Source organism: Raineyella fluvialis, from assembly GCF_009646095.1.
Classification (GTDB): Bacteria; Actinomycetota; Actinomycetes; order Propionibacteriales; family Propionibacteriaceae; genus Raineyella; species Raineyella fluvialis.
Window position 1 is genome coordinate 3,476,752 of record NZ_CP045725.1, and the last position, 112,264, is coordinate 3,589,015.

108 protein-coding genes, 1 tRNA gene, 14 pseudogenes and 1 riboswitch are annotated in these 112,264 nt (G+C 70.0%); of the genes and pseudogenes, 36 read left to right on the forward strand and 87 right to left on the reverse strand.

Annotated elements, in window-relative coordinates:
- The first annotated feature begins 25 nt into the window (after positions 1-25).
- Complete coding sequence (locus tag Rai3103_RS15980) at positions 26-688, forward strand: hypothetical protein (RefSeq protein WP_153573399.1); 663 nt, start codon at positions 26-28, stop codon at positions 686-688.
- 23 nt (positions 689-711) lie between these two features.
- Here the strand turns inward: Rai3103_RS15980 and Rai3103_RS15985 are convergent, their stop codons facing one another.
- The 5 genes and pseudogenes from Rai3103_RS15985 to Rai3103_RS16005 form a co-directional block, all read right to left on the reverse strand.
- Positions 712-1,539 carry a TrmH family RNA methyltransferase gene (locus tag Rai3103_RS15985; protein ID WP_153573400.1) on the reverse strand — a complete coding sequence of 276 codons (828 nt, stop codon included), beginning with the start codon at positions 1,537-1,539 and terminating at the stop codon, positions 712-714.
- Positions 1,540-1,555: 16 nt separating this feature from the next.
- Positions 1,556-1,933 carry a 50S ribosomal protein L20 gene (gene rplT / locus Rai3103_RS15990; RefSeq protein WP_153573401.1) on the reverse strand — a complete coding sequence of 126 codons (378 nt, stop codon included), beginning with the start codon at positions 1,931-1,933 and terminating at the stop codon, positions 1,556-1,558.
- A gap of 42 nt (positions 1,934-1,975) precedes the next feature.
- The gene (gene rpmI, locus Rai3103_RS15995; protein ID WP_153573402.1) at positions 1,976-2,170 is read right to left on the reverse strand and encodes a 50S ribosomal protein L35; all 195 of its coding nucleotides are present in this window, start codon (positions 2,168-2,170) and stop codon (positions 1,976-1,978) included.
- Between the two features lie 31 nt (positions 2,171-2,201).
- A pseudogene (gene infC, locus Rai3103_RS16000) lies at positions 2,202-2,977 on the reverse strand (translation initiation factor IF-3).
- 229 nt (positions 2,978-3,206) lie between these two features.
- Positions 3,207-3,806 carry an SseB family protein gene (locus Rai3103_RS16005; RefSeq protein ID WP_194793179.1) on the reverse strand — a complete coding sequence of 200 codons (600 nt, stop codon included), beginning with the start codon at positions 3,804-3,806 and terminating at the stop codon, positions 3,207-3,209.
- 69 nt (positions 3,807-3,875) lie between these two features.
- Here Rai3103_RS16005 and Rai3103_RS16010 point away from each other — a divergent pair, with 69 nt between their 5' ends.
- Entirely contained in the window at positions 3,876-4,481 is a 606-nt protein-coding gene (locus Rai3103_RS16010) for a hypothetical protein (protein ID WP_153573404.1), read from the forward strand.
- Positions 4,482-4,726: 245 nt separating this feature from the next.
- On the opposite strand, the gene Rai3103_RS16015 is transcribed toward Rai3103_RS16010, so the two are convergent.
- Positions 4,727-5,158, reverse strand: coding sequence for an Hsp20/alpha crystallin family protein (locus tag Rai3103_RS16015; protein WP_153573405.1), 432 nt, complete (start codon positions 5,156-5,158; stop codon positions 4,727-4,729).
- 164 nt (positions 5,159-5,322) lie between these two features.
- Between Rai3103_RS16015 and Rai3103_RS16020 the strand changes: the two genes are divergently transcribed.
- On the forward strand, positions 5,323-5,865 hold the full coding sequence (locus Rai3103_RS16020) for a hypothetical protein (RefSeq protein ID WP_153573406.1): 543 nt from the start codon (positions 5,323-5,325) through the stop codon (positions 5,863-5,865).
- Positions 5,865-6,692, forward strand: coding sequence for a Cof-type HAD-IIB family hydrolase (locus Rai3103_RS16025; RefSeq protein ID WP_153573407.1), 828 nt, complete (start codon positions 5,865-5,867; stop codon positions 6,690-6,692). Before Rai3103_RS16020 ends, Rai3103_RS16025 begins: the two co-directional genes overlap by 1 nt.
- 56 nt (positions 6,693-6,748) lie before the next feature.
- On the opposite strand, the gene Rai3103_RS16030 is transcribed toward Rai3103_RS16025, so the two are convergent.
- The 8 genes and pseudogenes from Rai3103_RS16030 to Rai3103_RS16060 form a co-directional block, all read right to left on the reverse strand.
- On the reverse strand, positions 6,749-7,198 hold the full coding sequence (locus tag Rai3103_RS16030; RefSeq protein WP_153573408.1) for a PH domain-containing protein: 450 nt from the start codon (positions 7,196-7,198) through the stop codon (positions 6,749-6,751).
- Position 7,199: 1 nt separating this feature from the next.
- Entirely contained in the window at positions 7,200-8,060 is an 861-nt protein-coding gene (hisG, locus tag Rai3103_RS16035; protein WP_228488997.1) for an ATP phosphoribosyltransferase, read from the reverse strand.
- An 87-nt stretch (positions 8,061-8,147) separates the two neighbouring features.
- Positions 8,148-8,453, reverse strand: a complete 306-nt coding sequence (locus Rai3103_RS18060) for a phosphoribosyl-ATP diphosphatase (RefSeq protein ID WP_277873029.1) — start codon at positions 8,451-8,453, stop codon at positions 8,148-8,150.
- Between the two features lie 18 nt (positions 8,454-8,471).
- Positions 8,472-9,707 (reverse strand): annotated as a pseudogene (mshC, locus tag Rai3103_RS16040) (cysteine--1-D-myo-inosityl 2-amino-2-deoxy-alpha-D-glucopyranoside ligase); the annotation flags it as partial.
- Positions 9,708-9,717: 10 nt separating this feature from the next.
- Complete coding sequence (locus tag Rai3103_RS18065) at positions 9,718-10,212, reverse strand: SCO1664 family protein (RefSeq protein WP_228489363.1); 495 nt, start codon at positions 10,210-10,212, stop codon at positions 9,718-9,720.
- Between the two features lie 362 nt (positions 10,213-10,574).
- Positions 10,575-11,147 (reverse strand): DUF3090 family protein, encoded by a 573-nt coding sequence (locus tag Rai3103_RS16050; RefSeq protein WP_153573410.1) that lies wholly within the window; start codon positions 11,145-11,147, stop codon positions 10,575-10,577.
- A 9-nt stretch (positions 11,148-11,156) separates the two neighbouring features.
- Complete coding sequence (locus tag Rai3103_RS16055; protein ID WP_153573411.1) at positions 11,157-11,855, reverse strand: MSMEG_4193 family putative phosphomutase; 699 nt, start codon at positions 11,853-11,855, stop codon at positions 11,157-11,159.
- Positions 11,856-11,870: 15 nt separating this feature from the next.
- Complete coding sequence (locus Rai3103_RS16060) at positions 11,871-12,284, reverse strand: flavin reductase family protein (protein ID WP_194793180.1); 414 nt, start codon at positions 12,282-12,284, stop codon at positions 11,871-11,873.
- 237 nt (positions 12,285-12,521) lie between these two features.
- Between Rai3103_RS16060 and Rai3103_RS16065 the strand changes: the two genes are divergently transcribed.
- On the forward strand, positions 12,522-13,520 hold the full coding sequence (locus Rai3103_RS16065) for an aldo/keto reductase (protein ID WP_153573413.1): 999 nt from the start codon (positions 12,522-12,524) through the stop codon (positions 13,518-13,520).
- Positions 13,521-13,562: 42 nt separating this feature from the next.
- On the opposite strand, the gene Rai3103_RS16070 is transcribed toward Rai3103_RS16065, so the two are convergent.
- The gene (locus tag Rai3103_RS16070) at positions 13,563-13,796 is read right to left on the reverse strand and encodes a DUF5703 family protein (protein WP_153573414.1); all 234 of its coding nucleotides are present in this window, start codon (positions 13,794-13,796) and stop codon (positions 13,563-13,565) included.
- A gap of 97 nt (positions 13,797-13,893) precedes the next feature.
- On the opposite strand from Rai3103_RS16070, the gene Rai3103_RS16075 reads away from it, so the two are divergent.
- Positions 13,894-13,979 (forward strand) — tRNA-Leu (locus Rai3103_RS16075).
- Positions 13,980-14,154: 175 nt separating this feature from the next.
- Here Rai3103_RS16075 and Rai3103_RS16080 read toward each other — a convergent pair.
- Both Rai3103_RS16080 and Rai3103_RS16085 read right to left on the reverse strand, forming a co-directional pair.
- The gene (locus tag Rai3103_RS16080; protein ID WP_153573415.1) at positions 14,155-14,760 is read right to left on the reverse strand and encodes a hypothetical protein; all 606 of its coding nucleotides are present in this window, start codon (positions 14,758-14,760) and stop codon (positions 14,155-14,157) included.
- Positions 14,761-14,846: 86 nt separating this feature from the next.
- The gene (locus tag Rai3103_RS16085) at positions 14,847-16,130 is read right to left on the reverse strand and encodes an ammonium transporter (protein WP_228488998.1); all 1,284 of its coding nucleotides are present in this window, start codon (positions 16,128-16,130) and stop codon (positions 14,847-14,849) included.
- Positions 16,131-16,286: 156 nt separating this feature from the next.
- On the opposite strand from Rai3103_RS16085, the gene Rai3103_RS18070 reads away from it, so the two are divergent.
- On the forward strand, positions 16,287-17,297 hold the full coding sequence (locus Rai3103_RS18070; RefSeq protein ID WP_228488999.1) for a hypothetical protein: 1,011 nt from the start codon (positions 16,287-16,289) through the stop codon (positions 17,295-17,297).
- A 189-nt stretch (positions 17,298-17,486) separates the two neighbouring features.
- The gene (locus Rai3103_RS16095) at positions 17,487-19,058 is read left to right on the forward strand and encodes a glycosyltransferase family 39 protein (RefSeq protein WP_153573417.1); all 1,572 of its coding nucleotides are present in this window, start codon (positions 17,487-17,489) and stop codon (positions 19,056-19,058) included.
- 12 nt (positions 19,059-19,070) lie between these two features.
- On the opposite strand, the gene Rai3103_RS18075 is transcribed toward Rai3103_RS16095, so the two are convergent.
- Both Rai3103_RS18075 and Rai3103_RS18080 read right to left on the reverse strand, forming a co-directional pair.
- Positions 19,071-20,033, reverse strand: coding sequence for an ATP-dependent DNA ligase (locus Rai3103_RS18075; RefSeq protein ID WP_228489000.1), 963 nt, complete (start codon positions 20,031-20,033; stop codon positions 19,071-19,073).
- Positions 20,034-20,236: 203 nt separating this feature from the next.
- Positions 20,237-20,680, reverse strand: a pseudogene (locus Rai3103_RS18080) (hypothetical protein); the annotation flags it as partial.
- Between Rai3103_RS18080 and Rai3103_RS16105 the strand changes: the two are divergent.
- Complete coding sequence (locus Rai3103_RS16105; RefSeq protein ID WP_153573418.1) at positions 20,679-21,737, forward strand: LLM class flavin-dependent oxidoreductase; 1,059 nt, start codon at positions 20,679-20,681, stop codon at positions 21,735-21,737. The pseudogene Rai3103_RS18080 and the gene Rai3103_RS16105 sit on opposite strands and share 2 nt — an antisense overlap.
- A 13-nt stretch (positions 21,738-21,750) precedes the next feature.
- Here Rai3103_RS16105 and Rai3103_RS16110 read toward each other — a convergent pair whose 3' ends face one another.
- Together Rai3103_RS16110 and Rai3103_RS16115 are read right to left on the reverse strand one after the other, a co-directional pair.
- A complete protein-coding gene (locus Rai3103_RS16110; protein ID WP_153573419.1) occupies positions 21,751-22,863 on the reverse strand; it encodes a tocopherol cyclase family protein in 1,113 nt (370 codons plus the stop codon).
- Positions 22,856-23,206: a metallopeptidase family protein gene (locus Rai3103_RS16115; RefSeq protein ID WP_153573420.1), complete on the reverse strand. Its 351-nt coding sequence runs from the start codon at positions 23,204-23,206 to the stop codon at positions 22,856-22,858. Before Rai3103_RS16115 ends, Rai3103_RS16110 begins: the two co-directional genes overlap by 8 nt.
- Positions 23,207-23,515: 309 nt before the next feature.
- Between Rai3103_RS16115 and mqo the strand changes: the two genes are divergently transcribed.
- Complete coding sequence (gene mqo / locus Rai3103_RS16120; RefSeq protein ID WP_228489001.1) at positions 23,516-25,066, forward strand: malate dehydrogenase (quinone); 1,551 nt, start codon at positions 23,516-23,518, stop codon at positions 25,064-25,066.
- 173 nt (positions 25,067-25,239) lie between these two features.
- On the opposite strand, the gene Rai3103_RS16125 is transcribed toward mqo, so the two are convergent.
- From Rai3103_RS16125 to Rai3103_RS16135, 3 genes are read right to left on the reverse strand one after another with little or no spacing between them, the layout of a single operon-like run.
- Complete coding sequence (locus Rai3103_RS16125; RefSeq protein ID WP_228489002.1) at positions 25,240-25,503, reverse strand: hypothetical protein; 264 nt, start codon at positions 25,501-25,503, stop codon at positions 25,240-25,242.
- Between the two features lie 46 nt (positions 25,504-25,549).
- Positions 25,550-25,810, reverse strand: a complete 261-nt coding sequence (locus tag Rai3103_RS16130) for a hypothetical protein (protein ID WP_153573421.1) — start codon at positions 25,808-25,810, stop codon at positions 25,550-25,552.
- Between the two features lie 9 nt (positions 25,811-25,819).
- Positions 25,820-26,719 (reverse strand): aminotransferase class IV, encoded by a 900-nt coding sequence (locus Rai3103_RS16135; RefSeq protein WP_153573422.1) that lies wholly within the window; start codon positions 26,717-26,719, stop codon positions 25,820-25,822.
- 278 nt (positions 26,720-26,997) lie between these two features.
- On the opposite strand from Rai3103_RS16135, the gene Rai3103_RS16140 reads away from it, so the two are divergent.
- Complete coding sequence (locus Rai3103_RS16140) at positions 26,998-28,050, forward strand: metallophosphoesterase (RefSeq protein WP_153573423.1); 1,053 nt, start codon at positions 26,998-27,000, stop codon at positions 28,048-28,050.
- Between the two features lie 150 nt (positions 28,051-28,200).
- Here the strand turns inward: Rai3103_RS16140 and Rai3103_RS16145 are convergent, their stop codons facing one another.
- Entirely contained in the window at positions 28,201-29,349 is a 1,149-nt protein-coding gene (locus Rai3103_RS16145; RefSeq protein WP_153573424.1) for a cystathionine gamma-synthase, read from the reverse strand.
- Positions 29,350-29,555: 206 nt separating this feature from the next.
- On the opposite strand from Rai3103_RS16145, the pseudogene Rai3103_RS16150 reads away from it, so the two are divergent.
- Positions 29,556-29,846, forward strand: a pseudogene (locus Rai3103_RS16150) (GNAT family N-acetyltransferase); the annotation flags it as partial.
- 186 nt (positions 29,847-30,032) lie between these two features.
- Here Rai3103_RS16150 and Rai3103_RS16155 read toward each other — a convergent pair.
- The 28 genes and pseudogenes from Rai3103_RS16155 to Rai3103_RS16285 all read right to left on the reverse strand — a co-directional run bounded on the left by Rai3103_RS16155 (position 30,033) and on the right by Rai3103_RS16285 (position 53,429).
- Positions 30,033-30,698, reverse strand: a complete 666-nt coding sequence (locus Rai3103_RS16155) for a hypothetical protein (RefSeq protein WP_153573426.1) — start codon at positions 30,696-30,698, stop codon at positions 30,033-30,035.
- 66 nt (positions 30,699-30,764) lie between these two features.
- Complete coding sequence (locus tag Rai3103_RS16160) at positions 30,765-31,946, reverse strand: DNA-processing protein DprA (RefSeq protein WP_153573427.1); 1,182 nt, start codon at positions 31,944-31,946, stop codon at positions 30,765-30,767.
- Positions 31,943-33,463: a YifB family Mg chelatase-like AAA ATPase gene (locus tag Rai3103_RS16165; RefSeq protein WP_239022466.1), complete on the reverse strand. Its 1,521-nt coding sequence runs from the start codon at positions 33,461-33,463 to the stop codon at positions 31,943-31,945. Before Rai3103_RS16165 ends, Rai3103_RS16160 begins: the two co-directional genes overlap by 4 nt.
- A 134-nt stretch (positions 33,464-33,597) precedes the next feature.
- Positions 33,598-34,002 carry a YraN family protein gene (locus tag Rai3103_RS16170; RefSeq protein WP_153573429.1) on the reverse strand — a complete coding sequence of 135 codons (405 nt, stop codon included), beginning with the start codon at positions 34,000-34,002 and terminating at the stop codon, positions 33,598-33,600.
- Between the two features lie 135 nt (positions 34,003-34,137).
- Entirely contained in the window at positions 34,138-34,446 is a 309-nt protein-coding gene (locus Rai3103_RS16175; protein WP_153573430.1) for a DUF2469 domain-containing protein, read from the reverse strand.
- On the reverse strand, positions 34,443-35,090 hold the full coding sequence (locus Rai3103_RS16180) for a ribonuclease HII (RefSeq protein WP_153573431.1): 648 nt from the start codon (positions 35,088-35,090) through the stop codon (positions 34,443-34,445). Before Rai3103_RS16180 ends, Rai3103_RS16175 begins: the two co-directional genes overlap by 4 nt.
- A complete protein-coding gene (lepB, locus tag Rai3103_RS16185) occupies positions 35,090-35,857 on the reverse strand; it encodes a signal peptidase I (protein WP_338420032.1) in 768 nt (255 codons plus the stop codon). The genes Rai3103_RS16180 and lepB overlap by 1 nt, the downstream gene beginning before the upstream one ends.
- A gap of 81 nt (positions 35,858-35,938) precedes the next feature.
- Complete coding sequence (gene rplS, locus Rai3103_RS16190; protein WP_153573432.1) at positions 35,939-36,289, reverse strand: 50S ribosomal protein L19; 351 nt, start codon at positions 36,287-36,289, stop codon at positions 35,939-35,941.
- A gap of 192 nt (positions 36,290-36,481) precedes the next feature.
- Positions 36,482-37,366 carry a carbon-nitrogen hydrolase family protein gene (locus Rai3103_RS16195; RefSeq protein WP_153573433.1) on the reverse strand — a complete coding sequence of 295 codons (885 nt, stop codon included), beginning with the start codon at positions 37,364-37,366 and terminating at the stop codon, positions 36,482-36,484.
- A gap of 88 nt (positions 37,367-37,454) precedes the next feature.
- A complete protein-coding gene (locus Rai3103_RS16200; RefSeq protein WP_153573434.1) occupies positions 37,455-38,225 on the reverse strand; it encodes a succinate dehydrogenase/fumarate reductase iron-sulfur subunit in 771 nt (256 codons plus the stop codon).
- Positions 38,222-40,225 carry a fumarate reductase/succinate dehydrogenase flavoprotein subunit gene (locus tag Rai3103_RS16205; RefSeq protein ID WP_153573435.1) on the reverse strand — a complete coding sequence of 668 codons (2,004 nt, stop codon included), beginning with the start codon at positions 40,223-40,225 and terminating at the stop codon, positions 38,222-38,224. The genes Rai3103_RS16200 and Rai3103_RS16205 overlap by 4 nt, the downstream gene beginning before the upstream one ends.
- A gap of 10 nt (positions 40,226-40,235) precedes the next feature.
- Positions 40,236-40,979: a succinate dehydrogenase cytochrome b subunit gene (locus Rai3103_RS16210; RefSeq protein ID WP_194793181.1), complete on the reverse strand. Its 744-nt coding sequence runs from the start codon at positions 40,977-40,979 to the stop codon at positions 40,236-40,238.
- Between the two features lie 115 nt (positions 40,980-41,094).
- Positions 41,095-41,847: a tRNA (guanosine(37)-N1)-methyltransferase TrmD gene (gene trmD, locus Rai3103_RS16215; RefSeq protein ID WP_228489004.1), complete on the reverse strand. Its 753-nt coding sequence runs from the start codon at positions 41,845-41,847 to the stop codon at positions 41,095-41,097.
- Positions 41,840-42,418, reverse strand: coding sequence for a ribosome maturation factor RimM (gene rimM / locus Rai3103_RS16220; RefSeq protein ID WP_153573436.1), 579 nt, complete (start codon positions 42,416-42,418; stop codon positions 41,840-41,842). The genes trmD and rimM overlap by 8 nt, the downstream gene beginning before the upstream one ends.
- Positions 42,419-42,503: 85 nt before the next feature.
- Complete coding sequence (locus Rai3103_RS16225) at positions 42,504-42,761, reverse strand: RNA-binding protein (RefSeq protein WP_153573437.1); 258 nt, start codon at positions 42,759-42,761, stop codon at positions 42,504-42,506.
- Positions 42,762-42,763: 2 nt separating this feature from the next.
- Positions 42,764-43,216, reverse strand: a complete 453-nt coding sequence (gene rpsP, locus Rai3103_RS16230; protein ID WP_153573438.1) for a 30S ribosomal protein S16 — start codon at positions 43,214-43,216, stop codon at positions 42,764-42,766.
- Positions 43,217-43,447: 231 nt separating this feature from the next.
- Positions 43,448-44,679 (reverse strand): annotated as a pseudogene (locus tag Rai3103_RS16235) (amidohydrolase family protein).
- A gap of 63 nt (positions 44,680-44,742) precedes the next feature.
- Positions 44,743-46,326 carry a signal recognition particle protein gene (ffh, locus tag Rai3103_RS16240; RefSeq protein ID WP_153573439.1) on the reverse strand — a complete coding sequence of 528 codons (1,584 nt, stop codon included), beginning with the start codon at positions 46,324-46,326 and terminating at the stop codon, positions 44,743-44,745.
- 209 nt (positions 46,327-46,535) lie between these two features.
- A complete protein-coding gene (gene ftsY, locus Rai3103_RS16245) occupies positions 46,536-47,786 on the reverse strand; it encodes a signal recognition particle-docking protein FtsY (RefSeq protein ID WP_153573828.1) in 1,251 nt (416 codons plus the stop codon).
- Positions 47,787-47,856: 70 nt separating this feature from the next.
- On the reverse strand, positions 47,857-48,165 hold the full coding sequence (locus tag Rai3103_RS16250; RefSeq protein ID WP_153573440.1) for a hypothetical protein: 309 nt from the start codon (positions 48,163-48,165) through the stop codon (positions 47,857-47,859).
- 162 nt (positions 48,166-48,327) lie between these two features.
- Complete coding sequence (locus tag Rai3103_RS16255) at positions 48,328-48,918, reverse strand: GtrA family protein (protein ID WP_228489005.1); 591 nt, start codon at positions 48,916-48,918, stop codon at positions 48,328-48,330.
- A gap of 62 nt (positions 48,919-48,980) precedes the next feature.
- Positions 48,981-49,832: a bifunctional DNA-formamidopyrimidine glycosylase/DNA-(apurinic or apyrimidinic site) lyase gene (mutM, locus tag Rai3103_RS16260; protein ID WP_153573441.1), complete on the reverse strand. Its 852-nt coding sequence runs from the start codon at positions 49,830-49,832 to the stop codon at positions 48,981-48,983.
- Entirely contained in the window at positions 49,825-50,241 is a 417-nt protein-coding gene (locus Rai3103_RS16265) for a ribonuclease III family protein (RefSeq protein ID WP_422396050.1), read from the reverse strand. The genes mutM and Rai3103_RS16265 overlap by 8 nt, the downstream gene beginning before the upstream one ends.
- Positions 50,230-50,666 (reverse strand): annotated as a pseudogene (locus Rai3103_RS18835) (ribonuclease III family protein); the annotation flags it as partial. The pseudogene Rai3103_RS18835 and the gene Rai3103_RS16265, both read right to left, overlap by 12 nt.
- Positions 50,615-50,806 carry a 50S ribosomal protein L32 gene (gene rpmF, locus Rai3103_RS16270; RefSeq protein ID WP_153573442.1) on the reverse strand — a complete coding sequence of 64 codons (192 nt, stop codon included), beginning with the start codon at positions 50,804-50,806 and terminating at the stop codon, positions 50,615-50,617. The pseudogene Rai3103_RS18835 and the gene rpmF, both read right to left, overlap by 52 nt.
- A gap of 146 nt (positions 50,807-50,952) precedes the next feature.
- Positions 50,953-51,545 (reverse strand): annotated as a pseudogene (locus tag Rai3103_RS16275) (YceD family protein).
- A gap of 10 nt (positions 51,546-51,555) precedes the next feature.
- On the reverse strand, positions 51,556-52,455 hold the full coding sequence (gene surE, locus Rai3103_RS16280) for a 5'/3'-nucleotidase SurE (RefSeq protein ID WP_153573443.1): 900 nt from the start codon (positions 52,453-52,455) through the stop codon (positions 51,556-51,558).
- Positions 52,452-53,429, reverse strand: coding sequence for a 1-phosphofructokinase family hexose kinase (locus Rai3103_RS16285; RefSeq protein ID WP_153573444.1), 978 nt, complete (start codon positions 53,427-53,429; stop codon positions 52,452-52,454). Before Rai3103_RS16285 ends, surE begins: the two co-directional genes overlap by 4 nt.
- A gap of 142 nt (positions 53,430-53,571) precedes the next feature.
- On the opposite strand from Rai3103_RS16285, the gene Rai3103_RS16290 reads away from it, so the two are divergent.
- Positions 53,572-55,746 carry an ATP-dependent DNA helicase RecG gene (locus Rai3103_RS16290; protein ID WP_153573445.1) on the forward strand — a complete coding sequence of 725 codons (2,175 nt, stop codon included), beginning with the start codon at positions 53,572-53,574 and terminating at the stop codon, positions 55,744-55,746.
- Between the two features lie 42 nt (positions 55,747-55,788).
- Here Rai3103_RS16290 and Rai3103_RS16295 read toward each other — a convergent pair whose 3' ends face one another.
- Positions 55,789-56,220: a pyridoxamine 5'-phosphate oxidase family protein gene (locus Rai3103_RS16295; protein WP_153573446.1), complete on the reverse strand. Its 432-nt coding sequence runs from the start codon at positions 56,218-56,220 to the stop codon at positions 55,789-55,791.
- 116 nt (positions 56,221-56,336) lie between these two features.
- Here Rai3103_RS16295 and rsmD point away from each other — a divergent pair, with 116 nt between their 5' ends.
- The 9 genes and pseudogenes from rsmD (at position 56,337) to Rai3103_RS16340 (ending at position 65,228) form a co-directional block, all read left to right on the forward strand.
- Complete coding sequence (gene rsmD / locus Rai3103_RS16300) at positions 56,337-56,897, forward strand: 16S rRNA (guanine(966)-N(2))-methyltransferase RsmD (protein ID WP_153573447.1); 561 nt, start codon at positions 56,337-56,339, stop codon at positions 56,895-56,897.
- On the forward strand, positions 56,894-57,400 hold the full coding sequence (gene coaD, locus Rai3103_RS16305) for a pantetheine-phosphate adenylyltransferase (RefSeq protein WP_153573448.1): 507 nt from the start codon (positions 56,894-56,896) through the stop codon (positions 57,398-57,400). The genes rsmD and coaD overlap by 4 nt, the downstream gene beginning before the upstream one ends.
- On the forward strand, positions 57,397-58,584 hold the full coding sequence (gene argE / locus Rai3103_RS16310; RefSeq protein WP_153573449.1) for an acetylornithine deacetylase: 1,188 nt from the start codon (positions 57,397-57,399) through the stop codon (positions 58,582-58,584). The genes coaD and argE overlap by 4 nt, the downstream gene beginning before the upstream one ends.
- 109 nt (positions 58,585-58,693) lie before the next feature.
- A complete protein-coding gene (gene rpmB / locus Rai3103_RS16315) occupies positions 58,694-58,879 on the forward strand; it encodes a 50S ribosomal protein L28 (protein ID WP_153573450.1) in 186 nt (61 codons plus the stop codon).
- Positions 58,880-59,052: 173 nt separating this feature from the next.
- On the forward strand, positions 59,053-59,316 hold the full coding sequence (gene rpsO / locus Rai3103_RS16320; protein ID WP_153573451.1) for a 30S ribosomal protein S15: 264 nt from the start codon (positions 59,053-59,055) through the stop codon (positions 59,314-59,316).
- A 375-nt stretch (positions 59,317-59,691) separates the two neighbouring features.
- Positions 59,692-61,908, forward strand: a pseudogene (locus Rai3103_RS16325) (polyribonucleotide nucleotidyltransferase); the annotation flags it as partial.
- A 232-nt stretch (positions 61,909-62,140) separates the two neighbouring features.
- Positions 62,141-63,487 carry a M16 family metallopeptidase gene (locus tag Rai3103_RS16330; RefSeq protein WP_153573453.1) on the forward strand — a complete coding sequence of 449 codons (1,347 nt, stop codon included), beginning with the start codon at positions 62,141-62,143 and terminating at the stop codon, positions 63,485-63,487.
- A 98-nt stretch (positions 63,488-63,585) separates the two neighbouring features.
- Positions 63,586-64,323: a 4-hydroxy-tetrahydrodipicolinate reductase gene (gene dapB, locus Rai3103_RS16335; RefSeq protein WP_153573454.1), complete on the forward strand. Its 738-nt coding sequence runs from the start codon at positions 63,586-63,588 to the stop codon at positions 64,321-64,323.
- A gap of 5 nt (positions 64,324-64,328) precedes the next feature.
- A complete protein-coding gene (locus Rai3103_RS16340; protein ID WP_153573455.1) occupies positions 64,329-65,228 on the forward strand; it encodes an aminoglycoside phosphotransferase family protein in 900 nt (299 codons plus the stop codon).
- Between the two features lie 33 nt (positions 65,229-65,261).
- Here Rai3103_RS16340 and Rai3103_RS16345 read toward each other — a convergent pair whose 3' ends face one another.
- On the reverse strand, positions 65,262-65,810 hold the full coding sequence (locus Rai3103_RS16345; protein WP_153573456.1) for a GNAT family N-acetyltransferase: 549 nt from the start codon (positions 65,808-65,810) through the stop codon (positions 65,262-65,264).
- Positions 65,811-65,859: 49 nt separating this feature from the next.
- Between Rai3103_RS16345 and Rai3103_RS16350 the strand changes: the two genes are divergently transcribed.
- Positions 65,860-67,533 carry a ribonuclease J gene (locus Rai3103_RS16350; RefSeq protein WP_228489006.1) on the forward strand — a complete coding sequence of 558 codons (1,674 nt, stop codon included), beginning with the start codon at positions 65,860-65,862 and terminating at the stop codon, positions 67,531-67,533.
- 74 nt (positions 67,534-67,607) lie between these two features.
- Here Rai3103_RS16350 and Rai3103_RS16355 read toward each other — a convergent pair whose 3' ends face one another.
- The 7 genes and pseudogenes from Rai3103_RS16355 to rimP form a co-directional block, all read right to left on the reverse strand.
- Positions 67,608-68,537 (reverse strand): bifunctional riboflavin kinase/FAD synthetase, encoded by a 930-nt coding sequence (locus Rai3103_RS16355; RefSeq protein WP_277872985.1) that lies wholly within the window; start codon positions 68,535-68,537, stop codon positions 67,608-67,610.
- 106 nt (positions 68,538-68,643) lie between these two features.
- The gene (gene truB / locus Rai3103_RS16360) at positions 68,644-69,579 is read right to left on the reverse strand and encodes a tRNA pseudouridine(55) synthase TruB (protein WP_153573459.1); all 936 of its coding nucleotides are present in this window, start codon (positions 69,577-69,579) and stop codon (positions 68,644-68,646) included.
- Between the two features lie 171 nt (positions 69,580-69,750).
- Positions 69,751-70,173: pseudogene (rbfA, locus tag Rai3103_RS16365) on the reverse strand (30S ribosome-binding factor RbfA); the annotation flags it as partial.
- A 160-nt stretch (positions 70,174-70,333) separates the two neighbouring features.
- A pseudogene (gene infB, locus Rai3103_RS16370) lies at positions 70,334-73,328 on the reverse strand (translation initiation factor IF-2).
- 136 nt (positions 73,329-73,464) lie between these two features.
- The gene (locus Rai3103_RS19150; RefSeq protein ID WP_153573461.1) at positions 73,465-73,773 is read right to left on the reverse strand and encodes a YlxR family protein; all 309 of its coding nucleotides are present in this window, start codon (positions 73,771-73,773) and stop codon (positions 73,465-73,467) included.
- A 275-nt stretch (positions 73,774-74,048) separates the two neighbouring features.
- On the reverse strand, positions 74,049-75,026 hold the full coding sequence (gene nusA / locus Rai3103_RS16380) for a transcription termination factor NusA (protein WP_153573462.1): 978 nt from the start codon (positions 75,024-75,026) through the stop codon (positions 74,049-74,051).
- 2 nt (positions 75,027-75,028) lie between these two features.
- Positions 75,029-75,535 carry a ribosome maturation factor RimP gene (gene rimP, locus Rai3103_RS16385; RefSeq protein ID WP_153573463.1) on the reverse strand — a complete coding sequence of 169 codons (507 nt, stop codon included), beginning with the start codon at positions 75,533-75,535 and terminating at the stop codon, positions 75,029-75,031.
- 162 nt (positions 75,536-75,697) lie between these two features.
- Here rimP and Rai3103_RS16390 point away from each other — a divergent pair, with 162 nt between their 5' ends.
- The gene (locus Rai3103_RS16390; RefSeq protein WP_153573464.1) at positions 75,698-76,585 is read left to right on the forward strand and encodes a DUF4439 domain-containing protein; all 888 of its coding nucleotides are present in this window, start codon (positions 75,698-75,700) and stop codon (positions 76,583-76,585) included.
- Positions 76,586-76,633: 48 nt separating this feature from the next.
- Here the strand turns inward: Rai3103_RS16390 and Rai3103_RS16395 are convergent, their stop codons facing one another.
- The 7 genes and pseudogenes from Rai3103_RS16395 to dxr form a co-directional block, all read right to left on the reverse strand.
- Positions 76,634-77,425 carry a sulfite exporter TauE/SafE family protein gene (locus Rai3103_RS16395; RefSeq protein WP_422396014.1) on the reverse strand — a complete coding sequence of 264 codons (792 nt, stop codon included), beginning with the start codon at positions 77,423-77,425 and terminating at the stop codon, positions 76,634-76,636.
- 6 nt (positions 77,426-77,431) lie between these two features.
- Positions 77,432-79,176: pseudogene (locus Rai3103_RS16400) on the reverse strand (proline--tRNA ligase).
- Positions 79,177-79,266: 90 nt separating this feature from the next.
- Positions 79,267-80,559 (reverse strand): DUF2254 domain-containing protein, encoded by a 1,293-nt coding sequence (locus Rai3103_RS16405; protein WP_153573465.1) that lies wholly within the window; start codon positions 80,557-80,559, stop codon positions 79,267-79,269.
- 48 nt (positions 80,560-80,607) lie between these two features.
- A complete protein-coding gene (locus Rai3103_RS16410) occupies positions 80,608-81,474 on the reverse strand; it encodes a GNAT family N-acetyltransferase (protein WP_153573466.1) in 867 nt (288 codons plus the stop codon).
- Between the two features lie 19 nt (positions 81,475-81,493).
- On the reverse strand, positions 81,494-82,657 hold the full coding sequence (gene ispG / locus Rai3103_RS16415) for a flavodoxin-dependent (E)-4-hydroxy-3-methylbut-2-enyl-diphosphate synthase (protein WP_153573467.1): 1,164 nt from the start codon (positions 82,655-82,657) through the stop codon (positions 81,494-81,496).
- A gap of 99 nt (positions 82,658-82,756) precedes the next feature.
- The gene (locus Rai3103_RS16420) at positions 82,757-84,055 is read right to left on the reverse strand and encodes a M50 family metallopeptidase (protein ID WP_153573468.1); all 1,299 of its coding nucleotides are present in this window, start codon (positions 84,053-84,055) and stop codon (positions 82,757-82,759) included.
- Positions 84,056-84,106: 51 nt separating this feature from the next.
- On the reverse strand, positions 84,107-85,348 hold the full coding sequence (dxr, locus tag Rai3103_RS16425; RefSeq protein ID WP_153573469.1) for a 1-deoxy-D-xylulose-5-phosphate reductoisomerase: 1,242 nt from the start codon (positions 85,346-85,348) through the stop codon (positions 84,107-84,109).
- Positions 85,349-85,589: 241 nt separating this feature from the next.
- Between dxr and Rai3103_RS16430 the strand changes: the two genes are divergently transcribed.
- From Rai3103_RS16430 to ribH, 5 genes and pseudogenes are all read left to right on the forward strand, one after another.
- The gene (locus Rai3103_RS16430) at positions 85,590-87,062 is read left to right on the forward strand and encodes an MFS transporter (RefSeq protein ID WP_153573470.1); all 1,473 of its coding nucleotides are present in this window, start codon (positions 85,590-85,592) and stop codon (positions 87,060-87,062) included.
- Positions 87,063-87,257: 195 nt separating this feature from the next.
- Positions 87,258-87,387, forward strand: a riboswitch (FMN riboswitch).
- 139 nt (positions 87,388-87,526) lie between these two features.
- Entirely contained in the window at positions 87,527-88,558 is a 1,032-nt protein-coding gene (ribD, locus tag Rai3103_RS16435) for a bifunctional diaminohydroxyphosphoribosylaminopyrimidine deaminase/5-amino-6-(5-phosphoribosylamino)uracil reductase RibD (RefSeq protein ID WP_153573471.1), read from the forward strand.
- A 1-nt stretch (position 88,559) separates the two neighbouring features.
- Positions 88,560-89,188: pseudogene (locus Rai3103_RS16440) on the forward strand (riboflavin synthase).
- Complete coding sequence (gene ribB / locus Rai3103_RS16445; RefSeq protein ID WP_228489007.1) at positions 89,181-90,440, forward strand: 3,4-dihydroxy-2-butanone-4-phosphate synthase; 1,260 nt, start codon at positions 89,181-89,183, stop codon at positions 90,438-90,440. The pseudogene Rai3103_RS16440 and the gene ribB overlap by 8 nt, the downstream one beginning before the upstream one ends.
- Position 90,441: 1 nt before the next feature.
- Complete coding sequence (gene ribH / locus Rai3103_RS16450) at positions 90,442-90,915, forward strand: 6,7-dimethyl-8-ribityllumazine synthase (protein ID WP_153573473.1); 474 nt, start codon at positions 90,442-90,444, stop codon at positions 90,913-90,915.
- Positions 90,916-90,926: 11 nt separating this feature from the next.
- On the opposite strand, the gene rlmN is transcribed toward ribH, so the two are convergent.
- The 6 genes and pseudogenes from rlmN to rpsB all read right to left on the reverse strand — a co-directional run bounded on the left by rlmN (position 90,927) and on the right by rpsB (position 96,322).
- Positions 90,927-92,099, reverse strand: a complete 1,173-nt coding sequence (rlmN, locus tag Rai3103_RS16455) for a dual-specificity RNA methyltransferase RlmN (protein ID WP_422396015.1) — start codon at positions 92,097-92,099, stop codon at positions 90,927-90,929.
- Between the two features lie 2 nt (positions 92,100-92,101).
- Positions 92,102-93,003, reverse strand: a pseudogene (locus Rai3103_RS16460) (phosphatidate cytidylyltransferase).
- 2 nt (positions 93,004-93,005) lie between these two features.
- The gene (frr, locus tag Rai3103_RS16465; protein WP_194793366.1) at positions 93,006-93,560 is read right to left on the reverse strand and encodes a ribosome recycling factor; all 555 of its coding nucleotides are present in this window, start codon (positions 93,558-93,560) and stop codon (positions 93,006-93,008) included.
- Between the two features lie 151 nt (positions 93,561-93,711).
- Positions 93,712-94,422 carry a UMP kinase gene (gene pyrH, locus Rai3103_RS16470; RefSeq protein WP_153573476.1) on the reverse strand — a complete coding sequence of 237 codons (711 nt, stop codon included), beginning with the start codon at positions 94,420-94,422 and terminating at the stop codon, positions 93,712-93,714.
- Positions 94,423-94,546: 124 nt separating this feature from the next.
- Positions 94,547-95,362 (reverse strand): translation elongation factor Ts, encoded by an 816-nt coding sequence (gene tsf / locus Rai3103_RS16475; RefSeq protein ID WP_153573477.1) that lies wholly within the window; start codon positions 95,360-95,362, stop codon positions 94,547-94,549.
- 36 nt (positions 95,363-95,398) lie between these two features.
- Positions 95,399-96,322: a 30S ribosomal protein S2 gene (rpsB, locus tag Rai3103_RS16480; protein WP_153573478.1), complete on the reverse strand. Its 924-nt coding sequence runs from the start codon at positions 96,320-96,322 to the stop codon at positions 95,399-95,401.
- A gap of 427 nt (positions 96,323-96,749) precedes the next feature.
- Between rpsB and Rai3103_RS16485 the strand changes: the two genes are divergently transcribed.
- On the forward strand, positions 96,750-97,757 hold the full coding sequence (locus Rai3103_RS16485) for a M23 family metallopeptidase (protein ID WP_153573479.1): 1,008 nt from the start codon (positions 96,750-96,752) through the stop codon (positions 97,755-97,757).
- Positions 97,758-97,768: 11 nt separating this feature from the next.
- On the opposite strand, the gene Rai3103_RS16490 is transcribed toward Rai3103_RS16485, so the two are convergent.
- Positions 97,769-98,698 (reverse strand): tyrosine recombinase XerC, encoded by a 930-nt coding sequence (locus tag Rai3103_RS16490; protein WP_153573480.1) that lies wholly within the window; start codon positions 98,696-98,698, stop codon positions 97,769-97,771.
- A gap of 109 nt (positions 98,699-98,807) precedes the next feature.
- Here Rai3103_RS16490 and def point away from each other — a divergent pair, with 109 nt between their 5' ends.
- On the forward strand, positions 98,808-99,395 hold the full coding sequence (gene def / locus Rai3103_RS16495; RefSeq protein WP_153573481.1) for a peptide deformylase: 588 nt from the start codon (positions 98,808-98,810) through the stop codon (positions 99,393-99,395).
- Between the two features lie 3 nt (positions 99,396-99,398).
- Here the strand turns inward: def and Rai3103_RS16500 are convergent, their stop codons facing one another.
- The 3 genes and pseudogenes from Rai3103_RS16500 to Rai3103_RS16510 all read right to left on the reverse strand — a co-directional run bounded on the left by Rai3103_RS16500 (position 99,399) and on the right by Rai3103_RS16510 (position 101,380).
- Positions 99,399-100,265 (reverse strand): TrmH family RNA methyltransferase, encoded by an 867-nt coding sequence (locus tag Rai3103_RS16500; RefSeq protein ID WP_153573482.1) that lies wholly within the window; start codon positions 100,263-100,265, stop codon positions 99,399-99,401.
- A gap of 91 nt (positions 100,266-100,356) precedes the next feature.
- On the reverse strand, positions 100,357-100,599 hold the full coding sequence (locus Rai3103_RS16505) for a hypothetical protein (protein WP_153573483.1): 243 nt from the start codon (positions 100,597-100,599) through the stop codon (positions 100,357-100,359).
- A pseudogene (locus Rai3103_RS16510) lies at positions 100,599-101,380 on the reverse strand (ABC transporter ATP-binding protein). The gene Rai3103_RS16505 and the pseudogene Rai3103_RS16510 overlap by 1 nt, the downstream one beginning before the upstream one ends.
- A 184-nt stretch (positions 101,381-101,564) precedes the next feature.
- Between Rai3103_RS16510 and Rai3103_RS16515 the strand changes: the two are divergent.
- On the forward strand, positions 101,565-102,191 hold the full coding sequence (locus tag Rai3103_RS16515) for a hypothetical protein (RefSeq protein ID WP_153573484.1): 627 nt from the start codon (positions 101,565-101,567) through the stop codon (positions 102,189-102,191).
- A 30-nt stretch (positions 102,192-102,221) separates the two neighbouring features.
- On the opposite strand, the gene fabI is transcribed toward Rai3103_RS16515, so the two are convergent.
- The gene (fabI, locus tag Rai3103_RS16520) at positions 102,222-102,992 is read right to left on the reverse strand and encodes an enoyl-ACP reductase FabI (RefSeq protein ID WP_153573485.1); all 771 of its coding nucleotides are present in this window, start codon (positions 102,990-102,992) and stop codon (positions 102,222-102,224) included.
- A 33-nt stretch (positions 102,993-103,025) separates the two neighbouring features.
- Positions 103,026-103,757, reverse strand: coding sequence for a 3-oxoacyl-[acyl-carrier-protein] reductase (gene fabG / locus Rai3103_RS16525; RefSeq protein ID WP_228489008.1), 732 nt, complete (start codon positions 103,755-103,757; stop codon positions 103,026-103,028).
- A gap of 122 nt (positions 103,758-103,879) precedes the next feature.
- Here fabG and Rai3103_RS16530 point away from each other — a divergent pair, with 122 nt between their 5' ends.
- Positions 103,880-104,344, forward strand: a complete 465-nt coding sequence (locus tag Rai3103_RS16530; RefSeq protein WP_194793182.1) for a DUF3099 domain-containing protein — start codon at positions 103,880-103,882, stop codon at positions 104,342-104,344.
- Here Rai3103_RS16530 and moaA read toward each other — a convergent pair.
- On the reverse strand, positions 104,289-105,314 hold the full coding sequence (moaA, locus tag Rai3103_RS16535) for a GTP 3',8-cyclase MoaA (protein WP_228489009.1): 1,026 nt from the start codon (positions 105,312-105,314) through the stop codon (positions 104,289-104,291). The two genes, Rai3103_RS16530 and moaA, sit on opposite strands and share 56 nt — an antisense overlap.
- Before the next feature lie 107 nt (positions 105,315-105,421).
- Between moaA and Rai3103_RS17090 the strand changes: the two genes are divergently transcribed.
- The 3 genes from Rai3103_RS17090 (at position 105,422) to Rai3103_RS16550 (ending at position 107,478) form a co-directional block, all read left to right on the forward strand.
- Positions 105,422-105,727, forward strand: coding sequence for a DUF6457 domain-containing protein (locus Rai3103_RS17090; RefSeq protein WP_194793183.1), 306 nt, complete (start codon positions 105,422-105,424; stop codon positions 105,725-105,727).
- Between the two features lie 85 nt (positions 105,728-105,812).
- Positions 105,813-106,508, forward strand: a complete 696-nt coding sequence (locus tag Rai3103_RS16545) for an SURF1 family protein (protein ID WP_194793184.1) — start codon at positions 105,813-105,815, stop codon at positions 106,506-106,508.
- Positions 106,509-106,644: 136 nt separating this feature from the next.
- A complete protein-coding gene (locus tag Rai3103_RS16550; protein WP_153573488.1) occupies positions 106,645-107,478 on the forward strand; it encodes a putative RNA methyltransferase in 834 nt (277 codons plus the stop codon).
- Positions 107,479-107,511: 33 nt separating this feature from the next.
- Here Rai3103_RS16550 and Rai3103_RS18845 read toward each other — a convergent pair whose 3' ends face one another.
- From Rai3103_RS18845 to abc-f, 5 genes are all read right to left on the reverse strand, one after another.
- Complete coding sequence (locus Rai3103_RS18845) at positions 107,512-108,216, reverse strand: ABC transporter ATP-binding protein (protein WP_338420038.1); 705 nt, start codon at positions 108,214-108,216, stop codon at positions 107,512-107,514.
- Positions 108,210-108,419 (reverse strand): hypothetical protein, encoded by a 210-nt coding sequence (locus Rai3103_RS18850; protein WP_338420039.1) that lies wholly within the window; start codon positions 108,417-108,419, stop codon positions 108,210-108,212. Before Rai3103_RS18850 ends, Rai3103_RS18845 begins: the two co-directional genes overlap by 7 nt.
- A gap of 86 nt (positions 108,420-108,505) precedes the next feature.
- Entirely contained in the window at positions 108,506-109,369 is an 864-nt protein-coding gene (locus Rai3103_RS18855; RefSeq protein ID WP_338420040.1) for an ABC transporter ATP-binding protein, read from the reverse strand.
- A 23-nt stretch (positions 109,370-109,392) separates the two neighbouring features.
- Complete coding sequence (locus tag Rai3103_RS17095) at positions 109,393-110,046, reverse strand: helix-turn-helix domain-containing protein (RefSeq protein ID WP_194793185.1); 654 nt, start codon at positions 110,044-110,046, stop codon at positions 109,393-109,395.
- An 81-nt stretch (positions 110,047-110,127) separates the two neighbouring features.
- Positions 110,128-111,729 carry a ribosomal protection-like ABC-F family protein gene (gene abc-f / locus Rai3103_RS16565; protein WP_153573489.1) on the reverse strand — a complete coding sequence of 534 codons (1,602 nt, stop codon included), beginning with the start codon at positions 111,727-111,729 and terminating at the stop codon, positions 110,128-110,130.
- Positions 111,730-112,264: the final 535 nt, after the last annotated feature.

Below are 112,264 nucleotides of genomic sequence, written 5' to 3' on the forward strand. Positions count from 1 at the left end.
AAGTGAGGTCGCGACAGGAGGTGCCATGGGCGAGGACGACCAGCGGACCTGGGGATTCGGCGAGCCGGGCCGCACCACCGGACCGACTCCGGGCGACGACGCGGCGCGCCGGGTCACCCGCGACGAACAGCAGACCCACGTCTTCGGTGGCTCGGACCAGTCCACGCAGGCGTTCCGCCCTGGGCGGGGCCCGGCGCCCGACCCCACGCGCACGTACGCGACCGCGGACGACCAGGACACCGGGCGCCTGCCCGCCTACCACGAGGGCAGCTCGGACGAGTCGTACCGCGAGGTCCGGGACAGCTACTACGACGCCGACTACGTCGCCCGGCAACGCGCCGGCACGTCCCTCCCCCCGCCGCAGCCCGAGGCACCGATGCCGCCAGCGACCCGGCACGACCAGCGAGCCCTTCGCCGTCGAGGTCGACTCATGCTGGCGCTCGGGATCGTGATCGGCCTGGTGGCGATGGCCCTGGCCGCGGCGGTACGCGAGGCGACCCGTACCCCCGCTCCTGTGCCCACCGTCACCGCCACGGCGACGGTCACGGCGACTGTGACCCGGACACCGCTGATCACTGTGCCGACCCGGCTGCCGAGCGTCCTGCCCAGCGTCTCGGGCCCACTGCTCCCGACGGGGTTCCCGAGCTTCCAGCTGCCGAAGATCCCGGGCCTGAATTCCCACGGCTGAGACGGCCCGGTGACGGCCTATTTTCAGTCCTGGATGCGCTGCGCCGATGCCGTGGTCCACAGGCAGACGGCAGCCGCGGTGGCGAGGTTGAGGCTCTCGGCCTGGCCCCAGATCGGGACCCCGACGACGGCATCCGCCAGCGCCGCGTCCTCCTCGGGCAGCCCCCACGCCTCGTTGCCCATCACCCAGGCGGTCGGCCGGGTCAGCAGCCCCCGGGTGACATAGTCCTGCAGATCGTCCCCACCACCGTCGGCGGCCAGGATCTGCAGGCCGGCCGCACGCAGGCGGTCCGCGACATCCGCCAGGGCCAGGCCGGTCACCAGCGGCAGGTGGAAGACAGAGCCGACGCTGGCGCGGACGACCTTCGGATTCGTCCATTCGACGGATCCCTTGGTACAGACCACCGCGTCCGCCCCGAAGGCGTCGGCGACGCGCACCACGGCGCCGAGGTTGCCGGGATCGCGGATCTGGGCGCAGACGAGAACGAGGCGAGGCGCTGCGGACAGTACGTCGTCGAGCGAGGCGGCCGGGGTGGCGACCTGGGCGAGGATGCCCTGCGGGGTGACGGTGTCACTCAGCCCGGCGATGAGGTGGGACCCGACGGCGTACACCGGGACACCGGCCGCCTCGGCCTGTGCGACAAGGACGTGGTGCCGATCGGCGAGGTCACGGTCCACCCAGACCGCGATCACGTCGCCATGGGTCAGGGCCTCTCGGACGGCCTGGCGCCCTTCGGCCAGGAACTGGCCCTCCTCCTCGCGATGCTTGCGGGAGGTGAGACGACGAACCGACCGGACGCGGGCCCCGGAGGGCTCCTGCGATCCGGCCGGTCCATGCTGTGCCGAAGTCATGAGACGGCTCGCGACATCAGGCGGCGACGGTCTCCGCGGCCGGCTGGTTGTCCTTGGCGACCTGCACCAGCGTGGCGAAGGCGGCGGAGTCGCTGACGGCCAGCTCGGCGAGCATCTTGCGGTCCACCTCGACGCCGGCGTTCTTCAGGCCGGAGATGAAGCGGTTGTAGGTCATGCCCTCGGCGCGAGCCGCCGCGTTGATGCGCTGGATCCAGAGCTTGCGGAAGTCGCCCTTCTTGGCGCGACGGTCGCGGTAGCTGTAGACGCCGGAGTGGAGCAGCTGCTCCTTGGCCTTGCGGTACGAGCGCGAGCGCTGGCCGCGGTAGCCGGATGCGCGGTCCAGGACCTCGCGGCGCTTCTTGTGCGCATTCACAGAACGCTTGACGCGTGCCATGGTGGTATCTCCTTCAGTTCACAAAATCAGGGTGGGGGATGCTCACTTGCCGAGCAGCTTCTTGGCCTTCGCGGCGTCGCCGGTCGGCAGCACGGCGTCGCCCGTCAGGTGACGGGTGCGCTTGCTGGACTTGTGCTCGTTGAGGTGCATCTTCCCGGCCCGGCGGTGCATGACCTTGCCGGAACCCGTCAGCTTGAACCGCTTCTTGGCACCGGAGTGCGTCTTCATCTTCGGCATGTTGTGCTCCGTTTCTATCGCCCTGCGGCGATCACAGGTCGATATCGGGGTCCATGTTGTCGGCCGGACCCTTCTTCTTCGCTTTCTTCTCCTCGGCCTCGGCGCGGGCGCGGGCGGCGGCCTGCTCCTCACGCTCGAGTTCGACGTCGGCCGCGCGCTCGGCCGCCTTGCGTTCCTTGTCCTTCTCGTGCTCGAAGCGCGCCTGCGTCTTCTTGCGCGTCGGGGCGAGGATCATCAGCATGTTCCGCCCTTCCTGCTTGGGAGGGAACTCGATGGTGCCGAACTCGTCGACATCCTCGGCGAGCCGGCGCAGCAGGTTGAACCCCAGCTCAGGACGGCTCTGCTCACGACCTCGGAACATGATGGTGATCTTGACCTTGTCGCCACCCTTGAGGAAGCGGACCACGTGACCCTTCTTGGTCTCGTAGTCGTGATCGTCGATCTTCGGCCGAAGCTTCATCTCCTTGACGAGAGCATTCGACTGGTTACGACGGTTCTCACGCTCCTTCTGAGCGTTCTCGTACTTGAACTTGCCGTAGTCCATGAGCTTGACCACGGGGGCTTGGCCTGGGGGGCCACCTCGACGAGATCCAGCTCCGATTCGCGGGCCAATCGCATGGCATCTTCGATGCGTACGATGCCCACCTGCTCTCCGTTGGGGCCGACGAGTCGGACCTCCGGGACCCGGATGCGCTCATTGATGCGCGGTTCAGTGCTGATGCTTCCTCCAAATTTGCGGTACTCGCAGGGTTGCGACCCGGGGATACGACAAAGGCCCCGCCGTCGCGGGGCCCTGAGTGAACGCATGACACCGCGAAGCCGACGCCCGGAACGATTGGCAAAGGCTTCGCGTCCATGCGACCTACCCGACGACGGTTGCCAGGCGATGCCCGGCGGGTGCCGTACGGGTGGGAGATCAGGTCCCCACTTGTGGATCCGACGCAGGGTCGAATCGGTCAGCGATCAGTCTAGCGAAGATCCCCCTCAGTCCCTAATCGGCATCCACCTGCCTCGCCGACGCGGGGATGCGGCCGTTTCAGTGCCGGTGGGCGCCGTGGGGGTGGTCATGGTCATGATGATGCTCGTGCCCATGGTGCTCGTGCCCGGGGTGCTCGTGCTCCTCGTCCTCGCGGGTCGCCAGCCACCCGAAGCCGTCGTCGAGGCGCACCAGCCGCCGGCCCTGGCCGAGGTTCGTCAGCAGCGGTTCCTCGAGTGCCATCGGGACCGGGCCCTGGAGGTCGATCAACAGGGTCTGCGCCCCGGACATGACGGCCGCCTCCGCCACCCGGTCCAGCGTGGCGGGGATCGGCCGCGCCCGGGGGTTCCAGGCAGCCAGGGAGTCCACCCCGGTGAACGCGAGCATCGCCTTCGCCCCGTCGGCCTGCTGCAGCAGCACCGCCGACATCTCGGCGTGCCGATCCGGGTCGGGCCCCTCGGGGCTCAGGTTCTCCCCGCTCGAGACGATCGGGATGAGCAGACGCGAGAGGCACAACTCCACGACCGCGTCGAGATAGGCGACCTGGTCACCGTCCTGGGCGGCGGTCATCACGTCACGCAGCCCCTCGGGCGCGGAGCCGTCGTCGTCGGCGAACTCGTGGCTGGTGTCCCCGAGCAGGTGGTCGTGGTGGTCCGTCATGGTGACCAAGAGTAGAGGATCCCTCCCGTCCGACCCGCCTTCGGGGATCCCGGTGACTAGCCTTGACGGATGACAGAGGACCGCAGACCGCGCCGCCCCGGATTCCTTCCTCCGGCCGCGCTGGAGGCGTTGGGTGAGCGGACGGACCCCATCGCTGCCCTCCACGCCGCCCATGAGTCCGCCGCCATCCTGCTCCACGCCGGCCGCGCCACCGACGATCCCGCGGTGACTGACCGACTGGTGGCCCTCGTCGACGACATCGGGCTCGACACCCTCGCCGACCTGTGGGCGCAGCGCCCCGCGCGTACGCTTCCGGGGGCGCTGTGGCGCCTGTACGTTCTCCACTCCTGGGTGCTCACCGATCCCTACGGGGCTGCACGCGAGTACGCCGCCGGGATCCGCTTCACCGAGCCGGATCACGCAGTGGCGGGCGCCGGCGACCCGACCGGCCCCGACGAGGTGCGGCGGGTCACCGACGAGATCCTCCGCGGCGTCTTCGACGGGGATTTCGCCATCGCCCTCGAGCGCGCGGCCGCCTTCTGCCATGTGGTGTCCTCCGGCCGTGCCGAGGTGTCCGAGGGCACCCAAGCCGCCCTGCAGGCGGCCAGGATGCAGACCATGGCCGAGGACCTCACTGCCTGCGCGCAACTGTGGCGCACCGACGCGTTGCACTGACGTCTGGTCGGCGCCCGGGGAGACGGTTCCGAAACCGGTTTGGGTCAGGCCCCATCGGGGATCTATCCTCGAAAACGCGTCGGGCCGCGGTAGCCCCGGGCCTCAACACTCGCCGCTACGAGCGGCCACTCGCCGAGAGGCGCTCCCGGTCCGACGCACTGATCGCCGCGGCGGTGCCCCCTCAGGCACACGTCACTCAGGCACACCTCCTGCATGCTCGTGGTGTCGGACCGGTCCAGCGGGCCTCAACCTCGGGTGACCGGCACCTTCCGGCCTCCCGGCGGTAGTTCACCACCGATCGGCACCCGGATCTCGAGGACCCCGTCGGCATAACTGGCGGTCACGTCCGTCTCCGTGGCACCGGCGGGCAGCGCGATGGTCCGGTTGAACGATCCGTAGCGGAACTCCGAACGGTAGGAGTCCTTCTCCTTGTGCTCGGTCCGCTCCTCCCGTTGGGCTCGGATGGTGAGCTTGCCGTTCTCCACCGAGATCGTGACGTCCTTGTCGGGATCAAGGCCCGGCGCCTCGGCTCGGACCACCAGGGTCGTGCCGTCGACGTACTCCTCGACCCGCAGCAGCGACTCCTCGTCCGATTCGAAGAACCTCTCGGCCAAATCTTGCAGATCGACCCAGGGTGGGACTCCCCACGGGGCCCTGGGTCGGCGTACGAGTGCCATGGTCGGCTCCTTCCTCCGTTGTCCCTTCAGCGTCGGTCCGGCAGCTGCGGGGGTCAAGAGGTTCGGGACGGGCTCCCGGAGGCCCCTGCCCGCTCGGCCCTGCCCCACCGGCGCCACGCCGCGTGCCCTCCGGGGCGACACCACCGCCCGGGTAGGCTGAGGTCATGAATCCCTCGAACGTCCTGCTCGTCGCGACCCTCGCACTGGCACTGATCGGTCTGGTGTTCGCGCTCGTCAGCTGGCGTGCCGGCTACGGCGCCGGGCGCGTCCTGGAGGGCTTCGGGTTGGTCGCGCTGAGCGCCGGTCTCTTCCTGTCCGGCTTGATGCAACTGGCCTACGACCTCGTCTCGGCGCTGATTTCGTGGGGCCTCGCGTTGGTGTGGACACCCCTGGTGGCGTCAGGCATCAGCGCGCTGGGTCTGGCCATCGTGCTCTGGCTCATCGCCGGTGCGTTGAACCGGCGGGGCATCGGCGTCAGGACGAAGGAGGACAAGCGAGCCCGGCGAGAGGAGCGCAGGGCACGCAGGTCGGGCCAGGGGCAGGTGACGCCGCGCACCGGTGCCGGACAGGTCACGAAGCCGAATGATCCGGCCGCTACCCGGACGACCGCCGCCAAGCAGCCAGCGGCGAAGGGGTCCGGCACCGCCGGGAGCGGTGACGAGTTCGACGAGATCGACGACATCCTGCGCAAGCACGGGATCAACTGATGGGGGACATGTCCCTGCAGGTTCCGCGACTGGTGGCGTTCGATGTTGACGGCACGCTCCTCTCGTCCGACCACGACATCCTCGACAGCACCCGCGAGTCGATCGACCGCATCCGGGCCGCCGGCACCACCGTGATGATCGCGTCCGGGCGCCCGGTGGCGGGGTTGCGGTTCCAGGTCGCCCGCCTCGGTCTGCCGATCGATGGCCTCGTCCTGGCCGGCTGCAACGGAGCCGTGATCGAGGATGGCGCGACGGGCCGAGAGATCGCCTCCTGGCCCATCCCTGCCGATGTGTCGGCACGGATGTACCGGGGGTTGCGCGCACTGCCGGTCTCGACCATCGTGCCGGTGGGCGCTGAGGTCTTCATCGAGGATCCGGACGGCTATATGGTGCACGTCGAGGCCCGGGCCAACGGCACCACCGAGATCGTCGTCGACGACCTCCACGCAGTTGCCCCCACTCCGCCGAAGATCCTCGTCGCCGCACCGTACGACGTCCTCGTCGACCACCGGGACGCGATCGACGCGCTGGGCGGCAGCGACATCGAGACCTGCTTCTCGTCGACCTACTACTACGAGGTGAACGCCGCCGGCGTGAGCAAGGGAGCAGCGCTCGCCGCGTTCTGCGCCGCCGAAGGCATCCCGCTGGAGCGGACCGTCGCCTTCGGGGACAACGAGAACGACATCACCATGCTGCGGGCTGCTGGCCTTGGGGTGGCGATGGGAAATGCGATCGACGCGCTCAAGCAGGTGGCGGACGTCGTGACCACCAGCAACGACGACCACGGCATCGCACGGGTGCTCGACGGGATGCTGGTCAGCGTCTGAGCGGGCGCAGGCTTCTGCCACCGGGGATCCGGCTCTCCCCTCAAGGGGATCGCCCTCTACGGGCGGTGGCTGAGCCAGATCTCCTGGAGCCGCGCGGCGTCGAGCCTGGCCCGATCGCCGTCCGGGCTCTGGATGGCCATCACCATGCGGCGCTGCGGGTCACCGTCGCGGTCCCGGCGGAACGTGAAGATGTAGGCCCACGGATCCCCTTCCAGGAAGCGGATGTCCGAGATCTCGTGCCAGGCGTAGCGATGGCGGATCAGCCCGGTGCTGATCGCCACGCCCTCCTCCGTCGCCACGACGGTCGACAGTCCGATCCCCATCGTGAAGGCCGAGATGGCGACGAGGATGAGGATGACCATGGCGAGTTCCGGTCCGGTCGCTTCCGCGCGGATCTCCGGGGGGAGGGCGAACCAGGTCACGACCGGACTGCCGAGCGTCAGCAGCGACACGACAATGGCCGTCGTCAGCATGGTCCGCGACCGGACCCGGAGCAGGACCGCCATGTCAGAGGCGGCAGGCAGCCAGATCCGTGACGAGAATCGCCCGCGCGCCGAGGTCCCACAGGTCGTCCATCACCAGGTGGGCATCATCGGCCGGCACCATCGCCCGCACGGCGAACCATCCCTTGCGGGCCAACTCGGACACCGTCGGGGACTCGAAACCCGGCGTGAGGGCCAGGGCGGCCTCCAACTTGTCCTCGGACACGTCGTAGTCCATCAGGACGTACGCGCGCGCGACCAGCACGCCCTCGATGCGCTGGACGAAGTGCTCCAGCCCCTCCGGAACGTCGCCGTTGCGCTGGACGAGGATCGCCTCGGAGTGCAGGATCGGCTCGCCGAAGACCGACAGCCCGGCCCGCTTCAGGGTCGAGCCGGTCTCCACGACGTCGGCGATGACGTCGGCCACGCCCAGGCGGACGGAGTTCTCCACGGCGCCGTCGAGGCTGATCAGCCGTGCGCTCATCGATCGCTCATCCAGCCAGGCCTTGACCAGACCGACATAGGAGGTGGCGATGCGCTTGCCGTCGAGTTGGTCCACGGTCATCGCGGCCTCGTTCGGGGCGGCGAAGCGGAAGCGGGTCCCGCCGAACCCCAGCGCCTTGATCTCCGTCGCCGCGGCGCCCGAGTCGAGGAGCATGTCGCGGCCGGTGAAGCCGATGTCGAGGGTGCCCTCACCGACATAGATGGCGATGTCGCGGGGGCGCAGGTAGTAGAACTCGACCCGGTTGGCCTCATCGACCACCATGAGTTCCTTGGAGTCGGAGCGCTGCCGGTAGCCGGCCTCGCGCAGCATCTGCATGGATGCTTCCGACAGGGATCCCTTGTTCGGGACGGCGACCTTGAGGAACGGACGTTCTGAGTTCACGGCCCCACCCTAATGGGGCCCCGCTGCCCGGCCCAACCCGGGAGCGGGGACGGAACACCGGGCCGCCGGCGCCCGCTCGGGCCGGCCTCAGAGCTTGCGGTAGACGTCGTCGAGGGAGAGTCCGGTCGCGATCATCATCACCTGGGCGTGGTACAGGAGCTGGGAGATCTCCAGGGCGGTCGCCTCCTTGCCCTCGTACTCGGCGGCCATCCAGACCTCGCCCGCCTCCTCGATGATCTTCTTGCCGATCTGGTGCACACCGGCGTCGAGTTCGGCGACCGTCCCCGAGCCCTCGGGACGCTTGGCGGCCTTGTCCTGGAGTTCGGCGAAAAGGCTCTCGAAGGTCTTCACGCGGTTGAGACTATCCGACGTGGCCGAGGAGGTCGTCGTCATGTCGACCGCGACACCGAGTAGGGCGTCGGCGGCCAACGCCACCTGGGCCGGGGCGTCGGTGTCCGACCCCTCCCCCGCCAGCACGGCGGAGGCCCAGGCATCGATCGCCTCGAGGGCCGCCGGCGCGTCGAGGTCGTCGCGCAGCGCGGCCCGGACGGCCGCGATCGTCGGGGCGGCGTCGGGCCCGGCTACGGCGCTGAAGGCACGGCGCCACACATCGAGGCGGCCGATGGCCTCGAGCAGGCCACCATCGGTCCAGGACCAGTCGTCGCGGTAGTGGTGCGCGAGGATCGCCAGCCGGATCGCCATCGGATCCACCCCGGCCGCCGTCAGCCGGGAGACCAGCACCAGGTTGCCCCGCGACTTCGACATCTTCTCGCCGTCCAGACCCACCATCCCCGCATGGACGTACGCCGAGGCGTACCGCCGACCGCTGGTGGCCCGGCCCTCGGCGGCGCTCATCTCGTGGTGCGGGAAAGCCAGGTCGGAGCCGCCGCCCTGGACGTCGAACGTCGTGCCCAGGTAGTGCTGGGCGATCACCGAGCACTCGATGTGCCAGCCGGGCCGGCCCGGGCCGAGTGCGGAGTTCCAGGAGGGCTCCCCGTCGCGGGCCATCCGCCAGACCAGGCAGTCGAACGGGTCGTCCTTGCCGGGCTGGCCCGGGTCGCCGCCCCGGTCGGCGAAGGTCGCCAGGGCTTCCCCCTCCGCCACGTGGGAGACGTCGCCGTAGTGCGGCACCCGGCGGGAACGGAAGTACCAGTCGGGGGCCTCGACACCGTCGGTGGCCGGGTCGAGCCGATAGACCAGGTCACGACCCTCGAGCTTCTCCACCGCCTCCACGACCAGCGGGATCGCCTCGACGGCACCCACGTACTCGCGCGGAGGCAGGACGCGCAGCGCCTCCATGTCCGAGCGGAACAGGTCGGTCTGGTCCACGGCGAGGGTCGTCCAGTCGACTCCGGTCGCGGCCGCACGCTCCAGCAGCGGGTCGTCGATGTCGGTGACGTTCTGGACGTAGTGCACGTCGAGGCCGCGGTCACGCCACGTACGGTTGAGCAGGTCGAACGCCACGTACGTGGCGGCGTGACCCATGTGGGTCGCGTCGTAGGGCGTGATACCGCAGACGTACATGCGGGCCTCGCCCGATTCCGGGCCCACCGCGAGCAGCCCACCGCTGGCCGTGTCATGGACCCGTACGGGTGCACTCCCGTCACCGGGGACCGACTTCAGGGCGGGGGAGCTCCAGGCACGCATGGACGCGACTTTACAGCGGCGGCCAAGGGATCGACGGCCAGCCGTCCTGCGGGACGGGAAGCGTGGCGCTTGCCATCATCGCCTCGGCGCGGGCGACCACGGCGCGGATCTCGGCCGCCGTGAGGAACTCCTCCAGCACCTGGGGGGCGACGGCCCGGGTGCGCTCGAGCAGCGCCTCCTCGTCGGCTCGTAGCGGCTCCCCCGCCCAGCCCCACAACACCGTGCGCAGCTTCGGCTCCCGGTGGAAGCACAGCCCGTGGTCGCAACCGAGAACCGCCCCGGCGCTGGGCAGCAGGTGGATGCCCTTGCGGTCGGAGTTGTTCGTCACGGCGTCGAAGAGCGCCAGCCGGCGCAGTCGCGGGTCGTCGCGGTGGACAAGGGTGACGTCACGACCCCGGATGTCGACCGCCGCCAGGACCCCGAGCCAACCCTCGGGTATCCGGTCCGCCGGAGCGAGGGCGACGAAGTCCTCGAGGTCCTCGTCGACCTCGACCCAGGTCTGCAGCGCCCCGGGGCCCGGGAGGTCTCGACCAGCCGGGTCGACGGGACCACGTCATAGCCGGCCGCGGCCGACAGGGCGTACGCGGCCGCCTCACGCGCGGCCAACGTGCCGTCCGGAAAGTCCCAGAGCGGGCGCTCCCCCGCGACCGGCTTCCAGACGCACCGCAGCGGAGAGGCCCCCGGGCGATCCACCTCGGCCAGGTAGGTCGCGTTGGACGCCGTCCGGATCCGCCCCAGCACCCGCAGCGACACCTCGGGGCCCTCGAACGGCGCAGTGGTCAGGGCAGGGTGCATCACGGCCTCCCGGGGCCGCTTCGGCGTCGGTCGGCCGGGCCGTGCGCCGCGGAACCGATCAACCGTGGCCGATCACGCCAGCGGGTTGACATAACCGTTGGAGCGCGGGCACACGTGCCCGTCCGGATCCATCGGCTGCCGACAGAACGGGCAGACCGGGCGGCCCGCCGCGACGACGGCCTGGGCACGGGCGACGAACTGCCGGGCATCCGCCGGGGTGAGTCCGATGATGCAGACGACACCTTCCTCGAGCGCGTCGGTGTCGATCTCCCCGACCGCCGTGATGGCCTCCTCCACGTCGTCGGAGAACAGTTCGAGGACCACCTTGTCGTGCCGGCTGTCCCAGGCCAGGCTCATCGGGCCGATCCGGAAGTCTTCGCTGATCGGCGCATCCAAGGGGCGCGTGTCGGCCGCCCCCGCGACGGGTGGCGGGATCTCGATGCCGCTGAGGGAACGGGCGGACACCTCGTCCAGCAGATGCGCGATCTGGTTGGCGAGGACCTCCACCTGCTGCTTCTCGCAGACCAGCGAGGAGAGCCGGTCCGCCTCCCTGACCTGGAGGAAGAACATCCGGTCCCCGGGCTCGCCGACGGTCCCCGCGACGAAGCGATCGGGGTGGTCGTAGCGAAGGGTGAATGCGGCCACGACGCCAGCCTACGTCGCCGATCCCGCGCCGCCACCCACCACGGCATCCAGGCTGCGGCCGGTGTCCTCGGGGAGGAGGTCACGGACGATCCCCGCCGTGCTGTTGAGGGCCAGGACGTACGGTCGGGCCGTGGTGTAGCGCACCACGCTGATGGAGGCGGGGTGGACCACCAGGCGCTGGAAGTGGTCCAGGTGCAGGCCGAGGGCGTCCGCGAGCACGGCCTTGATGATGTCCCCGTGACTGACCGCCAGCCAGACCGCCTCCGCGCCCGCCTCGTCCGCCAGGGTGTCCTGCCTGGCCCGGACGGCGCTGACGGCTCGCTGGGCCATGGCGACCATGGACTCACCCCCCGGGAACCGTGCCGCCGAGGGATGGGCCTGGACGGTCCGCCAGAGTTCCTCCTTGGCGAGTTCCTCGAGGGCCCGGCCGCTCCACTCGCCGTAGTCCACCTCAGACAGGGCATCGTCCACGACGAGCTCAGGCCGCCCCTCCCCCAAGACTTCGTGCAACGCTCGGGCCGTCTCCAGGCAGCGCTCCATCGGTGAGGACACGGCCGCCGCCAACGTCAGCCCGCTGAGGCGCTGGCCGGCCGCCCGGGCCTGCTCCCAGCCTGTCGCGTCCAGCCTGATGCCGGGCGTACGGCCCGCCAGGATGCCGGAGGCATTGGCGGTCGTCCGACCGTGGCGGACCAGCAGGAGGATGGTCATGGGGCCAGCGTACGGTCAGACGTAGCGCCCGTAGCGGTGTTCGAGGGCGTCGACCCCGTCGGCCAGGTCCAACTCCTCGACCGTGGCCCGCACCAACAGGGCCCAGCCCGCGTGGTCCGGCGTCGCGTCGACGAGGCGGACCCCGACCCACCCGGCGGCGTCGATCAATCGTGGACCGTGTGTACCGTCCGTCCACTCCCCCGTGCGGAACGGACCCCCGGGCGAGGGCGCGATCCGGGCGAAGGCGTCCGCGACCCGGCCCTGCCCCGGACCCAGGACGTTCACCGTCGCGGTGCCCGTCGAGCGGAAGAGGTCCCACCAGTCGCAGTCCTCGTCCACCAGCGCGATGAGCTCGGCCGGTTCTCCCTCCCCGACGAGGAGGGAGGAGATCGTCCAACCGTCCCGTGCACCCCCTCGGCGCTCGTCCACACGGTGACCGGCGCGGGGAGGTGGCCCCGCAGCCGGCGTACCGGGTCGCGCAGCTCCCGCGGCGGCTGGAAGGGATGCTCGTCGTGGATACTCATGGGGCCAGTGTTCCCCAGGCACCCCACCGCTCACCGCACCCGCTCACCGCACCCGCTCACCGCAACAGATTCGCGCCGGGCAGCCGGTCCCAGCCGCAGGGTGATGCCGGCGGGTGACCGAGGGCCGCCTAGAGTCACGCGCATGGAACAGCGACGCGTCGGCTCGTCAGGGCTGCAGGTCTCCCGGCTCGGCCTCGGCACGCTCACCTGGGGCCGCGACACCTCCCCCCAGTCCGCCTACGAACTGATGACGACGTTCGTCGATGCCGGCGGCACCCTGATCGACACGGCCGCGGCCTACGGCGCGGGGGACGCGGAGGAGATCCTCGGTGCCCTGATGGCGCGGGAGTTCGACCGTGAGGACCTCGTCATCGCCACCAAGGCCGGCTTCGGCGTACGTGACGGGGAGCGGACGGTCGACACCTCCGCGCGGGCCATGCTCGCCGACCTGGACGGGTCCCTGGAGCGGCTGGGCACCGACTGGATCGACATCTGGCAGGTGCACGCGTGGGGCCAGGCGCCGATCGAGGAGACGCTGGCGGCGTTGGACCATGCCGTGACCTCGGGACGCGTGCGCTACGTCGGCCTGTCCAACTTCGTCGGCTGGCAGACCGCCCAAGCTGCCTCCTGGCAGCGCGCGATCACGACGCGCACCCCGATCACCTCGACCCAGGTCGAGTACTCCCTGATGACCCGGCGCGCCGAGGTGGAGATCCTCCCCGCCGTCCGCGCGATGGGACTCGGCTTCTTCGCCTGGTCGCCGCTGGGTCGCGGGGTACTGACCGGCAAGTACCGCCGCGGCATTCCGCGGGACTCCCGGGCGGCCGCCGAGCACTTCGCCTGGTTCGTCGACCCCTACCTGCAGCCACGCTCCCGCGGGATCGTGGATGCCGTCGCACGGGCGGCCGAGGGCCTCGGGATGGCACCGCTCGAGGTCGCCCTGCTGTGGGTGCGGGACGCCCCCGACGTCACCGCGGCCCTGCTGGGAGCTCGCACCGCCGACCAGTTGGAGCAGTGCCTGGCCGTCGAGGAGATGACGCTCCCCGCGGAGATCGCGGCGGCCCTGGACGACGTCTCGGGCGGCCCGATGGCGGCCCGTGAAGGCGCGGGACGCCCCGTGCCACCCGTGCACCACGACTGACCCGTGAGCACCACGCTGCCTACCCGCCGGAGGCGGCCTAGCTCAGGCGAGGTACCCGTCGAGATCCAGCGTGGGCCGTACGCGGATGATCCGGCGACGGACCCACACGTCACGGCTGCCGTCCCGGTACCGCCGCAGCCGGTGCAGCTCCCACCCGCCCCGCTCGGCCTCCTCGGTGAGGAGCTGGCGCAGGGCGTTGCGGGACACGTCGCGACTCACGGAGAACTGACGTACGTCGTAGTCGCTCTCGGGTCGCTGGCGGGGCTTGGTCGGCACGCCACCATTGTGCCGAGCGGGTCAATTGGCGTCGGCCGTAAGGGGTGTGTATAGTCCTACATCGCTGCCCGGCACGCCGGAGACAGCCGAAACACCTGTCCGGGTGGCGGAATTGGTAGACGCGCTAGCTTGAGGTGCTAGTGCCCGTTTTAGGGCATAGGGGTTCAAGTCCCCTCTCGGACACAGTGAGGCGAAGGCTCGTCCCCAGTGGGGCGGGCCTTTCGTCGTTCCGACGAACGTGGCGACGACCCCACTCGCTCGCTCACCCTCCTCCGCGTAGCCCGGGGTTGTTGCCACCGAGGTCATCGACCACGACGGATCACCACATCAGCCGGGCTCAGCTGCCTCGGCGGGACTGCTATGGCGTGGCGGCGAAGAGGAGATCCAACCGGGCGCGGCCAGCGAACTTCATCCCCTTCTCCACCGCCCGGTCACGAATGGGCTCAAGGCGGTCGAAGCCTTCCTCGAGCGACGCCACGTCGTCCCAGACCGACCCGACGAGGACCTCGCCAGTGGTGCGATCGACCAGCATCCGCACCGCTCGGAAGCCCGGCGATGACCGGTACATCGGCTCTGCCACCCAGGCGAAGAAGGAGATGATCTCGTGGATGAGGGCAGGATCGTAGAAGTGCCGATTGACATTCACGGGCAGCCCGGAGGTCAGCGGGCGATCCGATGCTGCATCCACCGGGACATCCCATTCCCGCACGCCGTGCACGGTACTGCCCGCACCCTCCGTCGCCCGCCGCCGAAGGTCCCTGGCGCCGCTACGACTCGCGATGAGGTCGTCGACGCGGTCCCAATCGGTGAAGGTCCACCGGGTCGAGGTCGCCGGGTCGCCGAACACGGAGATTCCGCGGAACCCCTGCATGGCTGAGGCCCCAGGAAGAACCGTTGTGCTGATCTGGTCGATCAGCGTCTGCGGGTCACTGAAGCCCTCCGTCGTCGTCTGCCTGCTGAACATGACTGCCCCACTCCCGAACGCCTGACGCTTCAATCATAGAGTGATCTACCTCACACTGCCAGCAGCGCAGGACCCCTTACCGGTCGTCAGACGCCGCGGCGCGCGGGCTGGACGCTGGTCAGGTCATAGCCGACCTCGGAGTGCTCGGCCAGGTCGATGCCCGAGGTCTCTGCCTCGGGGCTCACCCGCATGCCGATCGTCCGGGTCAGGACCGTGGCCAGCAGCCAGGTCATCCCGAAGGAGAAGGCGCCCACCACCAGGACGGCGACGGCCTGACGCCACAGCTGGTCCACGCCACCGCCGTAGAAGAGACCTGCGACGCGGGTCGCTGTGCGGGGGTCGGCGAAGAGGCCGATCCCGAGGGTGCCGATGATTCCGCCGACCAGGTGGACTCCCACGAGGTCCAGCGAGTCGTCAACGCCCCAGACGAACTTCAGGCTGACGGCCCAGGAGCAGGCGGCGCCGGCGAGTAGCCCGATGACCATGGCGCCCAGCGGGCTCACCGCTCCACCCGAGGGGGTGATCGCGACCAGGCCGGCGACCGCTCCTGAGGCGGCACCCAGCGACGTCGCGTGACCGTCACGCCGCTTCTCGACGAAGAGCCAGGCCAGCATCGCCGCGCACGGGGCGAGCAGGGTGTTGACCCAGATGAGGGCCGCCCAGGTGCCGGAGACCAGCGCGGATCCGGAGTTGAAACCGAACCAGCCGAACCACAGCAGACCGGCGCCGAGCATCACCAGCGTCATGTTGTGCGGACGCATCGGCGCCGAGCCGAAGCCGATCCGTCGGCCGAGGACGATCGCCAGGGCCAGGCCGCCGGCGCCGCAGGCGACCTCGATCGTGGTACCACCCGCGAGGTCGATGGCGTGGAGGCTGTTGACGATCCAGCCGCCCCTCGGGGCGCTCAGCCCGTTGCTGGCGAAGACCCAGTGCGCCAGCGGGGCGTACACGAGCAGGAGCCACAGCACCGACAGGGCCATCCAGCCGCGGAAGGTGGCGCGTTCGGCGATCGCCCCGGACAGGAGTGCGACGGCGATGATCGCGAAGCAGCCCTGGAAGCCGGCGAAGGCCAGCGCCGGAACCGTCCCCACCGTGGGGTCCCCGTAGACCAGTGAGTCGAGGAACGCGAACTGGAACGGGTTGCCGATGATGCCCCCGATCGAGTTGCCGAACGCCTCGCTGTAACCCACGATGGCCCAGGCGACCCCGGCCGTGGCTATGCTGACGAAGCTCATCATGATCATGTTGAGCACGCCCTTGGACCGCACCATGCCTCCGTAGAAGAAGGCCAGTCCAGGCGTCATGAGCAGCACCAGGGCGGCGCTGGTCAGGAGCCACGCAGTGTCACCCGTGTTGATCTCAAGAACCACGAGTGACAACGTTGCACGGCCCTTGTTTCGGCACCATTCCCAGGCCATTACGGTTCCATGAGCATGGTGTTACGGAGATGTTTCGCCGCCCCACCGCCCGTCACACAGCGGGTCGGCGAGGACAAAGGGTTGGGGCCAGGGACGCACACTGGCGGCATGAGTCCTCTCCCGGACCCGCGGATGCCCGGGCGTCGGGCCTTCCTCCTCGGCACCGGCGTCCTGCTCGCCGGCTGCGCGACGGGGCCGCGCGGTCCCGCCGCCCCACCCCCGGACCCGACCACCATCGGGGCTGCGACCCCCGGACCGACCGCCCAGCGGACGGGCGCCGCCGAGTCTCCGAGCGCCGCGATGCCCCCGCGGGCAACCTGGTCGGCGGACTCCAACGACGTCCGGCCCGCCGTCAAGCAGGCCGCCACCCGGCTCATCGAGGCGCTGGGGAACTGGGACCACGGTGATTCCGGCCCTGACGCCGCGGGTGCTCGGGTGAGGGCGCTCGGCCAGGATCCGTCGCTGGTGGAGGGCGTCGGCGCCCTCGTCACGGATGCGGACGCCTCGGTGCTGCAGGTGATCGACGCACAGTACGGCGGCATCCTCTCCGACTCGGCGAGCGTACTGGTCGTCACGCGTACCTGGGCCCGGAGCCCGGCCGGGACCATCTCCGGCGGAGGCGCCACGTACGACGTACGGCTCTCCAGCGCCTCCCCCACCTGGCGCGTGACCGAGATCCACCCCTCCCAGCCGGGCACCCCGGTCACCCCCGGCACTCTCGCGCACGAGGTGCTCAGCTCGGATCGCCTCGACCTGCCACCGGCATCCTCCGCTGACATCGCCTCGGGGCAAGTCCACGACTCCGTCCTGGAAGCGATGCTTCACCTGGCCCAGACCTATCGTCTCGGCATCAGCGTCGTCCGTTCCGGACACCCGACGTACGTGTTCGGCACCACCAGGCCCAGCGACCACCCCCGGGGCCGCGCCTTCGACACCTGGATGATCGACGGGCATCCCGTCGTCGCCTCGGCCACGCCGCAGGCACTGGTCACCGCCTTCATGCGTGACGCCGCCCGGGCGGGCTCCTACAACATCGGCGGACCGTACGCGGTGTCGGGCTCCGCGTACTTCACCGACGACACCCACCACGACCACGTGCACGCCGGGTTCACCAGCTGACCGGGACGATCCGCGATCCCTGGCACTGGCCGTGTCCCGGGCCGCGCAGTGGGGGCGGAGTTGCGCGGTGCACGATGTGCCGAGTGGCGGGGCTCTCGATTACCCTCGACTCATGCGCTATGTCCATCACCGGGATCCGGTCGTCACGCCGCACGGGACGGTCCTCGGCGACGACGCGTCGGGACGCGCATGATCGAGCCTGCCGAGGCACTCACCGCCACCGCGCCGAGCTCGACTCGGCTGACGCCCTCACGGGACCACCGTGGCGGCACCGGAACCGACCTGCCGGCACGGAGATCGGGGCGTCGCGCGCCGCGTCTGCCGCTGTCGCGCTGGATCCATGCGACGGTCGGTCTGCAGTTCCTCGTGCTGATGGTCTTCAGCGGAGGGTACGGCTACCAGCGGGACGAGCTGTACTTCCGCATGTTGCCGCCGGCCTGGGGCTACGTCGACCAACCGCCGTTCACACCCTTCCTGGTCCGCACGCTGGCCCACCTCAGCGACCACCTCTGGCCGATCCGCCTGGTCGCCGCCCTGGCGATGTGCCTGGCGACGTACACCCACGTCCTCATCACGCGGGAGTTCGGGGGGTCGGTCCGGGCCCAGGTCGTGTCGGCGATGGCGTACGCCTTCGCGCTCGTGCCGCTCTCCATGGGCCACAATCTGCTCACCGCGACGGTCGACCTGCCGCTGTGGGGACTGACGGCGCTGTTCATCTGCCGGGCCGTGCTCCGGGACGACCCCCGGTGGTGGATCGCCGCGGGCGCGGTCATCGGGCTCACGACGTTCAACCGATGGCTGATCATCGCCTTCGTCCTGGTGCTGCTGGCGGGCTTGGTGCTCGCGGGCCCTCGCCACCACCTCGTCGACCGCCGGACCTGGTTCGGCGCCGCCGTCGCCCTCGTGCTGGCACTGCCCAACCTGTGGTGGCAATCCGCCCACGGCTGGCCGCAACTCACCTTCGGTATGGCGCTGGCCGGGTCGAACAACGCCGATGTCCGGCACGGCATGTGGACCCTGCTGCCGATCATCATGGGACCGTTCCTGCTCCCGTTCTGGCTGGCCGGGATCGTCGCGCTGTTCCAGCGGCCGGCGTGGCAGCGAGCCCGCTTCCTCGTCCCCGCACTGATCATCTTCCTGTTGCTGATGATCCCGGTCGCCGGACAGGCGTACTACCCGATGGGCATCGTCTCGGTGCTGCTGGCGATCGGCTGCATCCCCGTCACCGAATGGGCGACGACCATCCCCCGGCGTCGCGCCATCGCCGGTCTGCTCGTCGCGAACAGCCTCACCAGCATCGTCTTCGACCTCCCGGTGCTGCCGATCGAGAAGAGCCCGACCCGCTACGTCAACCCGCTGGCACTGGACTCCAGCTTCTGGCCGACGTACGTGGGACAGGTCGCCGCTGCCTATCGGCGCTACAGCCCGCAGACCCCCGGGACGACGGTCGTCCTCGCCGGGGACTACGGCGAGGCGGGCGCTGTCGACCGCTTCGGACCGGCGATGGGGCTTCCCCCCGTCTACAGCGGCCACAACACCCTCGGATGGCTCCAGCCGCCACCCGACGCGGCGACCGCCGTCGTCGCGGTCGGCATCCCCGCCACCACGCTGGCCGGCCACTTCGCCACCTGCGTGACGGTGGGACGCCTCGACAACGGCTACGCCATCAAGATGTTCCAGCAGGGCCAGCCGATCGTCGTCTGCGACGGCCGTCGGGATCCGTGGTCGAAGATCTGGCCGGACGTGACCCACTGGGGCTGAGGCACCGGATGGTCACCGCGGCGCGAGCGCCCGGACGTCCGCCAAGGTGTCCGCCTCGGCCGCCGTCTTGTCGCTCCGATAGCGCACCACCCGGGCGAACCGCAGGGTGACGCCGCCGGGGTAGCGCACGGACCGCTGGACCCCGTCGAAGGCCACCTCCACCACCTGCTCGGGTCGCAGCTGCACGACGTGCCCCTGCCGGCCGGTCTCGAGTTCGAGGAAGCGGGCGGTCTGCCAGGCCAGCATCTCGTCGGACATGCCTTTGAAGGTCTTCCCCAGCATCACGAACGCGTCCCCGTCCCTGGCCCCGAGATGAATGTTGGACAGCAGTCCCGTACGACGGCCACTGCCCCACTCCACGGCCAGGACGACGAGGTCGAGGGTGTGACGAGGCTTCACCTTCACCCAAGCGGCGCCGCGTCGCCCGGCGGCGTACGAGGCGGAGAGGTCCTTGACGACGATGCCCTCGTAGCCGCGTCCGAGCACCGTGGCGAACCACTCCTGCACGGTGGTCGGATCGGCGCCGATCAGCCGGGGGACGATCGCCTCGCCCGGCACGACTTCGCCCAGGGCCTCGATCCTCGCCGCGGCCGCGGCATCGATCAGGTCGCGCCCGTCGAGGTGCAGGATGTCGAAGAAGAACGCACTGAGGGGCGCGTCGCCGGCGAGCCCCTCCGCTGGGTGCGTCATCGTCCGAGCACCGGTCTCCTGGAAGGCCCGCGGCCGTCCGTCCGCGCCGAGCAGGAGTGCCTCGCCGTCGAGCACGACCGAGCGGAGCGGCAGGCCACGGACGAGCGAGACGATCTCAGGCACCCGGTCGGTGATCTCGTCCAGTGAGCGGGTGAAGACAGCGACCTCGTCTCCGGCCCGGTGCACCTGGATCCGGATGCCGTCCAGCTTGGCATCGACCGCCACCGCAGCCCCGCCGAATCCCCGCAGGGCGCTGGGCACATCGGAGGCGGGCGAGGCGAGCATCGGGCGTACGGGGCGCAGTGGCTGCAGCCGGAAGGCCGCGAGGGCGTCCTGGCCCCGCCGAGTGCGGCCGCGGCCACCGGCCCGGAGAACGCGCTGAACATGGCGGCCCGCCGGACCACCGCGAGAGGCACCTCCGCGGCCTCGGCGATCGCGTCCAGCAACAGGGCGTCGAGCGCGCCCTGCCGCAGCTCACCGACCAGGAGCCGGCGGAGGAACATCTGCTCGGGCGCCGTCGCCCGAGCGAAGAGTGCCGCGATCCCCCGTTCGCGGGCAGCTGCGGATCCCGGCCCCGAGATCGCGGCGAGGGCCGCCAGGGCGGCGTCCACGTCGAGCGGGGTGAGGGACGGCACAGAGGCCGGATCGGGCAGGGTGAGCAGGGAGCGCCACCCGACACCTGTCCGGCGCTGCCGGATCCGGCCGGACAGGAACGAGGCCACGATGTCCGCCTCGGTGGCGTCGCCCGTCTCGCCGAGGACCTCCGCCACCAGACGGCGCTTCTCGATCCGCGAGCGGGTCGCCGTGACCGCCGCCGAGGTCTGCACGAGCCGGGTGAGCAGCATGCCCCGATCATCCCTCCCGGCACTGACGGCGTCGACCCCAGCACAAATACTTGACACTTGAACTATCTCGGGATTCGATGGTGGCATGACCGACGACAGCGCGACGCACACTCCGTTCGAACTGGGCCTCTTCACGTTCGGCGAGCTGACTCGCGACCGGGACACCAGGCGGCTCCTGCCGGCAGCCCAGCGGCTGGGAGAGTTCGTAGACCTCGCGATCCTGGCCGACCGGGCGGGATTGGATGTCTTCGGCGTCGGTGAGCACCACCGACCGGACTTCGCCATCGCCTCGCCGCCGGTGGTGCTCGCCGCGATCGCCCAGGCGACCGAACGGATCCGTCTCACCAGCACCGTCACGGTGCTCTCGACGGCCGATCCGGTGAAGGTCTTCGAGGACTTCGCGACCGTGGACCTGTTGTCCGGCGGCCGGGCCGAGATCACCGCGGGCCGCGGCGCCTACGTCGAGTCCTTCCCGCTCTTCGGTCAGCGTCTCGAGGACTACGACGACCTCTTCGAGGAGAAGCTCGACCTGCTCCTGCGACTCGGGGAGGCACCGGAGGTGACCTGGCAGGGCCGCTTCCGACCGGCGCTGGAGGGGGTCGGCGTCTATCCTCGCCCCGTCCAGGACGCCCTGCCGGTCTGGATAGCGGTGGGGGGCACCCCGGCCAGCGTGATCCGCGCCGGCCGCCTGGGTCTGCCGATGTACCTGGCGATCCTTGGACAGCCCGACCGCTTCCAGCCGCTCGCCGGTCTGTACCGCCGGACGGCGGCCTCGTACGGTCACGACCCGGCCGCGTTGACCCTCGGAGTCACCAGCCATGTGCACGTCGCCCGGACGTCACAACAGGCGCGCGACGAGTTCTACCCGTACTACAGCCGCTACATCGGCGACAACATGCCGGGCGCCCACGGCGTCCCGCTCGCCCGCGAGGCCTTCGAGGCCTGGGCGGGCCCGCGGGGGGCTCTCTTCGCCGGCAGCCCGCAGGAGGTGATCGAGAAGATCCTGTGGGAGCACGAGATCCTCGGCCACCGACGCTTCCTGGCCCAGATCGGACTGGGCGGCCTGCCGTACGCCACGACGGCCGCAGCGGTGGAACTCCTGGCCACCGAGGTGCTGCCGGTCGTACGTCGCGAGATCGGCTGACCCGAGAGCAGGCTCACGCCACCGCCGGTGCGGAGTCGGTGGCGTCGGGGGAAGCGCCCCGGCGTACGACTTCCTCCCGGGCCCGATCGAGTCCGCCGAGTTCGAGGCCAGCCAGGGTGCTCTCCCCCGTCCAGTACGGGCGTCCGCGACGCTCGACCCGCAGGGTCAGCCGGGCGGCGAGGTGTTCCAGGGCGCCGGCGACGTTGCGTTCCTCGCTGGGCAGCGGCACCGGGAGGACATGGGCCCGGCCGGGCTCGGCCTGACCCTCCACGATGACCCGCCACTGCCGGGCGTGGCCGTCGAGGTGCCAGCGTCCCGGTCCGATGTCGGCCCGCACCGGGCTGGTGCCTGGATTGCCGAGCCGTAGGACCCGGCCGTCCGGCAGACGCACGACGAGGGCGGTGACGGAGGTGGACAGGGGCCCGGCGACGACCTGCCCCCCGGCGAACGCCACGCAGACGCCGGGATCGGCGAACCCGTGGGCCTGGCCGCACCACCACGCCTCGGGGAAGCCCTCCTTGCCCCAGTTCTTCTCGCCGTACGCTGCCGCGCCCTCGAGGTGCCAGACCTCGCCTCCGAGCGTCGCCTCTCCGGTGGCCCGCCCGCCCAGCAGCCACGGGTGCCAGTACTGGTTGAGGCCGGGAACCAGCTGGAAGCCGCTCGACCCTCCGAGGGCCCGGCGCGGTGGCCACGGATCCCGCACCTCGAGGCGTACGGACAGCTGGGCGTCCGGGCCCAGGTCGACTCTGACCATACGGTCATCGCCGGTGAACGAGGGGGCGGCGACCGCCCCGGGCCGAGGCGAGGCCGCCCCCAGGCCGTACGGATCCGCCCACGCACCGGGCAGTGCTGCCGTCCGCAGGAAGCCGTTACTGCCGGCGAGTCCGACCGTCGCCCACGGGCCATGGGGCCCGCGGTTCACCCCGATCAGGGCGACCACGACGCGCGAGGCGGAGGCATCGCTGAACCGCCAGTAGTAGCCCTCCATCGCCACGCCGTGCGCCCGCCGGGGGTCCCCCCAGGGAAGGTCCGCCCCGGAGGCACGGTAGGCGGACAGGATCCGGGCCCAGCCGTGACCCTGGGGCGCCGGGCCGGATCGTCGCCCGGAGTGCTCACGCTCAGGCATAACCGAGCTCGTGCAGGCGGGCATCGTCGATGCCGAAGAAGTGGGCGATCTCGTGGACGACGGTGATCCTGACCTGCTCCTGCAGCTCCTCGACCGTCGCGCACATGCGCACCAGCGGACGGCGGAAGATCAGGATCCGGTCCGGCAGCACACCGGAGTAGTAGTGCCCCCTCCGATCGAGGGGGACGCCCTGGTAGAGGCCGAGCAGGGAGGGCATGTCGGCCGGCGGATCGTCCTCGATCACCAGGATGCAGTTCTCGACGAGATCCAGCAGCGCCTCGGGCACCGAGGCGATGGCCGCGTCGACGTACGCCTCGAACTCCTCCTCGGAGATGTCGACCATGGTTGTCTCCTCACCGGCCCGTCCCCCTCCGTGGCACCGTCGGAACGACCGCCGTGCCACCTCGGAAGGCCCTGATCCCCACAGTACGGGACCGGCCAATGTCAATGTGGTCACATCTGGCCACGGGGATGACACGCGATTGGAACGCCCTCGCGGGACGTCGTAGCGTGGTTCCTGCACATCCTTTCGCGCCCGGGACCCCTTGTGGAGGGAGCGAAGGACCGCACGGTGTCGTGCACCTGACTGCCCATGACGGCGGGTGGCCGGTGGACACCGCCCAGTTTCGTTCGGCATTCGTGAGGAGCAGTCGTGGCGTTCGGCAAGCACAAACCAGGCAGATGGCCCGTGGAGGCCGAGGAAGTCGACGTCGCGCTGATCGGCGGCGGCGTGCTCAGTGCGACCTTCGGTCTGATGCTGCACATGCTGCAGCCCGACTGGACCATCATGGGGTTCGAGCGGCTGCCCAAGGTCGCCAAAGAGTCCTCCAACCCGTGGAACAACGCGGGTACTGGTCACGCCGGTCTGTGCGAGCTGAACTACACCAAGGAAAAGCCGGACGGCTCGATGGACAACTCCAAGCCTATCGACATCAACGAGCAGTTCCAGGTCAGCCGTGAGCTGTGGTCCCACTTCGTCGAGGCGGGCGTCCTCGGTCACCCCGAGACCTTCATCAACTCCTGCCCGCACATGTCGATGGTGCACGGCGAGGAGGACATCGACTTCCTGCGTCGCCGTTGGGAGGGTCTGAAGGAGAACCCGCTGTTCGCGGCGATGGAGTTCTCCGATGACCAGGAGAAGATCCGGGAGTGGGCTCCCAACCTCGTCCAGGGGCGCGATCCCCAGGAGCGGATCGCGGTCACGTACGATCCCACCGGCACCGACGTGAACTTCGGCTCCATCACCCGCCAGATCTTCAACTACCTCGAGTTCCACGGCGTCTTCGTCGAGACCTCGAAGGAGGTCACCGACCTCAAGCAGAACTCTGATGGCTCCTGGACGCTGCGCGTCGCCGATCACCATCGCCGTAAGGAGGGCCGGGCCGAGGACAAGTTCGTCCGGGCCAAGTTCGTCTTCAACGGCGCCGGCGGCTGGGCCCTGAAGATGATGCAGAAGGCCGGCGTGCCCGAGGTCAACGGCTACGCGCTGTTCCCGGTCTCCGGAGCCTTCCTGTCGACGACCGACCCGCAGATCGTCGCCACCCACACGGTGAAGGTCTACGGCAAGGCCAAGGTCGGCGCGCCGCCGATGTCCAACCCGCACATGGACGCGCGGATCATCAACACCAACCGGTCGGTCCTCTTCGGGCCGTACGCCGGGCTGGATCCCCGCTTCCTCAAGTTCGGCTCCTGGTTCGACATGCCGAAGATGATCCGCACCGGCAACATCATGGCGGTGCTGAACGTGGCCAAGGACAACCTGGCCCTGATCAAGCTGCTCGTGGGGATGATCTTCATGACCCCGGGTCAGAAGCTCAGGGAGCTGCGTGAGTTCTCACCCAGCGCCGACATGACCGACTGGCGGATGATCAAGGCCGGCCAGCGTGCCCAGATCATCAAGACCAACGCGGACGGCCGCGGCGGCAAACTGGAGTTCGGCACCGAGGTCATCACCAACGCCGACGGCACCCTGGCCACCGTCCTCGGGGCGTCGCCGGGTGCGTCGACGGCCGTGCCGATCATGCTCGAGCTGCTCGAGCGCTGCTTCCCCGACAAGATCGAGGAATGGACCCCCAAGATCAGGGAGGTCATCCCCACGTACGGCAAGAAGCTGTCGGACGACCCGCAGCTGGCGTACGAGACGATGAAGAAGACCGCCGAGGTGCTGCACATCACCGCCCCGGCCCCGGTCACCCAGTCCTGACCCTGACCCAGCCGGCAGCATGACGAAGGGCACCTCCCGTCCTGGGAGGTGCCCTTCGGCGTTGCGCGGCGGTGCAGCGGCGGTGTCGCGTGGGACCTCCCCTTCGACAGGTCGCGTCGACCGTCAGCCCTTCATCGCGGTCTCACCCAGCGCCCCACAGGCGACGGGCCTCCTCAATGGGCGGGACCCTGCCGATCATCGCCCCAGCTGTCGGGGATCTCATGCACCCGAGGCGGATAGAGAATGGAACGAGCGACGTTGTGGTAGCCGTACTGCTCCAGCAGGGCGGCTGCCTGGCGGTCCGTGAGGTCGTAGGCTCGCGCGAGCATGCGCACCTGTTCGGTGTAGAAGGCGTGCAGCTTGTCGACGCCCTTGACGAACTCGATCTCGTTCAACGCCATCTCGCCGCCCCTCTCGTACGACCCGGTGGTGAGCATCACCCTATGTCCGGACGGTGCCACCCCGGGAGCCACACGACCGGGTCTACGGGCCGATCATGGTCGAGAGCCGCTGGCGCGCGATGGCGCTGAAGGGGGCCGTCTCCCCCTCGTCGTCGATCAGTCGCAGCAGCACACGCAGCCGCTGGCGCACCTCCGGGCGGACCGCGTGGTCCGCGAGGTGCTCGACCATCCGGTCGTCGGTGTCGAGCATGGCCGCGGCTTGGCACAGGTCACGGAAACTCCACTCCATGGGGTCTGTCGACAACAACCGATCCCCGGGGTGCAACCAACGGACGTCGCCCATGCGGGAAGCCTACCCGTCTCGGTCCAGGAGGAAACGGTTCAGCGCAGCGGTCATGTGCGGATCGACAGGCAGTGCTCGGCCGTCCAATTGCCGCACCGGAGCAGCGAGCCGGGTGCTCGAGGTGAACCAGGCGGCCTCGGCCTCGTCCAGCTCCTCGATCCGGATCGACCGCGTAGCGGTGGGGACCCCGTGTTGCTCGAACCAGCGGAAGGCAGACGCCTGGGTGGTGCCCGGAAGGACTCCGTCCTCGGCGGGAGGAGTCACGATGGTGCCGCCCAGCCTGACCAGGAACGAGGACGTGGGCCCCTCGAGGACGTAGCCGTCGGACGAGACGAACAGCGTGTCGTCCTGACCACGGCGATGAGCCTCCCGGATCACGGAGCGGTTGATCGCGTACGAGAGGGACTTCGCACCCGCCAGGAGCCAGGGAGCGGAGGCCATCACGTCTCGGGGGACGCCGCGGCTGAGCACCACCACGCTGATCCCCTGCTCACGAGCCACCGAGTAATCGGGGCCCAGCATGGCGACGGCCCAGCCGGTCGCTCCTTCGATCCCGGGCGGATACTCCTGGCCGCGGGTGAGGATGAACTTGCAGGAGAGTTCGCGGCCGGGGTACTGCGCGTCGAGCCGCTCGAGCGCGGTGCGGACGGCCACCCGGTAGACCTCGTGGTCCGGGGCCGGGAGGTCCATCAGCCGGGCGGAACGGGAGAACCGGTCGAGGTGGGCCTGCAGCGCCTGGACCCGACCGTCGAGGGACCCGGCGACCTCGAAGATGCCGTCCCCCCGGGTCACCCCCAGATCGTTGACCCGTACCTGACCGACCATGGCGTCGACGATCCGAAGGGCGTCAGCAGGTCGGGGGCGTGGCCGCTCCGGGCCCTCGATCATCACCAGCACGCTGTCGTCCATCTGCCCTCCTCGGACGTGGTGGAGGCCCTCGCGGAGCGAGGCGCCCGGACCGTCCCCATTGTCCTCCGACGGCACCAGGACGTCACGGGTAGCGAGGATCCCCGCGTCGGCTACGCCGACCGGCACCGAGCGTTCACCCCGAGTTCAGACGATCCCGGTGGTGGGGGCGGACGCGGTGGAGTGGGATCGGAGGGCCGGCCGACCGACCATCAGGGCATTGCCCGGGACAGTGCCAGGTCGCGTCCGGTGCCACCCCCTCTGACCCGAAAGGTGTTCCCATGCGCGTACGCCGTCTCGGCATCGCCCTGACAGCCGCAGCCCTCCTTGCCGCCGCTCCCAGCGGCATCGCTCCCCACGCCATCGCCGCTCCCTCCGCCACGAACCAGGGCCAGCACCGCGGCCAGGGCCAGGACTACTCGATGGCCGTGATCGGTGACGTACCGTACGGCTCCGCCCAGATCGCTGCGTTCCCGACCTGGATCGACCAGATCAACGCCGACCCCGACGTCCGGTTCGTGACGCACGTGGGCGATATCAAGAACGGCTCGTCACGATGCGACGACGCGTACTTCCAGCAGATCCAGACCGACTTCGACCGGTTCCAGGACCCGCTGGTGTACACCATCGGTGACAACGAGTGGACCGACTGCCACCGAGGCAACAACGGCGCCTACAACCCGCTGGAGCGGCTCAGCGCGCTGCGCTCGGTGTTCTTCTCCGAGCCAGGCCGCACCAACGGTCAGGCCGTACCGATCGACTCGCAGAGTGCGGCGGGCTTCCCGGAGAACGTGAACTTCGAACGGGCGGGCCTCGACGTGGCCGCCGTCGACATCGTCGGTAGCAACAATGACCTCCAGCCCTGGACCGGCATCGGCCTCACCGCGCCGACCGCTGCCCAGCTCGATGAGGAGCGCGCCCGTACGGCGAACGCCATCGTGACCATCGACCGCGCGTTCGACGATGCCCAGCGCCACCAGCACACGGCGGTGGCGATCATGCTGCAGGCCGACATGTTCGACCCCACCTACACCCCTACCTGGAACGACATCTCAGCGTTCCAGCCGCTGGTGCGGCACCTGGTCGAGCGCTCCGCCGCCTTCGACGGCGAGGTCTACCTGTTCAACGGCGATTCCCATGTCTTCCGGGTGGACCAGCCGCTGGCGGCGGGGTCCACCTGGCTCGCGACGTACGGGATCACCAACGCGTCCGCCGGCAACCTCACCCGTGTCACCGTCGACGGCTCGTCGAACAACAAGGACTGGCTGAAGCTGACGGTCCACCCGCAGGCAGACAGCCACGTGGTGACCTGGGAGCGCATCGCCTACCAGTGAGTGACGCCAGCGACGGAGTGATGCCGACCGGGACCCGGGCCGGCATCGCGGCGCCGCGAATGCGATTCGCACCGGCCCCGTGCGACCACCGCGCGGGGCCGGTGCGGCTATGGGACCGGGCGGTCCCGGCCCACGGTCACTCGGCCGAGGTCACCCCAGGGCCCGGTCCAGGTCGGCGATCAGGTCGTCGATGTCCTCGATTCCGACCGAGAGTCGCAGCAGGTCGTCATCCACCGCGGAAGCGGTGCCCTCGACGGAGGCGTGCGTCATGGCGGCAGGGTGTTCGACCAGGGACTCCACGCCGCCCAAGGACTCGGCGAGCAGGAAGACCTTGGTGGCGGACGCCACCCGGATCGATTCCTCGCGGCCACCCGCCACATGGAAGGACACCATGCCGCCGTACGCCCGCATCTGGCGGGTCGCGACGTCGTGGCCCGGGTCGGATTCCAGCCCGGGATAGTGCACCCGCGAGACCCGTGGGTGCTGGTCGAGGAACGCCGCTACTGCCCCGGCGTTGGCGCAGTGACGATCCATCCGCACCGACAGTGTCTTCATTCCGCGGATGAGCAGCCAGGCGTCGAACGGCGAGGACACGTAACCGGCCGCGTTCTGGAGGAATGTCAGTCGCTCCGCGAGGTCGTCGTCGTTGACGACGATGGCGCCACCGACGAGGTCCGAATGACCGCCGAGGTACTTCGTCGTCGAGTGGACGACGACATCGGCGCCCAGGGCGAGCGGGTTCTGGAGGTAGGGCGAGGCGAAAGTGTTGTCCACGACCACCCGGGCGCCATGGGCATGGGCCTGCTGCGCCACCGCCGCGATGTCGCAGACGTGCAGCAGCGGGTTGGACGGCGTCTCGACCCACACCAACTGCCCTCCCGTCACCGGTCGGGCGAGGACCTCCTCCAGTCGCTGCGAGCCACACGGATCGGTGATGACCGTCTCGATCCCCCAGGACTCGAGCACCTGGGTGAGCAATCTGGTGGTGCCTCCGTAGGCGTCCTGGCCGAGGATGACGCGACCCCCGGGGCGCAGCGCCGTCCGCAGTGCCAGGTCCGCGGCGGACATCCCCGAGCCGGTGATGAAGGCGCACGTCCCCTGTTCCAGCGCCGCCAGCTGTGTCGCCGCAGCGGTGCGGGTGGGGTTACCGGCACGGGAGTACTCGTAGTCGCCCCGCATTCGCCCGACCCCGTCCTGCACGAACGTGGAGGTGAGGTAGAGGGGAGGGACGACCGCGCCCGTGACCGGATCGGGAGTCTGACCGGCACGGATGGCCCGAGTGCTGAAGCCGTATTCCATGGCGACACCGTACCTAACCCTCGGAAGCCCGCCCCGGCGATGGGACGGCGATCGACAGTCCTCGACCTGGGAACAGGGGTGCGACGCCAGGGTGGGGACCAGCGATGGGACACCCGCGAGTTGGTGCGAGGTGGACGCGCTGACTACTCTTCGAGTGGAACGCTGCCGCCAGAGCCGCCTCGCAAAACGTATCCGACCCATTCGAGCGACGGAGCAGTGATTTGATGTCGACTTTTGTTCACCAGGTCGAGGGCAATCGATTCGAAGCCCTCATCAACGACCAGATCGTCGGGACACTCCAGTACACGGTGTCCGGCAAGAAGATGGTCATCGAGCACACCGAGACCGTCCGGGACTTCCGGGGTCAGGGCATAGCTCGCAGGCTCACCCGTCTCGCCTTCGACGACGCCCGCACCCGCGGCATGGTCGTCGATCCGAAGTGCACCTTCGCCAAGCGGTTCGTCGATCTGCATCCCGAGTACACCGACGTCCTGTGACGGCACTGACCTGACCCACGGCGAGGCTCCCGACCGCGCCGCCTCCCTCCCTTCCCCTCATCAACCGAACCGAGGCCTCTGAATCCTCTCCCGGGCCCTCCTGTTTGCGAACTCGCGCTCGGCACCGGCTCATCCGGCTGTACCGCTCCCCACCTTCACGGTTCCACTGTCACGGCGGAGAGCCGGTCAGGGGCGCAGCGAGCGCTCGCGACCGGGGGAACGCCGCGCAGCAAAAGCCTGTCCATAGCCTGGCGGCACGTCCAGGCCGGCGCTGCGCAGTTCCGCCCGGGCCAACGCGAGGATGACCTCCTGATGCCCCTGTCGCACCTCCGCGACAGGGGCATCGCTGATCGCCTGGACGACTCCGAGTGGCCGGCGAGCCATTGCCCGCCAGGCGAAGAGTTCCAGGTCGACGCCGGCGTCGAGCATCCTGCGCGCCACGCCGGCCTCCCTGGCGAATCGCACCCGTGGCGGCACCCACACCAGCAGGGCGAGCCCCACCGGGAGCAGGAAGAGCACCCACCCGACCAGCGAGGCTCCGCGATCGATGGCACCCGCCTGGGCCAGCAGGGAAGCGACCAGTCCCTGGAGCCGCTGGCCGGCACTGGTGAAGGGCTGGGCCAGCCCCGAGCCCAGCAGCGGGATCCCCGCGATCCGTCCGCCGGTATCGGTGACATCGTTCGACACACCGGTCAGCGCGCCGGCCATGTCCCGCAGTGGGGACGCGACTTGGCGGATCGCCGCCACGACCCCCCGCGACAGCAGCCACCAGGTGATCGCCCAGATCACCACCCCGACGTCGCCGACCAGCTGACCCACCAAGCGCCACGACGGTCGCGCGTACCACATCATGGGCCCAGTGTGCCCCGCGCGCGGCACAGGGTCCCGAGACCGCCCGAGGTGTCGCGGGCGGCAGGATCACCGTGACACGGACCGGCGCCGGTCGAGATGACGATGCGTCAGCTGCCACCGGCCGGCGTCGCCCTCCCGGACGAGGCCCTTGGCCGTGAGTGACTCGAGCTCGACCAGACATCGTGGGACCGGCAGCGCTGCCCGGATAGCCAGCTCGTCCACTCCGATCGTGCCCCGCGCGGGCATCGCCTCCAGCACGATCGTCTCGGTCTCCCCCAGCAGGTCCACCAGCGTTGCCGGCTCCTGGTGCCCGATCAGGGCGTCCTGCCCGACCGGTGAGAGGAGGGCCAGAACGTCGTCCAGATCGGCGACCAGCTCTGCCTCGTGGTCGCGGATCAGCCGGTTGGGCGTGGCGGACAGTGCCGACGTCACGGGGCCGGGCACCGCCATCACGTGCCGGCCGCAGGCCACAGCCCAGGTCACCGTGTTGCGGGCGCCGGACCGGTAGGCGGCCTCGACGATCACAGTGGCGCGGGAGAGGCTGGCGATGAGGCGGTTGCGGCTCAGGAACCGCAGTCTCGTCGGGTGTTCACCGGGCGGCAGCTCCGAGACCAGCACCCCGCGCTCAGTGATCGCCTCGAACAGATTCGCGTGGGCCGAGGGGTAGACCTGGTCGACCCCGCAGGCGAGGACAGCTGCGGTGACGCCGTCCGGCAGTCCATGGCGGGCGGCCAGGGCTCCCCGATGCGCCGCCGCGTCGATCCCGTACGCGGCGCCGGAGACGACAGGGACCCGGGCCATCACCAGATCATGGGCGAGCTGCATGCTCATGTGGTCGCCGTACGAGGTCGAGGCCCGGGCTCCCACCATGGCTACCGCGGACCGGGCTATCGCCGCCAGGTCCCCGGCGCCACGGACCCACAGACCGACCGGAACCCCGCAGCGTTCCTGCACCGGTTCGCATCCGCCGAGAACCTCGAGCTGTTCGGGCCATTCCTCGTCGCCGGGGATCAGGAATCTCGCCCCCGATCGCTCCGAGCGCAGGATCGCCCCCTCCGGGTCGAAGACCACGGCCCTCGGCGACCAGCGGCTGGACGATCGCGGCGACCTCAGGCTGGCCCAGGTCTGCTCGACCCCGTGGGTGGCCACGTCGCGCCAGGTCGCCGGGTCGGCCGGTTCCACGACATGCGCCAGGGCCAGCCGGGCGATCCGTTCCTCGCTCCAGGACGGCGGTTGCGACGCGGTCACGATCGCGCCCCTGGCAGGAGGTGGGTCTCGCCGCGGCGCAGCGCGAGGGCCGTCTGCAGGTCTTCGGAGTCCGGTGTGTCATGGCCGGCCAGGTCCGCCACGGTCCAGGCGATGCGCAGTGTCCGTTCGACACCACGGTTGCTCAAGTCCCCATGCAGCAGCGCATTGTCGAGGATGTCCGTCGCCTCGGGCAACGGCAGGTGGTGACGAAGGTAGCTCCCCGAAACCTCACCGTTGGTGGTCCACGGAGTCCCTGCCAGTCGGCGGCGTTGCCGGTCCCGGGCCTGGAGCACACGAGCCGCGATGGCGGCCGAGGGCTCGGGTGGGGGCAGCTTGGAGCCCAGCGCCAGATAGGCCGAGGCCGGTGGCGTCATCATGACCGTGATGTCGACGCGGTCCCGCAGGGGGCCCGAGATACGGGCCCGGTAGCGACGCACGGTGACCGGTGAGCAGCGGCACTCGAGGCCGGACACTCCAGCATTGCCGCAGGGGCAGGGGTTGGTCGCCATCACGAGCTGGAAGCGGGCGGGGTAGCGCGCCTCCCCGTGTGACCGGGACAGGGTTACCTCGCCCGCCTCGAGGGGCGTACGAAGGGCATCCAGGACCAGGGGCGAGAACTCTGCCGCCTCGTCGAGGAAGAGGATCCCGCCGTGAGCGCGGGAGACCGCGCCAGGGCGAGCCATCCTCGACCCGCCCCCGACCATCGCGGCGACCGAGCAGGCGTGATGAGGAGCGGAGAAGGGTGGGCGGCGCCGGAGTCCCGGCACCGGCTCCCCGATCAGGGAAGTGACGGCGGCCACCTCGAGTGACTCGGCCCGGGACAACTCGGGGAGGATGGTCGGGAGACGGGAGGCGATCAGGGTCTTGCCCACCCCCGGCGGTCCGCTCAGCATCAGGTGGTGGCGCCCGGCTGCGGCGACCTCGGTGGCGAGGCGCGCCTGCCCCTGCCCGACGACATCGGCGAAGTCCGCCCTGTCGTCGCCCAACTCCTCGTCATCCTGCTCCACGTCGTTCCCCTCGCCCCGTAGATCCGTCGGTCGAGCCTCGCCGCGGAGGAAGGACACCAGATCCCCCAGCGTGGCGACGGTGTGCACGTCGACCCCGTCCACGAGCGCGGCCTCCGCGTGCTGGCCGGCGGGGACCACCACCTTCCGATGGCCTTGGGCGTGGGCGGCGAGGACCGCCGGTAGAAGGCCCCTGACCCGCCGCACCCGGCCGTCCAGCCCGAGCTCTCCCAGTAGGACCACCTGCCGGACCGCGTCGTCGGGGACCACCCCGCCGGCGGCCAGGACCGAGGCCGCGATGGCCAGGTCGTGATGCGAGCCGGCTTTGGGAAGGCTGGCGGGAGTCAGGTTGATCGTCAGGGAGGTGAGCGGCCAGGCCAGACCAGTGGCCGCCACTGCCGCGCGACAACGGTCCCTCGCCTCGTAGACGGCGGAATCCGGCAGCCCGACGAGGGTCGTGCGCGGGAGACCGGACGCGATCATCGCCTCGACCTCGATCTCCTGGCCGTCCATCCCGAGCAGCGCGATCGATCGGGCCGTGGCGGTGCGCGGGGCAGAGTGACCTCTGCTCGGCGGGAGGGCAAGGTCGGTGGCGGGCGGTCGCGCCGGCTCCACGACGTGCAGCGCTCGCGCCCCGGTCGTCGGGCTCATGCGACGCCCTCCAGGTGCGTGATGCAGGCCGGCTCGTCACCGGTGATCACGATGCCGATGGCATCGAATCTCACCTGCGCGTAGCCACGTGGCTGCTCCATGAGGAAGGCCGTGGTGACGGCCCGCATCCGGGTGATCTTCTGGGGCGTGATGGCCTCCAGAGGGTCGCCGAAGTCATAGCCCACCCGGGTCTTCACCTCGCACGCGACGAGGACCGGCCCGGCTCCGTCCGCCCCCACGCCGACGGCGAAGACGTCGACCTCCCCTGCCCGGCAGCGCCAATTCCTGGCGACGACGATCAGCCCGGCGGCCTCGAGGGTCGCGACGGCCAGATCCTCCCCGGCGACCGCCAAGGCCTGGCGATCACGCGTACGTTGCTCCTGGATGCTCCACTGCTGCATGCTTCCCACCTCCACGGGGAGGTTGGGACGCACGTCGGGACGATGGCACCGTCGCAGCGGACCTGTGGACGAACGAGCCCGGGCGCGAGGTCCTGTGGACAGCGGTGTGCCCGTCGAGCCCCGATCAGCCGGGGATCAGGGGCGCGGGACGCTGAGGTCGGAGTGATCGATCTCCTCGATCGAGACGTCGCGGAAGGTCAGCACCTTCGCACTCTTCACGAATCGGGCGGGCCGGTACATGTCCCAGACCCAGGCATCCGCCATCGAGACCTCGTAGTAGACGTCGCCGCCCTCGGTCCGGACCTTCAGGTCCACCGCATTGCACAAGTAGAACCGTCGCTCGGTCTCCACGGCATAGGTGAAGATCTCCACGACTGCCTTGTACTCCTTGTACAACTGCAGTTCGAGGTCGCTCTCGTACTGTTCCAGGTCCTCGGTGCTCATCTCGCTGCCAGCCTAGCCGCGCGGATCACGTTGTCATAGCGCATCCGGTGCTGTGGGCAGGGCCCGAGCGCCTCGAGTGCCTCCTGGTGGGCTCGGGTCGAGTACCCCTTGTGCTGCGCGAACCCGTAGCCCGGATGCTCGTCCTCCATCGCCACCATGATCCGGTCCCTGGTCACCTTGGCGAGGACGGAAGCGGCGGCGACGCAGGCGGCGACCCGGTCCCCCTTCCACAGCGCAAGTCCAGGAACGCCCAGACCGTCCACGGCGAAGCCGTCCGTGAGGCAGTAGTGGGCCGCCACGTCGAGGCGCAGCAAGGCACGGCGCAGCGCCTCCAGGTTCGAGGGCTGGATCCCACGTCGGTCGCACTCGGCGGCCGGGATCTCCACAACCGCCCACGACACGGCCTGCGCCCGGATCAGGTCGTAGGCGACGTCACGCTGGAGGGGCGTCATCAGCTTGGAGTCGCGCAGGCCGGGGATCTCCGCCCCGGGTCGCTCGTCCAGGACAACGGCGGCCGCCACCAGCGGGCCGGCACAGGCGCCTCGGCCCGCCTCGTCCGCCCCGGCGACCGGGCCGAGACCCCGAGCCGTCAGTGCTCGCTCGTAGGCGTACAGGTCCGGGGTGTCCGGGGCGGGGGGAGCCATCAGCAGCTGACGCCGGCGGGCTCGATGGACGCCCGCTGGGGAGCGGCGGCGGCTGCTGCGGGGGCCTGGGCGAGGCTCTCGGCCTTGGCGAGCACGGTGGTGCGGTTGAAGGGCGCGAAAATGGCCCAGCCCACCCCTGCCACGTCGGTGAGGGGCACGAAAGCGTCGGCACCCTGCGGCTCCCCCGGCACGACATCAGCGAGATGGCATCGCGAGTCGGCGCTGGCGTTGCGGTGGTCGCCCATGACGAAGATGCGTCCCTCGGGCACCACGACACGGAAGCGGATGTCGGAGGGGGCGACCTGTTCGCCCGATTCGGAGCGGAAGAGGTAGGCCTTCTCATTGAGGGAGAAGCCGTTGACGGTGATGTTGCCACCCGAGTCGCAGCAGGCGACCGTGTCGCCGGGCATGCCGATCACCCTTTTGATCAGGTAATTCTGCGAGGTGTCGGGGAGAACGCCGACAAATTCCAGCGCCTGGCCGATCGGGCTGCGCCGGACCATGGGATTGGGGCCGAGCCACCCACCGGAATCCCGGAAGACGACGATGTCGCCCCGCTTGACCGGTGAGATCTTCTGGGCGATCACCCGATCACCGACGTTGAGGGTGTGTTCCATCGAACCCGACGGGATGATGAACATCTGACCGACGAAGTGCTGGAGCACCGAGGAGACCACCACGGCTCCCACCAGGATGATGAGCGCTTCCTTGATGGCGCGCCAGATGCGTTCACCCGCAGTAGGGGCGAATTCCCGGGAATTGTCCACGGTGGCAGAGTTCCTTTCCCGGGCGCAGACGAGAGGTCATCGCGATCGTACGCCCGGGATCGGCAACACCGAAGTCGCGCGTCAGTTGAAGCGCTTCTCCTTGATCTTGGCGGCCTTGCCGCGACGATCACGCAGGTAGTACAGCTTCGCACGACGAACGTCGCCGCGGCGGTCGACCTCGATCTTGTCGATGATCGGGCTGTGCACGGGGAACGTACGCTCCACGCCCACACCGAAGCTCACCTTGCGTACGGTGAAGGTCTCCTGGAGGCCGCCACCCGCACGGGCGATGACGACGCCGGCGAAGACCTGGACGCGGGAGCGGCTGCCCTCGACGACCTTCACGTGGACCTTGACGGAGTCACCGGGACGGAAGTCCGGCACGTCGTCGCGGAGGGATGCGGCATCGACCGCAGCAATCAGCTTGCTCATAATGATGTCCTCGCCGGTGCCACAGGCCACCTCGCAGTCAGGATGGATACTCCCCCACGCCACGAGCGAACCCCCTGTGGCAGGAGTCGTGAACGTACGGGCAACAGCTGTGCATTCTGCCACAGCCGGTGTCTCCGCTCAAATCCCGAGGGGAGGGCAGCAGCGGCGATTGCCGGGCGGCCGAGAGGTCGGTCAGGCCAGTCGACGCACGGCGGGCAGGTCCGTGACCCGGTTGGCCAGCACGGGTAGTGCGGTGCGGGCCGTGAATGCCGCGTCCGGATCGATGTCGAGGACGAGCAGATCAGCCTCGGGGCCCAGCTCCGCCACGACCGAGCCGGACGGGTCCACCACCATCGAATGTCCCACTCCGGTCGGTGCCTCGGCAGGACTGCCCGCCGTCAGGCCCGTCGGCACCGCCTGGCCGCACGCCAGCACCCAACTGGTCGTGTCCAGGGCCCTGGCCCGGCAGGCGAGCCGCCACTGTTCCAACTTGCCCGGTCCGTCCTGCCACGAGGCCGGGACCACATGGACGGTCGCCCCCGCCGCGGCGAGCGCGGTGTAGAGCGCCGGGAACCGGACGTCGTAGCAGATGGACAGCCCGACGAGGGCTCCGCCGCCATCGCGCGCCGGCACACTGACCAGGCACGGATCCCCGCCCGGGGCCACCGTACGGGACTCCCGGAAGCCGAAGGCGTCGAACAGGTGCAGCTTGTCGTAGCCGTCGTGGATGCCGCGCCCGGTGACCAGCAGGGTGTTACGGATCCGTGGCCGCCCCTGCCCCGGGTCGGCGGACCGTGCCGCTCCCGCCTCGCCGTGCTCGGGCTCCCCCGGTGTGAACATCCCGACCATCACGACGATGTCGGCACGCTCGGCGATCTCAGCGACCTCCCGGGCCCACGGACCGTCCAGCGGCTCGGCCACCCCCCGAAGGGACTGCCCGAAGGCCTTCATCGTCGCCTCAGGGAAGACGACGAGGTCGGCCCCCGCCGCGGCGGCCCGGCCGGTCCAGTCCCGGACGAGGGCGAGGTTGGCCTGGGGGTCGGGGCCCGAGGTCACCTGGGCGAGAGCGATCCGCATGGGCCCACGGTAGACCGGCCCGGCGGGTGGACCAACAGACCCCCGCTCCGCAATGCGGGGCGGGGGCCTGTGGGTGGCTGGTGGTACGTCAGCCGAGGTGCTTGCCGTCCACCGTCGTCAGCGCGCCCCACAGGTCGCGGTTGAGACGGGAGATGAACTGCAGCGGGATGCCCTTCGGGCACGCAGCGCTGCACTCACCGATGTTGGTGCAGTTGCCGAAGCCCTCCGCGTCGTGCTGGGCGACCATGCCGAGCGCACGCGAACGCCGCTCGGGCTGGCCCTGCGGGAGGGAACCCAGGTGGGTGATCTTCGCCGCGGTGAAGAGCATCGCCGAGCCGTTCGGGCAGGCGGCGACGCACGCGCCGCAGCCGATGCAGGTGGCCGCGTCGAACGCACGGTCGGCATCAGCCTTGGGCACCGGGGTGGAGTGGGCCTCGGGCGCGGTCCCCGTGGGGGCCGAGATGAAGCCGCCGGCCTGGATGATGCGGTCGAACGCGGTCCGGTCGACCACCAGGTCCTTGATCACCGGGAAGGCGGTGGCCCGCCACGGCTCCACGTCGATGACGTCGCCGTCCTTGAACTCCCGCATGTGGAGCTGACAGGTGGTGGTCTGGTAGGTGGTCTGGCCACGTCCGTGCGGAATGCCGTTGATCACGACGCCGCACATGCCGCAGATGCCCTCACGGCAGTCGGAGTCGAACGCCACCGGCTCGTCGCCGCTCTCGGTGAGCTGCTCGTTGAGAACGTCGAGCATCTCCAGGAAGGACATGTGCTCGTCGATGTCCTGCAGCTTGTAATCGACCATCTTGCCCTTGGTTTGGGCATCCCTCTGGCGCCATACGCGCAACGTGACGTTCACTTGTAGCTCCGTGTCTTCAGCTCGATGTTGTTGTAGACCAGCGGCTCACGGTGCAGGATCGGCTTGCCATCGCGGCCCGCGGCCTCCCACGCGGAGACGTAGAGGAACTGGTCATCGTGACGGAGGGCCTCGCCGTCTTCGGTGCGGGACTCCGCACGGAAGTGGCCACCACACGACTCGCGACGCTGCAGCGCGTCGATGCACATCAACTCGCCGAGTTCGATGAAGTCGGCCACGCGCAGGGCACGCTCGAGCGCCTGGTTCAGCCCGGCACCCTCGCCGGTGACCTTCACGTTCTGCCAGAAGTCGGCCTTGAGGTCCCGGATCAGGCCGATGGCGGTGATCAGGCCCTGCTCGGTGCGCTCCATGCCGCAGTACTCCCACATGATGCGGCCGAGCTCCTTGTGGATGCTGTCGACCGTGCGGGAGCCCTGGATGGAGAGCAGCTTCTCGGTGCGCTCCTTGACAGCGGCGATGGCCTCCTGGGCGGCCGGGTGCGAGTCGTCGATCTTCTCGAACGGGGCGGCTGCCAGGTAGTTCGGGATAGTCGTCGGCATCACGAAGTAGCCGTCGGCCAGACCCTGCATCAGCGCCGAAGCACCGAGGCGGTTGGCACCCTGGTCGGAGAAGTTCGCCTCACCGGAGCAGAACAGGCCCGGGATCGAGGTCTCCAGGTCGTAGTCCACCCACAGGCCACCCATGGTGTAGTGCACCGCGGGGTAGATACGCATCGGCGTCTCGTACGGGTTCTCGCCGGTGATCTGCGCGTACATGTCGAACAGGTTGCCGTACTTGGCCTCGACGGCCTTGCGACCCATCCGCTGGATGGCCTCGCTGAAGTCGAGGTAGACGCCACGGCGACGGATGACCTTCTCGCCGGTCTGGTGGTCGACCTCCTCGATCGCCGGACCCACGCCACGACCCTCGTCACAGCGGTACTTCGCCTGACGCGAGGCGATGTCACGCGGGACCAGGTTGCCGAAGGCCGGGTAGATGCGCTCCAGGTAGTAGTCGCGATCCTCTTCGGGGATCTGGCGCGGATCCTTCTCGCAGTCCTCGGCCCTCTTCGGCACCCAGATGCGCCCGTCGTTACGCAGCGACTCCGACATCAGCGTCAGCTTCGACTGGTAGTCACCGTGCTGCGGGATGCAGGTCGGGTGGATCTGGGTGTAGCAGGGGTTGCCGAAGTAGGCGCCGCGCTTGTGCGCCCGCCAAGCGGCGGTCACGTTGGAGCCCATGGCGTTCGTCGACAGGAAGAAGACGTTGCCGTAGCCACCGGTCGCCAGGATGACGACGTCGGCGTAGTAGGTCTCGATGGCGCCGGTCACCATGTTGCGCACGACGATGCCGCGGGCGCGGCCGTCGGCGACGATCACGTCCTGCATCTCGTGCCGGGCGTACATCTTGACGGTGCCGGCGGCGACCTGCCGCTCCAGCGCCTGGTAGGCGCCGATCAGCAGCTGCTGGCCGGTCTGGCCACGGGCGTAGAACGTACGCGACACCTGCACGCCACCGAACGAGCGGTTGTCGAGCAGACCGCCGTACTCACGGGCGAACGGCACGCCCTGCGCGACGCACTGGTCGATGATGTTGGCCGACACCTGGGCGAGGCGGTAACAGTTCGTCTCGCGGGCGCGGTAGTCGCCGCCCTTCACCGTGTCGTAGAAGAGGCGGTAGGTGGAGTCACCGTCGTTGCGGTAGTTCTTGGCGGCGTTGATGCCGCCCTGCGCCGCGATGGAGTGCGCACGCCGCGGGCTGTCCTGGTAGCAGAAGTTCAGGACGTTGTAGCCCATCTCGCCCAGCGAGGCGGCGCCGGCGCCACCCGCCAGACCCGTGCCGACCATGATGATGGTCATCTTGCGCCGGTTGGACGCGTTCACCAGCTTGGCGTTGAACTGCCGCTGCTGCCACATCTTGTCGATGGGCACGTCGAGCGGCGCCTTGGTGTCATGGATGTCGTTGCCCTCGAGCCAGAGGGACTCAGGAGTGGTGGTAGTCATCTCGTCCTCCTCAGATACCCATGGTCGGAACCGGCGGCTGCGTGATCAGGATCCACGTGACCGGAGCCAGGAAGCCAACCCACAGCAGACCGCCGACGATCCAGGACAGGGCGTCCAGGTTACGGCGGGCGGCCGGGCCGATGTGGAGACCCAGGGTGGTGAAGGCGCTCCAGACGCCATGGCGCAGGTGCAGCAGGACCGCGGTCAGGGCGATCACGTAGGCCAGCCAGACCCACCACTGCTCGAAGGCGAACACGACACGGGCGTACGGGGAGGCCTGCATGACCGCGTCGGTGCGAAGACCGGATGCGGTGAACTGCAGCAGGTGCGCCACGACGAAGAGGAAGATGATGACGCCGCCCCAGCGCATGGTGCGCGAGGCGTAGGTGCGCTGAAGGCCGCTCCGGTTCTTGCCGGTCTGGTAGCGCTTGCCGCTCCCGACCGCCGTCATCGACTTCTTGGACACCACGATCGCCGAGACGATGTGCATCACGACACCAGCCAGCATCACGACTCGGACGATCCACAGGAAGCCACGGTTGGCAAGGATCGGCTCGAACATGATGCGCAGGTGGTGCGCATAGGTGTCATAGGTTTCCTGGCCCGCGAAGAGCTTCAGGTTGCCATACATGTGAAAGAGCAGGAAGGCCACCATGAGGAGGCCCGTGATTGCCATCACTGCCTTCCACACCACAGTGGAGCGTGCTGCTCGCTGCTTGGTTGTGAGAGTTGCTGTCGCCACGGCCAATACCATAGAGCACCCCTCAGTCCCGGATGCCAGCCAGGGTCAAACTGTGACGCACCGGCTCGGCGATGTTCTCGGCCTGCCAGTAGGTGACCGGGGCCCTACCGTGCCCTGCGCGGGGATCTCAGCTGTGGCGGGGATCACGCTCGGAAGGCGGCAGCAGGTCGGGTCGCCGCCGCCGCGTACGCTCCAGCGACTGCTCCCGGCGCCATCTGTCGACCCGGCCATGGTCGCCGGACAACAGCACCGGCGGCACCTCCAGGCCCCGCCATCGGGCCGGCTTGGTGTACACCGGGTACTCGAGCAGGCCGTCCTGGCCATCGGCGTACGACTCCTCGACGAGGCTGTCGGGATTGCCGATCACACCGGGGATGAGCCGCACGATGGCTTCGACCATCGCCAGCACCGCCACCTCACCGCCGTTGAGGACGTAGTCCCCCAGGCTCACCTCGCGCACGGGCATGATCGACCGGGCGTACTCCATCACCCGTGCGTCAATGCCTTCGTAGCGCCCACAGGCGAAGAGCAGCCGTGGCTCCCGCGACCACTCCTGCGCCAGTGCCTGGGTGAAGGGAACACCCGAGGGGGTCGGAACGACGAGAAGGGGCGGGTCCTGCGGTCCGACCAGGGCGTCGAACGCCTCGCCCCACGGCTCGGGTCGCATCACCATGCCGGCGCCCCCGCCGTACGGCGTGTCGTCGACGGTGCGGTGACGGTCATGGGTCCAGTCGCGCAGATCGTGCACACCCAGAGCCAACAGCCCGGACGCGACGGCCTTTCCGACCAGTGACAATCGCAGCGGGGCGAAGTAGTCGGGGAAGATCGAGACGACGTCGATCCGCTGGGTCGGAACGGCCTGCACGGGGGGCTCATGCACGGCCGGCCTCCTCCCCCGGGGTCACGTCGACATCCTCGGCACCCTCGGAGTCGTCGACGTCCTCCAGCAAGCCCGGCACGTCGGCCAGCGTGACGGTCCCCGCGGCGAGGTCCACCGTGGGGACCAGCGCCGAGACGAAGGGAACCAGGCGCGTCCCGCCCGGAGTGGTGATCTCCAGGACGTCCTGGGCCGGCAGGTGGACCACGAAGGCGACCGTGCCGGCCTCCGCACCGTCCGCCGTCAGTACCCGTAGGCCGATCAACTGGCGGTCATAGTAGGAGTCATCCTCCTCCGGCAACGCCGTGGCATCGACCTGGGCGGTGAGTATCCAGCCACGAGCGGTCTCGGCCGCCGTACGGTCCGCCAACTCCTCGAATTTCACCAGCAGCCGCCCTTGGTGCCAGTGGTGTCCGGTCACCGTCAGCGAGCGACCGGAGCCCTCGACGACGAGTCGCTCGCCCGGTGCGAAGCGGCGCTCCGGCTCATCCGTACGCAACTCGAGGGTCACCTCGCCGCGGATGCCGTGGGGTTTGCCGATCCGGCCGACCACGACGGTGGTGGTCTCGCTCATGGATTCCTCTCCAACCTGGGCAGGATCGTGCCCCGCAGCCGGAGACTGCGGGGCACGATGACGTCCTGCGGGTACGGGACCGTCGTCAGCGGCGGCCGTTGCCGCGCGGGCGATCGATGTCGGCGAAGTCGACACGGACGGACTCACGTCCGGCAAGGGCGCCGATCACGGTGCGCAGCGCCGTGGCCGTACGCCCCCGGCGTCCGATCACCTTGCCGATGTCCTCGGGGTGGACGTGCACCTCGAGCAGACGACCGCGCCGGAGGTTCTTGTCCTTGACGTGGACATCCTCCGGATGCGGCACGATGCCCCGGACCAGGTGTTCGAGGGCCTCGGCGAGCACGATCAGGCCTCAGCCTTGTCGGCGGCCTCGTCCTCGGAGGACTCGGGAGCGACCTCGGCGGACGCCTTGGCCTCTGCCTTCTTCGCGGAGAAGGCCTCGACCATCGGCTCGCCCTTGGCGTCAGCCAGCTGGGCGTTGAAGATCGCGGTCTTGTCGGCGCGCTCCGGCTGCGGGTCAACACCGGAGGGGATCGAGGTGTCGCCGGTGAACTGCTGCCAGTCACCGGTGCGCTTCAGCAGCGCCACGACGGCCTCGGTCGGCTGGGCACCCACGCCGAGCCAGTACTGGGCCCGCTCGGAGTTGATCTCGATGATCGAGGGGTCGTTCTTCGGGTGGTACTGCCCGATCTCCTCGATGGCGCGGCCGTCACGCTTGGAACGCGAGTCCATGATGACGACGCGGTAGTGCGGGGTGCGGATCTTGCCGAGCCGCTTCAGTCGAATCTTGACAGCCACGTGTGCTGATACTCCTGTACGAATGTCCCGGAACGCCCCGGGGATGTCGGATGGGACGAGGATCGGCGTGGGGACACCGGCTCCGCGACCCGGGTGGATCGGTGTGCCACGGCATGAGAGGGACCCGAGCACACAGATGCAACGGTCATTCTTGCATGGATCACTCCCGCCGGGGAAATCGACCTCGAGACGTACGCCCGGCCCGCGCGGTCCGACGGGTGCAGCCCCGTTTCAGGCGTCCCGTTCCCCCGAGTACACCCGCCCGCGCAGGATGACGACCCTCGGGTGACGCAACGCCCTCGCGGCGCGACGTGGATCACCCTCGTAGAGAACGACGTCCGCGGACGCACCGAGCTCGACACCCGGCACGCCGAGCCATTCCCGGCCCCGCCAGGAGGCCGCTCCCAGTGCCCACTCGAGGCCGCCGACCTTCGCGAGGAGTTCGATCTCCTCACCGATCAGGCCGTGCGGCAGGCTGCCACCAGCGTCCGTTCCCGCGTAGATCGGGACGCCCGCCTCCTTCGCCTTGCCGAGGGTGTCGAAGCGGCGCGCATGCAGGTCACGCATGTGCGCCGCGTACAACGGGAACTTGCCCTCTCCTGCCTGTGCGATGGCTGGAAAGGTCTCCAGATTGACCATCGTGGGCACCAGGGCGACCTGGTTCTCGGCCATCAGGGCGATCACCTCGTCCGTCAGCCCGGTGCCGTGCTCGATCCCGTCGATGCCACTCGCGACGAGGTCTGCCGCGGACTGCTCACCGAAACAGTGGGCGGTGACGCGGGCGCCCAACTGGTGGGCCCTGGCGATGGCCTGCGCCGCGACCTCGACGGGCCACAACGGCGCCAGGTCGCCGGCCGTGCGTTCGATCCAGTCCCCCACCAGCTTGACCCACCCGTCCCCGCGGCCACCTGCTGTTCGACGGCCCCCAGCAGGTCCTCCGGATCGACCTCCTGGGCGAAATTCCGGATGTAGCGCTTGGGCCGGGCGATGTGACGGCCGGCGCGGATGATCCGCGGCAGATCCTCACGGTCGTCGATCCAGTGGGTGTCCGCCGGAGAGCCGGCGTCCCGGATCAACAGGGTGCCCGCCTCACGGTCGGTCAGCGCCTGGTGCTCGGCGACCTCCGGAGCAACCGCCCCGTGGGCATCCAGGCCGACGTGGCAGTGCGCATCCACCAGGCCAGGAACGATCCACACATCGCGGGCCACGGTCTGGGCTCCGGGGAGGGGGCCGGCCACGAACCGCCCGCCGCTGATCCACAGGTCGACCGGTTCGTCACCGGGCAGCAGGACGCCGGCGACATGCAGGTCGGGGGCGGGCCCGCTCAGGTCGGGGGCGGGGATCCGACCATGCGGGTGGCTGTGGATGTGGGGGATGCCACCGTCGTGCGAGTGGACGAGCGGCCGGGGTCCGTGGGAGTGGGAATGGCCCTGGTGGGGGACGGCCTGTGTGGGGTCGTTCATGGCACCTCCTGATCGACCCCCAGTCTGGCCGACGGGCCGAGCGCTGTCAGGTGGACCGAGAGGTCAGGGCCGGCGCTGCTGCTGGCCGAGCATCTTCTGCAACTCCGGGGACAGCTGGAAGTCCTTCATCGTCCGCTCGAGGTCCGCGCCGTCCAGCGCACCCGCACCGAAGGGGGACGCGGCCGGTGCCTCGCCCACCTCCGCGGTCGGTTCCGCGGTGCGCTTGGCGGGGTTGCCGGAGACCTTCGTGCCCTTCTTCTTCTGCTTCTTGGCCTGCTGCTTGCCGGGCCTGGGCGCGCCCGGCATACCCGGCATGCCCGGCATACCGCCCATCGCCCCGCCTGCCATCGAGGCCATCATCTTGCGCGCCTCGACGAAGCGGTTGACCAGGTTGTTGACCTCGCTGACCGTGACCCCGGACCCCTTCGCGATCCGGGACCGGCGGGAGCCGTTCAGGATCGTCACGTCGGCACGCTCGGAGGGTGTCATGGACAGGATGATCGCCTCGACGCGATCGATCTCCTTCTCGTCGATGTTCTCCAGCTGGTCCTTGAGCTGGCCCATTCCGGGCAGCATCCCGAACACCTTGGACAACGGGCCCATCTTGCGGACGGCCTTCATCTGTTCGAGGAAGTCCTGCAGACCGAATTCCTTGCCGCCCTTCGAGCTGGCGAGCTTCGCGGCCGCCTTCGCGGACTGCTCCGCGTCGAAGGTCCGCTCGGCCTGCTCGATCAGCGTCAGTACGTCGCCCATCCCAAGGATGCGCGAAGCCATCCGGTCGGGATGGAAGACGTCGAAGTCCTCCAGCTTTTCGCCGTTCGAGGCGAACATGATGGGCTTGCCGGTGACCTTGCGGATCGACAGCGCCGCGCCACCGCGGGCGTCGCCGTCCAGCTTCGTCAGCACCACGCCGTCGAAGCCGACGCCCTCCTGGAAGGCGTTGGCGGTGTTGACGGCGTCCTGGCCGATCATGGCGTCGACGACGAAGAGCACCTCGTCGGGCTGCACGGCAGCGCGGATGTCGGCCGCCTGCTGCATCATCTCGGCGTCGATGCCGAGGCGACCGGCGGTGTCGACGACAACCACGTCGTACAACTTGCGCTCTGCCTCGGTGATCGAGTCGCGAGCCACCTGGACCGGGTCCCCGATGCCGTTGCCGGGCTGCGGCGCGTAGACGTGCACGCCGGCACGCTCCCCGACCACCTGCAGCTGCTTGACGGCGTTCGGCCGCTGCAGGTCGGCGGCGACCAGGAGAGGCGTGTGGCCCTCACGCTTCAGCCAGGTGGCGAGCTTGCCTGCCAGCGTCGTCTTGCCGGCGCCCTGCAGGCCGGCCAGCATGATGACGGTCGGCGGTTGCTTGCTGAACCGGACGTTGCGGGTCTGACCGCCGAGGATCTCGGTCAGCTCCTCGTTGACGATCTTGACGATCTGCTGGGAGGGATTCAGCGCCTGGGAGACCTCGGCATTGCGGGCCTTCACCTTGACCGCGTTGACGAACTCCTTCACCACGGAGAGGTTGACGTCGGCCTCCAGCAGCGCGATACGGATCTCGCGTGCGGTCGCGTCGACGTCGGCATCGGTCAGCCGGCCCTTGCCACGAAGGTTCTTGAAGGTCGCGGCGAGGCGGTCCTGCAGGGTGTCGAACAAGATGGTCCTCGGGTTCAGTCAGCGCGGTGGTCGGGGTCCGCGGTGGTCACTGGCCGCCGTGGTCAGCGACCGCGGTGGACGACGGGCGGGTGTCGGGGGGCGTACGTCCCTCCGGGTGCACCTGACGCCCCAGAATACCCACTCGGGAGTGCCGACCCCACCGCCCGGGCCGCTGGACCGCTCCGGCGGGCCCGCCGCGGTGGGATCGTTCAGGAGCGGGCGGGTTCGAGCAGGGCGTCGACGAAGGCGGCGGGGTCGAAAGGCGCGAGATCGTCCACACCTTCTCCGAGGCCGATCAGCTTGACCGGAACGCCGAGTTCGCGCTGCACCTGGATGACGATGCCTCCCTTTGCCGATCCGTCGAGCTTGGTCAGCACGATTCCGGTGATGCCGATCTCCTGCGCGAAGACCCGGGCCTGGGTCAGACCGTTCTGTCCGGTGGTGGCGTCGAGGACGAGCAGGACCTCGCCGACCGGGGCCTTCTTCTCGATGACGCGGCGGATCTTGCCCAGTTCGTCCATCAGACCGGTCTTGGTGTGCAATCGCCCGGCGGTGTCGACGACTACCACGTCGACCTCCTGCTCGATGCCGGCGGTGACAGCGTCGAAGGCGACCGAGGCAGGGTCCGCACCCTCCGCTCCACGGACGGTGGGCACACCGACGCGGCCTCCCCAGGTCTCCAACTGGTCGGCGGCCGCTGCCCGGAAGGTGTCGGCGGCTCCGAGCAACACGTCCTTGTTCTCGGCCACCAGGACCCGGGCCAGCTTGCCGCACGTGGTGGTCTTGCCGGTCCCGTTCACTCCTACGACCATGAGGACGCCGGGCAGCTCGCCGGAGCGGTCGGCGTGCAGGTCGCGATCCAGGCTGGGATCGACCAGCGCGATGAGCTCTTCCCGGAGTACCGCGGTGGCGGCGGAGGGCTCGGAGATCCCCTCGACACGAAGCCGGGTGCGCAGCTTCTCGACCAGCTCGGTGGTCGGCCCCACCCCCATGTCGGAGGTCAGCAGGGTGTCCTCGAAGTCCTCCCAGGTCTCGTCGTCGAGCCGGTCGCTGGACAGCAGCATCAGCAGTCCACGTGCGAGGGCGTTGTTGGACCCGGCCAGGCGGGCCCGCAGTCGCGCCATCCGCGTACGCGGCGATTCGGGGGTCTCGAGCGGGATCTCGACCTCGGGCGTGAGGACAGGCGGCGGGACGACCTCCCCGGGCGTCTGCGTCGGGGCACCGGGGGTCTCCTCGACCGGGGCCTCGATGGTCGGCGCCGGGCCACCGGGCGTCTCCTCGGTGGGACGCTCCTCGACGCCGACGGCCCCCTGTCCGGTGGCGTCGGGCCCCACCTGGGGCCGCTCCGCTCCCCGGGGCAGCTTCTTCTGGGAGGCGGCGACCGCGATGATGCCGGCGATGATGAGCACCGCGATGACGATGCTGACGATGATGGGCGTGATGAGCACGCCGGGGATCATGGGGACCAACACGCCCCCATCTTGTCACGCGGAGGGTGAGGTGCGGCTCCGGGCGCAGGTGACGGGCGGATCAGGCCCCGAAGTCACCGGTCGACGGCAGCCCGGTGCTGTTGGGGCCCTCCTGCCGACGGGACTGCTCCGACGGGTGGCCCGCCTCGCCGGGGCGCGTCCTGGTGACGGGACCCCCGGGCTCCGCCGCACGGGGGGACGGCTCAGCCTCGCCGTTCAGGTGGCGCGCGGCCCATTCGAAGCGACCGGCGATCTCGGGGGCCTTCTCCGAGACCTCGGGCAGGCCCCCGTGCAGACCCACGACGACGATTCCGGCGATCACAACAGCCACGACGAGCGCCGCCACCACCGAGATGACCACGACTCCCATGAATTCCCTTCCTCGTGATGGTCCGGAGGCGTCAGGATACGAGACGCGCGGCCCGCTCGGGACCGGATCGACCACAGGTCGGCACCGAGACGGTCCGGAGATCCTCAGGACGTCAGCAGGCGATGCTCCGGACGACGTTCCGCGCGAGGCTCCCGGACAGGGTCACTCGCCGGCGCGGGGGGCTTCCTTGGCACGTACGTTCTTGGCCCGCACACCGGCGAAGACCCACAGCTTGCTGAGCACGAAGTTGAACGGGGTGGCGACCAGGGTGCCGATCAGGGTGGCCCAGTAGAGCAGGGTCCGGAAACCGTTCGAGTCGTCGAAGACCTCACGCGGCAGCGCCACCGGCGAGGTGGGGTTGATCAGCAGGGTCTGCACGATCACATTGACCACGAAGGCCGCCAGACCGGCGGCCAGGAACGGGAAGAACCCGCGCATCCAGCCGCCGTGGTGGCGGGACTTGAAGGTCCACATCCGGTTGAGCTGGTAGTTCCAGGTGTTCGCGACGAGGAAGGCCACGGTCGCGTACAGGTGGTAGAGGCGGATGCTCCACTGGGTACCGAAGAGGCTGAACAGCGGCATCTCGTAGTCCGCGTAGAGCTTCTTGCAGACGATCACCACGAGCAGGTTGACCAGCACACCGGAGCCACCGACGACGCCGAACTTGAAGAACTGTCGAATGGTGTAGCCGTACTTGGCCCAGAACGATTTCCGGGCGCCGGTGGTGTTCGGGGCGGGCGGGGTGGTGGTCACGGTGGTACAGGCCTATCGATCGACGATGTGGACGGTCCGTGGGGACGGACCCTGCGGAATACTCAGCAACGGTTCCGGGGCAGCCGCTGGCAGCGTGGGCAGCGGAACGAGGAGCGGTTCATGAACGCCTCCCTGCGGATGGGGGTGCCGCACCGGGGACAGGGCAGGTCCTCCCGCCCGTACGCGTTCAGGGAGCGGTCGAAGTAACCGCTCTCCCCGTTCACGTGCACGTAGAGGCTGTCGAAGGATGTACCGCCCTGGTCGAGTGCTCGCGCCATGATCCTACGCACAGCCTCGAGGAGTTCGCGAACCCGGCCCGGGCTCAGTGCGTCGGTCGCCTGGGCGTAGTGCATCCGGGCGAGCCACAGGGACTCATCGGCATAGATGTTCCCGATGCCCGAAACGACGGTCTGGTCGAGCAGTGCGCGCTTGATCCCGGTCCGACGCCGACGGATCGCCCGGACCACCGCCTCGGGGTCGAAGGCCTCCTCGAAAGGGTCCGGGGCGATGTGCGCGATCTCGGGCGGTACGTGGCCGTCGGCCTCACTCACCAGCAGTCCGCCGAACATCCGCTGGTCGCAGAAGCGGACCTCGGAGAGCCCGTCCTCGAAGCCGAGTCGCACCCGCACGTGGGGTTCGTCGGCCGCCCCCGGGGGATCGACCCGGAACTGGCCACTCATGCCCAGGTGGGTGAGGATCGCCTCGCCCGAGTCCAGTGGCAGCCAAAGGTACTTGCCCCGGCGCGCGGGTTCCAGGAGCGTACGCCCGACGAGTCGGGCCGCGAAGTCGTCCGGACCACCGAGGTGACGCCGGACCGGACGCGGATGCAGGACTTCCACCGCGGCGAGGGTGCGTCCCGCGAGGTGGGGTGCCAAGCCGCGCCGGACGACCTCGACCTCGGGGAGTTCAGGCACCGTCGAGGCCGCTCGGCGCAATCCCGCTGATCACCCCGTCATCCTGAGCGGCGGGCGAATCGGGGGCGGCGGCTGCCGTACGTTCCGCGTTCAGGGCCCGATAGGCGCTCTCCGCGGCGTCCTGCTCGGCGTACTTCTTCGATCGGCCGGAGCCCGGCCCGAAGCGTCGTTCTCCCACCCGCACGTACGCGACGAACCGCTTGTCATGGTCGGGCCCCGACGACGTCACCTCGTAGGCCGGCGAGTCCGACCCGAGGTCGGCCGCGATCTCCTGCAGGGAGGTCTTCCAGTCCAGGCCCGCACCCATGGTGGCCGCCTCGGCGATCAGGTCGTCGAGGACGTGGTGCACGAACGTGCGGGCACCCTCGATGCCGTACTCGACATGGATGGCCCCGATGATGGCCTCCATCGCGTCGGCCAACAGCGAGTCCTTGTCCCGGCCCCCGGTCGTCAACTCGCCCCGTCCCAGGCGGAGCAGAGCGCCCACGCCCAGCGTCCGGGCCACTCTCGCCAGGGCCTGGGTAGACACGACAGCGGCCCGCAGCTTGGCGAGCCGCCCTCGGCGAGGTCGGGATAGGACGCGAAGATGTGCTCCGTCACGACAACGCCCAGCACGGAGTCCCCCAGGAATTCGAGCCGTTCGTTGGTCGGGATCCGACCGTGCTCGTACGCGTACGAGCGGTGCGTCAGGGCGAGCTCAAAGAGCTGGGGGTCGGGTGCGACCCCCAGCTCATCGAGAAGCTGTTCGGCTGTGGAGGCGTGTACCACGCCGCCGGTCACGATCAGGCGTCCAGAACCTGACGGCGCTCGCCGCGCGGGCCGTACTGGCCGCACTCGGGGCAGGCGGTGTGAGGCAGGTGCTTCGCACGGCAGGCCGGGTTGGCACAGGTGACCAGGGTCGGCGCAGCGGCCTTCCACTGGGAACGACGATTCCGCGTGTTGGAGCGGGACATCTTCCGCTTGGGAACTGCCACGGGTCTCTCCTTCTGTCTTCGGGTGCCTGCACGCCGTCGGATCGTGTGCAGACGCAAGAGAAAACTATAGGCGCCGCCAGCCCCACGGCGCAAAACGGCGGACCGACGGGGTGGAGCCGGCCCCACGCGTGGGCCCACGCCGAGGGTCAGGCCTGCGAGGCCTCCCCCGGCAGCGCCCCACCGGTCTCACCCTCCGACCCAACGGACCAGTCACGCAGGGCGCCCCACCGGGCATCGCCGACCGGGCCATGGGTGTGTTCGGGATCGTCGTTCAGGTTGACCCCGCACTCGGGGCACAGCCCCGCACAGTCCTCACGGCACAGCGGGGTGAACGGCAGTTCGAGAACGACGGCATCACGAAGGGCCGGCTCGAGGTCGAGCAATTCGCCCTGCATCCGGGACAGGTCCTCGTCCTCGTCCCCCACGGCCTGGTCCTCGTAGACGTACAACTCCTGGATGTCGACATCGACCTCGTCCTGCAGAGGGGTCAGGCAGCGGGAGCACTCCCCCTCCAGGTGAGCGGTGGCCACCCCACTCACCAACACGCCCTCGTGCACCGACTCCATCCGCAGGTCGAGATCGATCGGCGAGCCGGCAGGGATCCCGATCATCGGAGTGCCGATGCCCTCGGGGCGGGGACGCTCTCCACCACCTGGCGCAGGGCGCCGGCCCGACGCCCGAGATCGTGGGTGTCCAGGACGAGGGGGGAACGGGCGTCGAGGTGGCCGTGGGTCGTCATGGCCCTGAGTCTAGGTCGGCGTGCCCTCCCCCGGTGGGCGGCTCGTCGCGCTGGATCGTGACGTCATCACCCGCGCGGCGTCCACCGCCACGACCGGGTCGCCCGACGGGGTCCCCGGGGCGCCGTCGAAGGCAGGCAGGGGCGGGCCGTCGGTGTCGGCGATCGGCGCCCTCAGCAGTGTCACCGTGGCCCAGCCCCGGGACAACAGGTAGTGGTCGCTGCCCGGCTCGTCGCGCGCCTTCTCCGCGGAGTAGCTGACCTGGACGTATTTCTCGCCGATCGGACGGACCTGCGCCTGGACGGCGCCGAAACTGGCGAGGGCCGCCTCACGCAGCCCACGCAGGTGATCCGGGGCGATGTCGGGAACGTTGATGTTGAGCACGCCCTCCCGCGGGTCATTGGTCTCGAGCCAGGCGAGGGCCTTCTCAGTGACCAGTTGCGCAGTGTCCCAGTGCCGGGGCGATCCCGAGGCGATCGAGACAGCCATCGAGGCGATGCCGTGGGTGGCCGCCGACAGGGCGGCACCGACCGTGCCGGAGTGCAGCGTCGCCTTGCCGGTGTTGGCCCCCAGGTTCACCCCCGAGAGGACGTAATCGGGGACCGGTCCGAACGCGCCATAGCTCGCCAGGAAGGCGATCAGCGCCGGAGCCGCCTTGACCCCCATGGCGACGACGCCCGGCGGAAGATCCGGCGGTCCTCCAGTCACCACGGCGATGCGGCCGTCGACCTCCTCCCCCGTCAGCGAGGCGCTGGCACCGGAGTACTGCTCGGCCGGTGCCGCGACGACGACCTGGTGCCCACGGGCGAGTGCTGCCCTGACCAGAACGGACAGCCCCGGCGAGTCGATGCCGTCGTCGTTGGTCACCAGCACCCGGCCGGGCTGGGCACTTCGTGATGGTGTCGTGGTCATGTCGGTTCCTCCTGCTGATGGGCGACCCAGCCGGATCGGTAGAGCCGCTCGATGGTGTCGCGACGTCCCGTGGCCAGGCCGTGGCGGCTGACGTTCAGCGATCCGGCCGCGGTGCCGAGTCGTAGGGCCTCGATCAGCGACTCCCCGCGGGCCAGCCCCACGGCGATTCCCGCGGTCATCGAGTCGCCCGCCCCGTGGTGGTCCACCGGGGTGATCCGCGGTCCACGGACCTGATGGAACCCCTCGGCGTCCGCCAGCAGGGCGGACTCGTCGGCGCGCGACACGATCACCGCCCGGGCACCCCGCTCCCGCAGCCGTTCCGCCGCCTCAGCCAGCGCCTCGAGCGAGTCGGCGTCGGTGAGTCCGCCGTCAGCCAGTTCCTCGTGGCTGATCTTGAGGACATCCAGACCGGCGTCCACGGCCGCCAGGGCCGCCGCACCGCTGAGATCCGCCACGACCGGCCGCCCTGCGGCCCGCACGTCGTGGACCAGTCGCCCATAGACATCGGCGGGGAGTACGTCCTCGGGTTCGGCACCGGTCACCACTGTCACGTCCGCCTCGAGAGCGTCGACCAGCGCGGCGCCGTAGAGATCGTCGATCTCGTGGCGGGACAACGGCCTGGGCGACATCCGGGCCAACACCTCCCGTGTGCCGCCACGTAGGTCGTAGACGAAACCGCCGTTCGCCGTCGGGCCGGGCACCGGGTGCACCGTGGCCCCGAACTCCCGCACCATCGTGACGATCGACGGTCCGAGCTCACCGCCGAAGGGGCCGCAGACGGTCACGTCGGCTCCCAGGGCGACCGCCATCCGAGCCACCCACAGGCCCTGGCCGCCGGGGTACACGTGCACCTCGGACTCCTGAGGGCCGCGGTCGCGGCGGACGAAGGGTGTCATCACCTCGACCACCATCAGGGGCGTCGGGACGAAGACGGTGATCCGAGGTCGGGAGGTGCCGGACTGGTGATCCGTCATACGTCGACGCTACTCCCCCGTCCCTGAGGGGAAAGGCGTGCCGGGTGGGCCGCACCGCGCCGCTGTCAGCATCGCCTCCTAGGCTTGCAGCAGGGCCGGACGTGGCCCCGAGCAGACCGTGGCCCGCAGAAAGGAGCCCCTGATGGCGCTGGGTGGTTGGCGATCCGAGGCGTACGCGGCACTGGACCAGCGGATCGGGCTCGTCGTCGGGGCACAGGACAAGGCCTTCAACGCGATGGGGATCCACACGGTCGGGGACCTGATGCACCATGTCCCCCGCCGCTACGTCGTGGGCACCGAGCTGAGCGACCTGTCGGATCTGCAGGTCGGCACGCACGTCGCCGTCCTGGCCAGGGTGGCGGAGGTCAGGCCTCACCCCGGGCCCCCGGGGAAGAAGGGCCGAGGCCGGTTGGAGGTCCAGCTCACCGACGGACGCCACCAGCTGCCGGCCACCTTCTTCGGCGCCAACCACCTGCTGGAGTGGTGGCAGCGGTCTCTCACCCCCGGTGCCAGGGGCATCTTCTCGGCGAAGGTCGGCGAGTTCCGCGGACAACCCCAGCTGGGCCACCCCGACTACGTCATCGTGGACGAGCAGGGCTTCTTCGTCGCGGGCTCGGACCGGAACCGGTCAATGGCGAGCGTGTTCCGCGGCGGACCGATCGGTATCTACCCGGCCAGTGCCAAGCTGCCGACGTGGGACATCGCCGAGGCCGCCGGCCTGACCCTGCACGCCCTGGGAGACCTACCGGATCCCTGGCCGGCCTGGGTCCTGGCGGCGACTGACCTGCCTCCGCTGGTCGAGGCCCTGCGCGCGGTGCACCGTCCGACCGAGCTGTCGGAGGTGGCGTCCGGTCTCGAACGTCTGGCCTTCGATGAGGCACTCGAGGTGCAGCTCACGATGGCCTACCGGCGCGCCGACCACACCAGGTTGGCGGCGGAGCCGCGTCGGGCCGCAGCCGATGGTCTCCTCAGCGCCTTCGATGCCCGGCTCCCGTTCGAGCTCACCCGTGGGCAGCTGCAGGTGAGCCGTGAGATCGAAGCCGACCTGGCCGGGCGGGTCGCGATGCAGAGACTGCTGCAGGGCGAGGTCGGCTCGGGCAAGACGGTGGTCGCGTTGCGGGCGATGCTGGCGGTGGTCGACACCGGCGGCCAGGCTGCGCTTCTGGCACCGACCGAGGTCCTGGCAGCCCAGCACTTCCACTCGATCACCACCATGCTGGGAGACCTGGCCGCCGGCGGCATGCTCGGCGGCACGCGCGTCGTGCTGCTGACCGGGTCGATGACGGCGGCGCAGAAGAAGAAGAGCCTGCTCGCCATCGCCTCGGGCGAGGCAGGCATCGTCGTCGGCACGCATGCGCTGCTCTCCGAGACCGTCCAGTTCGCCGACCTCGGTCTGGTCGTGGTGGACGAACAGCACCGGTTCGGCGTGGAGCAGCGCAACGCCCTGACAGCGAAGGCGGATCTGCACCCCCATGTGCTGGTGATGACCGCCACTCCGATTCCGCGCTCGGTCGCGCTGACCATCTACGGGGACCTGGAGGTGTCGACCCTGCGTGAGGTTCCGGCCGGCAGGTCGGACGTGACCACGACGGTCGTCGATGTCCAGGCCCACCCGCGGTGGGTGGAGCGGGCCTGGGAGCGGGCCCGGGAGGAGGTGGCGTCGGGTCGTCAGGTCTTCGTCGTCTGCCCTCGCATCTCACCGGAGGGCGAGGCGTACGACCCGCTCAACGGATGGTCCCTGGAGGAGGTCGCCGACCGCCTGCGCAGCACGCCGCTCGGCGAGGTCCGGGTCGGGGTGCTGCACGGCCAGCTCCCGACGGAGGAGAAGGACCGAGTGATGGCCGGGTTCGCCGCCGGCGAGTTGGACGTCCTGGTGGCGACGACGGTGATCGAGGTGGGCGTGGACGTCCCGAACGCGTCAATGATGGTGGTCTGCGACGCGGGCAGGTTCGGCATATCCCAGCTGCACCAGCTGCGCGGACGGATCGGACGGGGCCGCTTCCCCGGGCTGTGCCTGCTGCTCGCCGCCGCGCGGGACGAGGGCGGCCTGGAACGTCTCGAGGGGCTGGCGGCCACCCGCGACGGATTCGCCCTGGCCGATCTCGACCTGCAACAGCGCCGGGAGGGCAATGTGCTCGGCACGGTCCAGGCGGGCTCCCACACCGGGATGCGGCTGCTCAACGTGACGCGCGACGCCGACCTGATCGGCCTCGCCCGTGACATTGCCGAGCGCGCCGTTCGCGACGACCCCGACGCCGCCACCCCCGGCTTCCACGACGCGATCCGACGGATGGCGCTGGTCAGTCTCGACGAATGACGTCGCGCCGGCCCCAGACATGCGGGCCGGTGACGGGAAGACTCACAGGTGCCAGGACTCCGGCTCCTCGCCGAACCGGAATCGGCGGCCCGACACGTAGTGCGGCCGGATCCGGACATACGTCGTCTTGATCGTGGCAACCCACGGCCGCAGCGGTAGCTGCTCGACGGCGGCGATCTCGTTGACGTCCTGCAGAACTTCGGCATCGCCGTGCACCACGATGCTCCAGCCACCCTCGTCCTCGTACGAATCCACCTCGAAAGCGACGCGGGAGTTCACCGTCAGCTCGAAGAGCTTGCTGCCCTGGGCGGTCCGGAAGACGACGGTCTGCCCGTCGAGGACGTAGTTGACCGGGAACATCTCGATGTCGTCGCCGATCGTGGTGGCGAGGCGCCCGATCGGCTGCTGCGCCAGCAGCTCCCAGGACTCCTCGTCGCTCAGGACAGTGATCGCGTCGTTCTCCACATATGCCATTGCCACATCCCTCCGTCGCCGCGGTGTCCGGCGACCCTCCGTGGCCGCGCCGCACCGGTGGTCGCATTCTAGTGAGGGCATGGGGCACGGGGGCCCCGCTCGGTAGCCTGTCGGATGTGACTCGCATCATCGCCGGAAGCCACGGTGGGCGCCGGCTCGCCACCCCGCCGGGCGCCCGGACCCGCCCCACCACGGACCGCGTCCGGGAGGCGGTGTTCTCCGCTCTGGAGTCCTGGGCCGGCGACGGGCTGGGCGGTCTGGCGTTCCTCGACCTGTACGCAGGGTCGGGGGCGATGGCGCTGGAGGCCGCGAGCCGGGGCGCCTCACCCGTGACGGCCGTCGAGTCCGACCGGCGTACCGCCGACGTCGTCCGCCGTAACGCCGCTGACCTGGGCCTCAGGGTCGAGGTCCGCACCCAGCCGGTCGAGGAGGTGCTGTCGGTCTCGCCGCCGCGGGCGTACGACATCATCTGGGCCGATCCCCCGTACCCCGTGCCGACCGATCAACTGCAGCGGCTTCTCGGCGGCGTCTGGGCCTCCGGGTGGCTCGCGGCGGACGGGTTGCTGGTCCTCGAACGCTCCTCCCGCGACCCGGACCCGCAGTGGCCCGACGGCATCGAGGAGTGGTCCCGCCGCTATGGTGAGACCACGATCCACTACGCCCAGGAGGCTCGGTGAAGGTCATCTGCCCCGGCTCGTTCGATCCGGTGACGCTCGGTCACCTCGACATCATCGAACGGGCCGCACGGTCCTTCGACGAGGTCGTCGTGGGTGTCGGCCGCAACACCTCCAAGAACGGCCTGTTCAGCCTGGAGGATCGGCTGTCGATGCTCACCCAGGCATGTGCCGCTCTGCCCAATGTCACCGTCGACCCCATCGACGGCCTGCTCGCGGAGTACTGCCGCGAACACGGTGTCGGCGCCATCGTCAAGGGTCTGCGCTTCGCCTCGGACTTCGACTACGAGCTCCAGATGGCCCAGATGAACAAGCAGCTGACCGGCGTCGAGACGATCCTGCTCCCGACGGCTGCCCAGTGGTCCTTCGTGTCCTCCACGTTGGTGCGCGAGATCGCCCTGATGCACGGCGACGTGTCGACGTTCGTGCCGGACTTCGTCGTGACGGCCCTCGAGGTCCAGGCGGCGCGACGGTCCCCCGAGCGGGAGAGCGGGTCGCGACGATGAGCGCCGACTGGGGACGCCTCGACGACCGGGCTGTCGACTGGCTGACGCGCCTGCTCAGCCTCGACACCACGAGCCGGCGGTCCAACCTGCCGGTGGCCGAGCTCATCGCCGAGGAGTGCCGCGCTCTCGGTATCCCGGTGCACCTGCGCCCCGATCCCACTGGGGCGAAGGCCAATCTGGTGGCCACCATCGCGGCCGCCGACGGCACGACGACCGGCGGTATCGCGCTCAGCGGTCACATGGACACGGTCCCGGTGGACGGCCAGGACTGGACGACCGACCCGTACACTCCTCAGGTGCGCGACGGCCACCTGTACGCGCGCGGCGCCGCCGACATGAAGGGCTTCCTGGCGCTCGTCACCGCCGCCCTGCCCCGGTTCGCCGCGACCAGACTGGCCGAGCCCGTCCATCTCGCCTTCACCTTCGACGAGGAACTGGCCGCGCGCGGGGCCGGGCAGATGGTCGAGGACCTCGCCGCCCTCGGGGTGCATCCCCGGGCCTGCATCGTCGGTGAACCCACGTCGATGCGCGTCATCACCGGACACAAGTCGGTGAACATCGTCCGCATCGACGTCCACGGCCTCGCAGCCCATTCCTCCCTGCCGGCGGCCGGCTGCAACGCGGTGGAGTACGCGGCCGCGATGTGCACAGCGTTCCGGGCCATCACCGACGCCTGGCGCGACGAGGGACCGTACGACGAGGACTACGCGGTGGCCCACTCCACCGGTGGGGTGATGATGATCGAGGGCGGGACGGCCCGCAACATCGTCCCCGAACGATGCACGGTGTTGCTCGAGTTCCGCACCATCGCGGCCGTGGACCCGCACGACGTCGTCACCCGCCTGCGCAGCGTCGCGGACGACCTGACCCGGCAGATGCGGGCGGAGCAGGTCGGGGCCGGCATCGAGGTGGTCGTCGAGGACATGGTGCCGGCACTGTCCGCGCGCAGGGACTCCCCCGCCGCACAGGCCGCCATCGCTTACGGTGGGATCCCCAGCGACGAGCACGTGACGTACGGCACCGATGGTGGCGCATTCCATGCCGCGGGGATCGAGACGGTCATCTGCGGACCTGGCGACATCGCCCAGGCCCATGGGGTCGACGAGTACGTCGACATCGACCAACTCGAGGCCTGCCAGGACTTCCTGGCGGCCATGCTCTCCCGCCTGTCCGCCGCCGACTGATCCTCGATTTCACCAATCCCGGGCGTTTCGGCTATTCTGTACCGGTTGCTTTCGTGCCGTGATCCGTACGGCACGACGTGACCGACACGTTCCAGAAGGAGAACCACCAGTGGCTGCTGTATGTGACATCTGCGCCAAGGGCCCGGGCTTTGGACACAACGTGCCTTGGTCGAAGAAGAAGACGAACCGTCGTTGGAACCCCAACATCCAGCGCGTCCGCGTGACGTTGAACGGTTCGACCAAGCGCATGAACGTGTGCACCTCGTGCCTCAAGGCCGGCAAGGTCTCTCGCTGACCCTGCCCGGTGAAGGGGATCCCCCGGGATTCCCCCGCACCACCACTCCATCCCGGAGTGACAGTCGGCACCCAGCCGGCGACCTGTCCCCCCTGCCGTTCGATCGGCCGCGGATCCCCAAGAGCTGTGACCACTCAGCGCCGCGCAGCGGGAATGACGAAAGGAGTGCAGCCATGGATGCTGCCGACAAGCAGAAGATCATCGAAGAGTACGCGACCCACCCCGGCGACACCGGCTCCCCGGACGTCCAGGTGGCCCTGCTCACCAAGCGCATCGCGCACCTGACCGAGCACCTCAAGGAGCACAAGGGTGACCACCACTCGCGTCGCGGCCTGATGCTCATGGTCGGCCAGCGCCGTCGCCTGCTCAACTACATCGCCAAGAACGACATCGAGCACTACCGCTCGCTGATCGCTCGACTGGGCCTGCGTCGCTGACGCCTGCAGACCCCGTCCGGTGAGGCGGTCCCCCTGGGGGCCGCCTCCCGTTGTTGTGGGGCCCGCTCCCAGCGGGGTCCCGCCCCTTTCCTCCGGTCCACCCGGAACCCTCGTCCCCACTTCGATCCCCCGCGCCATTGCGGTCAGGTAGAGTGAGGGCCGTCTGCGATCCCTTCGCCGACACACGTCCACAGCCAGCTCGCAGGGCCCGGTCGCTTCGGGAGTCCTCGGTCCTCGGTAGTGGTTCTCGGGAAACGTCGCCGTCACCGGCATCACGGTGGCCGTCGCGCTGCGTACGCCCGCGGACCTCGATCGAAGACCGGTCTCCGTCACCGACCGGCCGTGTGCCCTGCGGCGTACACGAAAGGAGTCCCCATGGAGGGACCCAACGTCCATTTCGCCGAAGCCATCATCGACAACGGTTCGTACGGCAAGCATGTCGTGCGCTTCGAGGCGGGGGCGCTCGCCCAGCAGGCCGACGGCTCCGCCGCGGTCTACCTCGACGGCGACACCATGCTGCTGTCCGCCACCAGCGCCGGGAAGCACCCCCGGGAGGGCTTCGACTTCTTCCCGCTGACCATCGACGTCGAGGAGCGGATGTACGCCGCGGGCAAGATCCCGGGCTCGTTCTTCCGTCGTGAGGGTCGCCCCGGCACCTCCGCCGTCCTCACCGCCCGGCTGATCGACCGCCCGCTGCGGCCGTCCTTCATCAAGGGCCTGCGCAACGAGGTCCAGGTGGTCATCACCGTCCTCGCGCTGAACCCGAACGTCCGCTACGACGTCGTGGCGATCAACGCCGCCTCGATGTCGACCCAGATCTCCGGGCTGCCGTTCTCCGGTCCGATCGGCGGCGTCCGCGTCGCGCTGATCGGCGATCAGTGGGTCTGCTTCCCGACCGTGGAGCAGGACGACGAGTCGACCTTCGAGATGGTCGTCGCCGGCCGGGTGCTGCCCGACGGTGACGTCGCGGTGATGATGGTCGAGGCCGGCGGCGGTGAGCACATGGTCGACCTGATCAAGGCCGGTAAGAAGGCCCCGACCGAGCAGGTCGTCGCCGAGGGCCTCGAGGCCGCCAAGCCCTTCATCAAGGTGCTCTGCGACGCCCAGGCCCGCCTGGCCGCCGAGCTGCCGAAGGAGCAGCGGGAGTTCCCGGTCTTCAGTGACTACCGCGACGAGGTCTACGCGGCGGTCGAGGCCGCCGTCCTGGACGAGATGCGCGAGGTGATGGCGATCCCGGCCAAGCTGGATCGCCAGGACCGCGAGGACGCGCTGAAGGCCAAGGCCGTCGAGGCTCTGCTGCCCTCGTTCCCCGACGCGGAGGCCGAGATCAAGGCCGCGTTCAAGTCGGTCCAGAAGAAGGTCGTGCGGCACCGTACGCTCACCGAGGGCGTCCGGATCGACGGCCGCGGCGTGCGTGACATCCGCGCCCTGTCGGCCGACGTCGAGATCATCCCCCGGGTGCACGGGTCGGCGCTCTTCCAGCGCGGCGAGACGCAGATCCTCGGCGTCACCACGCTGAACATGCTCGAGATGGAGCAGAAGATCGACACCCTGGCGCCGGAGAACACCAAGCGCTACATGCACCACTACAACTTCCCGCCGTACTCCACCGGCGAGACGGGCCGCGTCGGCTCCCCCAAGCGTCGTGAGATCGGCCACGGTGCCCTCGCTGAGCGTGCGCTGGTGCCGGTCCTCCCGAGCAAGGAGGAGTTCCCGTACGCGATCCGCCAGGTCTCCGAGGCACTGGGGTCGAACGGCTCCACCTCGATGGGCTCGGTCTGCGCCTCCACCCTGTCGCTGCTCAACGCCGGTGTGCCGCTGCGCGCGTCGGTGGCGGGCATCGCCATGGGCCTGATGAGCGAGCAGGTCGAGGGTGAGACGAAGTACGTCGCGCTGACCGACATCCTCGGTGCCGAGGACGCCCTCGGTGACATGGACTTCAAGGTCGCGGGCACCCGCGACTTCGTCACCGCCCTGCAGCTCGACACCAAGCTGAACGGCATCCCCTCGGAGGAGCTGGCGAAGGCCCTGCTGCAGGCCCGCGAGGCCCGGATGACCCTGCTCGACGTGATGGGCGAGGCGATCGGCGAGCCCGACGAGATGAGCCCCTACGCCCCGCGGATCATCACGATGCACGTCCCGGTCGACAAGATCGGTGAGGTCATCGGCCCCAAGGGCAAGGTGATCAACCAGATGCAGGAGGACTCCGGCGCCAACATCTCGATCGAGGACGACGGCACCATCTACATCGGCGCCACCACCGGTGAGGCCGCCGAGGCCGCCCGCTCGATGATCAACGCGATCGCCAACCCGACGATGCCCGAGGTCGGCGAGCGCTACCTCGGCACCGTCGTCAAGGTCGTCAACTTCGGCGCCTTCGTCTCCCTGCTGCCGGGCAAGGACGGGCTGCTGCACGTGACCAAGCTGCGTGAGCTCAACGACGGCAAGCGCGTGGAGAACGTCGAGGACGTCGTCAAGGTCGGCCAGAAGATCCAGGTCGAGGTCACCGAGGTCGACGACCGCGGCAAGCTCTCCCTCGCCCCGGTCGTCGAGGCCAAGCCCGCGGCCGCCCAAGCGGACCCCGCTGAGGAGGCCGACGACGCCGTCGAGGCCGACGCCCCCGAGCAGGAGAAGTCGGAGCGTTCGCCGCGTCGTCGCCGTCGTACGCACCGCAAGCCCGCCGAGGGCGGCGACTCCGAGGACACTGCCTCCGAGGAGTGAGCCTCCGGCCCTACCGGGCCCACCGCGTCGCCCCTCCGTCCCGTACGTGAGGGGCGACGCCCGTTTCCCGGGACTGTCCGCTTCGCCGCCACTCGTATCATCGATGACGGGACCGGTCATCCGGGGCCGTTCCCACCCTGTCCGGAGGTTCTTCACCATCAACCGCACTGTTCTGTCGGCCGACGACCTGGCCGGTGACCTGCGCCGCACCACGCTCCCCGGCGGCCTGCGCGTGGTCTCCGAGAGCCTGTCGCACACCGCCGCGTTCAACCTCGGCTTCTTCGTCGGCGTCGGCTCCCGCCGTGAGTCCCGGGCCCTGCACGGGGCCTCGCACATGCTGGAGCACGTCCTCTTCAAGGGCACTCCGCGACTGAGCGCCGAGGAGATCTCGGCCTCCATCGAGGGGGTCGGCGGCGACCTCAACGCCTATACGGCCAAGGAGCACACCTGCTTCTACGCCCGACTCCTGGCCGAGGACGCCGATCGTGCCGTCGCCGTGATGTCGGACATGCTCGCGCACTCCCTGATCGAACCGCAGCACTTCTCCTCGGAGCGGACCGTGGTGCTCGAGGAGATCGCGATGGGCAACGACGATCCCGGGGACGTGGCGCATGACCTGTCGGCCCAGCGCCTGTACGGGCCGAGCGGCCTGGCCAAACCGGTGATCGGGTCGGTGGAGAGCATCCGCGCCATGGATCGCGACGCGGTGGTCGAGTACTGGCTGGCGCAGTACCGGGCCGACGACATCGTCGTGAGCGCCTCCGGTGCCGTGGACCACGATCGGCTGCTGGAACAGCTCGCGCCGCTCGACCTGGCCCTCTCCCGGCGTCGTGCCCCCGCTACGGCGGCGGACGAGGAAGCGGCTGCCGTCCCCGAGCCCGGCCTGGTCGTCCAGACCCGTGACTTCGAGCAGCTCGAGGCGGTGATGTCCTGGCCGGGTCTCGCCCTGCTCGATCCGCGCCGGGCCATCCTCGACGTACTCGTCACCGTGCTCGGCGGCGGCATGTCCGCCCGGCTGTTCGTCGAGGTCCGGGAGAAGCGCGGCCTCACCTACAGCATCGACGCCAGCGAGATCGCGTACAGCGACGCCGGCCAGGTGAGCATCGAATGGGCCTGCGCACCGGAACGTCTGCAGCAGATCGTCGACGTGGTCCGCGAGGTGCTGGACGATGTGCTGGCCCACGGGATCACGGCGAACGAGCTGGCCCAGGCGAAGGGCCAGATCCGGGGCCAGACCCTGCTCGGCCTCGAGTCGCCCTCCGCCCACATGTCCAGGAACGGACGTACGGTTCTGCAGGACGACCCGCGGACGGTGGGCGAGATGCTGGCCGCTGTCGAGGCGGTCACCCTGGAGGACGTGCACACTCTTACCCGCGAGCTGTTCTCCGCCGAGCCCACCCTGGCCGTGGTCGGTCCCTGGGACGAGGACCGCCAGGTCTCCCTGGGCTGAACCTCCCTGGGCTGAACGGCTGAGGGGCACCGGTCGGGCGGACCGCCGCCGGTGACCCCGTGGAAGAATGGTCCCGACCTGATCACGAGGAGCGACAAATGACAACGGTGGCGGTTTTCGGAGCCAAGGGCCGCATGGGCCGGGAAGTCGTGGCGGCGATCGAGGCGGCTCCCGACCTCGAACTCGGCGCCACTGTCGACCACGGCGAGGATCGCGGCCCGGTCGCCGAGGCCGACGTCGTGGTCGACTTCACCGTCCCCGACGTGGTGATGGACAACCTCGAGTGGGCCATCGCTCACGGCGTCCACTGCGTGGTCGGTACCACGGGCTTCACCCCGGAGCGCCTGGACACCGTCCGCGGCTGGCTGGAGGCCCATCCCGGCACCAACGCCATCATCGCGTCCAACTTCTCCGTCGGCGCGCTGCTGATGATGAAGTTCGCCGCCGAGGCGGCCCGCTTCTACGAGAGCGTCGAGGTGGTCGAGCTGCATCACCCGGACAAGGTCGACGCGCCGTCCGGCACAGCCGTGACCACGGCCCGGAAGATCGCCGCGGCCCGGGCCGCAGCGGGGGTGGCCCCGTCCCCGGACGCCACCGCCACCCAGCTGGACGGCGCCCGCGGCGCGGTCGTGGACGGCATCCACGTGCACAGCGTGCGTCAGCGTGGGCTCTTCGCCCACCAGGAGGTGCTGCTCGGCAACCCCGGTGAGACCCTGACGCTGCGCGAGGACTCGATGTCGCGGACGTCGTACATGACGGGTGTGCTCGCGGCCGTCCGCGCGGTCGCTTCCCGCCCCGGACTCACCGAGGGCATCGAGGACCTGCTGGGCATCTGAGCCTCGTGCCCGACACCCCGCTCGTCGACGCGCCGCTGGTCCGCGGGCTGCTGCGCTCGCAGTTGCCCCCCGAGCTCGCCCACCTCACCGAGGCACCGCTCACCCTGCTGGGCCAGGGGTGGGACAACGCCATGTTCAGGCTCGGTCAGGACCACGTGGTCCGGGTCCCGACGAGCCGACTCGCCGCGCGGTTGATCGAGCACGAGATCGCGTGGATCGCCACCGTCGGGGCGCCGCTGCTCGCTCTCGACCTGGCCGTCCCGGTCCCGGTCTTCTGTGGTCGGCCCGGCCCGCTCTACCCGACCCGGTGGACGGTGGTGCCCTGGATCGGTGGCACCGACCTGGCCTCGCTGCCGCTGCCCGACCGCCGGGGCCTGGCGGCGCCGCTGGCCCGTGCACTGGCGGCCCTCCACCGTCCGGCACCTCCCGACGCGCCGTACAACGCCTACCGCGGCGTCCCGCTCGCCGCCCGCGCCGCCGCGGTCGCCGATCGCTGGCCTGCGGTCGAGCGCTACCTGGGGACCGCGGACAGCCATGCGCTGAGGGAGTGCTGGGCCCGGGGCCTGGCCGCCCCCACGTGGCCCGGGCCGCCGCTGTGGATCCACGGCGACACCCACGCCCGCAACATCATCCAACGCGACGGGCACCTCGCCGGTCTGATCGACTTCGGCGACGCCACCGCCGGGGACCCCGCGACCGATCTGGCCGCCGCGGTCCTCGACTTCGACGCGGAAGGGTATGCGCGGTTCCGCGACGTCGCCGAGGCGACCGGCAGGTACGACGGGGCGATCTGGGACCGGGCTGCCGGCTGGGCGGTCGTGATCATCACCGCCCTGATCGCCGATCCCGTCAACCGACGCAACTTCGCCGGGCTGATCGAGGACGCCCGGGTGAACCTGGGCTGATGCCGGCGGGTCCGGGCGCTCACCGGACGGGGATCACTCCGCTACGCGGACCCGCAGTCGTACCTGCCTGATCGTGAAGGATCCGTCGTCGGCGGTGAACTGCTGGGTGGCACCGTCGGGTCGCCAACCGGCCGATTCCAGGAAGGCGCGGAGCGGATCGTTGGTCGTGCGGACCCACCAGGTGGCGGTCTGGAACCCGTCGGCCCGCAGCGTGTCGATCAACGCGTTCATCAGGCGCGACCCGTGCCCGGCCCCCCGGGCAGCGGGATCCACCGCGAACTCCGCCACCATGCCGTCGGTGGGCTCGGCGTCCTCGTCGTCACTGGGCGCGGTGGCGGCGAAGCCGACCACCCGGTCTCCCTCCAACCCCACCAGGACACGGCAGCGCGCCTCGGGAGGGCGGACGATCGCCTCATGCCAGGCTTCCACCATCGCCGCGAGGTCAGTGCCGGCGAGCAGGCCGCGGCGTTCGGCGCTGCCCCACTCCGAGAGCCAGGCGCGCCGCTGCAACGGGGCGATGGCTGCTGCTTCCGCGGGCCAAGCGGTGCGGACGTGCAGCAGGTGCGCGGATTCGTCGGTCACGCCCCCAGGTTAGTCGGTGGGATAGGCTGGTCGGGTGTCCCCTTCCGGCTTGAAGACCCCGCCCACCCTCGCTCCCGGCACGCTGCGTGTCATCCCGCTCGGCGGCCTCGGTGACATCGGGCGGAACATGACCAGCTTCGAGATCGACGGCCAGCTCCTGCTGGTCGACTGCGGCGTGCTCTTCCCCGAGGACGACCACCCGGGCGTCGACCTACTGCTGCCGGCCTTCGAGCTCATCCAGGACCGGCTCCAGGATGTCGTGGGGCTGGTGCTCACCCATGGGCACGAGGATCACATCGGCGCGGTCCCCTACCTGCTGCGCCAGCGACCCGACCTGCCGCTCTACGGCAGCAAGCTGACCCTCGCCCTCGTCGAGGCCAAACTGAAGGAGCATCGACTGGCCCGCGAGGCGGTGCTCAAGGTCGTCGGGGACGACACTCGGGTGGAGGTCGGCAACTTCGACCTGGAGTTCATGGCCGTCAATCACTCCATCCCGGACGGTCTCGCCGTCGCGATCCGCACCGAGGGTGGCACGGTCCTGCACACCGGCGACTTCAAGATGGACCAGCTCCCTCTCGACGGACGGATCACCGATCTGCGGCGCTTCGCGAAGCTCGGGGAGGAGGGCGTCGACCTCTTCATGTCCGACTCCACGAACGCCGAGACCCCCGGCTTCACCCCGTTGGAGAAGGACATCGCCCCCGCGATGGAGCGGGTGGTGGCGACCTCGGAGCAGATGATCATCGTCACCTGCTTCTCGTCGCACATCCACCGCGTCCAGCAGGTCCTCGACGTCGCCCACCTGTACGAGCGCAAGGTCGTCTTCGTCGGCCGCTCGATGGTGCGCAACATGACGGTGGCCGCGGATCTCGGCTATCTCACGGTGCCGCCGAAGACCTTGGTCGACCTGAAGGACATCGAGTCCGTGCCGCGCGAGGACCTGATCATCGTGTCGACCGGCTCGCAGGGCGAGCCGCTGTCCGCCCTGGCCCGGATCGCCAACCAGGAGCACCCCATCATCCGCCTCGATCGTGGCGACACGGTCCTGCTGGCGTCCTCGCTCATCCCCGGCAACGAGAACGCCGTCTTCCGGGTCATCAACGGCCTGGCGAAGCTCGGCGCGACCGTGGTGCACAAGGGCAACGCGATGGTGCACGTGTCCGGCCATGCCAGCTCCGGCGAACTGCTGTACTGCTACAACATCGTCCGCCCGGCGAACGCGATGCCCGTGCACGGCGAGCCGCGTCACCTGATCGCGAACGCCGACCTCGCCGTCGCGACGGGAGTGCCGCGCGACCGCGCCCTGGTCTGCCAGGACGGCTCGGTCGTCGACCTGCGCAACCACCGGGCTCGCATCGTCGGGCAGGTCGATGCCCCCTACATCTTCGTCGACGGCACCACGGTGGGCGACATCTCGGAGAGCCAGCTGGTGGACCGCAAGATCCTCGGCGAGGAGGGCTTCATCTCAGTGATCGCGGTGGTCAACACCCGCTCGAACAAGCTTCTCACCGGCCCGGACATCCATGCCCGCGGCTTTGCCGAGGACGACGCCATCTTCGAGGAGGTCCGCCAGGAGGTCGCGAACGCCCTGCGGCAGTCCCTCGAACAGGACGTGGACGACGTCCACCGGTTGCAGCAGACGGTGCGCCGGGTGGTCGGACGCTGGGTCAACAAGACCTACCGCAGGCGCCCCATGATCGTGCCGGTGATCATCGAGGCCTGAGCGAGCCCCTCACGGGACCGGATCACCTCCGGAGCGTACGCTGCCGCCGGTGGCCCTCGTCTCCGCGACGAGCGTCAGGAGCGTACGCCCAACACCTCGCGTACCCGGGTGACATCATCGTTCATCTGGACGATGAGCGACTCGATCCCGTCGAACTTCACCTGGCCGCGGATCCGCGAGACGAACTCGACCCGGACCCGCACCCCGTACAGTTCGAGATCGGTGCGGTCCAGGACGTAGGACTCGACGCGCAGCTCGTGGCCGTCGAAGGTGGGGTTGCGACCGACTGAGATGGCGGCCGGCATCGGCTGCTCGTCGGGCCGGTCCTTGCGGGTGAACCACCCGGCGTAGACGCCATCGGCGGGGGCGGCGCGCAGGTCCGACACCTGCAGGTTGGCGGTGGGGAAGCCCAACTGGCGACCGCGCTGGTCGCCGCGCACGACGGTCCCAGTGAAGCTGAAGCGGCGCCCCAGCATCTCCTCCGCGCCGACCAGGTCGCCATCCGCGAGGGCCGCCCGGATCCGGGTGGACGACGTCCGTTCCATCCCGTCGCCGGTGGCCAGGGGCGTGGAGTGCAGGGGGCTGCGGACCATGTCGATCGCGGTCACCTCGAACCGCCCGACCCCGAGTCGGCGCAGCGTGTCGACGTTACCGGCGGCGAAGTGCCCGAAGCGGAAGTTCTCCCCCACCACCACGCGGGCCGGGGAAAGGGGGAGCAGGAGCGAGGACACGAAGTCCTCCGGGGTCCGCTCGGAGAATTCCTTGGTGAAGGCCACGACCTCGACGCGGTCGGCTCCGGCGGCGCGGAGCATCTCGACCCGCTCGTCGAGGTCGCAGAGCAGCTTCGGTTCGTGTCCGGGACGCACCACGCTGAGCGGGTGGGGCCAGAACGTCATCGCGATGACGGGCAGTCCGGGCTCGAGGCTGCGCGCGTGCGCGAGGACGGCGCGGTGGCCCAGGTGCACACCGTCGAAATTGCCGATGACGACTACGCTCTCGCTCACTCTTCTCCTCGTCCATCGGCGGTAAGGGCTCCCTGGCCGATCGTAGCCGCACCGCCGCCCGCGGCACGATCGGGCGGCCGGTCCCTGGGGGCCGGCCGGGGACGGGTCAGCTCGGCGCGAAGACGGCCTCGGGGCGGGCATCGGGGCCGACCTGACGATACAGCGCGAGGAAGGTCCCGTCCGGACCGAACAGGGCGGTCAGCGGCGCGGGCAGCGCGATGCCCGGCAGGGCCCGACCATGGCCGACGTCGTCGGCCGTCCGGTCGTCGACCGTCATCCACGGGAAGCAGTTACGCGCCGCGTCGTCCAGTTCCAGGACGGCCAGTCGCGGGCCCTTCTGGGCGGACGCGTCGGAGGCGTCGTCACGGTCGGGCAGCGGCTGGGCAACGTCCAACCCGAAACCGCCGACCCTGGTCCGGCGCAACGCGGTGAGATGCCCTCCTGTTCCGAGTGCCTCACCGAGGTCACGGGCAAGCGCTCGCACGTACGTCCCGGTGGAGCACTCCACCGTCACGTCCAGGTCGATGACCGTCAGCCCCGCCACGTCGGCGTCGCGCCGGGCGATGAGCTCGAACCGCGACACCGTCACCGGCCGGGAGGCGAGTTCGACCTGCTCCCCCGCCCGGACCCGTGCGTACGACCGTTGGCCGCCGACCTTGATCGCCGAGACGGCGGAGGGTCGCTGGGCGATGTCGCCGGTGAGGGCCGTCATCGCTGCCCGGATCGCGTCATCGGTCACACCCGCCGCGCCGGGAGCGGTGAGGACCTCGCCCTCGGCGTCGTCGGTGACGGTCGTCTGGCCGAGCCGGATGGTGGCGTCGTACGCCTTGTCGTGCAGGGCCAGGTGGCCGAGCAACCGCGTCGCCCGGTTGACCCCGAGGATGAGCACCCCGGTCGCCATCGGGTCCAGTGTCCCGGCATGGCCGACCTTCCGGGTGCCGATCAGCCGACGGGCACGGGCGACCACGTCATGGGAGGTCATCCCGGCCGGCTTGTCGACAACGATCAGGCCGGACGGCCCCTGGTTCCTGGCTGCGGCCACGGATCAGTCGCGTTCGAACAGATCCGACGGGTCCACCGGACCGGGCGCATCGGCCTGGTCGTCCTGGTGGGCCGGGTCCTCGTCGTCGTCCCGCTCGCCCGTCTCGTCGCCGGGCGCGCCGGGACCGGGCTGGCCCGGACCGGGCTGGCCGGACTCACCGACCTCGCCATCCTCGTCCTCGTCCTTGCGCCGGTAGGGGTCGGCCTCGCCGGCGTAGGTGGCGTTCTCCCGCTGCTCGGCGAGGGCCGCGTCGCCCGCCTGGGCGCGCGCCAGCAGGTCCTCGATACTTGCCGCCGTGTCCGGCAGCGCGTCGAGGACGAAGGCGATGGACGGTGCGTAACGCAACCCGAGCCGCTTGCCGACGGTCGAACGGATCAGTCCCGTCGCCGACTTCAGCGCAGCGGCGGTCCCGGCCCGCGCCGCCTCGTCGCCGTAGACGGTGTAGAAGACGGTCGCTTCGCGGGAGTCACCCGTGAGACGGACGTCGGTGATGGTGACGAAGCCGAGGCGCGGATCCTTGATCCGTTTCTCGAGCATCTGGGCGACGATCGATTTGATCTGGTCGGCCAGTTTCAGCACGCGCGGGTTCGGCATGCCGCTTCCTTTCAGTCAAGCGAGACGATGTGACAGACGGGACGACGTGAGGGGCGGGGCCCGGGCCGGGGCCCGTGGGGCCCCGCCCCTCACCGTCGTGTCGTGCGACCTTCACCCGGTGTCCTTGCAGACCATCCGGGCCGGATCCATCGGTGGTGGATCAGTCGCGCGGCTTCTCCCGCATCTCGTACGTCTCGATGATGTCGTCCACCCGGATGTCGGAGTACCCGCTGAGGGTGAGGCCGCACTCGAAGCCCTCGCGGACCTCGGTCACGTCATCCTTCTCCCGACGCAGGGTGTTGATCTCCGACTCGGCAACCACGACCCCGTCACGCAGCAGTCGCGCCTTGGCGTGACGTCGCATGATGCCGCTCTGGACCATGACACCGGCGATGATGCCCGCCTTGGAGGACTTGAAGATCTGGCGGATCTCCGCCTGACCGAGCACAACCTCCTCGAAGATCGGCTTGAGCATGCCCTTGAGCGCGGCTTCCACCTCGTCGATCGCCTGGTAGATGATCGAGTAGTAGCGGATGTCGACGTTCTCCTGGTCGGCGAGCTGGGTCGCCTTCCCCTGGGCACGCACGTTGTAGCCGATGATGACGGCACCGGAGGCCGACGCCAGCGTGACGTTGGTCTCGGTGATGGCACCGACACCGCGGTCGATGATGCGCACCGAGATGTCCTCGCCGACGTCGATCTTGAGCAGCGCGTCCTCCAGGGCCTCGACCGAACCGGCCGAATCGCCCTTGAGGATGAGGGCCAGTTCCTGGACCTCGCCCTTCTCCATCTGCTCGAAGATCTGGTCGAGCGTCTTGCGACGCGCCCCCATCGCCTGGGCGGCGGCACGGTTGCGCGCCTCCCGCTGCTCGGCGATCTGGCGAGCCATCCGGTCGTCCTCGACGGCCAGGAAGGTGTCGCCCGCCCCGGGTACAGCGGTCAGACCGAGGACCTGGACCGGCATCGACGGAGGAGCAGCCTCCACGAGCTCACCGTTGCTGGCGATCATTGCCCGGACACGTCCGTGGGCCGCACCACACACGACGGAGTCACCGACGTGCAGGGTGCCGCGCTGGACGAGCACGGAGATGACCGGACCACGGCCCTTGTCGAGGTGCGCCTCGATGGAGACACCCTGGGCGGGCATATCCGGGTTGGCGCGCAGGTCGAGCGACGCGTCAGCCGTGAGGACGATCGCTTCCAGCAGGTCGTCCAGACCCTGACCGCTGACCGCCGACACGTCGACGAACATCGTCTCGCCGCCGTATTCCTCGGGGACCAGACCGTACTCGGTGAGCTGACCACGGACCTTGGTCGGGTCGGCCGCCGGCTTGTCGATCTTGTTCACGGCCACCACGATCGGCACGTCCGCCGCGAGGGCATGGTTCAACGCCTCGATGGTCTGAGGCATCACACCGTCGTCGGCAGCCACCACGAGCACTGCGATGTCGGTCGACTTGGCACCACGGGCACGCATGGCGGTGAACGCCTCGTGACCGGGGGTGTCGATGAAGGTGATCCGCCGCTCGCGGTCGTCGACCTCTGTCGACACCTGGTAGGCACCGATACTCTGGGTGATGCCGCCGGCCTCCTTGGCCACCACGTTGGAGTGGCGGTAGGCGTCCAGCAGCTTCGTCTTGCCGTGGTCGACGTGACCCATGACGGTGACGACCGGCGGACGGGCCTCGAGGTCCTCCTCACCGCCCTCGTTCTCGCCGTACTCGATGTCGAAGGACTCCAGCAGCTCACGGTCCTCGTCCTCGGGCGAGACGACCTGGATGTTGTAGTCCAGCTCGGCGCCCAGCAGCTGCAGGGTCTCGTCGGCGACCGACTGGGTGGCGGTCACCATCTCGCCCAGCGAGAACAGCACCTGGACCAGCGCAGCCGGATCGACACCGATCTTCTCGGCGAGATCGGACAGCGACGCGCCTCGACGGAGGCGGACAGCGGCGCCGTCACCCTTACGGATGCGCACGCCACCGATCGTCGGGGCCTCCATCTCGTCGAACTCTTGACGACGCTGCTTCTTGGACTTGCGTCCACGACGCGACGGGCCACCCGGACGACCGAAGGCGCCCTGCGTACCGCCACGACCGCGGCCACCGCCGCGACCACCCTGCGGACCGCCGGTGCTCGGCCCCGTGCTGGGACCGCCACCGAAGCCGCCGCCGGGACGACCCGGCCCACCACCGGTGCGACCGCGACCGGGACCGCCGGTGCGCCCACCGCGGGCTCCCGGTCCGGCCGGGCCAGCGAGGAGGAGTGGTGCTTGGGCATCATGGCCGGGTTGGGACGCGGCATACCTGCCGGCGAGGGACCGCCGGGACGAGCACCTGCCGGGCGCGGACCACCCGGGTGCTGGCCCGGACCAGGACGTCCGGCACCCTCGGGGCGACCTCCCTCGGGGCGCGGACGCCTCTGCTGGGTGCCCATGCCCTGCGCGGACGCGAACGGGTTGTTGCCCGGACGCGGGCCACTGCGGCGAGGACCGGGGGTCGGCGCGGCGCCACCGGGACCGGGCTTCGGTGCACCGGGACGTGCACCCTGAGCGGGACGGGCACCGGGCTTCGGGGCACCGGGCGCGGTCGGACGTGCCGACGTGCCACCGGGACGCGGAGCGCCACCGGGACGCGGTCCCGGAGCGGCAGGGCGCGGCGCGGGCGAGGCGCCCGCCGGACGCGGAGCGGCAGGACGCGGCGCAGCGGGGCCGGCCGTGCCGGTGGGGCGCGGAGCGGCGGGGCCGGCGGGACGCGGAGCAGCCGGGCGTGCCGCTGTCTCGCCACCGGACTGCTGTCGCGGACCGGGACGGGCGCCGCCCTGGGGATGGGATGCGGGGGCCTCGGGACGCGCGGCCGGCTGCGCCGGAGACTCCTGGGGGACCGGACGCTCGCTGGGCTCCGGTGTGGCGGCGGGCCGCTCTGCGGCGCGTGCCGCAGGACGGGGAGCCGCGGGACGCGGCGCCGGCCGGGGGCCGGCTTGGGTGCGGGGGCCGCAGACGAACCGCCCATCTTCTCCTTCAGTCGTCGGACCACAGGCGCTTCGATGGTCGACGACGCCGACCGGACGAACTCACCCATGTCACCCAGGGTCTTCAGGACTTCCTTGCTCTCGACTCCGAGCTCCTTCGCGAGCTCGTAGACTCGGACCTTTGCCACTACTCTCCTCCGCGGTCCGGTCAGTCGAGCCGGACCAGCTAGTTGACTTGCTTGCTCATTGATGAGTACTCATCGAGTGGTCATGAGCGTCTGCCCACTTTCTGGTTCCCCCGACCGGTCGGCCGGGTGTCGTCACTCACACAGATCCGGGTGGCACGTGACGATCCGGGGATGCGAGGGTGGTCAGCAGGGTGGCCACCTGGTCACCGTCCACGTGGGGGTTGCGCAAGGCTCGTCCCACGGCGCGGCGCCGCATCGCCAGGTCACAACAGTGCGGATCGGGATGCACCCAGGCACCTCGACCCGGAGCCGTCCCGTTCGGGTCGAGGGCAACACAGGCTGCCGTACGATCCCAGACGAGGCGCACCAGTCCGGACTTGGCGGACCGTCCACGACATCCGACACATGTACGCTCGGGCACGTGTGAGGACGGAGGACGGACCACCGTCAGAGTTTAGCGGACAATCTCCCGTCATACGAATCCCTCTCGCAGGGACATCCTCCTGCGAGGCCCACCCGGAGACGCGCTCCCGGGAGTCGAGCCGAGTTCCACCCTTTTCGACGGAGTTCCCAGCTTTATCACAGCCGTGACCCAGCACACCCCAAGCTCGGGCTGACATCGTTCATGGTGTCGAAGGGCGCCGCGGATTTCCCCCCATTCCGTGGCGCCCTTTGCCCTTCCTTCCGCAGTCCGCTCGCCGCGCTGGTCTCCGGCCGCGATCAGTGGGCAGCGGCCTCGTTGTCCGGGTGGATGTCGATCCGCCAGCCGGTCAACCGGGCGGCGAGACGAGCGTTCTGGCCCTCGCGACCGATCGCGAGCGACAGCTGGTAGTCCGGGACCACCACCCGGGCCGCTCGGGCCGCGGGATCCACGACCGTCACCGAGGCGACCTTCGCCGGGGAGAGGGCGTTCCCGACGAACACTGCGGGATCCTCCGACCAGTCGATGATGTCGATCTTCTCTTCGTTGAGCTCGTGCATCACCGCGCGGACACGCTGACCCATCGGGCCGATGCATGCTCCCTTCGCCGAGACGTCGGGCCGGGTGGAGCGGACCGCGATCTTGGTCCGGTGGCCCGCTTCACGGGCCAGGGCCTTGATCTCGACGACACCCTGCTCGATCTCCGGCACCTCGCGCTCGAAGAGCTTCTGGACCAGCTGGGGGTGCGTGCGGGAGACGACGACCTGGGGCCCCTTCACTTCCTTCCGGACGGCGACCACGTAGACCCGCAGCCGCGTGCCGTGGCGGTAGTCCTCACCGGAGACCTGTTCGGCGGGCGGCATGATCGCCTCGATGTCGCCGAGGTCGACCCGGACGACCCTGTTGTCGCGGTCCTGCTGGACGGTGCCCATCACCACGTCGCCCTCGATGGCGGAGAAGGTGCCGTACTTCTTCTCGTCCTCGGCGTCACGGATCCGCTGCAGGATCACCTGGCGAGCGGTCGCCGCCGCGATCCGGCCGAAGCCCGCGGGAGTGTCGTCGTACTCGCCGATGACCATGCCCTCCTCGTCCTTCTCCGGGGCGATGACGGCGACCTTGCCGGACTTCCGGTCCAGCACGACGCGCGCGCCGGGCACCGGGGCATCGGACTTGTGGTACGCGGTGAGCAGGGCCTCCTCGAGGGCGGAGACCAGCACCTCCAGCGGGATCTCCTTGTCGTGCTCGATGGCACGCAGTGCAGCCATATCGACGTCCATGATCAGTCCTCCTCCTTGTCCTGGCGCTTCATCTCGACCAGGACCCGGGCCTTGGTGATGTCGGCGTACGCGCACCGACGTGGCGTCGCGACACCCTTGCCGGGGCGCGGGTCCTCGGGCTCGATCAGCAGGTCGGCCCCGTCCTCGTCGGTCGCCACGATCCGGGCCTCGAACGTTTCGCCGGTCGTCGTGGTGATCCGGACCAGGTGACCGATGTTGCGACGCCAGTGCCGGGGCAGGGTCAACGGACGGCTGACGCCCCGCGAGGAGACCTCCAGCGTGTAGGCGCCCGATCCGACGCCCTCCGAGTCGTCGAGGGCGTCGGAAAGGTCGCGTGAGGCCGCGGCGATGTCGTCGATGAGCGGGCCGTGTCCCTCCGGCCCGTCGCCGTCCACCGTGACCCGGAGCAGCACACGCTTGCCCACGGGAATGATGTCGAGCGCGTCGAGTTCGAGCTCGTGACGGGCGAGCACCGGTTCGATGACCTCGATGAGTTGCCGTTCGTTCATGGGCGCTCCTCGATCCGATTGTGGAATGCGGTTGTCGGTCGCGCTCCGACGGTCCACCGAAGGGTCTACCCGTCGACGCGATCACCGGCCGAGCAGGCCCCGGGCACCGTGTGGCCGCGCGATCCGTGCAGGCAAGCATACCCGTGCGCTACCGTTCGCCCTGTGCTGACGCGTCGAGTGATCCTGGCGGCCGCCGTCGGCGGCGCCCTTGCGGGTGTCACCGGATGCGTACGGCGCGATCCCACGGTCAGCGGCCGCCCCACCGGCACGCCCTCGGCCGATCGCTCCCCCAGCCCCGTCGCGCTGGCGCAGTACGCAGGACTGCCTGCCGGCCTGGCAGCGGCGGTACGCGCCGGCGCCCCGGGGGCCGACCGGCTCGGGGGTTTCCGGGACCGGGCCGCCGCCGCGTTCGACGCGCAGGCTGCGGTCCTCGCTCCCGGCACCACGGCGACTGCTCCCGCCGGGAGCCTCGCCGACAGCGCGCACTCGGCCGGGGCCCAGCTCCTCGGCGCCTCCGCGAGGGGGACCGCCGCCGCACGGCTCGCCGCCGCGGGCGCCTACGCGGCCGCGATCGGCTCGCTGGCCTCGACCACGGCCCCGCGGACACCGACGGAGGGGCCCTCTTCCGCCACTGTCACAGCACTCGGCGACGCCGAGGCGATGACGGCCCTGATCACGCAACTGTCCGCGGCGGTGTACGCCACCGAGGCGGCGCTCGCCCACTTCTCCGGCGAGGACACGCGGTGGGCCCGTGCCACTCTGGACGGGCACCGGGCGACGCTCGACGGGCTGGCCGCGGAACTGACGCGCCGGTCCGTCCGGGTCCCCGCTCCGGCGGTGGCGTACGACATCGGGCGCCCCTCCGACGCGGCCTCGGCAGCCACCCTGATGGCACGGGTGCAGACGGCGGTGCTGCCCGATGCGTGCCGCGTGGTGCGCGCCGCCACCGACGACGGCGTCCGCACGCTCGGCGCCTCGGCGCTCCAGGACGCCGCGGTGGCCGTGGCCCGATCCGGCGGCGCGCTGCCGGTCTGGCCGGGCTGGGCCTGAGCAAGCGGTCCCCTGCCCGCGGCCCGGGCGAGGATCTCGGGGCGGAGGTCAGCGGAACTGGGCGACCATGTCGTACGACAGCCGCACCACCAACACGGCCACGACGACGAGCAGCACCTTGCGGATGAACGCATTGCCTCGGCTCAGGGCCATCCGGGCACCCGTCAGCCCTCCGGTGACATTGGCGAGGGCCATCATCAGCCCGAGGGCCCAGTTGATGTGCGGGGCGAGCGTGACGATGGCAGCGAGGTTGGTGGCGACGTTCGCCAGTTTGGCCCGGGAACTGGCGGCAAGGAAACCGTGGCCGAGCACGCCGACGATGAGGATCACGAAGAACGTCCCGGTGCCGGGCCCGAGGAACCCGTCGTACACCCCCACGCCGAGGCCGATGGCCGCCGCGCGGACGACCAGACCGGTGCCGGTGTGTCGCAGGTGCGACTCCAGTCCGAACTGGGGACGCCGCCACAGGTAGCCACCGACCACCAGCAGCGCGACCAGGACGAACGGGGTGAACCACTCCTTGGGCAGCAGGGTGACCAGCCGGGCCCCGATGGCCGAGCCGATGGCCGCCCCGCCCATCAGCGGCAGCGTGTCACGCCAGTCGACCCGGATCGTACGCAGGTAGGTGGCGGTGGCGGTGCTCGTGCCGGCGAACGAGGAGATCTTGTTGGTGCCGGAGATGGTCGCCACCGGGGTGTTCGCGGGCAGTCCGAGCAACAGCGCGGGCAGCTGGATCAGGCCCCCGCCGCCCACCACGGCGTCGACCCAGCCGGCGACGAAGGCGACACCGACGAGCCCCGCGACGATCCACGGGGAGATCCCGGCGAGGCTCTCCACCACCGACGATCAGCCGCGGACGGCCGCGACGACCCGTTCCACGACCTCGGCCAGCGGGACGTTCTCGGCCTGTCCGGTGGCCCGGTCACGCACCTCGATGAGCCCCTCGGCCAGTCCGCGCCCGACGACCACGGTGGTCGGCATGCCGAGCAGCTCGGCGTCGGCGAACTTCACGCCCGGCGAGGCCTTGCGATCGTCCAGGAGGACCGCGATCCCGGCCGCATCCAGTTCGCCGGCGAGGTCGGCGGCGTACGCCGCGATCTCCGCGCCCTTGCCGGTCGCGACCACCTGCACGTCGTATGGGGCCAGGGCCCGTGGCCAGCGCAGGCCCTTGGCGTCGCAGGTGTTCTCGGCGACCGCAGCGACGGCGCGGGACACGCCGACACCGTAGGAGCCCATCGTCACCGTCACCTGCTTGCCGTTCTGGTCCAGCACCTTGAGGCCGAGCGCCTCGGCGTACTTGCGGCCGAGCTGGAAGATGTGACCCATCTCGATGCCGCGGGCGAGCTGGAGCGGGCCGGAGCCGTCGGGCGAGGGGTCGCCCTCGCGGATCTCGGCCACGTCGATGACACCGTCGGAGGTGAAGTCACGGCCGCAGACCAGGTCGAACACGTGCTTCTGGTCGGCGTCGGCGCCGGTGATCCACCGGGTGCCCTCGACCACGCGGGGGTCGGTCAGGTACTTCACCCCGGAGGAGTTCTTCTCCCCCAGCACGCCGGGGCCGATGTAGCCCTTGACCAGGGTCGGGTACTTGGCGAAATCCGCCTCGGCGAAGGGCACGGCGACGGCGGGCTCGACCTGGGCCTCGAGGCGCTTCTCGTCGACCTCGCGGTCGCCGGGCAGGCCGATGGCCAGCGGCTCCTTGGTGCCGTCGGGGTACTCGAGCATGAAGACGACGTTCTTCAGGGTGTCGGCGCCGTTCCAGGGCCGATCGGTGCGTGGCTGGAGGTCGTCAGCGACCCGCAGGAGGGCCTCGATGGTGGTCGCCTGCGGTGTGTCCTCGACATGCGCGGCGGGGACGTCGTCGTACGCCAACGGCTCGGGGCACCGATCCGGACCGCCTCCACGTTGGCGGCGTACCCGCCCGGGGAGCGGACGAAGGTGTCCTCGCCGTTCTCGGCAACGGCGAGGAACTCCTCGGAGGCCGAACCGCCCATCGCGCCCGACATCGCCTGGACGATGGCGTAGTCGAGGCCGAGTCGGTCGAAGATCCTGATGTAGGCGTCGCGGTGCTTGTCGTACGCGGCCTGCAGACCGGCGTCATCGACGTCGAACGAGTAGGAGTCCTTCATCACGAACTCACGACCGCGCAGCAGACCGGCGCGCGGACGCGCCTCGTCGCGGTACTTCGTCTGGATCTGGTAGAGGACCAGCGGCAGGTCCTTGTAGGAGGAGTAGAGGTCCTTCACCAGCAGGGTGAACATCTCCTCATGCGTGGGCCCGAGGAGCATGTCGTTGCCCTTGCGGTCCTTGAGCCGGAAGAGGTTGGGTCCGTACTCGACCCACCGGTCCGTCAGCTCGTACGGCTCCCGCGGCAGCAGCGCCGGGAAGTGCACCTCCTGGGCGCCGATGGCGTCCATCTCCTCGCGGACGATGTCCTCGACCTTGTGCAGCACGCGCAGCCCGAGCGGTAGCCAGGTGTAGATGCCCGGAGCGGCACGACGGATGTACCCGCCGCGGACCAGCCAGCGGTGGCTGGGGACCTCGGCGTCCGCCGGGTCCTCTCGCAGGGTCCGGACGAACAACTCCGACATCTTCGTGATCACAAGGGGCTCCCAGGGGGTCGGTGGACAGCCAGACTCTACCGCGCTGCGCAGCGACGGCCCGAACCGGCGACGCTGGTCTCACCGTGCCGATGGTTCGCGCCGGTAGTGCTCTATCCGGCCGAGCAGGGCCTCCTCGGACGCCCGGACCATCCGCAGGTCGGCCGGCTGGCGGACCTCCCGCTCGGCGTCCGCACCGATGAGGCGGGCCTGTTCGGCGAGGTGACCGAGCCGGTGGGCGTCGTGACGGGTGACGAAGGCGCAGTTCTCGAGCAGCCTCAGCAGGGCCAGATCGACCGTCGGTTCACCGGCGCCGTAGCGCCGGACCAGCCCGCACATGGTCGCCAGGTACTCCTCGAACCGGCGGCTCGGCACGACGACCACCGCCGGGTCGCGACGGACCACCAGGGGGCCCAGCGGAAGCCGAGCAAGTTCGGTGAAGATCACCGACATGTGGTCGACCGCCTGGACCGCGGTGTACGGGTCGTTGACCGCTGGTGACAGGGCCTTGCAGGCGGCGTCGACGAGCTGACGGATCCCCATCGCGGCGTCCTGCTGGCGGGTCCGCTCGAAACCGATCCCGACGGCACGGTGGATGGCGTGCTCCAGGGCCGCCAGGTCCGGCTGCGGATCGTCAGGTCCCGGCGTCCATACCTCGGCGAGGTGCCGGGAGGCGACCACGTGCTGACCGACGCGGTACTGCAGCGCGATGGAGACGCCGTAACGTTGGGCGACCCTGAGCAGGGCCTCGGGCCGGACGGTCACCACGTACCCCGAGGATGAAGCGGGGATCCCGACCGCCCAGGCGGGCGGCTTCGGGGGCGCCGGATCGACGTCTCGCGCCAGGTGCCGGGCCACCTCCACGGACTGACGCTCGACCCGCAGCATGATGGCGTCCACCTGGATCGAGTGCGAGAGGTGATCGGCGAACACGACGACCCCGGCGAGGCTGGCGAACAGGGCCGCGACGGCACCGCTGACGGCCAGGCGGGGGTACTCGGCATCGTCGGGACCGATCCCGACGGTGAACAGGCCGGCCGCGCTGTAGGCGAACGTCCCCATGAAGACGCTCAGGACCACCTGGTTGGTCCGGTCACGCAGGAAATTGCGCAGCAGCCGGGGTGAGTACTGGGTGGAGGCCAACTGGAGGGCGACCACGCTGAGGCCGAGGACGAGGGCGATGACGGTCACCACGGTGCTGGTGATCGTCACCAGCAGGTCACGGGCCTGGCCGCTGGACCCGCGGAAGCCCAGCGCCGCGAGCCAGGAGCCGTCGGCGGGGTGCAGGTGCGACAGGGCGACCCCGAGCAGGATCGCCAGCAGACCGGCCGCGAACGGCATCACCCACAGGGCCGCACTGACGTACTCGGACACATTCCCGCGACGTATCACGACACCAGAGTGCACCCCTGGCCGCCGCCGCTAGTAGAGAATCGTCGCGAACTCCCCGACCTGGCGCATGCCGGCCCGCCGGTACGTCGCGAGCGCGGGGGCGTTGAAATCGTTCACGTACAGCGTGACGATCGGCCAGCGGGCCCGGGCCTGTCTGATGACGGCGGCCATCGCGGGCGCCGCGATCCCCTGGCCGCGTCGGTCCGGGGCGACCCAGACGCCCTGGACCTGGCAGACGCTCGACGTCGCCGATCCGATGTCGGCCTTGAAGATGACCCGGCCATCCTCGACGATCGCGTACGAGCGGCCCTGCTGGATCAGCGAGCGGATGTAGATCCGGTACGAGACGTCGGAGCCGCCGACGGCCGGCGACTGGCCGACCTCCTCGGTGTACATCGCCACCGCGGCGTCGGCGTACGGCTGCCAGAGGTCCATGGTCGCCGGCCGCACCCGCGGATCGCTCGGGATGGTCGGGTCGCCGTCGAGCAACATCACCGGTTGGCGCGACCTGATGTCGCGGGCATCCGCCCAGCCCGTACCCCACTGGCGCACCAGTTCGTGGTAGAGCGTCATCGCCGCCTCGGCGGGGCCGATGATGGACGACGCCATCCGCTGGTAGCCGGCGAACGCGGCGAAGGCCGCGCAGGCGCGCGCGTCCGCGTTCACCGGCACCATGTTGGACCCGGCATGCAGCATCGCCCGCAGCCGCCCGCCCTCCTCGTAACCCCAGACCGGGCACCCCAGGGTCACCCGGTCCAGGCCGCCGGTACGGATCCGCGAGGCGACGTAGACGTTGTCCACCGGGTCCCGGCGCAACAGGGCGAGCGCGTCGGGCAGGTCGTCGGCGCCGAGGGTACGGACGCCGAAGGTCGTCGAGGGCCGGGCCGGGGCGGACATGAGGGCTCCCGACGCCGGGTCAGCCGACGCTGACGACGGGGGAACCGGCGGGCTGGTCTGCCCCCGGCGCCGCCTGTGCTGACTCGGCGAGCCGGTTGGCCTCCTCGATGAGCGTCTCGACGATCTGGTCCTCGGGCACGGTCTTGACGACCTCGCCGTGCACGAAGATCTGGCCCTTGCCATTACCCGAAGCGACACCGAGGTCGGCCTCGCGGGCCTCACCGGGTCCGTTGACGACGCAGCCCATGACGGCCACCCGCAGCGGCACGGTCATCCCCTCGAGGCCCTTGGTCACCTCGTCGGCCAGGGTGTAGACGTCGACCTGGGCCCGGCCGCAGGACGGGCAGGAGACGATCTCCAGGTGCCGCGGCCGCATTCCCAGCGACTCGAGGATCTTGACCCCGACCTTGACCTCCTCGACCGGCGGGGCGGAGAGGGACACCCGAATGGTGTCGCCGATCCCCTGGGCCAGCAGGGCGCCGAAGGCGACGGCGGACTTGACCGTGCCCTGGAAGGCGGGGCCGGCCTCGGTGACGCCCAGGTGCAGCGGGTAGTCGCATGCCTCGGCGAGCAGTTGGTAGGCGCGGATCATCACCACCGGATCGTGGTGCTTGACCGAGATGGCGAAGTCACGGAAGCCGACATCCTCGAACAGGCGCGCCTCCTGCATCGCCGACGCGACGAGCGCCTCAGGCGTCGCGGCGCCGTACTGCTCCATGATCCGCTTGTCGAGGGAACCCGCGTTGACGCCGATCCGCAGCGGCACCTGGGCGTCGGAGGCCGCCTTGGCGATCTCGGCGATCTTGTTGTCGAACTGCTTGATGTTGCCCGGGTTCACCCGGACCGCGGCACAACCGGCCTCGATCGCCTGGAACACGTAGCGCGGCTGGAAATGGATGTCGGCGACGACCGGGATCTTCGACTTCTTGGCGATGATGTGCAGGACGTCGGCGTCATCCTGGCTGGGGACCGCGACGCGCACGATGTCACAGCCGGCGGCGGTCAGCTCGGCGATCTGCTGCAGCGTCCCGTTGATGTCGGTGGTCTTGGTGGTGGTCATGGACTGCACGGAGACAGGGGCGTCACCGCCGACCTCCACCGACCCGACCTTCAGCTTGCGCGTCACGTGGCGGGGGGCGAGCTGGATCGGGGCGGGAGCGGGCATTCCGAGACGTGTAGCCATGCGACAAGAGTAGGCCAACCGCAAGGTGGGTACGGAGTCGAACCTGAGCGGCGTCGGAGCCGAGGGGGACGGGCTCGCCAGCGGCCACCCCGCCAGGCGTCAGAACAGCCGGATCGGGCTGACCAGGTCGGCGACCACCAGGACAACCCCGGCGAGCACGACGAAGCTGGTGACCAGCCACGACACCGGCAGGAGCTTGGTGGTGTCGAAGGGCGGCGGGCTGGACCGGCGCCGCAGGCGGGCCAGCAGCTGGCGCAGACCGTCCCAGGTCGCCCCCGCCAGGTGTCCGCCGTCCAGCGGAGGCAGCGGAACGAGATTGAACAGGGCGACGAAGAGGTTGACCGATCCCAGGAGCTGGGCCACGAAAGCGACCTTGTTACCGGAGCTGAGCTGGTTGGTGGTGACGACCTCACCGGCGACCCGGGAGGCACCGACAACGCTGACCGGACCATAGAGATCCCGAGGCTGGCCGGTGACCAGTCCGGCGGCGGTGTGCCACACCTTCACCGGGAAACCGATCAGGGCATAGACCGATTGCACGGTCATCGTCCACATGTCCTTGACGACCCGGACCGGTCCGCCGCGCTGCACCTCCTGGGTCGGTGAGACGCCGAGGAAGCCGGCCTCCACATTGCGTCCAGGGTCCACTTTGCTCGGCACCCCGGTGGTGACCGTCGGTGTCGGCGTCAGTGTCACGGTGCGCCCGCCACGCTCGACCACGAGCGTGGCGGGCGCGGAGAGATTGTCGCGGATCATGCGGGAGAATTGGTCCCAGTCCGCGGGGCGCCGGCCGTTGAAGCTGACAATCACGTCACCTGCCTGCACACCCATGGCGTGCGCGGGCGTGGGTGCGTCCCCCGGGAGGCAGGTGTGGTCGGATCGCCCCGCCGGGATGACGCACTCCGAGACCGACTGCACCGTCATAGTGGGCCGGGCGACCCCCGCCCCGGCGGTGACGCCGAGGAAGAGCAGGAAAGCGATCAGGATGTTCATCGCCGGACCGCCGGCCATGATGATCAGGCGTTGCCAGACCGGCTTCTGGTAGAGGAGGGTACCGTCATCCTCCGGCGTCACGTCCTCCCACTCGTACGAGCGGGCGTCCTCGGCGATCTGCTGCAGGAAGTTGGTTCCGCTCGCACGGACCCGGGTGTCCCCCGGCGCCGGCGGATACATCCCCACCAGCTTCACGTAGCCGCCGAGCGGCAGCGCCTTGACCCCGTAGTCGGTGGACCCGTACCGGCGCTTCCACAGCGTCTTGCCGAAGCCGACGAAGTACTCGGTCACCTTGACCCGGAAGATCTTCGCCGGCACCAGGTGGCCGACCTCGTGGAGGGCGACCGAGAGCATGATGAGGGCGAAGAAGACCACCGTCCCCAGCACGTACCACAACGTCTGCATCGCTGGTCCTGTCCTCCGTCGTCCGTACGGTGCGCCTCGGCACCGCTGTCGTCAGGGCCGTCCGGCCACGTCCGGCGCCGTACGACGCCGTGCAGCCTGGCGGGCCCAGGCATCGGCGGCCAACACGGTCTCCACCGTGATCGCGTCGTCCCCGACGAATCGGGAGCCCTCGGTGACCGGCGTGCCGGCCCCACTCTCGTGTTCGTCCAGGACGGCGGTGATGGTGTCCACGATGGCGAGGAAGCCGATCCGTCCCTCGCAGAACGCATCGACACACACCTCGTTCGCCGCGTTGAACACCGCTGGCGCCGTTCCCCCCAGTGTGCCCGCCCGGCGCGCGAGTTCAACCGCCGGGAACGCCACGGTGTCGAGCGGCTCGAACGTCCAGGACGCGGCCGTCGTCCAGTCGACGGGTGCCGCGGCCCCCGCCACCCGGTCGGGCCAGGTGAGACCGAGGGCGATCGGCAGCTTCATGTCCGGCGGGGAGCACTGGGCGATCAGGGCCCCGTCGACGTACTGCACGGCGGAATGAACGATCGACTGCGGGTGAACGACGACCTGGATGCGGTCCAGTGGCATGTCGTAGAGGAGTCCGGCCTCGATCAGCTCCAGGCCCTTGTTGACCAGGGTCGCGGAGTTGATGGTGATCACCCGGCCCATCTGCCAGGTCGGATGGGCCATCGCCTGGTCCGGCGTCACGTCGGTGAGCTCGTCGCGGGTCCGGCCGCGGAAGGGCCCTCCCGAGGCGGTCAGCACCAGCTTGTCGACCTCCGAGGCGCGTCCGGCCCGGAGGCACTGGGCGAAGGCGGAGTGCTCGGAGTCGACGGCGACGAGCTGGCCCGGAGCGGCGGCTTCCGTGACGAGGCGGCCGCCGATGACCAGCGACTCCTTGTTCGCCAGGGCCAGCGTCGTGCCCGCGCGCAGGGCGGCCAGGGTGGGCAGCAGGCCGACCGATCCGGTGATCCCGTTGAGGACGACGTCGGCCGGTTCGGCGGCCAGCTCCGTCGCCGCGTCCGCCCCGGCGATGATCCGCGGCAGGCGTACGTCGCCCCGGTTCCAGCCACGCTGCTGGGCCGCCGCGTAGAGGGCGAGCTGTAGGTCCTGCACCGCCGTCGGCCGGGCCAGCGCGACGGTCCGCGGGGCGTACTCGAGGACCTGCTCGGCGAGCACGTCGACGCTGCCGCCACCGGCGGCCAACCCCACCACCCGGAACTGGTCGCGGCGGGAGGCGATGACCTCCAGCGCCTGAGTGCCGATAGAACCGGTGCTGCCCAGAATGATCACGTCACGCACCCCTCCAGTCTCGCACGCTGCCACCCCGACATTCCCCCCGCGAGCACCCGGGAGGAGACCCGGGATGAGGCCTCGGCGTTCGTCGACGCGGAACACCCCGGTGTGACGACGATCACTTCCGCTCATGGTCTTCTCAGCCGGGCAGAAGCCGGGCCCCGCGGACCCGGACCGGGCGAGCGGACTCCAGGTCACCGAAGGCCGCGCCAGCGCCGACGACGGACCCCCGACCCTGGGAGGACCCATGGACACCACGCAACAGCTCCGTGCGCGGAGCATCCCCGACATTCCCGCCGACCCCGCCAAAGAGGCCAGGACTGCCGGCTGGGTGGCCGCGATCGCCGGCCTCTCGCTGCTGTTCGACGGCTTCGACCTGACCGTGTACGGCACGGTCCTGCCCGGTCTGGCGACCGGCGGCTCCAACACCTTGGGCTGGTGGTCCAGCGGCATCAGTGGCGGCCTCAAGATCAACCCGGCGGTGGCCGGCGAGCTCGGATCGTACGCCCTCATCGGCGTGATGATCGGTGCCCTGACGGCGGGCGCCATCGGCGACCGGATCGGGCGCAAGAAGCTCATCCTGGCCGGTATCGCCTGGTTCTCGCTGGGCATGTTCGCCACTGCCTTCGCCCAGTCGATCGCCGTCTTCGGCACGCTGCGGCTGCTCACCGGCCTCGGGCTCGGGGTCCTGCTGGCGACCGCGGGTGCGGTGATGGCCGAGTTCGCGCCGGCCGGCAAGCGCAACTTCTACAACGCGATCGTCTACTCCGGCATCCCCGCCGGCGGCGTCCTCGCCGCAGTCCTGGGCCTCGCTCTGCTCGGCCACATCGGGTGGCGCGGCATGTTCATGGTCGGCGCCACACCGATCCTGTTCCTCTTCCCCCTCGCCCTCGCCAAGCTGCCCGAGTCCCCCCGCTGGTTGCTCAGCCGCGGGCAGGTCGACAAGGCCGCCGAGATCTCGCGCCGCACCGGCATCCCGCTCACCGAGCACCAGCAGTACGGCGGCGTGCCCGTCGCCGAGGACCTGCACCTCGAGCAGCCGCAGAAGACCGGGTTCGCCGGCATCTTCTCCCGGAAGTACCTGGTCGGCACGCTCTTCCTCGGTTTCATGAGCTTCTCCGGCCTGCTGCTCACCTTCGGTCTGAACACCTGGCTGCCGACCATCATGGGCGGACACTTCAAGGACGCCGGCATGGGCGCCGACGCCGCCAAGCAGTACGGCCTCATCTTCCTGCTGCTCCTCAACGGCGGGGCCGTCGTCGGTGGCCTGATCGCCTCCCGGGTCGCCGACAAGGCCGGACCGCAGCGGGTCATCTTCACCACCTTCACGCTGGCCGCGCTCTCCCTGACCCTGATGACCTTCGGCTTCCCGATCCCGCTGCTGCTCGCCTTCATCGCCGTCGCCGGTGTCGGCGTGCTGGGCACCCAGGTGCTGATCTACGGCTTCACGTCGAACTACTACACCACCAACGTCCGGGCCGCTGGCGTCGCCTGGTGCTCCGGCTTCGGCCGGCTGGGTGGCATCCTTGGCCCGCTGATCGGCGGCTGGCTGGCCGCCGCCGGCCTGAAGGGAGACGCCGCCTTCTACGTGTTCGCCGGAGTCGCCGTGTTCGGCGCGGTGATGACCGTCCTGGTGCCCCGGCCGGCCAAGGGCCGCTCGGATGCGGAGCAGCTGGCCGCCGAGCAGGCGGAGGAGACCGCACGGCATGCGGTGAGCTGACCGTCGACGTCGGGCCGGATCGTTGATCGGGGCCCTTCACCACCTGCACAGCGGGCCGGTGTCCTTGGGGACGCCGGCCCGCTGTGGCGTCCGCCGGGATGGCGTGGCTATCCGCCGGAACTCGCGCCAGGCTGCGCCCGTCTCTCGGTGTCGACGTCCCTGTGGTGCCCGCGTGCTGCGTGGTAACGTCTGCGGTACGTGCTCCGGGGTCGGTGTAAGTCCGAACCGGCGGTGAAAGTCCGCGACCCGGCTCCCTTCGTGGGAGTCGGTTGATCCGGTGGAATTCCGGGACCGACGGTGAAAGTCCGGATGGGAGGCGCACGCGTACGTGGCGGCCACACGCCGGTCTGACCGGTGCTGTGCCACGGTGGCGATCGGCTGGCTGCCGATCGACCCGTCGTCACGTCCGAAAGCCGCCTCCCTTCGTGTCACCCCGGGGTCCTGCGAGGACCTGAGGAGGGGTGATGAACCGGCCGGACGCCGAACGCGATCTGACCCTGCTGCGCCGCGCCATCGCGCTCGCGCTCAACTCTCCCCTGCCGGACCCGAATCCACGCGTCGGCGCGGTCCTGGTCTCTCCCGACGGCATCGTCGTCGGTGAGGGGTGGCACCACGGCGCGGGTACCCCGCACGCCGAGATCGAGGCCCTCCGGGTGGCGGGCGATGCCGCACGTGGGGCCACTGCCTACGTCTCGCTCGAACCGTGCAACCACACCGGGCGCACCGGCCCCTGCGCGGTGGCACTGGCCGAGGCGGGGGTGGCCCGGGTGGTCTTCGCCCAGCCCGATCCCAACCCCACGGCCGCCGGCGGCGGGGACACCCTGCGCGAGGCCGGCATCGAGGTCGCCGGCGGACTGCTGGCGACCGAAGCAGAGGCGGTCAACCGGATCTGGACGCGCGCGCTGCGCCTCGGCCGGCCCTACGTCACGTGGAAGGTCGCTGCGACCCTGGACGGACGGACGTCCGCGGCCGACGGCAGCTCCCAGTGGATCACCTCACCCGACGCCCGTGCGGATGTGCACAGGCTGCGGGCGCTGTGCGATGCCATCGTCGTCGGGACCGGCACCGCGCTCGCCGACGACCCGCGGCTGACGGTCCGGGACTCCCAGGGGACCCCAGCTCCGCGTCAGCCACTGCGGGTCGTCCTGGGCGACCGCCCCGTCCCCGCGCACGCACAGCTGCGCTCGAGCGAGGCGCAGACGCTGTTCCTGACCGGCCACGACCCGGCTGCGGCCCTCGCCGAGCTCCACCGGGCCGGCATCCGGCACGTGTGGCTGGAAGGTGGCGCCACACTGGCGGCAGCCTTCCTCCGTGACGGGCTGGTCGACGAGGTGGTCGCCTACCTCGCACCGGCGCTGCTGGGCGCGGGGCGCCCGATGATCGGCGACCTCGGTATCGGCACCCTGGCCGATGCCCTGCACCTCGACCTGGTCGACGTGACCCGCGTCGGCCCCGACGTACGAATGATCCTGGCTCCGGCCGGGAGGGAGGCCTGACATGTTCACCGGCATTGTCGAGGAGATCGGCGAGGTCGTCGACGTACGACCTGGGGAGGCCAGCGCGGTGTTCCGCATCCGCGGCCCGCAGGTCGTGTCGGATGCGCACCACGGCGACTCGATCTGCGTCAACGGGGTCTGTCTCACCGTGACCGGCCTCGAGGACGACACCTTCTTCGTCGACGTGATGGCCGAGTCCCTCGACCGTTCCGACCTGGGCTCGCTGCGACCGGGATCCGCGGTGAACCTCGAACGCGCGATGTCGCCCGGTGGACGGCTCGGGGGCCACATTGTCCAGGGGCACGTCGACGGGACCGGGACGCTACGGGCGCGGACCCCGGGGACACCTGGGAGGTACTGGAGTTCAGCCTGCCCTCCGACCTGTCCCGCTACCTCGTCGAGAAGGGGTCGGTGACCGTCGACGGCGTGTCGCTCACCGTCGTGGCGGTCCGTCCCGAGGCGTTCACGGTGTCCCTGATCCCGACCACGCTCAGCGACACGACCCTCGGCGTCCTACCGATCGGCGCCACCGTCAATCTCGAGGTCGACGTGATCGGCAAATACGTGGCGACCTACCTGGACCGGATCGGGACCGGGTGGGCGCACCAGAATGGAGGAGACCATGAGTGAGTTGCCGGTGGGGTTCAGCCCCATCGAACGGGCGCTCGAGGAGCTGCGGCAAGGCCGCCCCGTCCTCGTGCTGGACGACGAGGACCGCGAGAACGAGGGTGACGTCATCCTGTCCGCGCAGACCCTCACCGAGGAGTGGCTCGGCTGGACGATCCGGCACTCGTCGGGCTACCTCTGCGCGCCGATGACCAAGGCCCGTGCCGACGCCCTCGAACTGCCCCTGATGGTCTCCCGCAACACCGATCCGCTCCGTACGGCCTACACGGTCTCCTGTGACGCCGCCGAGGGTGTCACCACCGGCATCTCGGCCCATGACCGGACCCGTACGCTGCGTGTGCTCGCCGACCCGGGCTCGCAGCCGGGGTCGCTGATCCGCCCCGGCCACATCCTCCCGCTGCGCGCACGTGATGGCGGTGTCCTGGAACGGCGCGGCCACACGGAGGCCGCCGTCGACCTGTGCCGGCTCGCCGGGCTGGAACCCGTCGGCGCCATCGGCGAACTGGTCCACGACGACGGCTCGATGATGCGTACGCCCGACGTCCTCGCCCTGGGCGAGGCCGAGGGACTCGCGGTGATCACCATCGCCGAACTGGCCAGCTGGCGCCAGACTCACGACCGGGTCCGGCGGGACGCCGTCACCCGGCTGCCCACCCAGCACGGCGAGTTCCGCGTCGTCGGCTACCTGGACCTGCAGACCGGGGCGGAACACCTCGCCCTGATCAGCCCCCAGGGCCTACGTGGGCGCGACGGCAGCGAGCCTGCCGTCCGGGTGCACTCCGAATGTCTCACCGGTGACGTGTTCGGGTCGCTGCGCTGTGACTGCGGTCCCCAACTCGAGCAGTCTCTCGAGACCGTGGCCCGACGCGGCGGCGCAGTGGTCTACCTGCGCGGCCACGAGGGGCGCGGCGTCGGCCTGCTCGCGAAGCTGCAGGCCTACCACCTCCAGGACGCGGGGTGGGACACCGTCGATGCCCAGACCGAGCTCGGCCTGCCGGTCGACGACCGCGAGTACGGCGCCGCGGCAGCGATCCTCCACGACCTGGGCGTCACCCGGCTCGAACTGATGACGAACAACCCCGACAAGGTGCGCGCCCTGCGGACCGCCGGGATCGAGGTGACGAGCGTCGCCCCGTCGTGGACCGCCCCCACCCCCGACAACGAGTTCTACCTGCGCACCAAGCGCGACCGCATGGGACACCACATCCTGCTCGACGGCGTCCCGCACTCCCTCGCCACCCCCCAGGAGGTCTGACATGGCCGGTTTCGGCTCCCCGCACATCACCGCTGACGGCTCGGGCCGGCGCGTGGCCGTCGTCGGCGCCCAGTGGTATCCCGAGGTGACCGACCAGATGGTCGTCCGGGCCACCGCCGCTCTGCAGGAGCACGGGGTGAGCCAGGTGACGGTGGTCCGGGTCCCCGGCACCTTCGAGTTGCCCGTCGCCTGCCGCCGGCTCGCGGACCGGTTCGACGCGCTGGTCGCGCTGGGTGTCGTGGTCCGTGGCGGGACACCGCACTTCGACTACGTCTGCGAGGCGGCGACGATGGGCCTGACCCAGGTGGCGGTCGACACCGGCGTCCCCATCGGCTTCGGCGTGCTCACCTGTGACGACGAGCAGCAGGCCCTGGATCGGGCCGGCCTACCCACGTCGAAGGAGGACAAGGGCTACGAGGCCGGCATGGCCGTGCTCGCCACCCTGGACGCCCTCGACGCCGTCCCGTCCGCCTGACCCGAATCGGGTCAGCGGGCTGTCGCGGCCAACTGGCCGCACGCACCGTCAATCTCACGGCCTCGGGTGTCCCGGATCGTCACCGGGACCCCGTGCGCCTCGAGGCGGCGGACGAACTCGTGCTCGTCCTGGCGCCGCGACGCGGTCCACTTCGATCCCGGTGTCGGGTTCAGCGGGATCAGGTTGACGTGGAACCAGCCCCAGTCGCCCCGTTTCCTGAGCAGCCGGGCGAGCCTGTCGGCCCGGTCCGCCTGGTCGTTGATGTCACGGATCAGGGCGTACTCGATGGAGACGCGCCGCTTGGTGGCCTTGGCATAGCGCCAGGCGGCGTCGACGGCCTCGTCGACCTTCCAGCGGTTGTTGATCGGGACGAGGTCGTCGCGGAGTTCGTCATCGGGGGCATGCAGCGACAGGGCCAGCGTGATCGGCAGCCCCTCGGCCGCCAGCTTGTCGATCCCGGGGACCAGACCGACCGTCGACACGGTGATCCCCCGGGCACTCATCCCCAGCCCGTCGGGCTGGTCGGCCAGCAGCGTACGGATCGCCCGGATCACCGTGGCGTAGTTCGCCAGCGGCTCGCCCATCCCCATGAAGACGATGTTGTTGACCCGGCCGGTGGCACCCGGGACGGTGCCGGCGGCGAGCCTGGCATTGGCATCGACGATCTGCGCAACGATCTCGGCGGCGCTCAGGTTGCGCTGGAGTCCGCCCTGGCCCGTGGCGCAGAAGGGGCAGGCCATGCCACAGCCGGCCTGGGACGATACGCAGACGGTGGTGCGAGCCGCTGACCCGCCGGATGCCGGGTAGTGCATCAGCACGGACTCCACCATCGAACCGTCATGCAGCTTCCACAGGGTCTTCACGGTGGTGCCGGCATCGGCGGTGAGGGAGCGGACCTCCTCCAGCAGCGGAGGGAACAGCGCGTCCGCGATCTCCTGACGTCGGCCCGCGGGGATGTCAGTCCAGTCGGCCGGGTCCGCCGTCGAGTGCACGAACCAGTGGCGCGACAGCTGCTGGGCGCGGAACGTCGGCAGGCCCAGGGCGGCCACCGCCTCCTTGCGCTCCTGCACGCCGAGGTCGGCCCAGTGCACCGGTGGCTTGCCGCGCCGTGGGGCGGTGAACACGAGTTGGGGGTGCGTACGCGGCCCCTCGACGACAGAGGACTCGGGTCGTTCAGAGGTCACGTTCAAGCTCCGGGGATGAGGAAATGCATGAGGATCCAGGCGGTCGGGGCGGACAGGAGCATCGCATCGATGCGATCGGTGGCTCCTCCGTGCCCTGGGAGGAAGTCGCCCATGTCCTTGATGCCGAGGTCGCGCTTCACCAACGACTCGACCAGATCCCCCAGGATAGCCGCGCCGACAAGGATCACCCCGACGAGCATGCCGATCCACCACGAGCTGCCCAGGACCAGGTGCCCGACCAAGGCCCCGAAGGCCGTCCCGAGCAGGACGGAACCGGCGAAACCCTCCCAGGTCTTCTTCGGACTGATGGTGGGCGCCATCGGGTGGCGTCCGAACAGCACACCGAAGACGTAGCCCCCGGTGTCGGAGCAGATCACCGTGCCGAGCCAGAGGAGGACCCGCGCGGCACCTCGTCCCTCCCCCACCAGCAGGCTGACGAAGGCTCCCATCAGCGGCAGGTAGGCGATGATCAACATGCTGGCCGCGGTGTCCTTGACGAACCCCTTGGCGCCCTTGGGCAGCCGGACGAGGAAGGCGGCCAGGACGGTCGCACCGAGGCAGGCCAGCAGGAAGGTGGCAGCGTCGCCGACGGTCAACTGCGAGACGAGGTACGAGCCGGCCATCATCGCCACCAGGCCGACCTCGATCGGCACGATCGCCGAGGTCATGCCCACCTTGCGCAGGGCTTGGTGCACCTCGACGGCGGCCATCCCGATCAGGGTGTCGCCAGGATGACGAAGCCCGGCAGCCACCAGAGCAGGCTCGCGATGAGGATCCCCGCCAGGACGACCCCCACCGAGATGGCGGCGGGGAGGTTCCGCCCGGCCCGGCCCGATCCGCGGCGCGTCGGCTGCTGCCGCGGACCGGGCCCGGCGGAGCCTTCCGGTGACCCGGTGGGCGACAAGGTCAGACCTCGAGGAGTTCGGCCTCTTTGGCCTTCAGCAGCTCGTCGATCAGGTCGGTGTACTTCTTCGTCGTCCGATCCAGCTCGGCCTCGGCGCGCTTGCCCTCGTCCTCGCCGATCTCCTTGTCCTTGACCAGCTTGTCGATGGCCTCCTTGGCCGCCCGGCGTGAGGTCCGTACGGACACCTTGGCGTCCTCGGCCTTGGACTTGGCGAGCTTGGTGTACTCCTTGCGACGCTCGGCGGTCAGCTCGGGCAGTACGCAGCGGATCGAGACGCCGTCGTTGGACGGGTTGACCCCCAGATCGGAGTCCCTGATCGCCTTCTCCACCGCGTTGATGGCGCTGCGGTCGTAGGGCGTGATGAGGATCATCCGCGCTTCGGGAACGTTGAAGGAGGCCAGCTGCTGCAGCGGGGTGGGCGTGCCGTAGTACTCAGCGGAGAGCTTGTTGAACATCGCAGGATGGGCCCGGCCGGTCCGGATGGCAGCGAACTCCTCCTTGGCGAACTCGACTGCATGGTCCATCTTGGACTTCGCTTCGGTGGTGATGTCGCCGATCACGAGGGTTCCTTTCTCAGCGTGCGGCGGGCTGCCGCGGGTCAGTGGCGGCCGGCCCGCGTGAGCGGGGACGGCCGAGCCGCAGGAGTACCGGATGGCTGCGGCCGGACCAGTCTTTCAGACCGTCCGCCGCCATGGGCGACGCCGCGCGTCACTTGTGGACTACAGTACCGATCTGCTCGCCCTTCACGACGCGCATGATGTTGCCCTCAGTGTTGAGGTTGAAGAAGATCATCGGCAGATCGTTGTCCCGGGCCAGGCTGATAGCGGCTGCGTCGGCGACCTTGAGGTCGCGCGCGAGGTACTCGTCGTACGTCAGCGTGTCGAACTTCTGGGCCTCGGGGTTCGTCTTCGGGTCGCAGTCGTAGACGCCGTCGACACCCATCTTGCCCATCAGCAGGGCATCGACGTGCATCTCCAGGCCGCGCTGCGCGGCCACCGTGTCGGTGGAGAAGTAGGGCATGCCGGAGCCCGCGCCGAAGATGACGACGCGCCCCTTCTCCATGTGCCGGTCCGCACGCCGCGGGATGTAGGGCTCGGCGACCTGGCGCATCTCGATCGCTGTCTGCACCCGGGTCGGGACGCCGGCCTGCTCACAGAAGTCCTGCAGGGCCAGGCAGTTCATCACGGTGCCGAGCATGCCCATGTAGTCGGCCCGCTCACGTTCCATGCCGGCCTGGTAGAGCTCGACGCCGCGGAAGAAGTTCCCGCCGCCCACCACCACACACACCTGCACACCCGATTGCACGACCTCGGCGATCTGATGGGCGATGGAATCGACGACCCGAGGGTCGACCCCGACCTTGCCACCCCCGAAGGCCTCACCGGACAGCTTCAGCAGGATGCGGTGGTACGAACTCATGGAGATCTCCTGTGGGAATGCGTCGGATGTGGGACTGCGGTACGTAGCCTACGGGGCAGCTGACCTGAGCCTGAGCGACGACGTGCGCCACGGGGATACCCCCGTGGCGCACGTCATGGTCGGATCAGGCGCCGGCTTCGAACCGGACGAAACGGCTGACCGTGAGGCCCGCCTTCTCCAGCATCTTGCCGACGGTCTCCTTGGTGTCCGAGACCTCGGACACCTGCTCCAGCAGGACGATGTCCTTGAAGAAGCCGTTGACGCGGCCCTCAACGATCCTCGGGATCGCCTTCTCGGGCTTGCCCTCCTCCTTGGCGATCTCCTCGGCGATGGCGCGCTCCTTGTCGACCTCCTCGGCCGGGACCTCGTCGCGGGTGAGGAAGCGAGGGTTCATCACCGCGATCTGCATCGAGGTGCGGTGCGCCGTGCCCTCGTCGTCACCCTCGAACTCGATCATCACGCCGACCTGCGGGGGCAGGTCGGAGGAACGACGGTGCATGTAGACGTTGGTCTTGCCGTCGAAGAATGCGACGTTCTTGAGCTCGAGCTTCTCGCCGATCTTGGCGGCCAGCGACTGGATGGCCTCGTCGACAGTGCTGCCGTCGGGGAGCTTGACCGCCTTGGCGGTCTCCAGGTCGGTCGCCTTGGCGGCCTCGACGGCCTCGACGATGGTGTCGGCAAGAGCGATGAACTCTTCGTTCTTGGCGACGAAGTCCGTCTCGGAACCGAGCTGGACGAGGGCACCGCCCTTGTTGGCGACCAGACCGTTGGAGGCCTCGCGATCGGCGCGCTTCGCGGTCTTGGCCTGGCCGGCGACACGGAGGATCTCGACGGCCTTCTCGAAGTCGCCGTCAGCCTCGGTGAGGGCCTTCTTGGCGTCCATCATGCCGGCGCCGGTGGCGTCGCGGAGCTTCTTGACGTCTGCTGCAGTGATTGCCATCTGTTCCTTGGTCCTTCTGCGATTGTGCGGGTGGGATCACTCGTTGTCGGTGGCGGGTGCCTCGGTGGCCGGGGCAGCCTGCGGCGCGTCAGCCTCGGGGGCCGGGGCAGCCTCCGGCGCCGCAGCCTCGGTCACCGGCGTCTCGGCGGCCGGCGTCTCGGCAGCCGGGGCGGCCTCGGCCTTGGCGGCCTCCTGGTTACCGGCGTTGAGCAGCTCCTTCTCCCACTCGGCCATCGGCTCGGCGGCCTCGGTGGAGGTGGCCTCGCCGGCGGAACGCGACATCAGGCCATCGGCCACGGCGTCGGCGATCACGCGGGTGAGCAGGGAGACGGACCGGATGGAGTCGTCGTTGCCCGGGATGGCGTAGTCGACCTCGTCGGGATCGCAGTTGGTGTCGAGGATCGCCACGATCGGGATCCGCAGCTTGCGGGCCTCGTCGACGCCGAGGTGCTCCTTCTTGGTGTCCACGATCCACACGGCCTGCGGGGTGCGGACCATGTCCCGGATGCCACCGAGGTCCTTGACCAGCTTGTCCTTCTCGCGCGACAGGCCGAGGAGCTCCTTCTTGGTGAGGCCGGAGCCCTGCACCTTCTCGAAGTCCATCGCCTCCAGCTCCTTCATGCGGGCGATCCGCTTGGAGATGGTCTGGAAGTTGGTGAGCATGCCACCGAGCCAGCGCTGGTTCACGTAGGGCATCCCGACGCGAGTCGCCTGCTGGGCGATGGCTTCCTGGGCCTGCTTCTTGGTGCCGACGAACAGGATCTGACCGCCGCGCGAGACGGTCTCCTTGACGAAGGCGTACGCCTTGTCGATGTACTTGAGCGACTGCTGCAGGTCGATGATGTAGATCCCGTTGCGCTCGTTGAAGATGAAGCGCTTCATCTTCGGGTTCCAGCGGCGGGTCTGGTGCCCGAAGTGGACACCGTTCTCGAGCAGCTCACGGGCAGTCACGACGGCCATGGCCGTTCCTCCTTGCGGCGCGCGTACGCGCCCACGGTTCGTCCGGTGCCGGCTTTCGGCACCGCCTGATGCAGTCACGTCCTCCACCCCGAAGGGACCGTACGGGACGCCCGGTTCACCCGCGCCGAGGCGCGGCTCCCACCGGTGGGACTGCATGCGAAGTCACCCCGAATGGTTCGAGGTGCTGGGAGCAGTCTAGGGCGGCCCCGGGAACGATGCCAGTTGACCCCCGTCCGGTGCCGTATCGGAGGAGCCGAAGGCCTCCGATACGGACATCGGCGCGACGCAGATCCGGCTCCCGGAGGACACGAACTGATCGGCCGTGCCCCGCCGGGCGATTCTCCACAGTAGACCGAGGTCCTGGTGAGCTGTCCACAGGCCGCGATGTCGGGGCTCATCGCGGGGCCTGGAGTCCCAGTCTGCGAGGGTGAGACGACTCCCCTTCTGCCACCTGATCACGTCGCTGCTCTGCACCGTCCTCGTCGGAGCCGGACTGAGCCTACGGGTCACCACCGAGGCGTCCGCCCTGCCTATGGCCGCCGGCCCGGAGGGCGTGTCGGCCGCGGTCCTCCCCGTCCCGGGACCCGTGTTGAACGGGTTCTCCCCTCCCGCCGATCCGTGGCTCACCGGCCACCGCGGCGTCGACCTGGCCGCCGCAGCCGGCGCACCGGTGCTCGCCGCCGCGGCCGGCACGGTGACATACGCCTCCGCCCTCGCGGGCAGGGGTGTCGTGGTGGTGGACCACGGCGCCGTGCGTACGACGTATGAGCCGGTGGAGCCTCGCGTCCAGGTCGGGCAGCAGGTCGCCCCCGGCGATGTCCTCGGGGTACTCCAGGCTGGACACGCCAGCTGTGCCCCGGCCAGTTGCCTGCACTGGGGGGCGCGACGCGGCGACGCCTATCTCGACCCCCTGCTGCTGCCGGCCGTGGCCCAGGGACCGCCGGTCCGCCTGGTCGGGTCAGAAGAGGTCACGGCCGCCCGCCGGGATGCGGGGACGCGGATGACAGCGGGCATCCTGCCCTCCGGGGGCGGGAGCGGCCCGGGAGGATGGATCGACCCTGTGCCCGGCCCCGTCACCTCCCCGTTCGGGCTTCGGGTGCATCCGGTGACAGGGATCCGCAAGCTTCACGACGGCGTCGACCACGGTGCTCCCTGTGGGACGCCGATCAGAGCTCCGCTCGCCGGCACCGTGACCGAGGTCGTCCGCCACCCCGCGTACGGCTGGCGGATCCGTATCGATCACGGCCTCGTGGACGGGCATCATCTGGTGACCTCGATGAACCATGCCGAAGGCTATTCGGTACTGGCCGGCAGTGGGGTCCAGCGCGGCCAGGTGCTCGGCACCGTCGGGTCGACCGGCTGGTCGACCGGCTGCCACCTCCACCTGATGGCCTGGGAGGACGGCATGCTCATCGACCCGTCCCGACTCGAATGACTCCACCGGCTTCAGGCACGCGGATGGGCCTGGCGGAACGCCGCCTGCAATCGGTCCGCCGTCACGTGCGTGTAGATCTGCGTCGTCGCCAGCGAGGCGTGCCCGAGCATCTCCTGGACGGTGCGCAGATCGGCACCCCCCTCCAGCAGATGCGTCGCCATCGCGTGGCGCAGACCGTGTGGGCCGAGGTCCGGGGCTCCGGTCACCAGCCCGAGGTGGCGGTGGACAAGCCGGCGGACGACCCGGGGATCGATTCGGGCACCGCGTGCCCCGAGGAAGAGCGCCTGCCCGCTCGACGGCGTGCTGACCTCCGGGCGGCGGGCCATCCATGCGGTCACCGCCATCAGGGCCGGGCGGCCGACCGGGACCACCCGCTCCTTGTCCCCCTTGCCGAGCACCCGCACCAACTGCCTGTCCGCATCCACGGAGGAGGTGTCCAGACCGCACAACTCCGAGACCCGCAGTCCCGAGGCGTACAACAACTCGAGGATGGCGACGTCTCGCACACCGAGTGGACCCGCCTGCTCAGCTGCACGCAACCTCGCCTCATCCATCAGGGCGGCGGCCTGTGACTGGTCCAGTGTGGCCGGCAGCGGACGGGCGGCCCTCGGCGAGGCCAGCCGCAGGCTTGGATCGACGGCCACCAGGCCATCGCGGCGAGCCCAGGCGAAGAAGCTACGGATGGCCGAGGCCCGCCGTCCGAGGGTGGCCCGTGACGCGCCATCCCTCTGCTGGGCGCCCAGCCAACCCCGAAGGTCGGTGATGGTCACGTCCTCGAGGCGCAGGGTGCCCTGCCGGGCCAGATGGTCGGACAACTCCGTGACGTCTCCGACATAGGCCCGCACCGTGTGCGGTGAGACGTTCCTCTCCCCCTCGAGATGGCGGCGATAGGCCGCCAGGACCTGGCGGACCTCGTCCGGCAGCTCGCCACCTCCGCTCATGCAGCAACTGTTCGCCGCCCCGCCCTCTGGTGCAAGTCAGCCACGCCGTCAGTCCTAGAGTGGGACCGCCAGACCTCACACCATCCCCTCCCAGAGACAGGACGCAGCAATGACGAGCCTCAGCGAGCTCACCACCGGCGGGACGATCCGCCCCATCACCCGCTGGGGTACGCCGGTGATGCACGCCCCCACCAGCCCGGTCGTCGACTTCGACGATGAGCTGCGCACCCTCGTCCGCGACATGTTCGCCACCATGGAGGCGGCCCAGGGTGTCGGGCTCGCCGCCACCCAGGTGGGGGTGAGTCTGGCCGTGTTCGTCTACGACTGCCCGGACGCCGACAATCACTCCCAAGTCGGGGTCGTCTGCAATCCGGTCGTCGAACTGCCCGAGGGCCGTGACCGCACCCTGGAATCCGCGGACGAGGGCTGCCTTTCCCTTCCGGGTGGCTATGCGCCGCTGGCGCGGACCGACCACTCGGTCTGCCGCGGCCAGGACGTCGACGGCAATCCGATCGAGGTGCACGGCACGGGTCTACTGGCCCGCTGTCTGCAACACGAGACGGACCACCTCAACGGGATGGTCTTCGGCGACCGGCTCTCCACCCGTGTCCGCAAGAAGCTCTACCAGTCGCACGAGGCCTTGGCCCACCTCTACCCGGAGGACTGGCCGGTGACGCCCAAGAAGACGTCGGCCTGAGGATCAGGCACCAGCAGCCGCGGGTCCGGAGGGGTCGGCCATCCTCCCCGCGGGGCCCAGGGCATAACACGCCACGGCCGATGCAGCGGCCACATTGAGGGAGTCGATCCCGTGCCCCATCGGGATCCTGACCACGATGTCCGCCTGCTCGATCCAGCGACGCGACAGACCGTCCCCCTCGGTGCCGAGAAGGATGGCCACCTTCCGGTCCGGCGACAGCTCCTGGGCGACGTCCGGCAGGGGACGCGAGTCGTCGCTCAGGGCCATCGCCAGCGTCAGGAAGCCGGCCTCCTGCAGCGTCGGGACGGCATCGGCCCAGGAGTCGACCCGTGCCCAGGGCAAGGAGAACACCGCCCCCATCGACACCTTGATCGACCTCCGGTAGAGCGGATCGGCCGCACGGGGCGCCAGCAGGCAGCCGTCCCACCCCATCCCGGCGGCCGACCGAAGGATGGCACCGACATTGGTGTGGTCGACGATGTCCTCGCACACGACGAGACGCTGCAGCCCGAGCAGATCCGCCATCACCCGGCCCGTCCCCCGGTGCAGCGAGGCGAGGGCGCCGCGGTGCACGTGGAAGCCGGTGATCTCCTCGGCCATCGCCTCGGACACCACATAGATCGGCACGTCGGGATGTTCGGCGAGGGCATCCGCCAGCGACTCGATCCAGCGCGGCGCGAGCAGGAAGGAGCGAGGCGGATAACCGCCCTCGAGGGCGCGCCGGATCACCTTCTCCCCCTCGGCGATGAAGAGGCCGTGTTCGGCCTCCAGTGAACGCCGCAGTGAGACGTCGCGCAGGCGGACGTAGTCCGCGACGCGCTCGTCATCGGGGTCGGTGATCGTCACAAGGTTCAGGGCTGGGCTCGACATCGGTCCCAGTCTGCCCCTTCGGCCACGCCGCCCCGACGCGGATCGACGGGGCGGACGACGTCCGTACGCCGTGGACGACCCGCCAGGTTCGTCAGGCCCGTCGCGGCCGCAGGATCATCCAGAACGCGGCGACCGCCACGACGGCGCCGATCGGTGCGAGCCACCAGGCGGCCGGGGCGATGGCGGCGACGACAGCGCCGATGGCGCAGCCGCCCGCGGCGGCCAGGGCGCGACGATCCCGTTGCAGCAGCTCGATCATCAGGGACAGCACGACGCCGGTCAGCCACAGCGCCCAGATGTTCTGGCCGAACCAGTCCTGCAGGTGCATCGACATCAGCGGGCCCTCGCGGTGAAGCGGCCCTGGCTCATGATGAGTCGCAGCGGCAGGTCGAACGTCTCGCTCATCAGGGGTTCGGTGAGCACCTCGCGGGCCGGCCCGGACGCCACGATGTGTCCCTTCTTGAGCAGCATCGCGTGAGTGATGCCCTGGGGATCTCCTCCACGTGATGGGTCACCATCACGCTGGCCGGCGCCGAGGCGTCGTTCGCGAGGTGACCGAGGAGGGTGACGAGCTTCTCCCGGCCGCCCAGGTCGAGGCCGGACGCGGGTTCGTCGAGCAGCAGCAACTCCGGGTCGACCATCAGGCCCCGGGCGATCTCGACACGCTTGCGCTCCCCCGAGCTGAGGGTGCCGAACGTACGGTCGCGCAGGCCCAGCATGCCGAAGCGGTCGAGCAGGGCATCGGCCCGCTCGTGGTCGAAGTTCTCGTACTCCTCGTTCCAGCGTCCGACAACGGCGTAGGCCGCGGACACCACCAGGTCGTGCACGGTCTCGCCCCGCGGCACCCGCTCCTGGAAGGTCTGGGACACCAGGCCGATGCGGGGGCGCAGGTCGAAGACGTTGACCGCCCCGAGGACCTCGTCGAGCACTCCGGCCATGCCGGTGGTCGGGTACAGGTCTCCGGTGAGGAGGCGCAGCAGGGTGGTCTTGCCGGCGCCGTTGGGGCCGAGCACCACCCAGCGGTCGGACTCCCCGACCTGCCAATTGATGCCCTCGAGCAGCGTCGTACTGCCCCGCCTCACGCTCACATCGACCAGATCCACCACAGCGACCATGCCCCCGAACCTACATGGCCGGAGCCCCTCCCGCGCACCCGGCTCACCGCGGATCGTGACGTACGGTGGAGGCCGTGACCCTGCTCGCCTCGATCCGCCTGGTGACCATGCTCAACGTCCTGCGCCACGGTGCCGACCCGGGGTCGAGCGGCCCGAGCTGCCGAGCCCCGAGGTGGCGGCACGGATGGTGCAGGGCCCCGACGCCGCCCACCACGTCAGCGATCCCGATGCCCTGCTGGGCCTGTCCGATGAGGGATCGAGCGCCCTCGACGAGGCCCTGGCGGCAGCACTGGCGCATCAGCCGGGAGACTGGATCCTCGCGCTCCCCCGCCCCGGGCGACTCGGCCCGCTGCGCGGTCCGCTGCCGCTGACCCGGGCGGCACTCGAGGCGGAGGCGGCGGTGCTGCCGCGCGCGGGCGGGGCCGCCTGGATCCCGGCCCGGGTGGGACCCGCGATCCAATGGCGCCTGGTGCGCGCGGATCGTCCGTTCCCTCCGGTGTCCTCGGCTGAGGCGGAGCACGCGCTCACCGAGGCGGTGCGCGCCGCCACCGGAGAACTGGACCGGCTGGGGATGGTCTCCGGTCGCCGACCGGGCGGCGAGGGACTGGAGCTTCCGCCGTCCTACCCGGCCCGGCAACGCGCCTCCGCGGCCCGGGCCGTGCGGCTGGCCGAGGCGTGCACCGTCGGCCTCGCCGACGAGTCGGGCCTGCTGCACGCCCACGCGATGGAGATCCGGGCGCGGGCCCTGCGCACCCTGCTCAACGCGGCGCTGGACAGCCTCGAGGCGTCCTGTGCCTGGCAGGCCGACTGACGCGTCGACCTACCCGGCCCGTCCCCGAGCTCAGGCTCCTGTCGCGTGCAGCCCGCCGTCGACGTGGATGACCTCGCCGGTGGTCATCGGGAACCAGTCGGAGAGCAGGGCGACGACGGCCTTGGCCGTGGCGGTGGCGTCGGTGGGATCCCAGCCGAGCGGCGCCCGGTCGGCCCAGACGTCGTTGAACTCGTGGCCGCCGGGGATGGCCTTCTTCGCCAGCGTGTCGACAGGACCGGCCGACACCATGTTCGTCCGGATCCCCTCCGGTCCCACGTACCGGGCCATGTAACGGCTTGCGGCCTCGAGGGCGGCCTTGGCGACGCCCATCCAGTCGTACGTCGGCCATGCGAGGGACCCGTCGAAGGTCAGGCCCACCACACTCGCCGGGCCGCTGATCAGCGGCTTGCAGGCGCGGACCAGAGAGACCAAGGAGTAGGACGAGGTGTGCAGCGCGGTCGCCACGTCGTCCCAGCCGGTGCTCATGAAGCCACCACCCAGCGCGGTCTGCGGGTTGGCGTAGGCGATGGCGTGAACGATGCCGTCGATCCGGTCCACGTGCTCACGCAGGACGTCGGCGAGCCCGTCGAGCTGCTCGGGATCGGTGGCGTTGAGCTCGAGCACCGGCGGCACGGGATCCAGCTTCTGGACGACCCGGCGGGTGAGGCTCATCGCTCGGCCGAAGTTGGAGACGATGACCGTCGCACCCTCCGCCTGGGCGATCTCCGCGACCTTGTAGGCGATGGACGTGTTCATCGTGACGCCGGTGACGAGGATGTTCTTGCCCTCGAGGATTCCCATACTCTGCTCCTGTCCTGCTGTCGATGCTTGCTGTCAGTGACCCATGCCGAGGCCGCCGTCGACGGGCAGCACGGCACCGGAGATGTAGCCCGCCGCATCCGACGCCAGGAAGGCGACCGCGTTGGCGATGTCGTCGGCCTCACCGAGGTGACCGACCGGGATCTGAGCGTTGTACTTGGCGACCAGGTCCTCGCCGAGGCCTGCCGTCATGTCGGTACGGATGAACCCGGGCGTCACGACGTTGGCGGTCACTCCCCGCGATCCGAGCTCGCGGGCGACGGAGCGGGCCAGGCCGACCAGACCCGACTTCGAGGCGGCGTAGTTCACCTGGCCGGCGCTGCCGATCAGCCCGACGACGGACGAGATGAGGACGATGCGTCCGAAGCGCGCCTTCATCATGGCGCGGGCGGCCCGCCGGACGACCCGGAAGGTGCCGGTGAGGTTGGTGTCGATGACGGCGTCCCAGTCATCGTCCTTCATCCGCATCAACAGGGTGTCGCGGGTGATGCCGGCGTTGGCGACGAGCACCTCCACCGGGCCGAGCTGCTGCTCGACGGTCGCGAAAGCGGCCTCGACCTGGGCCTGGTCGGTGATGTCGCAGGCCACTCCGAGGACGCCCTCCGGCACCTCCCCGTTGCGCGACGTCGCCGCGACCCGGTAACCCTCGGTGACGAGCCGGGCTGCGATGGCACGCCCGATGCCGCGATTGCCACCCGTGACGAGGGCGACGCGCCCCACGGCCGGGGCTTCAGATCCTGTGCTCACCGGCCACACGCTAGCAGCCACGCCTGCTGCGCCCCGTCCCCAACCCGTACGGCGGGAAGGACGGCCGCCTCCGACGCCCTCGAGCCCTCCTGCCGGGCTCCCGTGCGGCCTATAGTGACGGGGTGGCAAGGTCAGGTGGCCGACGAGGCGGGCCGGGGAGACACCATCCCCCACTGATCACCAGCGCTCCCCACAATCCGGAGGAGGACCTCAACCGCCGGCAGATGCAGTATCTGGGGCTGATGTCGCTTCGCGTGATCTGTTTCGTCGCGGCGGTGTTCCTGCACGGCGTGTGGCGTTGGGTCGCAGTCGCCGGAGCCGCCGTCCTGCCCGCGATTGCGGTGGTGATCGCGAACGCGGTGGACCTGCGGCTGAACCGGACCACCGATCTCCCACCGGTCCCGCCCGAGGAGGTCGATCGCCCCGCCTTGGAGAATCCCGAGACACCACCCGTGATCATCCCCGGAGAGTCAGAACCGGGCCAGGAGCACAAGGGCCGGGCCCCCGACGTGGGCGAGGGCGACGATCCGCTCAGCCCCCGATCGCCGACATCGGACGATCCGGCTGGAGGAAGCTCGGATCATTGATCCCGTGTCCGGGGTGCTTGCCGGCGACGGCCCGGACCCACTGCTCGGCGATCTCCTCATCCGACGCGCCCGACCGCAGTGCGGTGCGAAGGTCGTCCTCGGTCCGGGAGAAGAGGCAGTTGCGGATCTGTCCGTCGGCCGTCAGCCGGACCCGGTCGCAGGCTCCGCAGAACGGGCGCGACACCGAGGCGATGACGCCGACCAGCTGGGACGTGTCCCCGACCCGGAACAGCTCGGACGGTGCGCTACCCCGCACCGTGCCCTCCGCGGCGACCGGCCGGAGGCCATGACCCGCCAGCGAGGCGAGGATCTCGTCGGCGGTGACCATGCGATCGCGGCGCCAGCCGTGCTGGGCATCCAGCGGCATCTGTTCGATGAACCGGAGCTGGACGCCTTCACGTCCGGCCCAGTCGACCAGGGCGGGGGCCTCGTCGTCGTTGAGTCCGCGCATCAGCACGGAGTTGATCTTCACGGGCTCGAGCCCGGCCTCTTTCGCCGCGCGGATGCCGGCGAGCACGTCGGCATGCCGCCGGCGCCTGGTCATGACCTGGAAGCGCGCCGGGTCGAGGGTGTCGAGCGAGACGTTGATCCGGTCCAGACCCGCGGCCTTGAGGTCGCCGGCACGGCGGGCCAGACCGATCCCGTTCGTCGTCAGGGCGATCGTGGGGCGGGGTGTCAGGTCGGCGACGGCGGCGATGATCTGCGGCAGGTCCTGGCGCAGCAGCGGCTCTCCGCCGGTGAGTCGTACGCTGCCGATGCCGAGACGCTCCACGCCGATCCGCACCAGCCGGACCAGTTCGTCATTGGTCAGCAACTGGTCGTCCGGCATCCAGTCGAGGCCCTCGGGCGGCATGCAGTACGTACACCGGAGGTTGCATCGGTCGGTGAGGGACACGCGCAGGTCCGTGGCGACCCGCCCGTAGGCGTCCGCCAACGGCAGCATGGTTCGTACGATCCCGGCCCGAGGCATGCCTGGAGTCTAGGTCAGGCCCCCCTGGGGTGAGCCAGACCCCACTGGAAGCTCACAGGAGCGCCCATGCCATGATCGAGACACACCGACCCGGCTGGAGGAGAACGATGACGGAGGAGTGGGCGAGTCTCAGGGATTGGATCGACATCCTGGCCCATCACATCGACACCGGTGACTTCGAGTTGAGCAAGGACGACATCCTGACCATCCTCGACCTCGCCCGGGACGCGTCGCACCAGGTGGAACGCGCCGCGTCCCCCCTGACCATGTTCCTGGTCGGCGTGGCGGTCGGTCGTGGCGGCAGCCTTGGCAAGGTCGCCGCCCAGACCACGGCACTGGTCCTGAGCCTCGACGACCGTCAGGCGGAGACCGACGAGGCTGAGGCCGACGACATGGACGCCGACCTGCAGTAGCGGCTCGCCGCGGCGACGGATCCGTCCGCCCTCAGCCCGCGGGACGTGCGGCGCTGCTGCGGTGGGTGGCGACTACTCTCGTGGGGTGGGCACGTACTGGAAGCGCTGGGTCGGCTTGGTCATCTTCGCCGTCGTGCTGGTGACCGCGTTCATCCAGCTCGGCGACTGGCAGTTGCGCCGGCTCGGGGAGAAGCGTGCCCGCAACGCCACAATCGTCAGCCAGCAGCAGGCACCGGTGGCGGACTTCGCTGAGGTGTTCGGTCAGCCCATCTCGCCCGACAAGCAGTACCGACGGGTCCGCGTCGAGGGCACGTTCGACGCCTCCCACCAGGTGCAGGTGCGCTACCGGACGACCACCGACGGCACCACCGGCTACGAGGTGGTCGTGCCACTGCAGACAACGGCCGGCCAGTGGGTCCTGGTCGACCGAGGGTTCGCCCCACGCCCCAAGGACGGGCCGCTACCCGACGCTGCGAGCATCCCCGCCCCGCCCTCGGGCGTCGTCACGATCGAGGGTTACGTGACCGCGGACGAGCCCGGCCCACAGAACGCCATCGTCCCTGTCGACGGCTCGACCCGACTGGTGAACCCGCCGGCGATCGCGGCCTGGTCCGGGCGACCGCTCGTCGACGGCTATCTCAACGCGACCTCCATCGCCCCCGCCCAGGAAGGGGGCTCACACCCGTCGCGCTGCCCGAACTCAGCGAAGGACCCCACCTGTCGTACGCGATCCAGTGGTTCTGTTTCGCGACCATCGGGATCGTCGGCACGTTCATCCTGATCGGCAAGGACGCCCGGGAGATCATCACCGGGCGTCGACGCCGGCGTGAGCGCGCCGCCGCCACGGCCGCGGCAGCGAACTCCGACAGCGCCTCGGCCGAGCCTGTGACCGGCACCGCCGCCCGCTGACACCCACGATGCTCGCCGACGTCGCCGCGCTGCTGCGCTGCCCGCAGTGCCCCGAGGACGACGAGTCCGCGCTGGTCCTCGAGCGACGTACGCTCCGCTGCCCCCGAGGACACAGTTTCGACGTCGCCAAGCAGGGCTACGTCAACCTGCTGGGCGCGGCGGTCCCGCACCACGCCGACACCGCGGCGATGGTGGCCGCCCGCGACCGGTTCCTCGGCTCGGGAGCGTACGCACCGATCCGCGACGCCCTCCGGGCCCGTGTCCACCCCGTCGAGCCCGACGACGCGGGCCGGCCCCTGACCGTCCTCGAGGCCGGCGCCGGCACCGGCTACTACCTGGCCGGGGCCCTGGGCGAGCGCGACCGAGGCCTCGCCCTCGACATCTCTCCCGCCGCCGCCCGCCGCGCCGCCCGGGCGCATCCCCGGATCGGGGCCGTCGTCGCGGATACCTGGGCCGGGCTGCCGGTCCGCTCCGGCACGGTCGACGTCCTGCTCGCGGTCTTCGCGCCGCGCAACCCGGCGGAGTTCGCCCGCGTCCTCTGCCCGCAGGGGCGGGCGCTGGTGGTGGCGCCGCTGCCGGACCATCTCGCCGGCCTGCGCGAGGCGCTGGGACTCCTGGAGATCGAGGCCGACAAAGAGGCCCACCTGCTCGCCCGGATGGCGGGGTACCTGGTGCCCGACGGTCATACCGACATCCGGTTCAGCCTGCGCCTGACCGAGGCGGCCGTGGCTGACCTGGTCGGAATGGGACCGAACGCCTTCCACGACCGTTCCGGCGAGGCCGGGCCGCTGCCGGACGAGGTCGGGGTGGCCGTACGGCTCTGGGAGTTCATCACGGCCTGAGCGATGGGTCCGCCAGCCCGACCGGACGCTGCGTCACCCGGTGACAGTGCCGGTGCTGCGGTCGGGCTCGGCGAACTGGGTGCGGTAGAGCTCGGCGTAGGCCCCTTCGCGGGCGAGCAACGCGGTGTGGGTGCCGCGCTCCACGATCCGGCCGCCCTCGACGACCAGGATCTCGTCCGCGTCGCGGATCGTGGACAGCCGGTGCGCGATCACCAGGCTGGTGCGATGTTCCATCGCGGCGTCGAGAGCTCGTTGCACGGCGGCCTCCGAGTCGGAGTCCAGGTGGGCCGTCGCCTCGTCGAGGACGACGATCGGCGGGGCCTTCAGCAGCAGCCGGGCGATGGCCAGACGCTGCCGCTCGCCGCCGGAGAGCCGATAGCCGCGCTCCCCCACCAGGGTGTCCAGACCGTCGGGCAGCTGCCGCACCAGGTCCGCTATGTGCGCGGCCTCCAGCACCCGCCACAGGTCCTCCTCGCTCGCCTGGGGCCGGGCGTAACGAAGATTCTCCCGGACCGTGTCATGGAACATGTGCGCGTCCTGGGTGACGTAGCCGACGGCCCCCTGCAGGGCGGAGGTCCGCAGGTCGCGCACGTCGGTCCCACCGATCCGTACGACGCCGTCGGTGACGTCGTAGAGGCGAGCGATGAGGTGGGTCAGGGTGGTCTTACCGGAGCCGGAGTGCCCGACGATCGCCGTCGTACTGCCCGGCGCCACCCGGAACGAGACGCCTTTCAGCACCGGCCCCCGGCGTGGTGCTCGGGCACGGTCACCGACTCGAGGGACGCCAGCGACACCTCCTGGCCATGGGGGTAGGCGAACCAGACGTTGTCGAACTCCACCGACGCCTCGGTGCCCAGTGGTCGGGCGTCCGGCTTCTCGGCGATCGCGGGACGCAGGTCGAGGATCTCGAACACCCGCTCGAACGACACCAGGGCGCCCATCACGTCGATGCGGATGTTCGTCAGCGCCGTGAGCGGTCCGTAGAGCTGGGTGAGCAGGCCGGCCAGGGCGGTGAGGGTGCCGACGGTCAGCGTCCGCCGACCGCCATCACGCCACCGACCCCGTAAACCAGCGCCGTCGCGAGCGCGGCCACCAGGGTCAGCGCGGTGATGAAGAACCGCCCGTTCATCGCCATCGCCACCGAGACCTCGCGGACGCTCGAGGCGCGTGCGGCGAAGCGGTCGTGCTCCTCCTCGGGGCGACCGAAGAGCTTCACCAGCAGGGCTCCCGACACCGAGAACCGTTCGGTCATCATCGCCGACATCTCCGCGTTGTCGCTCATCTGGCGCCGGGTCAGGTCCGCCAGCTTGCGGCCCACCACCCGCGCCGGGATGACGAAGATCGGCAGCAGCACCAAGGCACCAACCGTCAACTGCCAGCTGAGCGCCAGCATCGCGGCCAGGGTCAGGAGCAAACCGAACACGTTCGACACGGCGCCGGACAGTGTCGAGGTGAACGCCCGCTGGGCCCCGATGACGTCGGAGTTGAGGCGCGACACGAGCTTGCCGGTCTGGGTCCGGGTGAAGAACGCGACGGGCATGCCCGAGACGTGGTCGAAGACGGCGGTGCGCAGGTGGAAGATCAGCCCCTCACCGATGGTCGAGGAGCACCAGCGCTGGACCAGCCCGAGCGCGGCGTTGACCACTGCCACGCCGGCCACCGCCAGCGCCATCTCCACCACGATCCGGCGATCGTGACCGAGGACGCCGCGGTCGATGATCTCGCGGAACAGCAGCGGCGGCGCCACCGCCAGACCCGCCTGCACGATGACCACACCGATGAACACGGCGATCAGGCCCCAGAAGGGCCGCGCGTACGCGACGACCCGCCGGAAGGTGCCCTTGGACAGCTTCTGGTCTTCCAGCGAGCCGCCCTTCGACATCTGCCGCATCACGTGGATGGGAGAGGACATACTCACCGGTGGCCGGACTTCTTGGTCGACTTCTTGCCGGATTTCCGCGTGCCCGACCCTGATTTCTTGCCCGCGAACGGTGGATCGCCCGCTGCCCCGGCCGCCGCCTTCGCCGCGGCCGCCTGCTTGCGGCGGGCCTTGGCAGCGGCAGTCGCGACCTTCTTCTCCCAGGCCTTGTCCTTCTTCCTGACGAGCACGCTCAGGGGCGGGGTGGGCAGGCCCCAGCGGGTCAATCCGGGTGATCGGGCGAGGTCGCGGATCACGTCGCGCGTGGCTGTGGTCTGCACGGCCGGGTCGAGGGCAGCGCCGGTGCCGGGAGGAGCGGTGTCGCCCGGAGAGGGACCGACGACCGCTTGGTCGTCGAGTTGACGCGGCTGGGTCGCGGAGCCGGCGGGACTCTCGACGGGGTCGGTGCCGCCCTGCGACGAGGAGGCAGCGACGGCGTGGAGACGCAGGGAGACCCCGGCCTCCCGGAGCAGACTCTCGACGAAGGCCTCGGTGCGGCCGCTGTCCTCGGCGAGGGACGCGATCGTCCTCCCGTTGCGGTAGCGCCGGACGTACGTCAGCATCAGCCGCTCCCGAGCCTCACCGCTCAGCCGCGAGCCGTTGCCATCCGGTACCATTCCGCCTCCCGCCTCGTCCGACTGGACGCCCATGCTACCAGCGTGCCGAGCCCGGTCAGCCGGCTCGGGACGAGGCGCCGGGCCCGGCATCGGCCCCGCTGAGCGCGGGCCCGATCAGGCCAGCGAGATGAGCTCGGCGTACTCGGGACTCCACAGATCCTCGTCCCCGTCGGGCAGCAGCAGGACGCGGTCGGGTTCGAGTGCCTCGACGGCGCCCTCGTCGTGGGTGACGAGCACGATCGCGCCGGCGTACGTGTTGATCGCGTTGAGCACCTCCGCCCTGGAGGCCGGATCGAGGTTGTTGGTCGGCTCGTCGAGCAGCAGCACGTTCGCCGCGGACACCACCAGCATCGCCAGGGCGAGGCGGGTCTTCTCACCACCGGACAGCACGCCGGCCCGCTTGTCGACGTCGTCACCGGTGAAGAGGAAGGAGCCGAGGATCTTGCGGACCTCGGTGTTGTTGAGGTCGGGCGAGGCGGAGACCATGTTCTCCAGCACCGTGCGGGAGACGTCGATCGTCTCGTGCTCCTGCGCGTAGTAGCCGATCCGGGCACCGTGGCCGAGGATCACCTCTCCGGTGTCGGGGTCCTCCAGGCCGGCGAGCATCCGCAGCAGCGTCGTCTTGCCGGCACCGTTGAGGCCGAGGATGACGACCTGGGATCCCTTGTCGATGGCCAGGTCCACGCCGGTGAAGACCTCCAGCGAACCGTACGACTTGGACAGGTTCTCCCCGCGGATCGGTGTCTTGCCGCACGGGGCGGGCTGGGGGAAGCGGATCTTCGCGACCCGATCGGCCTGACGCTCCTCGTCCAGCCCGGCCAGCAGCTTCTCCGCGCGCCGGGCCATGTTCTGGGCCGCGACAGCCTTGGTGGCCTTGGCCCGCATCTTGTCGGCCTGCGCCATCAGCTGGTCGGCCTTGCGCTCCGCGTTCTGCCGCTCGCGCTTGCGGCGGGCCTCGTCGGCGGCCCGCTGGGTGAGGTAGCGCTTCCAATCCATCGAGTAGATATCGAGGACCGCGCGGTTGGCATCGAGGTGGAACACCTTGTTCACCGTCGCGCCGAGCAGGGCCGTGTCGTGGGAGATCATCAGCAGGGCCCCGGAGTAGGCCTGCAGGAAGCCTCGCAGCCACAGGATGGAGTCGGCGTCCAAGTGGTTGGTCGGCTCGTCGAGCAGCAGGGTGTCCGCGTTGGAGAAGAGGATGCGGGCGAGTTCGACGCGGCGGCGCTGACCGCCGGAGAGGGTCTTCAGTTGCTGGCCGAGCACACGGTCGGGCAAGGCGAGGTTCGCGGCGATCCGGTGGGCCTCCGACTCGGCGGCGTACCCCCCGGCCGTCAGGAACTGGGTCTCCGTCTTGGCGTACGTGGCCATCGCGGCGTCCCGGACGTCATCCTCGGTGGCCTCGGCCATCGCGAGCTCGGCGGCCTTCATCCGGCGCAGGATGTGGTCGAGCCCGCGGGCACCGAGGATGCGGTCGCGGACGAGTTCGTCGGGATCGCCCGAGCGGGGGTCCTGGGGCAGGTAGCCGATCTGGCCGCTGCGCTGCACCTCACCACCGGCGGGCAGGGAATCGCCGGCCAGGATCTTCGTCATGGTCGTCTTGCCGGCGCCGTTGCGGCCGACCAGCCCGACCTTGTCGCCCGGCGAGACCTGGAAGGAGACGGGTTCGAGGAGAAGACGGGCTCCGGCACGGACTTCGAGATCGCGGGCAATCAGCACCGCGCCATCCTATGCCCGGCCCGGATGGACGGCCGATTCGTCGTTCGGCCCATCGTGCGAGCGACGGACGTGGTGGCGAGCGCGGCGGGAGGCGTCCCGGAACATCAGTGCGCCGACAGAAAAGCACAGGACGCCGGCCGTCGCCCGGGGCGCCCCGGGATGGAGGACCGTCCCGGCGTGGTAGATCAACCAGAACCCGAGGATGAGCAAGGCCATCGCGGCGATCGCCAGCCGCTTGCGCGGCTCGTCCCCGAGGTCCGGGACGAGTCCTCGCTCGACCAGGCTGATCAGCGGGAAGAGACCGATCATCAACGGCACCGCGAGGGCGAGGATGACAGGGCGCCCCATCAGGACGGGTGCGGCGGCGCGGTAGTGCAGCGCGAAGGGGTAGAGCAGTCCGATGGCCAGGGCGATGATCGGGCCGTGCCACAGGTAGATGGTGACGGCCAGCGCGTTCAGTCGTCCCAAGACCTGGTTGAGCACCTGGCTGCGGGCGAGTGCGGCGCCGAAGCGGCGTTCGACCAGGGCCAGGACC

Coding starts and splice junctions, on each gene's coding strand:
- Rai3103_RS16115 (WP_153573420.1), bottom strand. CDS start 23,206: ATGGTCGACATCTCCGAGGAGGAGTTCGAGGCGTACGTCGACGCGGCC.
- Rai3103_RS15985 (WP_153573400.1), bottom strand. CDS start 1,539: ATGACTTCGGCACAGCATGGACCGGCCGGATCGCAGGAGCCCTCCGGG.
- Rai3103_RS16175 (WP_153573430.1), bottom strand. CDS start 34,446: ATGAGCACCGAGGACCTGGAACAGTACGAGAGCGACCTCGAACTGCAG.
- Rai3103_RS16140 (WP_153573423.1), top strand. CDS start 26,998: ATGCGCGTACGCCGTCTCGGCATCGCCCTGACAGCCGCAGCCCTCCTT.
- Rai3103_RS16055 (WP_153573411.1), bottom strand. CDS start 11,855: ATGACCATCCTCCTGCTGGTCCGCCACGGTCGGACGACCGCCAATGCC.
- Rai3103_RS16130 (WP_153573421.1), bottom strand. CDS start 25,810: ATGGGCGACGTCCGTTGGTTGCACCCCGGGGATCGGTTGTTGTCGACA.
- rplT (WP_153573401.1), bottom strand. CDS start 1,933: ATGGCACGCGTCAAGCGTTCTGTGAATGCGCACAAGAAGCGCCGCGAG.
- ispG (WP_153573467.1), bottom strand. CDS start 82,657: ATGGCTACACGTCTCGGAATGCCCGCTCCCGCCCCGATCCAGCTCGCC.
- Rai3103_RS17090 (WP_194793183.1), top strand. CDS start 105,422: ATGACGGAGGAGTGGGCGAGTCTCAGGGATTGGATCGACATCCTGGCC.
- Rai3103_RS16550 (WP_153573488.1), top strand. CDS start 106,645: ATGCTCGCCGACGTCGCCGCGCTGCTGCGCTGCCCGCAGTGCCCCGAG.
- rplS (WP_153573432.1), bottom strand. CDS start 36,289: ATGAGCAAGCTGATTGCTGCGGTCGATGCCGCATCCCTCCGCGACGAC.
- Rai3103_RS16010 (WP_153573404.1), top strand. CDS start 3,876: ATGACAGAGGACCGCAGACCGCGCCGCCCCGGATTCCTTCCTCCGGCC.
- rpmI (WP_153573402.1), bottom strand. CDS start 2,170: ATGCCGAAGATGAAGACGCACTCCGGTGCCAAGAAGCGGTTCAAGCTG.
- fabI (WP_153573485.1), bottom strand. CDS start 102,992: ATGGGAATCCTCGAGGGCAAGAACATCCTCGTCACCGGCGTCACGATG.
- Rai3103_RS16020 (WP_153573406.1), top strand. CDS start 5,323: ATGAATCCCTCGAACGTCCTGCTCGTCGCGACCCTCGCACTGGCACTG.
- Rai3103_RS16105 (WP_153573418.1), top strand. CDS start 20,679: ATGACCGACGACAGCGCGACGCACACTCCGTTCGAACTGGGCCTCTTC.
- Rai3103_RS16145 (WP_153573424.1), bottom strand. CDS start 29,349: ATGGAATACGGCTTCAGCACTCGGGCCATCCGTGCCGGTCAGACTCCC.
- ribH (WP_153573473.1), top strand. CDS start 90,442: ATGGCCGGTTTCGGCTCCCCGCACATCACCGCTGACGGCTCGGGCCGG.
- Rai3103_RS16290 (WP_153573445.1), top strand. CDS start 53,572: ATGGCGCTGGGTGGTTGGCGATCCGAGGCGTACGCGGCACTGGACCAG.
- ftsY (WP_153573828.1), bottom strand. CDS start 47,786: ATGATCCCCGGCGTGCTCATCACGCCCATCATCGTCAGCATCGTCATC.
- Rai3103_RS18075 (WP_228489000.1), bottom strand. CDS start 20,033: ATGCTCGCCTCGCCCGCCTCCGATGTGCCCAGCGCCCTGCGGGGATTC.
- Rai3103_RS16155 (WP_153573426.1), bottom strand. CDS start 30,698: ATGATGTGGTACGCGCGACCGTCGTGGCGCTTGGTGGGTCAGCTGGTC.
- Rai3103_RS18070 (WP_228488999.1), top strand. CDS start 16,287: ATGAGTCCTCTCCCGGACCCGCGGATGCCCGGGCGTCGGGCCTTCCTC.
- Rai3103_RS16170 (WP_153573429.1), bottom strand. CDS start 34,002: ATGCAGCAGTGGAGCATCCAGGAGCAACGTACGCGTGATCGCCAGGCC.
- Rai3103_RS16095 (WP_153573417.1), top strand. CDS start 17,487: ATGATCGAGCCTGCCGAGGCACTCACCGCCACCGCGCCGAGCTCGACT.
- Rai3103_RS16500 (WP_153573482.1), bottom strand. CDS start 100,265: ATGTCGAGCCCAGCCCTGAACCTTGTGACGATCACCGACCCCGATGAC.
- Rai3103_RS16165 (WP_239022466.1), bottom strand. CDS start 33,463: ATGGACGGCCAGGAGATCGAGGTCGAGGCGATGATCGCGTCCGGTCTC.
- rimP (WP_153573463.1), bottom strand. CDS start 75,535: ATGAACGAACGGCAACTCATCGAGGTCATCGAACCGGTGCTCGCCCGT.
- Rai3103_RS16265 (WP_422396050.1), bottom strand. CDS start 50,241: ATGGAGGCCATCATCGGGGCCATCCATGTCGAGTACGGCATCGAGGGT.
- Rai3103_RS16410 (WP_153573466.1), bottom strand. CDS start 81,474: ATGTCCGCCCCGGCCCGGCCCTCGACGACCTTCGGCGTCCGTACCCTC.
- ribB (WP_228489007.1), top strand. CDS start 89,181: ATGAGTGAGTTGCCGGTGGGGTTCAGCCCCATCGAACGGGCGCTCGAG.
- rpsO (WP_153573451.1), top strand. CDS start 59,053: ATGGATGCTGCCGACAAGCAGAAGATCATCGAAGAGTACGCGACCCAC.
- Rai3103_RS16285 (WP_153573444.1), bottom strand. CDS start 53,429: ATGACGGATCACCAGTCCGGCACCTCCCGACCTCGGATCACCGTCTTC.
- Rai3103_RS16030 (WP_153573408.1), bottom strand. CDS start 7,198: ATGGCGGTCCTGCTCCGGGTCCGGTCGCGGACCATGCTGACGACGGCC.
- rpsB (WP_153573478.1), bottom strand. CDS start 96,322: ATGGCCGTCGTGACTGCCCGTGAGCTGCTCGAGAACGGTGTCCACTTC.
- Rai3103_RS16025 (WP_153573407.1), top strand. CDS start 5,865: ATGGGGGACATGTCCCTGCAGGTTCCGCGACTGGTGGCGTTCGATGTT.
- Rai3103_RS18850 (WP_338420039.1), bottom strand. CDS start 108,419: ATGGGCGCCCTGGTGTCGTTCGAGCGGGTGTTCGAGATCCTCGACCTG.
- Rai3103_RS18060 (WP_277873029.1), bottom strand. CDS start 8,453: ATGACGACGACCTCCTCGGCCACGTCGGATAGTCTCAACCGCGTGAAG.
- moaA (WP_228489009.1), bottom strand. CDS start 105,314: ATGCCTCGGGCCGGGATCGTACGAACCATGCTGCCGTTGGCGGACGCC.
- Rai3103_RS18855 (WP_338420040.1), bottom strand. CDS start 109,369: ATGCGGCAGATGTCGAAGGGCGGCTCGCTGGAAGACCAGAAGCTGTCC.
- dapB (WP_153573454.1), top strand. CDS start 63,586: ATGACAACGGTGGCGGTTTTCGGAGCCAAGGGCCGCATGGGCCGGGAA.
- Rai3103_RS16295 (WP_153573446.1), bottom strand. CDS start 56,220: ATGGCATATGTGGAGAACGACGCGATCACTGTCCTGAGCGACGAGGAG.
- Rai3103_RS16005 (WP_194793179.1), bottom strand. CDS start 3,806: ATGACGGACCACCACGACCACCTGCTCGGGGACACCAGCCACGAGTTC.
- Rai3103_RS16180 (WP_153573431.1), bottom strand. CDS start 35,090: ATGGCTCCCCCCGCCCCGGACACCCCGGACCTGTACGCCTACGAGCGA.
- Rai3103_RS16195 (WP_153573433.1), bottom strand. CDS start 37,366: ATGCGGATCGCTCTCGCCCAGGTGACCTCGGGCCCCGACCCCCAGGCC.
- Rai3103_RS16125 (WP_228489002.1), bottom strand. CDS start 25,503: ATGCTCACCACCGGGTCGTACGAGAGGGGCGGCGAGATGGCGTTGAAC.
- argE (WP_153573449.1), top strand. CDS start 57,397: ATGAGCGCCGACTGGGGACGCCTCGACGACCGGGCTGTCGACTGGCTG.
- Rai3103_RS16515 (WP_153573484.1), top strand. CDS start 101,565: ATGGTGCAGGGCCCCGACGCCGCCCACCACGTCAGCGATCCCGATGCC.
- tsf (WP_153573477.1), bottom strand. CDS start 95,362: ATGGCAATCACTGCAGCAGACGTCAAGAAGCTCCGCGACGCCACCGGC.
- Rai3103_RS16015 (WP_153573405.1), bottom strand. CDS start 5,158: ATGGCACTCGTACGCCGACCCAGGGCCCCGTGGGGAGTCCCACCCTGG.
- def (WP_153573481.1), top strand. CDS start 98,808: ATGACGAGCCTCAGCGAGCTCACCACCGGCGGGACGATCCGCCCCATC.
- Rai3103_RS16430 (WP_153573470.1), top strand. CDS start 85,590: ATGGACACCACGCAACAGCTCCGTGCGCGGAGCATCCCCGACATTCCC.
- Rai3103_RS16065 (WP_153573413.1), top strand. CDS start 12,522: ATGGAACAGCGACGCGTCGGCTCGTCAGGGCTGCAGGTCTCCCGGCTC.
- rimM (WP_153573436.1), bottom strand. CDS start 42,418: ATGAGCGAGACCACCACCGTCGTGGTCGGCCGGATCGGCAAACCCCAC.
- pyrH (WP_153573476.1), bottom strand. CDS start 94,422: ATGAGTTCGTACCACCGCATCCTGCTGAAGCTGTCCGGTGAGGCCTTC.
- Rai3103_RS16080 (WP_153573415.1), bottom strand. CDS start 14,760: ATGTTCAGCAGGCAGACGACGACGGAGGGCTTCAGTGACCCGCAGACG.
- ribD (WP_153573471.1), top strand. CDS start 87,527: ATGAACCGGCCGGACGCCGAACGCGATCTGACCCTGCTGCGCCGCGCC.
- Rai3103_RS16490 (WP_153573480.1), bottom strand. CDS start 98,698: ATGAGCGGAGGTGGCGAGCTGCCGGACGAGGTCCGCCAGGTCCTGGCG.
- Rai3103_RS16250 (WP_153573440.1), bottom strand. CDS start 48,165: ATGGGAGTCGTGGTCATCTCGGTGGTGGCGGCGCTCGTCGTGGCTGTT.
- Rai3103_RS16420 (WP_153573468.1), bottom strand. CDS start 84,055: ATGCAGACGTTGTGGTACGTGCTGGGGACGGTGGTCTTCTTCGCCCTC.
- Rai3103_RS15980 (WP_153573399.1), top strand. CDS start 26: ATGGGCGAGGACGACCAGCGGACCTGGGGATTCGGCGAGCCGGGCCGC.
- Rai3103_RS16330 (WP_153573453.1), top strand. CDS start 62,141: ATGACGGGACCGGTCATCCGGGGCCGTTCCCACCCTGTCCGGAGGTTC.
- Rai3103_RS16505 (WP_153573483.1), bottom strand. CDS start 100,599: ATGTCGATGCACCTGCAGGACTGGTTCGGCCAGAACATCTGGGCGCTG.
- Rai3103_RS16210 (WP_194793181.1), bottom strand. CDS start 40,979: ATGGTATTGGCCGTGGCGACAGCAACTCTCACAACCAAGCAGCGAGCA.
- Rai3103_RS16110 (WP_153573419.1), bottom strand. CDS start 22,863: ATGCCTGAGCGTGAGCACTCCGGGCGACGATCCGGCCCGGCGCCCCAG.
- Rai3103_RS17095 (WP_194793185.1), bottom strand. CDS start 110,046: ATGGGCGTCCAGTCGGACGAGGCGGGAGGCGGAATGGTACCGGATGGC.
- surE (WP_153573443.1), bottom strand. CDS start 52,455: ATGACCACGACACCATCACGAAGTGCCCAGCCCGGCCGGGTGCTGGTG.
- Rai3103_RS16205 (WP_153573435.1), bottom strand. CDS start 40,225: ATGACTACCACCACTCCTGAGTCCCTCTGGCTCGAGGGCAACGACATC.
- nusA (WP_153573462.1), bottom strand. CDS start 75,026: ATGGACGTCGATATGGCTGCACTGCGTGCCATCGAGCACGACAAGGAG.
- Rai3103_RS16135 (WP_153573422.1), bottom strand. CDS start 26,719: ATGGACGACAGCGTGCTGGTGATGATCGAGGGCCCGGAGCGGCCACGC.